The organism is Clostridium pasteurianum, assembly GCF_001705235.1.
Lineage (GTDB): Bacteria > Bacillota > Clostridia > Clostridiales > Clostridiaceae > Clostridium_S > Clostridium_S pasteurianum_A.
The window spans coordinates 1,038,088-1,153,430 of record NZ_MCGV01000001.1 but is presented as its reverse complement, the minus strand read 5'-3'; the positions used below and the strand labels follow the sequence as shown (position 1 = coordinate 1,153,430).

The 115,343-nt window shown below is 31.3% G+C and carries 82 protein-coding genes, 3 pseudogenes, 1 riboswitch and 1 other annotated feature (2 of these 87 only partly in view); of the genes and pseudogenes, 62 read left to right on the top strand and 23 right to left on the bottom strand.

Going from position 1 to position 115,343, the window contains the following annotated elements; genetic code table 11:
- Positions 1 to 205, bottom strand: the 5' portion of a protein-coding gene (locus BEE63_RS05080) for an MFS transporter (protein WP_066020347.1). Its footprint begins 1,442 nt before the window's first position; only the first 205 of its 1,647 coding nucleotides appear in the window; it begins with the start codon at positions 203 to 205; its stop codon lies beyond the left edge, outside the window.
- A gap of 178 nt (positions 206 to 383) precedes the next feature.
- Between BEE63_RS05080 and BEE63_RS05075 the strand changes: the two genes are divergently transcribed.
- Positions 384 to 983, top strand: coding sequence for a TetR/AcrR family transcriptional regulator (locus BEE63_RS05075; RefSeq protein ID WP_066020346.1), 600 nt, complete (start codon positions 384 to 386; stop codon positions 981 to 983).
- Between the two features lie 29 nt (positions 984 to 1,012).
- Here BEE63_RS05075 and BEE63_RS05070 read toward each other — a convergent pair whose 3' ends face one another.
- Positions 1,013 to 1,774: a YibE/F family protein gene (locus BEE63_RS05070; protein ID WP_066020345.1), complete on the bottom strand. Its 762-nt coding sequence runs from the start codon at positions 1,772 to 1,774 to the stop codon at positions 1,013 to 1,015.
- On the bottom strand, positions 1,771 to 2,922 hold the full coding sequence (locus BEE63_RS05065) for a YibE/F family protein (protein WP_066020344.1): 1,152 nt from the start codon (positions 2,920 to 2,922) through the stop codon (positions 1,771 to 1,773). Before BEE63_RS05065 ends, BEE63_RS05070 begins: the two co-directional genes overlap by 4 nt.
- 191 nt (positions 2,923 to 3,113) lie before the next feature.
- Here BEE63_RS05065 and BEE63_RS21370 point away from each other — a divergent pair, with 191 nt between their 5' ends.
- The 9 genes from BEE63_RS21370 (at position 3,114) to aroQ (ending at position 10,733) form a co-directional block, all read left to right on the top strand.
- Positions 3,114 to 3,266, top strand: coding sequence for a hypothetical protein (locus BEE63_RS21370; protein ID WP_100369870.1), 153 nt, complete (start codon positions 3,114 to 3,116; stop codon positions 3,264 to 3,266).
- Positions 3,267 to 3,373: 107 nt separating this feature from the next.
- Positions 3,374 to 4,387, top strand: a complete 1,014-nt coding sequence (gene aroF, locus BEE63_RS05060) for a 3-deoxy-7-phosphoheptulonate synthase (RefSeq protein WP_066020343.1) — start codon at positions 3,374 to 3,376, stop codon at positions 4,385 to 4,387.
- Positions 4,388 to 4,412: 25 nt separating this feature from the next.
- The gene (locus BEE63_RS05055) at positions 4,413 to 5,276 is read left to right on the top strand and encodes a prephenate dehydrogenase (protein ID WP_066020342.1); all 864 of its coding nucleotides are present in this window, start codon (positions 4,413 to 4,415) and stop codon (positions 5,274 to 5,276) included.
- Positions 5,273 to 6,343, top strand: coding sequence for a 3-dehydroquinate synthase (gene aroB / locus BEE63_RS05050; RefSeq protein ID WP_066020341.1), 1,071 nt, complete (start codon positions 5,273 to 5,275; stop codon positions 6,341 to 6,343). Before BEE63_RS05055 ends, aroB begins: the two co-directional genes overlap by 4 nt.
- A gap of 14 nt (positions 6,344 to 6,357) precedes the next feature.
- Positions 6,358 to 7,641 carry a 3-phosphoshikimate 1-carboxyvinyltransferase gene (aroA, locus tag BEE63_RS05045; RefSeq protein ID WP_066020340.1) on the top strand — a complete coding sequence of 428 codons (1,284 nt, stop codon included), beginning with the start codon at positions 6,358 to 6,360 and terminating at the stop codon, positions 7,639 to 7,641.
- Complete coding sequence (aroC, locus tag BEE63_RS05040; protein WP_066020339.1) at positions 7,619 to 8,695, top strand: chorismate synthase; 1,077 nt, start codon at positions 7,619 to 7,621, stop codon at positions 8,693 to 8,695. Before aroA ends, aroC begins: the two co-directional genes overlap by 23 nt.
- A 7-nt stretch (positions 8,696 to 8,702) precedes the next feature.
- Positions 8,703 to 9,806 carry a shikimate dehydrogenase gene (gene aroE / locus BEE63_RS05035; protein WP_066020338.1) on the top strand — a complete coding sequence of 368 codons (1,104 nt, stop codon included), beginning with the start codon at positions 8,703 to 8,705 and terminating at the stop codon, positions 9,804 to 9,806.
- Positions 9,803 to 10,297 (top strand): shikimate kinase, encoded by a 495-nt coding sequence (locus BEE63_RS05030; protein ID WP_066020337.1) that lies wholly within the window; start codon positions 9,803 to 9,805, stop codon positions 10,295 to 10,297. Before aroE ends, BEE63_RS05030 begins: the two co-directional genes overlap by 4 nt.
- A 1-nt stretch (position 10,298) precedes the next feature.
- Complete coding sequence (aroQ, locus tag BEE63_RS05025; RefSeq protein WP_066020336.1) at positions 10,299 to 10,733, top strand: type II 3-dehydroquinate dehydratase; 435 nt, start codon at positions 10,299 to 10,301, stop codon at positions 10,731 to 10,733.
- Here aroQ and BEE63_RS05020 read toward each other — a convergent pair.
- Complete coding sequence (locus BEE63_RS05020) at positions 10,725 to 11,351, bottom strand: RusA family crossover junction endodeoxyribonuclease (protein WP_066020335.1); 627 nt, start codon at positions 11,349 to 11,351, stop codon at positions 10,725 to 10,727. The two genes, aroQ and BEE63_RS05020, sit on opposite strands and share 9 nt — an antisense overlap.
- A 529-nt stretch (positions 11,352 to 11,880) precedes the next feature.
- Between BEE63_RS05020 and tsaD the strand changes: the two genes are divergently transcribed.
- The 3 genes from tsaD (at position 11,881) to BEE63_RS05005 (ending at position 15,785) form a co-directional block, all read left to right on the top strand.
- Positions 11,881 to 12,903 (top strand): tRNA (adenosine(37)-N6)-threonylcarbamoyltransferase complex transferase subunit TsaD, encoded by a 1,023-nt coding sequence (tsaD, locus tag BEE63_RS05015; protein ID WP_066020334.1) that lies wholly within the window; start codon positions 11,881 to 11,883, stop codon positions 12,901 to 12,903.
- A 108-nt stretch (positions 12,904 to 13,011) separates the two neighbouring features.
- The gene (locus BEE63_RS05010; RefSeq protein WP_066020333.1) at positions 13,012 to 13,704 is read left to right on the top strand and encodes a hypothetical protein; all 693 of its coding nucleotides are present in this window, start codon (positions 13,012 to 13,014) and stop codon (positions 13,702 to 13,704) included.
- A gap of 29 nt (positions 13,705 to 13,733) precedes the next feature.
- Complete coding sequence (locus tag BEE63_RS05005; RefSeq protein ID WP_066020332.1) at positions 13,734 to 15,785, top strand: MASE3 domain-containing sensor histidine kinase; 2,052 nt, start codon at positions 13,734 to 13,736, stop codon at positions 15,783 to 15,785.
- 189 nt (positions 15,786 to 15,974) lie between these two features.
- On the opposite strand, the gene BEE63_RS05000 is transcribed toward BEE63_RS05005, so the two are convergent.
- From BEE63_RS05000 to BEE63_RS04985, 5 genes are all read right to left on the bottom strand, one after another.
- A complete protein-coding gene (locus tag BEE63_RS05000; RefSeq protein ID WP_100369869.1) occupies positions 15,975 to 16,796 on the bottom strand; it encodes a glycoside hydrolase family 1 protein in 822 nt (273 codons plus the stop codon).
- Entirely contained in the window at positions 16,793 to 16,936 is a 144-nt protein-coding gene (locus BEE63_RS22530) for a family 1 glycosylhydrolase (RefSeq protein ID WP_100369868.1), read from the bottom strand. The genes BEE63_RS05000 and BEE63_RS22530 overlap by 4 nt, the downstream gene beginning before the upstream one ends.
- 20 nt (positions 16,937 to 16,956) lie before the next feature.
- The gene (locus tag BEE63_RS04995) at positions 16,957 to 17,583 is read right to left on the bottom strand and encodes a YczE/YyaS/YitT family protein (RefSeq protein ID WP_066020331.1); all 627 of its coding nucleotides are present in this window, start codon (positions 17,581 to 17,583) and stop codon (positions 16,957 to 16,959) included.
- 118 nt (positions 17,584 to 17,701) lie between these two features.
- A complete protein-coding gene (locus BEE63_RS04990) occupies positions 17,702 to 18,580 on the bottom strand; it encodes a MurR/RpiR family transcriptional regulator (RefSeq protein WP_066020330.1) in 879 nt (292 codons plus the stop codon).
- A gap of 824 nt (positions 18,581 to 19,404) precedes the next feature.
- The gene (locus tag BEE63_RS04985) at positions 19,405 to 21,660 is read right to left on the bottom strand and encodes an ATP-dependent Clp protease ATP-binding subunit (RefSeq protein WP_066020329.1); all 2,256 of its coding nucleotides are present in this window, start codon (positions 21,658 to 21,660) and stop codon (positions 19,405 to 19,407) included.
- A 147-nt stretch (positions 21,661 to 21,807) separates the two neighbouring features.
- Here BEE63_RS04985 and BEE63_RS04980 point away from each other — a divergent pair, with 147 nt between their 5' ends.
- The 3 genes from BEE63_RS04980 (at position 21,808) to BEE63_RS04970 (ending at position 24,888) form a co-directional block, all read left to right on the top strand.
- A complete protein-coding gene (locus BEE63_RS04980; protein WP_066020328.1) occupies positions 21,808 to 22,755 on the top strand; it encodes an NAD(P)/FAD-dependent oxidoreductase in 948 nt (315 codons plus the stop codon).
- Between the two features lie 55 nt (positions 22,756 to 22,810).
- Positions 22,811 to 23,977, top strand: a complete 1,167-nt coding sequence (locus tag BEE63_RS04975; protein ID WP_066020327.1) for an alanyl-tRNA editing protein — start codon at positions 22,811 to 22,813, stop codon at positions 23,975 to 23,977.
- A 512-nt stretch (positions 23,978 to 24,489) separates the two neighbouring features.
- A complete protein-coding gene (locus BEE63_RS04970; protein ID WP_066020326.1) occupies positions 24,490 to 24,888 on the top strand; it encodes a secondary thiamine-phosphate synthase enzyme YjbQ in 399 nt (132 codons plus the stop codon).
- An 853-nt stretch (positions 24,889 to 25,741) separates the two neighbouring features.
- Here BEE63_RS04970 and BEE63_RS04965 read toward each other — a convergent pair.
- A complete protein-coding gene (locus tag BEE63_RS04965) occupies positions 25,742 to 26,503 on the bottom strand; it encodes a tRNA threonylcarbamoyladenosine dehydratase (RefSeq protein WP_066020325.1) in 762 nt (253 codons plus the stop codon).
- Between the two features lie 420 nt (positions 26,504 to 26,923).
- Here BEE63_RS04965 and BEE63_RS04960 point away from each other — a divergent pair, with 420 nt between their 5' ends.
- The 10 genes from BEE63_RS04960 (at position 26,924) to BEE63_RS04915 (ending at position 47,655) form a co-directional block, all read left to right on the top strand.
- Complete coding sequence (locus BEE63_RS04960; RefSeq protein ID WP_242874695.1) at positions 26,924 to 28,906, top strand: methyl-accepting chemotaxis protein; 1,983 nt, start codon at positions 26,924 to 26,926, stop codon at positions 28,904 to 28,906.
- 537 nt (positions 28,907 to 29,443) lie between these two features.
- Positions 29,444 to 33,478 carry a X2-like carbohydrate binding domain-containing protein gene (locus BEE63_RS04955; RefSeq protein WP_066020323.1) on the top strand — a complete coding sequence of 1,345 codons (4,035 nt, stop codon included), beginning with the start codon at positions 29,444 to 29,446 and terminating at the stop codon, positions 33,476 to 33,478.
- Positions 33,479 to 33,579: 101 nt separating this feature from the next.
- A complete protein-coding gene (locus BEE63_RS04950) occupies positions 33,580 to 35,772 on the top strand; it encodes a glycoside hydrolase family 48 protein (RefSeq protein ID WP_066020322.1) in 2,193 nt (730 codons plus the stop codon).
- A gap of 24 nt (positions 35,773 to 35,796) precedes the next feature.
- Complete coding sequence (locus tag BEE63_RS04945) at positions 35,797 to 37,272, top strand: cellulase family glycosylhydrolase (protein WP_242874693.1); 1,476 nt, start codon at positions 35,797 to 35,799, stop codon at positions 37,270 to 37,272.
- A gap of 125 nt (positions 37,273 to 37,397) precedes the next feature.
- Positions 37,398 to 39,527, top strand: coding sequence for a glycoside hydrolase family 9 protein (locus tag BEE63_RS04940; protein ID WP_066020320.1), 2,130 nt, complete (start codon positions 37,398 to 37,400; stop codon positions 39,525 to 39,527).
- Between the two features lie 15 nt (positions 39,528 to 39,542).
- On the top strand, positions 39,543 to 40,196 hold the full coding sequence (locus tag BEE63_RS04935; protein WP_066020319.1) for a cohesin domain-containing protein: 654 nt from the start codon (positions 39,543 to 39,545) through the stop codon (positions 40,194 to 40,196).
- Between the two features lie 27 nt (positions 40,197 to 40,223).
- Positions 40,224 to 42,041 (top strand): glycoside hydrolase family 44 protein, encoded by a 1,818-nt coding sequence (locus tag BEE63_RS04930; RefSeq protein ID WP_242874691.1) that lies wholly within the window; start codon positions 40,224 to 40,226, stop codon positions 42,039 to 42,041.
- 63 nt (positions 42,042 to 42,104) lie between these two features.
- Positions 42,105 to 43,718, top strand: coding sequence for a glycoside hydrolase family 9 protein (locus BEE63_RS04925; RefSeq protein WP_066020317.1), 1,614 nt, complete (start codon positions 42,105 to 42,107; stop codon positions 43,716 to 43,718).
- Positions 43,719 to 43,820: 102 nt separating this feature from the next.
- Positions 43,821 to 45,107 carry a dockerin type I domain-containing protein gene (locus BEE63_RS04920; protein WP_066020316.1) on the top strand — a complete coding sequence of 429 codons (1,287 nt, stop codon included), beginning with the start codon at positions 43,821 to 43,823 and terminating at the stop codon, positions 45,105 to 45,107.
- 22 nt (positions 45,108 to 45,129) lie between these two features.
- Complete coding sequence (locus BEE63_RS04915; protein WP_066020315.1) at positions 45,130 to 47,655, top strand: dockerin type I domain-containing protein; 2,526 nt, start codon at positions 45,130 to 45,132, stop codon at positions 47,653 to 47,655.
- A 73-nt stretch (positions 47,656 to 47,728) separates the two neighbouring features.
- On the opposite strand, the gene BEE63_RS04910 is transcribed toward BEE63_RS04915, so the two are convergent.
- A complete protein-coding gene (locus BEE63_RS04910) occupies positions 47,729 to 48,214 on the bottom strand; it encodes a QueT transporter family protein (RefSeq protein WP_066020314.1) in 486 nt (161 codons plus the stop codon).
- 317 nt (positions 48,215 to 48,531) lie between these two features.
- Complete coding sequence (gene budA / locus BEE63_RS04905) at positions 48,532 to 49,353, bottom strand: acetolactate decarboxylase (RefSeq protein WP_081312470.1); 822 nt, start codon at positions 49,351 to 49,353, stop codon at positions 48,532 to 48,534.
- A 247-nt stretch (positions 49,354 to 49,600) separates the two neighbouring features.
- Between budA and BEE63_RS04900 the strand changes: the two genes are divergently transcribed.
- Positions 49,601 to 50,779 (top strand): trans-sulfuration enzyme family protein, encoded by a 1,179-nt coding sequence (locus BEE63_RS04900; protein ID WP_066020313.1) that lies wholly within the window; start codon positions 49,601 to 49,603, stop codon positions 50,777 to 50,779.
- Positions 50,780 to 51,037: 258 nt separating this feature from the next.
- On the opposite strand, the gene BEE63_RS04895 is transcribed toward BEE63_RS04900, so the two are convergent.
- The 4 genes from BEE63_RS04895 to BEE63_RS04880 all read right to left on the bottom strand — a co-directional run bounded on the left by BEE63_RS04895 (position 51,038) and on the right by BEE63_RS04880 (position 54,072).
- On the bottom strand, positions 51,038 to 51,901 hold the full coding sequence (locus BEE63_RS04895; RefSeq protein ID WP_066020312.1) for a cysteine ABC transporter substrate-binding protein: 864 nt from the start codon (positions 51,899 to 51,901) through the stop codon (positions 51,038 to 51,040).
- A 76-nt stretch (positions 51,902 to 51,977) separates the two neighbouring features.
- Positions 51,978 to 52,721 carry an amino acid ABC transporter ATP-binding protein gene (locus BEE63_RS04890; protein WP_081312469.1) on the bottom strand — a complete coding sequence of 248 codons (744 nt, stop codon included), beginning with the start codon at positions 52,719 to 52,721 and terminating at the stop codon, positions 51,978 to 51,980.
- Between the two features lie 33 nt (positions 52,722 to 52,754).
- Entirely contained in the window at positions 52,755 to 53,426 is a 672-nt protein-coding gene (locus tag BEE63_RS04885) for an amino acid ABC transporter permease (protein ID WP_066020310.1), read from the bottom strand.
- On the bottom strand, positions 53,407 to 54,072 hold the full coding sequence (locus tag BEE63_RS04880) for an amino acid ABC transporter permease (protein WP_066020309.1): 666 nt from the start codon (positions 54,070 to 54,072) through the stop codon (positions 53,407 to 53,409). Before BEE63_RS04880 ends, BEE63_RS04885 begins: the two co-directional genes overlap by 20 nt.
- Before the next feature lie 358 nt (positions 54,073 to 54,430).
- Here BEE63_RS04880 and BEE63_RS04875 point away from each other — a divergent pair, with 358 nt between their 5' ends.
- Positions 54,431 to 54,673, top strand: coding sequence for a YdbC family protein (locus BEE63_RS04875; RefSeq protein ID WP_066020308.1), 243 nt, complete (start codon positions 54,431 to 54,433; stop codon positions 54,671 to 54,673).
- Between the two features lie 494 nt (positions 54,674 to 55,167).
- Here the strand turns inward: BEE63_RS04875 and BEE63_RS04870 are convergent, their stop codons facing one another.
- From BEE63_RS04870 to BEE63_RS21940, 3 genes are read right to left on the bottom strand one after another with little or no spacing between them, the layout of a single operon-like run.
- Entirely contained in the window at positions 55,168 to 55,512 is a 345-nt protein-coding gene (locus tag BEE63_RS04870; RefSeq protein WP_066020307.1) for a phenylpyruvate tautomerase MIF-related protein, read from the bottom strand.
- Positions 55,513 to 55,539: 27 nt separating this feature from the next.
- Positions 55,540 to 56,166, bottom strand: a complete 627-nt coding sequence (locus tag BEE63_RS04865) for a class I SAM-dependent methyltransferase (RefSeq protein ID WP_066020306.1) — start codon at positions 56,164 to 56,166, stop codon at positions 55,540 to 55,542.
- Positions 56,163 to 56,339, bottom strand: coding sequence for a hypothetical protein (locus BEE63_RS21940; protein ID WP_207646930.1), 177 nt, complete (start codon positions 56,337 to 56,339; stop codon positions 56,163 to 56,165). The genes BEE63_RS04865 and BEE63_RS21940 overlap by 4 nt, the downstream gene beginning before the upstream one ends.
- 214 nt (positions 56,340 to 56,553) lie before the next feature.
- On the opposite strand from BEE63_RS21940, the gene BEE63_RS04860 reads away from it, so the two are divergent.
- From BEE63_RS04860 to BEE63_RS22445, 25 genes and pseudogenes are all read left to right on the top strand, one after another.
- The gene (locus BEE63_RS04860) at positions 56,554 to 57,720 is read left to right on the top strand and encodes an amidohydrolase (RefSeq protein ID WP_066020305.1); all 1,167 of its coding nucleotides are present in this window, start codon (positions 56,554 to 56,556) and stop codon (positions 57,718 to 57,720) included.
- A gap of 226 nt (positions 57,721 to 57,946) precedes the next feature.
- Complete coding sequence (gene nifB / locus BEE63_RS04855) at positions 57,947 to 59,188, top strand: nitrogenase cofactor biosynthesis protein NifB (RefSeq protein ID WP_066020304.1); 1,242 nt, start codon at positions 57,947 to 57,949, stop codon at positions 59,186 to 59,188.
- Between the two features lie 11 nt (positions 59,189 to 59,199).
- A complete protein-coding gene (locus BEE63_RS04850) occupies positions 59,200 to 60,690 on the top strand; it encodes a nitrogenase component 1 (protein WP_066020303.1) in 1,491 nt (496 codons plus the stop codon).
- A 218-nt stretch (positions 60,691 to 60,908) separates the two neighbouring features.
- A complete protein-coding gene (locus BEE63_RS04845) occupies positions 60,909 to 62,255 on the top strand; it encodes a nitrogenase component 1 (protein ID WP_066020302.1) in 1,347 nt (448 codons plus the stop codon).
- A 71-nt stretch (positions 62,256 to 62,326) separates the two neighbouring features.
- Positions 62,327 to 63,145, top strand: coding sequence for a nitrogenase iron protein (gene nifH, locus BEE63_RS04840; protein ID WP_066020301.1), 819 nt, complete (start codon positions 62,327 to 62,329; stop codon positions 63,143 to 63,145).
- Between the two features lie 214 nt (positions 63,146 to 63,359).
- The gene (locus BEE63_RS04835) at positions 63,360 to 63,530 is read left to right on the top strand and encodes a YezD family protein (RefSeq protein WP_066020300.1); all 171 of its coding nucleotides are present in this window, start codon (positions 63,360 to 63,362) and stop codon (positions 63,528 to 63,530) included.
- A 147-nt stretch (positions 63,531 to 63,677) separates the two neighbouring features.
- Positions 63,678 to 63,924 (top strand) — a binding site (T-box leader).
- Between the two features lie 121 nt (positions 63,925 to 64,045).
- Positions 64,046 to 64,669, top strand: coding sequence for a class I SAM-dependent methyltransferase (locus tag BEE63_RS04830; protein WP_066020299.1), 624 nt, complete (start codon positions 64,046 to 64,048; stop codon positions 64,667 to 64,669).
- 14 nt (positions 64,670 to 64,683) lie between these two features.
- Entirely contained in the window at positions 64,684 to 65,832 is a 1,149-nt protein-coding gene (locus BEE63_RS04825; protein ID WP_066020298.1) for a bifunctional cystathionine gamma-lyase/homocysteine desulfhydrase, read from the top strand.
- Complete coding sequence (gene cysK, locus BEE63_RS04820; RefSeq protein ID WP_066020297.1) at positions 65,829 to 66,740, top strand: cysteine synthase A; 912 nt, start codon at positions 65,829 to 65,831, stop codon at positions 66,738 to 66,740. Before BEE63_RS04825 ends, cysK begins: the two co-directional genes overlap by 4 nt.
- Before the next feature lie 110 nt (positions 66,741 to 66,850).
- Positions 66,851 to 66,952, top strand: a riboswitch (SAM riboswitch).
- Positions 66,953 to 67,013: 61 nt separating this feature from the next.
- Positions 67,014 to 68,159 carry a trans-sulfuration enzyme family protein gene (locus tag BEE63_RS04815; RefSeq protein ID WP_066023162.1) on the top strand — a complete coding sequence of 382 codons (1,146 nt, stop codon included), beginning with the start codon at positions 67,014 to 67,016 and terminating at the stop codon, positions 68,157 to 68,159.
- 18 nt (positions 68,160 to 68,177) lie between these two features.
- Complete coding sequence (locus BEE63_RS04810; protein WP_066020296.1) at positions 68,178 to 69,311, top strand: trans-sulfuration enzyme family protein; 1,134 nt, start codon at positions 68,178 to 68,180, stop codon at positions 69,309 to 69,311.
- Positions 69,312 to 69,497: 186 nt separating this feature from the next.
- Positions 69,498 to 69,959 carry a MarR family winged helix-turn-helix transcriptional regulator gene (locus tag BEE63_RS04805; protein WP_066020295.1) on the top strand — a complete coding sequence of 154 codons (462 nt, stop codon included), beginning with the start codon at positions 69,498 to 69,500 and terminating at the stop codon, positions 69,957 to 69,959.
- A gap of 21 nt (positions 69,960 to 69,980) precedes the next feature.
- A complete protein-coding gene (locus tag BEE63_RS04800; protein WP_066020294.1) occupies positions 69,981 to 71,981 on the top strand; it encodes a methyl-accepting chemotaxis protein in 2,001 nt (666 codons plus the stop codon).
- A 244-nt stretch (positions 71,982 to 72,225) separates the two neighbouring features.
- Positions 72,226 to 73,452 carry an ATP phosphoribosyltransferase regulatory subunit gene (locus tag BEE63_RS04795; RefSeq protein ID WP_066020293.1) on the top strand — a complete coding sequence of 409 codons (1,227 nt, stop codon included), beginning with the start codon at positions 72,226 to 72,228 and terminating at the stop codon, positions 73,450 to 73,452.
- Entirely contained in the window at positions 73,439 to 74,074 is a 636-nt protein-coding gene (hisG, locus tag BEE63_RS04790) for an ATP phosphoribosyltransferase (protein ID WP_066020292.1), read from the top strand. The genes BEE63_RS04795 and hisG overlap by 14 nt, the downstream gene beginning before the upstream one ends.
- Positions 74,075 to 74,100: 26 nt before the next feature.
- On the top strand, positions 74,101 to 75,396 hold the full coding sequence (gene hisD / locus BEE63_RS04785; RefSeq protein WP_066020291.1) for a histidinol dehydrogenase: 1,296 nt from the start codon (positions 74,101 to 74,103) through the stop codon (positions 75,394 to 75,396).
- 24 nt (positions 75,397 to 75,420) lie between these two features.
- The gene (gene hisB / locus BEE63_RS04780; protein ID WP_066020290.1) at positions 75,421 to 76,017 is read left to right on the top strand and encodes an imidazoleglycerol-phosphate dehydratase HisB; all 597 of its coding nucleotides are present in this window, start codon (positions 75,421 to 75,423) and stop codon (positions 76,015 to 76,017) included.
- Between the two features lie 18 nt (positions 76,018 to 76,035).
- A complete protein-coding gene (gene hisH, locus BEE63_RS04775; RefSeq protein ID WP_066020289.1) occupies positions 76,036 to 76,653 on the top strand; it encodes an imidazole glycerol phosphate synthase subunit HisH in 618 nt (205 codons plus the stop codon).
- Positions 76,654 to 77,370: a 1-(5-phosphoribosyl)-5-[(5-phosphoribosylamino)methylideneamino]imidazole-4-carboxamide isomerase gene (gene hisA / locus BEE63_RS04770; RefSeq protein ID WP_066020288.1), complete on the top strand. Its 717-nt coding sequence runs from the start codon at positions 76,654 to 76,656 to the stop codon at positions 77,368 to 77,370. It begins immediately after the preceding gene.
- A gap of 13 nt (positions 77,371 to 77,383) precedes the next feature.
- Positions 77,384 to 78,151: an imidazole glycerol phosphate synthase subunit HisF gene (gene hisF / locus BEE63_RS04765; protein WP_066020287.1), complete on the top strand. Its 768-nt coding sequence runs from the start codon at positions 77,384 to 77,386 to the stop codon at positions 78,149 to 78,151.
- A gap of 50 nt (positions 78,152 to 78,201) precedes the next feature.
- Positions 78,202 to 78,522 (top strand): phosphoribosyl-AMP cyclohydrolase, encoded by a 321-nt coding sequence (gene hisI, locus BEE63_RS04760; protein ID WP_066023161.1) that lies wholly within the window; start codon positions 78,202 to 78,204, stop codon positions 78,520 to 78,522.
- Between the two features lie 2 nt (positions 78,523 to 78,524).
- Positions 78,525 to 78,857 carry a phosphoribosyl-ATP diphosphatase gene (gene hisE / locus BEE63_RS04755; protein ID WP_066020286.1) on the top strand — a complete coding sequence of 111 codons (333 nt, stop codon included), beginning with the start codon at positions 78,525 to 78,527 and terminating at the stop codon, positions 78,855 to 78,857.
- 70 nt (positions 78,858 to 78,927) lie between these two features.
- Positions 78,928 to 80,919 (top strand): transketolase, encoded by a 1,992-nt coding sequence (gene tkt, locus BEE63_RS04750; RefSeq protein ID WP_066020285.1) that lies wholly within the window; start codon positions 78,928 to 78,930, stop codon positions 80,917 to 80,919.
- A 473-nt stretch (positions 80,920 to 81,392) separates the two neighbouring features.
- The gene (locus BEE63_RS04745) at positions 81,393 to 83,489 is read left to right on the top strand and encodes a hypothetical protein (protein ID WP_066020284.1); all 2,097 of its coding nucleotides are present in this window, start codon (positions 81,393 to 81,395) and stop codon (positions 83,487 to 83,489) included.
- A gap of 371 nt (positions 83,490 to 83,860) precedes the next feature.
- Positions 83,861 to 84,189, top strand: a pseudogene (locus BEE63_RS22445) (single-stranded DNA-binding protein).
- Positions 84,190 to 84,383: 194 nt separating this feature from the next.
- On the opposite strand, the gene BEE63_RS04735 reads toward BEE63_RS22445, so the two are convergent.
- Positions 84,384 to 85,475, bottom strand: coding sequence for a GntR family transcriptional regulator (locus BEE63_RS04735; protein ID WP_066020283.1), 1,092 nt, complete (start codon positions 85,473 to 85,475; stop codon positions 84,384 to 84,386).
- 476 nt (positions 85,476 to 85,951) lie between these two features.
- Here BEE63_RS04735 and araD point away from each other — a divergent pair, with 476 nt between their 5' ends.
- The 7 genes from araD to BEE63_RS04700 all read left to right on the top strand — a co-directional run bounded on the left by araD (position 85,952) and on the right by BEE63_RS04700 (position 96,594).
- Positions 85,952 to 86,653, top strand: a complete 702-nt coding sequence (gene araD / locus BEE63_RS04730) for an L-ribulose-5-phosphate 4-epimerase (protein WP_066020282.1) — start codon at positions 85,952 to 85,954, stop codon at positions 86,651 to 86,653.
- A 16-nt stretch (positions 86,654 to 86,669) separates the two neighbouring features.
- Entirely contained in the window at positions 86,670 to 88,136 is a 1,467-nt protein-coding gene (araA, locus tag BEE63_RS04725) for an L-arabinose isomerase (RefSeq protein ID WP_066020281.1), read from the top strand.
- Between the two features lie 100 nt (positions 88,137 to 88,236).
- Entirely contained in the window at positions 88,237 to 90,627 is a 2,391-nt protein-coding gene (locus BEE63_RS04720) for a phosphoketolase family protein (protein WP_066020280.1), read from the top strand.
- Positions 90,628 to 90,820: 193 nt separating this feature from the next.
- A complete protein-coding gene (locus BEE63_RS04715; protein WP_066020279.1) occupies positions 90,821 to 92,425 on the top strand; it encodes a xylulokinase in 1,605 nt (534 codons plus the stop codon).
- A 151-nt stretch (positions 92,426 to 92,576) separates the two neighbouring features.
- On the top strand, positions 92,577 to 93,944 hold the full coding sequence (locus tag BEE63_RS04710; RefSeq protein ID WP_066020278.1) for a sugar porter family MFS transporter: 1,368 nt from the start codon (positions 92,577 to 92,579) through the stop codon (positions 93,942 to 93,944).
- A gap of 106 nt (positions 93,945 to 94,050) precedes the next feature.
- Positions 94,051 to 95,517, top strand: a complete 1,467-nt coding sequence (gene araA / locus BEE63_RS04705; RefSeq protein WP_066020277.1) for an L-arabinose isomerase — start codon at positions 94,051 to 94,053, stop codon at positions 95,515 to 95,517.
- Between the two features lie 54 nt (positions 95,518 to 95,571).
- The gene (locus BEE63_RS04700; protein ID WP_066020276.1) at positions 95,572 to 96,594 is read left to right on the top strand and encodes an aldose epimerase family protein; all 1,023 of its coding nucleotides are present in this window, start codon (positions 95,572 to 95,574) and stop codon (positions 96,592 to 96,594) included.
- A gap of 83 nt (positions 96,595 to 96,677) precedes the next feature.
- On the opposite strand, the pseudogene BEE63_RS21360 reads toward BEE63_RS04700, so the two are convergent.
- The 3 genes and pseudogenes from BEE63_RS21360 to BEE63_RS22525 form a co-directional block, all read right to left on the bottom strand.
- A pseudogene (locus tag BEE63_RS21360) lies at positions 96,678 to 96,761 on the bottom strand (transposase); the annotation flags it as partial.
- 161 nt (positions 96,762 to 96,922) lie between these two features.
- Positions 96,923 to 97,096, bottom strand: a complete 174-nt coding sequence (locus BEE63_RS21590; protein WP_157797098.1) for a hypothetical protein — start codon at positions 97,094 to 97,096, stop codon at positions 96,923 to 96,925.
- Positions 97,081 to 97,164 carry a hypothetical protein gene (locus tag BEE63_RS22525; protein ID WP_431732485.1) on the bottom strand — a complete coding sequence of 28 codons (84 nt, stop codon included), beginning with the start codon at positions 97,162 to 97,164 and terminating at the stop codon, positions 97,081 to 97,083. Before BEE63_RS22525 ends, BEE63_RS21590 begins: the two co-directional genes overlap by 16 nt.
- A 407-nt stretch (positions 97,165 to 97,571) precedes the next feature.
- Between BEE63_RS22525 and BEE63_RS22090 the strand changes: the two are divergent.
- Together BEE63_RS22090 and BEE63_RS22085 are read left to right on the top strand one after the other, a co-directional pair.
- Positions 97,572 to 108,431: pseudogene (locus BEE63_RS22090) on the top strand (amino acid adenylation domain-containing protein); the annotation flags it as partial.
- Positions 108,432 to 108,500: 69 nt separating this feature from the next.
- Positions 108,501 to 115,343, top strand: the 5' portion of a protein-coding gene (locus BEE63_RS22085) for a non-ribosomal peptide synthetase (protein WP_242874904.1). It continues 5,214 nt past the right edge of the window; only the first 6,843 of its 12,057 coding nucleotides appear in the window; its start codon is at positions 108,501 to 108,503; its stop codon lies beyond the right edge, outside the window.

Below are 115,343 nucleotides of genomic sequence, written 5' to 3'. Positions count from 1 at the left end.
TATCTCCCAATTTGCATATTGGAATTAAAGTACTTGTACTTACTAGAGCAAATATTAACGTTATCCACATTACAGTGTTTAAATCCGAATTAAAGTATTTTTCTATAGATGGTAAAGCAATGTTAACTACTGAAATGTCTATATTTCCTATGAAACCAACTAATAATAAGCCTACAAGTCCTAAATAACTTTTTTTATTGTCCATAATGGCCTCCAACGTATTTTTAAATAAAAATTGAACTAAGGTTCAACTTTTATTATATATACGTAAAATGTTACTGTCAATATAAAATTGAACTTTGGTTCAAAAATTATTGACCTAAATTTTTTTAAGTCCTATAATTAATTTATTAAATATTAATTTTTATATAAAAGGTGGTTCTATGGAAAAAAATTATGATGAAAAACCTAAACAAAAAAGAGCATTTGAGACTAGAAAAAAGCTAATTATAGCAGCAGAAGAGCTTTTCAATAAAAAAGGATTTTATGATACAACTTCTAAGGATATTGCAAAGGAAGCTGGGGTTTCTATTGGAATATTTTATAATTACTTTAAAGATAAGAGTAGAATTTATTACGAATGTTTAAATCTAGGATATGATGATGACAGTAGTAAAATTATAGAATTATTAAAAGGGCTGTTTGACGAAGATGAGGATTTAAAAACAAAAATTTATAATTATCTATACGATGGATTATTAAAAATAAGATCAAAAATAAAAATTGTCATGGAGAGAGACAGGATTATGACTGATTATCCTGAAATAAAAAAATTAATAAAAATACGTGATGAAGAAATAATTAAAGAAGTTGCAAACTATTTTTCAAGCAAAGATTCAGAGGTTATTGCAAAACTAATAGTTGAAACAACCAGCAGAAATGCTGTAGTTGTTTTCTCAATGGAAGATTCTAAAAAGCAGGAAAAGTATATGGAATATCTTGCAGAGATGCTTTCTTGTTTCCTTGAAAAATTTAAAAAATGAGAACTGTGTTGCAAATTTAAGTGAACTATTTATTTTATGTTATTTTTTAATATTAAAAGCTCTGAAGTTACGAATGCAGTTACAGGTATTATCAAAATTATGCCTATACCACTGCATAAGCTCTGAAATACTTCGCTGCAAAAAATTTTAGAGTTCATTATGGTTGAGAAGGAATAATGAAGTTCACTGAAATATATTGACAGTGTCATAAAGCTGCCTATATAAGCAAATAGCAGTGTATTTGTCATAGTTCCAATTATATCTTTTCCTATAGTGATTCCAGATTTAAATAAATTTTGTTTTTCTGCTAAATGGTCATTTTTATATATTTCTTGCATTGAGGATGAAATTGAAATCGAAACATCAATTATTGCTCCAAGTAAACCAAATAAAATTTGGCAGGAGACTATTTTAGAAAAATTTAATTGAACGTAAGTTGAAAGATAACCTATTTCAGTTGCCTCTTCCTTTGAGAAGCCCTGGATTCTGGCGTTATAACTTAATTTATATATTAAAAGCATAGTGATAATTACAACAAGGATAACAGAAATCAATGAAGATAATGTTTTTAAATTGAAGCTGTTTATAAAAAATAGAGTTACTATAGTTATCAAAATACAGCCTATAATAGTTACTTTTATTGGATCAAACTTTGCACCTATAAGTACAAGCAAAATAAACATAGTTATAAAGTTAAAGATCAATGTAAAAAATGATTTTACGCCTCTTGTGCCGCCTATGATTATCATTAAAACAAAGAGAATAGTTAATAATGCAAATGATACACTCATGATTTTCTAAGCCCTCCAGTCAATTTATGTTTTAAAAGTTCTATTGAGATGAATATGGATATTGGTATGCTTATTACTATGCCAATACTTCCAGTAAGGGCACGGATTATTTCAAGTGATAAATTCTCACTTAGTATGTTATAAACTGGAATCCTATTTCTAAGCAAAAGCAGTATCATTGGTATACTTCCACTGATATAAGCAAAGAGCATAGTATTGGACATAGTCCCCATAATATCTTTCCCTATTTCAAATCCTGATTTTATGAGCGAACTTTTCTTTATAGAAGGATTTTTAGTATAGAGCTCATTTATTGCTGAAGAAATTGAAATTGCAATATCCATAACAGCACCTAGGGTTCCTATTAAAAGTTCTATATAAAATATTTTTTCTGGAGGATGGGTTAAGAATTCTAATTCTTCGAAACGTACACCTCTGGCGTTATTTATTTTTATAGTTAATAAAGCTATTATTATTGTTATTGTGGTTCCAGTTAAAGTACTTATTACCGCAGAAATAGTTTTTCTATTTACTCCTCCTACAATAAATAATGACAAAAGCGTAAAGAGTAAGGCAGAGGTTATAAATATAAATATTAAATTGAAATTGTGTAAAAAAAGTTCAATTACGGAGAAATATATTAGTATATTAACGAGTACACTTCCTATTGAGCGAATTCCTTTTATTCCACCTATGATTATCATAAATAGTATAAATATTAATATTATGTATAAAACGTAGGTATCACGCTTAAGATCAAGTATTTTTGAAGAAATGGTTTTTCCTTTGATTTTAGGTGTAGATATAAAGACTTCATCATTCGTTTTGAAATTTATGTTGTTTACACCAGAGTAGGAAACTGTATTTTCAAGTTTTACTTTTTTACCTATATAGGTGCCATTCATAATTACGGCAGTTATATGTTGCTTTTTCATGCTTTCATATTTTCCATCAGAAGTTCTAGAATAAAAATTAGTTTCAGATATGGATGATATTTTAGCAATTGATTTTTGGTATAAAGTTTCATTTGAATTTACAAAATATATGCCAAGTATACAGGCAGTAATTATAATTATAAATAAAGTGATATTTTTTTTGCTCTTATATTTGTATGAGACTATTTTTGATTTTAATTGTAAAATTGACATTATATAACTCCTGAATTTAATATTTTCAAATACTATAATAACATATTAGCAATCTTAAAGAAAATAACAGGTAAAATAGTCTTTAAAATTCACATAAAAATGTATAAATATAAATTTGTATTGACATATGTTGCATATATGATATATAATTACATCATTAAATAAATTTTATTATATGGAGTGTTGATGTTATGAATACTATAAGGAAGGAAATTACAACTAAAAATTATTATTATTTTAGCCTAGGCTTTTATTACTTTTTTAGCGTTGGCTTTTTTGTATACAAAAAAATAATAAATTTTCCTTCTGATGAGTTTTATAATTTAAATTATGTTTCAGTTTAAAACATAATTAAGAATTTGAAAGATTAAGTATTGTTTATAAACAATAAGGCTCATTTGAGCCTTATTTTTTTTATAAAAATAACAAAATTTGAAAGGGGCTATTATAAATGGTAGTTATATTGAAACAAGATACTGAAAAATCAGAAATTACAAAAATTAAGGATTTCATAGAAAAAGAGGGTTGTCAAACAACTATATCACATGGTCATGATTATATTGTTATAGGGGTAATAGGAGACACAAGTAGAGTTAATGTAGAAAGAATTCAGGCACGTGAAAGTGTAGAAAAAGTTGTAAGAGTTCAAGAACCATACAAGAAGGCAGGAAGACATTTCCATCCTAAGGATACAATAATTGATGTTAATGGAAATAAAATAGGTGGAAAAAGGCTTGCAGTTATAGCAGGACCTTGTTCAGTAGAAAGTGAAGAACAAATAGTCGAAATAGCTAAAAGAGTAAAACAAAGTGGGGCAAATTTCTTAAGAGGTGGTGCTTTTAAGCCTAGAACTTCACCATATAGTTTTCAGGGGTTAGAACTTGAAGGATTAGAACTTCTTAAAATTGCAAAAAAGGAAACAGGACTTCCTATAGTTACAGAAATTATGAGTACAGATTTTGTTGATAAATTTGTAGAGGATGTTGATGTCATTCAGGTTGGGGCAAGAAACATGCAGAACTTCACGCTTTTAAAGGAACTTGGTAAAACTAATAAACCTATTCTTTTAAAGAGAGGATTATGTGCAACAATTGAAGAATTCTTAATGGCGGCTGAGTACATAATGTCAGAAGGAAATGAAAATGTAATACTTTGTGAAAGAGGAATAAGAACTTTTGAAACTTACACTAGAAATACACTTGATTTAAGTGTTGTACCAGCAATAAAGAAATTAAGTCATTTACCTATAATTATTGATCCTAGCCATGCTGCTGGAATGTGGTGGATGGTTGAACCTTTAGCTAAAGCTGCAACAGCAGTTGGGGCAGATGGTCTTATGATAGAAGTTCATAATGATCCTGCTAATGCTAAGAGTGATGGACAACAGTCAATAAAGCCTGATAAATTTGATGAAGTTATGAAGAAAGTTAGAGCGATTGCAGAAATAGAAGGAAGAGAAATATAGATTTTTTTTAGCTGGGGGTGATTTAATGGATGATGGAGACTTTAAGATTAATTTAACTATTGTTGGACTTGGGCTTATAGGTGGTTCCTATGCCATGGCATTTAGAAAAGTGAACAAAGGTAGGATATGGGCAATTGATTTAAATGAAAATACCCTAAAAAAAGCAGCTAAAAAGGATATAATAGATGAGGGATACAGCATGAATAATGCGTATATCCCTCTTAAAAAATCAGATATTGTTATAATAGCTATATATCCTGAAGCATTGATAGAGTTTGTAAAATCCAATGTGAGCAATTTTAAAAAAGGTTCTATAATTACAGATGTACTTGGTATAAAGGGAAAAAATATAGACTATATACAGAATATTTTGGGAAATGATGCTGAATTTTTGGGTGGGCATCCTATGGCAGGAAAGGAATTAAGCGGATTTGATAATGCTGATGGGGCAATATTTAAGAATGCAAATTATATCTTAACTCCTACATCTAAAAATAAGAGAGAAACTATAGATGCTATGAGGAAATTTGTAAGGGCTATTGGATTTAAAGACATTACAGAAGTTACACCTGAAAGGCATGATGAGATAATTGCACTTACAAGTCAACTTCCGCATGTTATAGCTGTTTCTCTTATGAACTCCAGTTATGTAGATAGCAGCATAAAACATTTTATTGGAGGAAGTTTTAGGGATGCTACAAGAGTTGCAAGAATTAATCCTGACTTATGGTGTCAGCTTTTTACGAAGAATAAAGATAATCTTCTTAAGGTAATAAATGATTTTGAAGATAGTATAGATGAACTAAAAAAAGCTATAGAAGAAGGGCATACGGATAATATTAAAAGAATTTTAGAAAAGGCCTCTTCAAAAAAGGATGGGATAATTTGAAAATTTTAAATATGAATTTAGGTGAAAATAGCTATAGTATTTTTATTGAAAAAGGTATAATGAACAGTTTAGGTGAAAGAATTTCAGAAATTTATTCTGGAGAGAAAATAGTTTTAATAACTGATACTAATGTGGATAAATTTTATGGAGAAAAAATTCAAAAGAATATTGAAAAAAGCGGTTTTCATGTATTTAAGATAGTTGTAAAAGCTGGAGAGAAGAGTAAGTGCATAAAAACTTTAACAGATATATATTCTAAACTTTCTGAATTTAAGCTAACAAGAAGTGATCTTATAATTACACTTGGCGGTGGGGTCGTGGGAGATTTAGGAGGCTTTGCAGCAGCTACTTATTTGAGAGGTGTTCCGTACATTCAAATTCCAACTTCGCTTTTAGCTCAAATTGACAGCAGTATTGGAGGCAAAGTTGCTGTTGATCTAGATACAGGTAAAAATCTTGTTGGAAATTTCTATCAACCTAAGGCTGTGTATATAGATCCGTTATGTTTAAAAACCTTAAGTGATAAATTTTTTCATGATGGTATGGGAGAAGTTATAAAATATGGGGCTATACGTGATAAAGAGTTATTTAATAAGCTAGCAGGATTTAAAGATGATGCAGAACTTATGGAGAATATAGATTATGTTATACATACCTGCTGCAGTATTAAAAAGCAAGTTGTTGAAAATGATGAAAAGGACAACGGCGAGAGGATGATACTTAATTTTGGGCATACTATAGGTCATGCAGTAGAGGAATTTTTCCACTATGATAAATATACTCATGGGGCATGTGTTGCATATGGCATGTATGCTATAACTAAAAATAGTGAGAAGCTTGGAATTACAAAGGAGGGTACTACTCAAAAATTAAGAGAAGTAATTGAAAAATATAAATTAAGTTGTGATGTAGAGGGACTTCAAAATGAAAAAATTTATGAAATAGCAGCACTTGATAAAAAGAGTAGAGGAAACTTTATAAATTTGATTCTTTTAAATGATATAGGCGGCTGTTTTATAAAGAAAATAGAAAAAAGTGAAGCTAGTAAATATCTTCGGGTAGTTTGAAAGGAGCATGAATTTTGAAGTGTGTTAAAATAAATCCATGTACATTAAAGGGAGATATAAAGATACCACCATCAAAGAGTTTAGCGCATAGAGCTATAATATGTGCATCTCTTTGTGAACAAGAAAGTATTATAGATAATGTGAGCTATTCCAAAGATATAAAGGCTACATGCAGTGGAATGAGTAAATTGGGGGCTTTAATAATATCGTCAGATGAAGGTAAAAAATTAAAAATAAAGGGACAGCATAGCGATTCTGAAGAAAAAGTATGGATAGATTGCAGTGAGTCAGGTTCTACTGTTAGATTTTTAATTCCAATAGCACTTATAAAGAAAAGAGATACTGTTTTTGAAGGACACGGTAAGTTAGCGTATAGACCATTAAAAACATATTTTGATATATTTGATGAACAAAAAATAAAGTATGAGCATCCAGAGGATAGAGTACTTCCACTTGAAATTAATGGAAAGTTAAAGGCTGGAGAGTTTAATATTCCGGGAAATATTAGTTCTCAGTTTATAAGTGGTCTCATGTTTTCACTGCCATTTTTAGATGGTGATTCGACAATTAACATAACAACTAATTTAGAATCTGTAGGCTACATAGATATGACTCTTGATATGCTAAAAAGATTTGGTATAGAAATAGAAAACAATGATTATAAAAGTTTTAACATAAAAGGTAATCAGAGAGGTAAAGCTGTAAATTATAAGGTGGAAGGGGATTTTTCACAGGCGGCTTTTTGGATGTCAGCAGGTGTTTTAAATGGAAATATAAATTGTAAGAACTTAGATTTTAGTTCTCTTCAGGGAGATAAAATTATAGTTGATATCTTAGAAAAAATGGAAGGTAATATAAGTAGGCAGAATTTTAATGCTAAAAAATCCATTACTCATGGAATTACTATAGATGCATCTCAGTGTCCAGATTTAGTTCCTATTTTAGCTGTAGTTGGGGCGCTAAGCGAAGGAACTACGAAGATAATTAATGCAGCAAGACTTAGAATAAAAGAGTCAGATAGATTAAAAGCCATGGCGACAGAACTCAATAAATTGGGGGCAGATGTAACCGAATTAGAGGATGGACTTATAATTAATGGGAAGAAAACATTAAAGGGCGGTATTGTTGAAAGTTGGAATGATCATAGAATAGCTATGGCTCTTGGAATTGCGGCGCTTAAATGTGAGGAAGCTGTAACTATAAATGGAAGCCAATGCGTTTCTAAGTCGTACCCTGAGTTCTGGCAGGATTTTAAAAAGTTAGGAGGCGATATATGTGAGTGGAACATGGGGCAATAAAGTACAGTTATCTATTTTTGGAGAATCTCATGGAAAGGCTATTGGCATAGTAATTGATGGCTTAGAGCCTGGAATAGAGCTTGATCTTGATTTTATAAATAGGGAAATGGAAAGAAGAGCACCAGGAAGAAATAAGTATTCAACTCAGAGAAACGAAAAGGATAGTTTTGAGATTGTGAGCGGCTTCTTTAACGGAAAAACTACAGGAACTCCTATGTGTGCACTTATATGGAATGGCAATCAGCATTCTAAAGATTACTCAAAGCTAAAGGATGTTGCAAGGCCAGGTCATGCTGATTACACTGGATTTGTAAAATATAAAGGTTTTAATGATTATAGAGGCGGTGGCCATTTTTCAGGTAGAATTACAGCACCACTTGTTTTTGCAGGAGCTGTAGCAAAACAAATATTAAGAAAGAAAAATATAATAATTGGAAGTCATATTTTAAGTATTAAGAATACTAAAGAAGAATATTTTGATAAGGTTAATATAGATGGAGAAACTCTTACAAAATTAACTGAGAAAAAGTTTCCTGTTTTAGATGATAAAGTTGGAGAGGAAATGAAAAAGGTTATATTAGAAGCTAAAAATAATCTAGATTCTGTTGGAGGAATTATTGAATGCTGCATTTTAAACCTTCCGACAGGAAAGGGTGATCCTTTTTTCGATTCTTGTGAGAGTACTTTAAGTCATATGCTTTTTTCCATTCCAGCTGTAAAAGGTGTGGAATTTGGTGAAGGATTTAATATAACTAAGATGAATGGCTCACAGGCAAATGATGATTTTTATGTTGAAGACGGAAATGTAAAAACATATTCAAACAATAATGGTGGAATTTTAGGTGGAATAACAAGTGGAATGCCTCTTGTATTCAGAACTGCGTTTAAACCAACGCCATCTATTTATAAGCCTCAAAAGACTATAAATATGAAGACTAAAGAGAATACTGAAATAAGCATTGAAGGAAGACATGATCCGTGCATTGTTTTGAGAGCTGTGCCTGTAGTAGAAGCTGCAGCGGCACTTGCTGTATTAGATATTATTTTGAGGTGATAATTTAATGAAAGATCTTAATGAAATAAGAAAAGAAATAGATGCTGTTGATAGGAATATGGTAGAGCTTTTTGAAAAAAGAATGAAACTTGTTATGGAAGTTGCTGAATATAAGAAGAAAAATAATCTTCCTGTACTTGATGCAGTACGTGAAAAAAAGGTAATAAGCAAAAATGTATCTTTTTTAAGGAATGAAAAGTTTGCCGAACCCCTTAAAGAATTTTATACTAATTTTATTGAGCTCAGTAAAAAATTAGAGGGAAAAGAGATTTCAGCTGAAGGTCATGAAAAAGAATTTACGAACATTTATGGACTTATAGGAGAAAAGCTTGGACACAGCTATTCTTCAGATATTCATAAGCTTATAATGGGTAAAATAGGTATTAAGGGAATATATAATTTATTTGAGATTCCTAGAAAAAAACTGCATCAAGCAGTGGACACCTTTGAAATTATAAAATGCAAGGGTCTCAATGTTACCATACCCTATAAAGTTGATGTTATGGAAGACTTATGTGAAGTTTCCGATGAAGCTAAAAAGATAGGTGCAGTAAATACCTTGAAATTTACTGCAAAAGGTATAATGGGATTTAATACAGATTATATTGGGTTTGGAAAGATGCTCAAAAAATTTGGTGTTGAAGTTAAGGATAAAACCTGTATGGTTCTTGGAAGTGGTGGAGCTGCTAAGGCAGTAATACAGTACTTAAAAGATAGTGATGCTAAAAAAATATATATTGTTAGCAGAAATCCTGAAAGAGTAAGGGATGCTTATAAAGATTTTGATGTCATAAATTATAAAGAACTTGAAAGTAAAAGTGGAGATGTAATCATAAACTGTACTCCTAAGGGCATGTATCCTAAAGTAGATGAATCACCTGTTAATAAAAGCACTATAGCTAAATATTCTGCTGCTGTAGATTTGATATACAATCCAGTTGAAACCCTATTTCTAAAATATGCTAAGGATGCAGGTATAACAGCAGTAAATGGTTTATATATGCTAGTGAGTCAGGCTATATCTTCAGAGGAAATATGGAATGATATTTCTATAGAGGATAGTGTAGCTGACGAAATCTTTAATATTATTGAAAAGAAGGTTAAACCATGAATTTGGTGCTTATAGGCATGCCGGGATGCGGAAAAACCACAATTGGAAAGCTTTTATCAAAAGAATTAAATATGAAATTTTATGATGCAGATGATTATTTAGAAATTAAAAATAACATGAGAATATCTGAAATGTTTAATATAGGTGAGGATTTTTTTAGAGATTTAGAAAGTAAGGCTTTAGAAGAATTGAGTTACATGCAAAACTCTGTTATATCAACAGGTGGTGGAGCAGTTACAAGAGAAAGAAATATGATAGCCTTAAGAAAAACAGGTAAAATTGTATTTATAAACAGGCCTGTTGACAAAATAATAGAAGATGTGGATACGTCCAATAGACCTCTATTGAAGGAAGGAAAAGATAAGCTTTTTAAGCTTTACAGAGATAGACATGAGCTTTATAAAAAAAATTGCGATTTTGAAGTTTTAAATGAACTCATTATAGAGGAAACAGTGGGAAATATAAAATGTTATTTTGAAAGGAAATGTTAGAATGAAGATTCTTGTTATAAATGGACCTAATTTAAACTTCCTAGGAATAAGGGAAAAGAATATATATGGTAAAAATACTTATGAGGATTTATGTAAGTATGTAAAAGAAGAGGGGAATAAGCTTGGAATTGAAATAGAAACTCTTCAAAGCAATATTGAGGGGGAAATAATAAACTTTCTTCAAGAAGCTTATAACAAGGTTGACGGTATAGTGATAAATCCAGGTGCATATACCCATTATAGCATAGCAATATATGATGCTATAAAATCAATAAGTATACCAACAGTTGAGGTACATATAAGTAATATACATACAAGAGAAGAATATAGAAGAAAATCTGTTACTGCACCTGCTTGCGTTGGACAAATTTGTGGATTTGGATTTTATGGATACATTATGGGCATTATGGCTCTTAAAAATATGCTGCTAAAATGACTTCATTAAGCAATTTTTACAGAGCACAGTATTACCTTTATCGGCAAAGATAGCAGTATCTTTAGTTATAGATTTACCACAAATACTGCAAACTAGTGTGTCTTCTTTTGGTGATTTTTTTTCTTTTAAAATTTTAGGTTTAAGTCTTTTTTTATTGGAAGGTGGATCATAATTTATAGGTTCATCTTCTTCGTCTTTTTTTAGTATAGAATACTGCATTTTAAATTTACTTTCGGGGAAAAGCTCCAATTCAAATCTAGGATTTTTTGAATCATAAGATTCCTCTATAATTATTCTTCTCACCTGAGCATCGTTTATTATAATTCCACTTTTTTCTATACCATCAAAAATGCTTTTAGTTATATTATTTGTGTCCGGATGCCTTTTTTCACTTTTATAAAAAACCTTTAAGACAGCAATGACAGATTCAGAAATTATTGTATTTGGATTTTGTGATCTTGCTTCGTAAGCTATAGTTTCTTCGTATACAGCATATCTATCATAATATTTTCCAGAATTATATGGCAAAATAGCTCTTCCATTTACATTAGATAATTTAAAATTGGATTTTGATATTGGAGAACCACTGACCACTATTTTTGCATAAGAATTTTTCATAAGATACTCCTTTAATAAATATAAAACAAACTATATATAGTATAACACAAACATACGTTCAATAATATTGCGAATTAACATTGATTTGTAACATTAAAAAAATTCTATAAATCTTATCATAACTGGGGCTTGGGTCATATTGTATTACCGATAATAGTTAATATATTACTGTAAATATAAAGATATATTATATCTTGTAAAGAAGGATAATGGGATTTCACCCAAACCTCGTATAATGTAGAGAGTGTTTGTATTAGGTTAAGAAGGATAATGGGCAAAGCCCAAGCCTCGTGTATGATAAAATTCAATAAGACTTGCTTCAAATTATAAAAAGACTTAGAAATTTTAATTTGTTTGAGCTTTTTTTCAGCGAGTTATTAAAATTACTTATTATTTTTATAATTTTGAGCTTAGTCTTATGATTTTTATTTAATGTTTCAAAATATTATTACTTCGCAATAGTGTTTTGAAGTTATACTATCATGTGATAAAATAGTATAAGAGGAAAAAGGTTGGAAGGAGTAATTAAATGGATAAGGACATTAAAATACTTGCTATAGAAAGTAGCTGCGATGAAACTGCTGCTGCTGTTGTTGTTAATGGTAGAAAAGTGCTATCAAATATAATATCATCTCAGATAAATATACATGAAAAATTTGGTGGGGTTGTTCCAGAAATTGCATCGCGAAAGCATATTGAAAATATAGCATTAGTTGTAGAGAGTGCCATGAAAGAAGCAAATGTGGATTTTAATGATATTGATGCTGTTGGTGTTACGTATGGTCCTGGGCTTGTGGGAGCATTACTTGTAGGACTTCAATATGCCAAAGGACTTGCTTATTCGATAAATAAACCACTTGTAGGAGTTAATCATATAGAAGGACATATAAGCGCAAATTTTATACAATACCCTGAACTTGAACCACCTTTTGCATGTTTGGTTGTTTCAGGTGGTCACACTTTTATAGTGTATATGAAGGATTATGGTGAATTTGAGGTATTAGGTCAAACCAGGGATGATGCAGCGGGAGAAGCTTTTGATAAAGTTGCTAGGGCAATAGGACTTGGTTACCCAGGTGGACCTAAAATTCAGGAAATATCTAAAAAGGGAGATCCAAATGCAATAGAATTTCCAAGAGCTAAATTTCATGACGATTCCCTTGATTTTTCATTCAGCGGGATAAAATCTGCTGTATTAAATTATTTAAATACTATGAGAATGCAAGAAAAAGAGATAAATAGAGCTGATGTTGCTGCTTCGTTTCAAAAAAGTGTTGTTGATGTTTTAGTTGATAATACTATTAAAGCATGCAAAATTAAAAATATACATAGAATAGCTGTTGCGGGTGGTGTGGCATCAAATAGTTGCCTTAGAAATAGTATGATAAGTAAAGGAAAAGAGAACAAAATAGAAGTTTTATTTCCTGAGCCAATACTTTGTACTGATAATGCAGCTATGATTGGAAGTGCTGCATACTTTGAGTTTAAAAAGGGAAATATAGCGCCATTAAATTTAAATGCAATACCTAATTTGAAGCTTGGTGAAAGATAAATTGTAAAAAAATGGTTGTAAATTTAGAAAATTTATACTACAATATATATGTAATATATTTACAATTTTAATAAACCGCATAAATCGATATGAAAGGTGTGGGTTTGCATGGTTTCGGGAGCATATACGCGAAATGGTGGCGGTAAAATAGAAATTGCAAAAAGTAAAAAACATATTGTTTATAAATATGTATCACACAAAAAAATTTTTACTATAGCTTTAGTGATTCTTATTTTATTTGTAGTTGCAGTTGTTTTCTTAAATTTAACAACTTATAACTTTGTTAGTAAAAATGCAGTGTATATTGTAAAGATGAGTTTCGGTTTTACATTAATTGGAATACTATTTGGATGCTTTTTATCTATTATAGGAGCTGCATGGTATAGAAAAAAAGTAACTATGGTACAAAATGATGAAGATATAAAAAACTATTCTAGAATTATAAAAGCCGATATAGAGAGAACGAGCAGATTGTTTAGAAACAAAAGGTTTAATTTTATTAAAATAAGCAATATTACTATATTAAAAAATTGGATTGATGCTTTTAGCAGAATATCGTCTAAGTTAACTAAAAATGAGCTTCAAGAACTTTTTGATTATTATTGTCAAATGGATAAATTGATAGATTATGAAATAAGGATAAATAAGCATCTTGAAGTTATGCAGTGTTATGCTCTTAAAGATTATCCATACATGAAAGAGTATAATGAGTTAATAAAGGGGTTTAGTATAGAAGTAAATGCTTTATTTAAAATTGATATAACATCACTCAAGACAAAGCTTCAACTGTTGTGCAGCTGAAAGTGTATGTGCGGAAGGGAAACTTTAAAGTGTTTAAAAATTTAAAAAATGAAATAACAGATGTTAATTTTATTGTAAGTATGGCAATGATAATATGCCTGTTTGTTATAATGTTTGTATTTATTGGAAAAGTTGATTTTAGAGTCATGTATTTCTTTGTTGAAATAATTTTGGACATTATGATTCTTTTTATATTTGTAAGTTCTGTTTCTATATATAAGTACACTGAGAACACATTGATTTTAACTGTAGGTATTGTTTATCTATTCATAGGCGTTTTTAATTTTTGCTCATGTTTTTATGCTGCATATAATCAAAATAGTATAGATTATTTATATAAAATATCAGCTTCTGCATTATATTTTGAAAGTCTGTCTATATTATTTTTAAGTGCAGTAATAGATAAAAAAGTAAAAGTTAAATATTTTTCAATAAGTTGTTTTGCAATTACAGGTGCTGTTATTGCGTATTTATATACACAAAAGTATAATTTGCTGAATTTTTATATAGACCATTTAAATGGTAGTAGATTTTTTTATATTAATGAACTTATATTAATAAGTATATGTATTATTTCCATTTGGCTTTTTATACATAAAAAAGGTAAAATTAAAAATAGAATAGTTTATTATTTTATAATCAGTCTACTTTTTAAAATAATATCTATTTTAGTTTTAAATTTTGGTATTGTTAATAATTTGGTTTGGGTTACTAGTATGATTTTTAAAACTCTATCTATATATGTAATTCAAAATTTGGTTGTGAGCATGTCGATAATAAATCCTTATGAAAAATTATTTTATAAAATAAAAGTGACTAATAAGGAACTTAATGATAAAAATATTGAACTTGAAAAACTTAATGTGCAACTTTCAAATGAAAATAATATAAGAAAATCTGTAAGTAATGTTCTTTTGGAAAGTTCTCAAAGATATATGCAGATACTTCAAATGCTGCCGGATGCTATATTTATTCATGATAATGGTAAATGCACTTTTGTAAATAATATGGGTATAAAATTGCTTAAAATTAAAAACATAGATGATATTATAGGTAAGGATATAGTTGATTTTATACATAAGGATTATAGGGAGAGTGCAAAAGAAAGAATAGACATGGTAAATCGTACTGGAGAGGACTGTCAATTTAAAGAGGAAAAAATTATAAGTACATGCGGCGATGAGACTTACGTTGAAGCTGCCACTATGATGTTTTCCAAAAGTTCTAAATTAAGTATAAGTATAGTTAGAGATATAACGGAAAAGAAAAAGAATGAAGAGAGTAAAAGAATTGTTGAACATGCTCTTTATTATGATAAAATACGTAAAGAATTTTTTGCAAATCTATCTCATGAATTAAGAACTCCTTTAAATATAATTTGTTCTGCAATGCAGTTAATAAAAGTTAGTTTAGAGAATAATGATAGTGAAAAAGTAATGAACTATTTTAATATGATGAATCAAAATAGTTATAGACTTACTAAGATTATAAATAATTTAATTGATATAACTAAAATAGATGCAGGATATTTTTCAGTTGAATTTCATAATGAAAATATTGTAAGTGTTGTAGAAGATATAACTATGTCCGTAATTGAGTTTGTAAAAAGTAAAGGTGTAGATATTATATTTGATACAGATATAGAAGAAAAGATAACAGCAGTTGATAAAGATAGTATGGAAAGAATAATGCTTAATTTATTATCTAATGCTGTAAAATTCACACCAGCTGGTGGTAAGATAATTGTTAGCGTTAACGATAAAAAGGACAGTATTGAAATAAGAGTTAAGGATAATGGAATAGGAATCCCTGATAATATGCAGCAGGCTATATTTGAAAGATTTATACAGGTTAATAAAACATTCACAAGAGAGAAAGAGGGAAGCGGAATAGGACTTTCTATTGTTAAAGCACTTGTAGAAATGCATGGTGGTACCATTAGAATAGATAGTAAAATTAATGTTGGAAGTGAATTTATAATTGACCTTCCAATAAGGTTAGTTTCCAAGGACGGCAACAAATTAGGCGGGGATGACCTTAACAGAAAGCAAAAAATAAATATAGAATTATCGGATCTTTAATATCAATATATTATCGGTAATAAAATTTGCTCCAAAACCTACGTATGCTTAGTAAGTGCTGGAACAAATACCGCCATGTAAATAATCTCCAATTTAATATGCTTTAATAAGGCAATCAGATTGGAGATTTTAATATAATATTCATAAATAAAAGTCTGCTAATTTTAGTGATACTATAATTTGTTATATTTATAAATTTTGACCGTTACTTTCGATAACTTTCTTATACCAATAAAAGGACTTCTTTTTTTTGCGTTCCAACGTACCTTCTCCAGCATCATTTTTATCAACATAAATAAATCCATAACGTTTTCTCATCTCACCAGTACTTGCGGAAATAATATCAATAGCACTCCATGGAGTGTATCCAATAACATCTACACCATCTTCTTCAACATTATCAATTTCACCTATACCATTTTCAGCAACAAATAAAGGAATTTGATAACGGTCATATAAATCATTTAAAGTAATTCTTAAGCCAACTGGATCTATTTGCCATCCCCATTTTGTAGCCTTTAGAAATGGATTAATACCTCTCTTGAATACATTACCAGGTACTCGTTTAATTTTACTTATGCTTTCAACGCCTGAGAAATAATAGGAAAATGCCAAATAATCAACTTTACCTTTCATTAAAATTTCTTCATCATCTTTTTTCATAGGAATTGTTGCATTATGCTTTTTTATAAATGCATGACATGAATTTGTATAATAACCTTTAGTTTGAATATCTCCATAGAAAAAAATTGGTTCCATTTTTTGCTTTGCTTCAAAAATATCTTTTGGGTTACAGGTTGCTCCATAACATAATGCATATGATAGCATACATCCTATTTGAAAAGTAGGATTGATTTTTTTACCTTCAATAACTGCTAATGCACTTGCTAAACACATATGATGACTAGAGGTAATCATAGTTTGTCCTTTATTCTCGTCCTTATCATATTCAATACCACCACAAAGACATGGTGAAGGTCCTGATAATGCCATAATTTCATTAAATGTCATCCAATATTTAACTCTATTCTTATATCTTTTGAACCAGCAGTTAAGACGTCAGAAACACTAACGCCTTTACCATCAACATTAAAAGCACCCTCTAATTGATTTGCTGCAGTTGCGCCACCCCATAAAAAATTTTTCCTCATAGATCTATCTCCTCTAATTATTATTTATATAAATAATTTTCACAAAAATCGTTGAAGTATCCAATTAGTATACCCATGCATACAAGATTAATAATGGTTCCTTCACGAATTGTGTTTGTATTTTTGCCTAGTAGAAACATTGCAATAACTGCAATAGCTACAAATACAATATCAGATCCTATTCTATAAAATTTAAAACTTTTACTAGTTTTTTTGGATAATACCAAGCATAATGATTCACACGGTGCTGCAACAATACGAGCACTTGTTACTAAAGAAATACCAAATGCATTAATTATTAATCCAGCCGCAAAAATAATTAACTCTATAAAATAATTATCAACAACTAAATTAGCTGTTAAAAAAAAATCATACATAAAGAAATTTAATACAACACCACAAATAATTCCCGGAATCATTTGTAATAACTGCAATTTTTTAAATGATTTATTTAGTATGATAATTTGTATAATCATTAAACAAGTATTCCCAATAATGCTAATATATCCTATTCTTAAACCTGTTAACAAAGATAAATTATATGTCATTGCATTAAATGTTGATTGTCCTAACATCATCTTTACCATCAAGGTGTTACCTAAACTTGAAATGACCATTCCACCAAAATACCATATATACTTTTTCATATATCTCACCTCAATGGTAGTTTATTACTTTATAATAATGGCGTAAATAAAACTAAAAAAAAAGCAACAATGTTGCTTTTTTTTTCTTCTAAATTTGTATTTTAATGAAACAGTACTGTCATAATATATTTTTTTGACTATACTTTTGTCTCTGCAATTCATATCTTTTCTCTAATTCTATCTTATATTCTAAATTTTTTTGATAATTTTCATTAAAACAGCATGAATATAAAATATCTAAAATGAGTCCTGTGCTTATCAAAGAAGAATAGTTACAAATATTATAGATAATTTTTTCTCTTGTACTAACATTTAAAACACAATCAGCAATCTTACTTAGCCTATTATTTCCTAAAGATGTAATTGCAATTGTAGGTACACCTTGCCGCTTTAATGTTTGTGCCACTCGTACAATTCTTGTAACTTCGCCGCTATAAGATAATAAAATATAACAATCTTTTTTTTGTGAACTTACACTGCGAATATATTGCATATCTAAACTTTCATATAGTACAACGGTTTTAGTAATTCTAAGCATTCGCTCTTGAAAAATTTTTGCTAAATTAATAGAAGATCCTGACGAAAAAATATATATATTATCTGCTTTTAAAATCATTTGAGTTGCCTTGCTTAAGTTTTCTATACTTAAACACTCCAATGTATCTTTTGCTATTTCTTGGTAAAGAAGGCTTAAATTATTTGCAATTTTATATTTATTATCTTTTTCGGTAAAGGGTATATTTTTATTTATATTTTCTTGAATAGAAGTTAGATACCTTAATTCATGAATATATGTTTTCTTGAAATCTTCAAAACCTTTACATCCAAATTTTTTACACAATCTAACAACGGTAGAAGCGGAAGTAAGTGTTTCATTTGCGATTTTTCTTGCTGAAAGCGAATTAATTTCTACTCCCATTTTCTGAATGTATTCTATAATAATTTGTTCATTTGAAGAAAACTTTTCTATTTGTTCCATCTGTTCATTTATTAACATTATTATCACCTACCAATATATTATTGTATCAATAAAACAATTCAACAAGAAAAGATAAACAATAACAATACTATGCATATAATCAAAAGGTATGTTATTTAAATCATTTTCAGTTAGTTTAAATAATGTATTTAACTTATTCTAATAATTTTAATATATAAGTATTTTTTACACAATACTTTTTAATTCTTTAGGCAAGGCATGTGTCAATCATAATTGTTATTACAGATGGATAGTACTTTCATGTTTTACTCCAAAGGGAATTACTATTGATGAAGTAACAATTGAAAAAAACTCTAATAAATCTTGGCAAAAAAATCATAAAATATTTAGATAGTATTATAATACATAAGTTTTGTACAAAACCATCACGTGTTGACGAGAAAAGCAATGTCAGCATCTTTTAAACTAATTATGGTCAAAGCACATTGTCTACGCCCAAAATTCCGTAGGCACGGAGGAATTTTTACCTTGTTTTACCCCAAAAGAGAATTAACATTGATGAAGTAACAATTTAAAAAAATTCTAATAAATCTTGATAAAAAAATAATAAATTCTTAGATATTTCAATTTGTTTGAACGTTATCATATGCGAGGTTTGGGCTTTGCACATTATCCTTCTTAACCTAATACAAGCACTCTCTATATTATGAGAGTGCCTGTTTAAATCATCATTAATATTGGAAAATAAAAGTTATTAATCGTAAATATTAAAATTGCCTATATTTTATAAAGAAGGATAATGGGTCTACGACCCAAACCCCATTTATGATAAGATTTATAGAATTTTTTTAATGTTACGAATCAATGTTAATTCTCTTTCTTTAGTTAAATTCTATTTTGTTATCTTTAACAGATATTTTAACGTTACTTCCTTTTTTGTATATTCCCTTTATATAGAATTCAGCAAGTTCATCTTCTATATATTTTTGTATTGTACGTCTTAATGGACGGGCACCATATTTTTTATTATAGCCCTTTTCCAATATGAAGTTTTTGACATCATCAGTTATTTCTATGTTGATATTTTTCTCTTTACCTTCATTTATTATTTCTTTAAGCATTAGATCTGTTATCTTTAATAATTCTTCTTTATTCAATTCCGTGAATATGATAGTTTCGTCTATTCTATTAAGAAATTCTGGTCTAAAAGTTTCACGAAGTACATCTTTAATTTTACCAGAAAGTGAGGAATAGTTGTCACGTGTAAAACCTATTCCGCTGGATTTTAAATTAGTTCCAGCATTTGAGGTCATAATTATTATGGTATTTTCAAAATTAACAGTTCTTCCCTGACTATCTGTAAGCCTGCCATCTTCAAGTATTTGAAGTAATATATTGAAGACATCAGGATGTGCTTTTTCAATTTCATCAAGCAATATAACTGAGTAAGGATTTCTTCTGACCTTTTCAGTTAATTGACCACCATTATCGTAACCTACATATCCTGGAGGAGCTCCTATTAATTTAGATACTGTATGCTTTTCCATGTATTCAGACATATCTATTCTTATGAGTGCCTTTTCATTTTGAAATAATTCTGAAGCTAATGTTTTAACGAGTTCAGTTTTACCAACACCAGTAGGACCAACAAATATAAATGAAGAAGGTTTCTTTAATTTTTTAAAACCAGATCTATTTCGTCTGATGGTTCTAGCTATACTCGATACAGCTTCATTTTGACCTATAATTCTCTTATGAAGTCTTTCTTCAAGATTAAGTAGCTTTTCTGCTTCCATTTCTGTTATCCTTTGTACAGGAATCTTGGTCCATGATTCTACAACAGAAGCTACATCATCTAAAGTTAGTACAACGTTATTACAATCTTTATTAAAAGTATCTATTTTAGTTTGTATTTTACATTCGTCAACTTTATATTCAGCAGCTTTTTCAAAATCATTTGCTTCTGCACATGTGCTTATTTTATCTTGCACATCTGTAAGTTCTTTTTTCAGTGCTTCTAATTCTACAAGACCTTTGTTCTTTAAGTTTGCTCTGGAACCAGCTTCATCTATTACGTCAATTGCTTTATCAGGGAAAAATCTATCAGATATATATCTACCTGATAATTTTACAGCACTCTCGATTATATCATTTGGAATAATTATTTTATGATAATTTTCATAATAAGGTTTAATTCCTTTTATGATTTCAACTGTTTCCTCCATAGTAGGTTCCTCTACCATGATTGGTTGAAAACGTCTCTCAAGGGCGGAGTCTTTTTCGATATATTTTCTATATTCGTCTATAGTTGTTGCACCTATAATTTGAAGCTCACCTTTAGCAAGAGCTGGTTTTAAAATGTTTGCTGCACTTAATGAACCACTTTCTGCATTTCCAGCTCCCATTATATTATGAATTTCATCGATGATTAAAATTATATTTTTATAATGATATACTTCATCAATAATGCCTTTCATTCGAGCTTCAAATTGTCCTCTAAATTGAGTACCTGCTACTATGGAATTCAGTTCAAGCATATATACTTCGGTATTCAGAAATCTTGCAGGTACGTTTTTTTGTGCTATTCTTAAAGCAAAACCTTCAGCTATAGCTGTTTTACCAACACCAGCTTCTCCTATTAATATAGGATTATTTTTTGTCCTTCGGTTTAAAATTTGAATTAATCTGTCAATTTCTCTTTCTCTACCTACTATGGTATCAATTTCACCATTTTTAGCCTTTAAAGTTAAATTTATTCCATACGAATCTAGATATTTTTTCTTTTTGATTTTTTTATTGCTATTACTCGTTTGTGTGCTGATATTTTCAGAAGTTTTATCTTGATACTGCTGTGAATCATTAAGGCTATTATTCAGAAAATTTAATAAACCTCCAGCACCATTTTCATCTGATATTTTATTTAAATCAACGCCATTAAGCATTTCATTCATTTGATTATTTAAGTTTTGAAAATCCTCTTCCTTCATATCTTTAGGATCAATCATTTGAGTTAAGGGAGAGATTCCTAATTTTTTTGCACAAGGCAGGCATAAACCTACTAATTCCTGCTTACCATTTACTTCTTTGTTTGTGAAAATAACTGCTACATTTTTTTTACATACAGAACAAGTAACCATAAGTATCATCATCTCCATGTTTCAAGTTTGCGTTTAATTATATTATATCAAAGAAAAAAGAAATTCACAGATTAATTTATTTAAAAAAAAGCACAATATAGTTTATAATATAAATGTTAGATATTATTCCAATTGGAGGAGTTAATAATGGAAAAACATGATTTAGTTGTTATAGGCGGAGGAGTGTCAGGACTTGCAGCAGCTATTTCTGCAAAAAAATCTGGAATAGAGGATATAGTTTTAATTGAGCTTGAAGATGAACTTGGAGGAATTTTAAATCAATGCATTCATAATGGTTTTGGTAAAGAAATTTTTAAAGAAGAACTTACAGGTACAGAATATGTACAAAAGTTTATAGATGAATTCTTAGAATTAAATATAACATATAAATTAAATACTATGGTAACTAGCATAAGTAATGATAAAGTAGTAAATGCTGTAAATGAAAAAGACGGTATAATTGAAATAAAGGCTAAAAGTATAATTTGGGCTGCAGGAGCCTTAGATAAAATGAAAAAGAATATAAGATTTTTATCAAATGGTTTGAGCGGTATTTATTCGGCAGTTATGGTGCAGAAACTCATAAATGTAGATGGTTATATGCCCGGTAAGAGTATGATAATATTAGGTGCAAATAAAATTGGAGTTTTACTTGCTAAAAGGATATTTTTGGAGGGAGGAAAAGTAAAAGCTGTAATAGATAATGAACTTGACCTTGAAAAGCGAGATGAAACTATAGAATCATTGGCTGAAGTTAATATACCTTTTTTATATGATTATAAAGTTGTACGATTAAAGGGAAAAGATAGGCTAGAAGGAGTATACATTTTAGCTAGGGGAGAAGAAAAATTTATTTCTTGTGATACACTTATTCTTGCTTCAAAGTTATTACCCAATGATAAACTTATTAAGAAAGCTAATATTAAAAAAGCGGATTCTGTTGGTAACATTCATAAAGTTAGCACTAATGTCCCTGGAATTTTTATAGTTGGTAATTCATCGTACATACATGAATTTAATTCTCAGGATATAGTTTTAGAGAGCTATGAAATAGGAGAGATTTCTGCAGAATATGTTAATATGAATGAGGAATAGTTTGATATTTGCCTTTTTATGGATTATACTTATTTTGTGAAATGGAGATGATATTATGACAAATAAATTATTTTATGATGATCCGTATATATGCGAGTCAGAAGGAAAAATAGTTGATATAAAGGAAAAAGATAATAAATATGAGGTAGTTTTGGATAAAACTTCTTTCTATCCAGAAGGAGGAGGACAGCCTTGTGATTTAGGCACTATAAATGGTATACCTGTTGAATATGTATATGAAAAAGATGATACTATTTATCATGTTATGAGTGTGAAACCTGAAGGAGATACTGCAAAGTGTAAGGTGGATTTTAATAGGAGACTGGATAACATACAGCAGCACACAGGTGAGCATTTGCTGTCGGCTGCTTTCTTTAAATTATATGGAGGCGTAAACTGTGGCTTTCATATGGGGGATGACTACATAACTGTCGACATAGATATGGAGAATGTAACACCTCTTATGGTTAAAAAAATTGAAGATGAGGCAAATTCATATGTATATGCGAATGTACCAACAAAGACTTATTTTATGAGTAAATCTGAAGCAGAAAAATTGCCACTTAGAAAGGCAATAAAGGCAGAAGGAAGAATTAGAATAGTTCAGCTTGGTGATGTGGATTACAGTGCTTGCTGTGGAACTCATGTTAATAGGACTGGTGAAGTTGGCATTATAAAAGTACTTAAAACTGAAAAATATAAAGGTATGACACGAGTATACTTTAAGTGCGGAAAGAGAGCTTTTGATCAATGTGCTAAAGAACATGAGATTGTATTAGAACTTCAAAAAAGTCTTTCAATAGATGAAGATAACATTTTAAATAAGGTTGAATCTAACAAAGATGAAATTACATCTTTAAAGAAAAAAGTATCTGATTATAAGAAGACAGAAGCTAAAGGAGAGGCTAAAAAGCTTACCCAAAATGCAAGTAATGGTGTTATATCAGCACATTATGATGATGGCGATTTTAGCTTTATTGAGGCAATATATGATGATATTAAAGATGAGAAGTTTGTTGCTATTTTAACTTCTGGTATAGATAATAGAATTTTATTTGCTCAGAATGGCAGTGATTCTATTGAATGTGGAAAGATATTTAAGCAGAATATAAAAGAATATAATGGACGTGGCGGCGGAAATGCCAAGAGAGCTCAGGCAGCATTTAAGAATAAAGATGATTTAAGTAAATTTGCTGAGTTTTTAAGAAATGAAGCAAAGTAATAATATTTTGAAACATTAAATAAAAATCATAAGTCTAAGTTCCAAATTATAAAAATACTAAGAAATTTTAATAACTCGCTGAAAAAAAGCTCAAACAAATTAAAATTTCTAAGTCTTTTTATAATTTGGAACAAGACTTATTGAATTTTATTTAAATCGTTTCCAAAATATTATTACTTTGCTTAGAAGGTAGATGCAAGGAGGATTTTCTTCCGCTCCGCTGCGGAAAATCGGAATTAAAAGTTTATATAGGGCTAAACCTTTAATAGCTCATATATGATAAGAGTGCTTTTATATGGTTAAGAAGGATAATTATCATTCTTGGGGTTTGGGTGAAATCCCATTATCCTTCTTTACAAGATATAATATATCTTTATATTTACAGTAATATATTAACTATTATCGGTAATACAATATGACCCAAACCCCAGTTAGGATAAGATTTATAGAATTTTTTTAATGTTACAGATTAATGTTAATTCGCAAACTATAACATGCAAGGGGTGATTTAGGTGAAAAATTTGTTTGAATTTTCAGTAAAAACGCATAAGGATGAAGAGTTTATAGATATAACAAGTTTAGCTCAAGAGGCTGTGGATGAAAGTGGGATTTTTAATGGTGTGGCTATTGTGTTTTGTCCACATACTACCGCTGGAATTACTATAAACGAAAATGCAGATCCAGATGTTGTACGTGATATTTTAGTTAATTTAGATAAAGCTTTTCCAAAAAAAGGTGACTATAAACATATTGAAGGCAATTCACATGCACATATTAAATCTTCACTTATGGGAACTAGTAAAGAAATTATTATTGAAAATGGAAGGTTGAAACTTGGAACCTGGCAGGGGATATACTTTACCGAGTTTGACGGACCGAGAAATAGAAAATTATTTGTTAAAATAATATAGAATTAAAGGGAAGTAACAGTGCTTTGGAACATTAAAAAAATTGTATAAATCTTATTATAGGTGGGGTTTGGGTCAAGGACCCATTATCCTTCTTTATAAAATACAGGCTATCTTAATGTTTACGGCTAACAACTTAGCTTAAAATCCTAAAAGTTTCAATAACTCGCATATGGTATGAGTGCTCTTATATGATTAAGAAGGATAATGGGCTTCGCCCAAACCTCGTGTATGATAACATTCATTAGAATTTTTAAAATTGTTCCTTCAGCACTGTTACTTCCCTTTATGGGTAAAGCAAGGAAGAAATTTCTCCGTGTCTACGGAATTTTGGGCGTAGATTGGGTTGAACTTTATTATAAGTACTTTTTAACATATAAAAGGCTTGAGCCAAGCATATTATCCTTATTTATAAAGTATAGGCTACTTTAATATTTAATATCAATATTGAAGATTATCTAAACAGGTACTCTCATAATATAGAAAGTTCCTGTTTAAAGTAAAGAAGGATAATAAATAAAGTGTTAAGCCATGCGTAATTTAAAGAATGCTTGTATTAGGTTAAGAAGGATAATGGGCTAAAGCCCAAACCTCGTGCATGATAATACTGTTTTTATTCATTATTTAGTATTTTTCGTAGTGGAGCGGAGAAAAAGTTACCATGCATTTATTCTGTATGAGAAGTAACAATATTTTGGGAACGATTTAAATAAAATTGTATAAATCTTAGGGTGATATTTTGAAAAGACTTAGAAATTTCAATTTGTCTGAACGTTAGTGAGTTATTGAAATTTCTTAGGATTTTTAAAATATCACCCTTAGATTTATTAATTTTATTTAATGTTCCAAAATATTGTTACTTCTCATCGTTCATTAGAGATTTAATAACTTCTCCTCCAATAATCATTCCGGCAACGGGAGGAACAAAGGATATACTTGCAGGTATCTGCCTTTTTTTAGTGCATTTTCTAGAACCATTAGCACATACACAGCCTTCCTTGCAAGTTATAACTTCATCTGCTTTTGGTTTCATAGGAATTTCTTTTGAATATAGAACTTTAAGAGATTTAACACCTCTTTTTCTAAGTTCATGTCTCATAACTTTTGCAAGAGGGCAAATCGATGTCTTATATATATCTGTAATTTCAAATTTAGTTGGATCCAACTTGTTTCCGGTACCCATACAGCTTATCAGGTTTATACCGCTTTTTTCGCACCATACCGCGAGGGCTATTTTAGTTGATACTGTATCAATAGCATCAATAACGTAGTCTATATCAGAAGGTATTAAATCTTTAAGGTTATCTTCTGTTACAAAAGTTCTGTGAGTTTGAACATCACATTTAGGATTTATATCAAGTATTCTTTCTTTCATTACATCTACTTTGGGTTTAGATATGGTTTTAAAGGTTGCTTCAATTTGCCTATTTATATTTGTGAGGCATACAGTGTCATCATCTATTAGAATGATTTTACCTATGCCGGATCTCGCAAGTGCTTCTACAGAATAACTTCCAACCCCACCTACACCGAATATAACTACTTTACTATTTTTTAATTTTTCTAATTTTTCTTTTCCAATTAATAGTTCAGTTCTCGAGAGAAAATGTTGACGCATTTATATAATCTGCAATTTTATTTGAATTACAGACTTTTCACCACCTTTAAATTTAATTTATATATTATATTGATTTGGATTAAGTGTTTTATTATATGTATACGTGGCATTTTGAAAATTAAAGCTACGTATATGTTTTAATAAAGCTTAACTATTTAAAATCTATAGAACATATTAATTTTAACATTTTTTTATTTTATAGCAATATTATATTCATAAAACAGTACTAATTATTAAAAATTTTAATAATTGTGTAGAAATAAATACAAATATTAAGAATTTAGTATATGAAAACATTTAACACACTCATAATCCTAAATTACAAAAAATAATCTATTTTGTCAAATAAAATAAACTTGTGATATATTGTATACAAGGATTTTTATGTAATATAAATTTTACAGAAAAAAGGTGGATAATGTGAACAGAAGTATTAAAAATAAGCTCATAATAAGTATTAGTTCAGTATGTATGATTCCTTTTATAGTGTTTGGTGTTATTATGTACAGGAATGTTTATGATGTTTTAATGAACAAGCTAAGTAGAGATTCTAAACAGAATTTGATAGAAGTGAATAGGGGTATAGATAATTATTTTAAGACTATGGAAAATAATATAGATATTCTTAGTGGAAACTATGATGTGCAGAATGTAAATTCTAATCCACAGTTTGAGACATATGTGTTATCAGCTTTGCAGGATATAAAGGAAAACAATAAAGATGCTATAAATGTATATTTTGCGAATACTTCAAAAAAGCTTTATATGTATCCTGAAGTTAAGCTTCCAGATGGTTTTGATCCGACAAGTAGGGATTGGTATAAAAATGCAGTTCAAAATACAGGAAAGGACGTATTTAGCAATGTATACACAGATGCAGCTACTAAGAAAAATATAATATCTGTATCTAAAGCTGTATATAAAGATGGCAATTTAGTTGGTGTAGTTTGTATGGATGTTGATTTAACTAAGCTAAGTGAAAGTATGAGCAGTATTAAAATTGGACAGGAAGGATATGTATATGTAACTGATAGAGAAGGAACTATGATTATACATCCTGACAAGTCACAAAGAGGAAAGAAAAATGTAACTAAATTATCAATTTGGAATAATATAAAGAATAATAAAACAGGATTTATTCAATATAAAACTGGTAATCAGAAACGTTATGCGGCATTTTTATTAAATGATAATTTGGGGTGGAAGATAGTAGGCTCAATGAACGAAAATGAACTCTCAAGAGACACATCTTCAATATTAAAAATGACATTACTATTAATATTTATTATTATCATACTATCAGTTATCGCGGCAATATTAATAAGTAAAACTTTTTCTAAGCATATAAATAAAATAGTTGATGTTACTAAACTTGGAGCTGATGGTGATTTATCAGGGAAGGTTGAAATTAATACTAAGGATGAATTTGGTAGACTAGCTAAATATTTTAATGAAATGATAGAAAATATACATAGCCTATTAAGTAATGTAAAGAACTCTTCAAATAATGTTATGAATTCATCTAAGACTATATTAAAAATGTCTGGTGAAACCAACAAAGCTGTAGAGGAAGTAGCTGAGACAATTGATGGGATAGCACAGGTAGCCTATTCACAGGCAGAGGATATATCAAATGGAGTTAATGAGTTTAATAAATTAGGTGATAAAATTACATCAATTAAATCCATGACAGATAAAATAAATGAACTATCCCAAAATGCTAATGACTTAAGTAAAAGTGGACTTAATATGATGGATGTTTTAATTGAGAAAACAAAACTTTCAAATGATTCTTCGAAGGAAGTATCAAAGGCTGTAAATGATATGATTGAGTCCTCAAATACTATAGGAACTATTACGGATACTATAAATGGAATTGCAGAGCAAACAAATCTTTTGGCATTAAATGCAGCAGTTGAAGCAGCTAGAGCTGGGGAAGCTGGAAAGGGATTTTCTGTAGTAGCAGAAGAAGTTGGAAAGCTTGCAGAGGAATCAACTGAAGCAACCAAAGAAGTTAAAAGGCTTATTGAAGATATAAAATGTAAAAATAGTATGGTAGTTAATTCAATTGATACTTCTTTAAAATTTTCTAATGAACAAACTGTGTCTGTAACTCAAACTAAAGATATATTTAATAGGATTTTAAAGGCACTAGATAATTTAGTTAGTGATATAAGAAATATAGAAGTTTCTATAAATGATACTTACCATAGCAAAAATTTTATATTGGAAAAATTGGAAAGTATATCTTCTTCATCCGAGGAATCGGCTGCAAGTTCTGAGGAGGTATCTGCAGCGGCAGAAGAAGTATCTGCTAGTATGAATGAATTTAATAAGATGTCACAAGATTTAGAAAAAGTTGCAGCAGAGCTTGAAAAGGAAATAAATAAATTTATTTTATAACATTACAAAAAAATGTAAATAAGCAAGATATCGAAGTTGAAAATTGAATTTTTTAAAAAAGATAATTTTATAATTATTATTTAAAGCAGTTAGCAATTATACGTATATGTAAATTAAATCATCTACGTTAAAGCTAACTGCTTTAATTTTTTTGTTCATAAAATTGAAAAATATTATGATATAAGGCTAATTTAATGCAATTTTAAGCTCAACAAAAGAAAATCAAAGTAAAACAAAGAAATTACAAGTATTAATAATATTGAGATAATTCTTAATGGGAATGAGTTTATTTCAACAAATGGTAAAATTATATTAAGTTTGAAGTTTATATATTAATTAACTATAATTTAAAATGTAAACAAAATATAAACTATCGTAAAACGTAAAATTTACTGAAAACGAAATTCACTTTTATGGAGAACTAAATTATTAATTCAAAAGGGGGATGAATGGGTTTATAAGTAAAAGGCTTTGTTTATGTTACTTGACAATAGAATCTTATCGTAAATTTATAATAAAAATTGGAGGTTTTGAAAAGTGAAAAAAAGGAATATGGCTATTTTAGGAATGTTTATGATGATGGCATCCCTAGGTATTTCAAAGAATCATGTCTTTGCGGCTACTAATGTTACTTCTAACACATCTGGAATTGAAGTTCAATCGTTTAATACACCAACAAGTACAAGCACCAATAGTATAAAAGCTAACATTAAAGTCATTAACAATACAGGAGCAGATGTAGATTTATCGACTTTAAAGTTAAGATATTACTTTACTGAAGAAGGTACTGAAGCTGAAAGCTTCTGGTGCGATTATTCTGGATTAATGGGTGGTGCTACTGGATATCATAATGTAGATACAAGTAAGGTAAGTGGTAATTTCGTAAAATTAGATGCAGCTCAATCAACAGATAAAGCTAATCAATATGTTGAAATAAGTTTTGGTAGTGGTTCAGGAACACTTGAAAAGGGAGCATATCTTATGGTTCAGATGAGATTTGCAAAATCTGACTGGACTAGCTATGATCAATCAAATGATTATTCATTTAATCCTTCAGCAACGGATTATGCAGATGCTAATAACGTAACTGGGTATGTTAATGGTAAGCAAGAATGGGGACAAGAACCAAATCCAGCACCTACTATAAGTCCTGAATCAGGTACTTATAAACAAGCTGATCCATCTGAAGTATCAACTACTATGTCTTTATGCGGCGGCAAACTTAACAGTATTACTAATGGTACTACAACTTTACAAGAGGGTGCTGACAAGGATTATACTGTAGCAGATAATAAAGTGACATTTACTCAAAAGTATCTTAGTAGTCTACCAGCTACAGATGCAGCAGGTACAAATTATAATATTACATTTAATTTTACTGATGCAAAAGGTAATAATACAGCTGCAACTTTTAAACTTACTGTAATACCTGCACCAAATCCTATAGTTACACCTACTGAAATGAACTTCAGTAAGGATAATCCTACAGATCAAACTACAGCTATGACTTTAAATGGCGGTAAGTTTGTTGATGTAAAAGATTCAAATGGTAACATACTTGAACAAGGAAAAGATTATACTTTATCAGACAATAACATAGTATTCAGCAAGGATTATCTTTCAACCCTTAAAGATGGAACATATACTTTTACAATAGATTTTACTAAAGCAAATGGTGAAGCTTATTCTGCTACTGTAACAATTAAAGTTACTTCTATGCAGGCAAGCGTAAAAGTTGATAATGCTACAGAAAAAGCTGGCGATCCAGTTACAGTTCCAGTAAAAGTATCAACAAAGACAAGCATTGAAGGTATATCTGCCATTATAAATTATGATAATACTAAGTTTACTTTAAAGGATGTAAAACCAGGTGATTTAGTTAAAGATCCTGATGTAAACTTTATGTGGAAAGATGATAATGGAGTAATATCAATAACATACTATGATGACACAATGGGAACTGAGCAGATAACAACTGATGGAATTTTAGCATATTTAGACTTTGTAATAAAACAAAATGCTGCAGCAGGAAAAAGTCCATTAACAATGGATACAGTTAAATCAGCTGTTTCAGATTTAGATGGAAATAAAATAAATAGTGCATTTGTAGACGGCAGTATAACTGTAATAGGAGTACCATATATTACTCCAGATACTGCAGTTTTCTACACAAATAGTGGATCTCAAGCAGATGTGAAAACTGTTGCAACATTTGCAGGTAATACACTTGTAGATGTAAAGGATAAAGATGGTAAAGCACTTACATTAGGTACAGATTATACGGTAGCATCAGATGGAACTATAACAATAAGTAAAAATTATCTTGCAGCTTTAGTAAAAGCAAATCCCGATGCAGCTAAATTTGCATTTACAATTGACTTTAGTGATGGTACTGCATGTACATTTACTGTAAATATAGCTCAAATAGTTGATATGGAAGTTGCAAATGTTAAAGGCACTACTGGTGATTCAGTAGAAGTTCCAGTAAGCATAGAGGGTGTAAAGGGTAACTCTATTGAAGGAGTAAGTGCTTATATAAAATATGACAATACTAAATTTACTTTAACTGGGGTAAAAACAGGAGCACTAGTTAAAGACCCTGATGTAAACTTCATGTGGAAAGATGATAATGGAGTAATACAAATAACATATTATGATGACACAATGGGAACTGAGCAAATAACAGCTGATGGAATTCTAGCATATTTAGAATTTGCTATAAAACAAGATGCAGCAGAAGGAAAGTATGATCTTGCATTTGATCCTAAAGGTTCTGCAATAGGAAGTTTAGATGGTACAAATATTGATCATGTACTTAGTGACGGAAGTATAACTGTTCAGAAGGTACCAGTTCCAGTTATTAATCCTGAAGAAGTAGATGTTCAGCCAGCTTCAAGCACTCAAGGTGACGTACCAGTTAATATGACTTTAAATGGTTATACATTTAAGGATATAAAGGATCAAGATGGTAATTTACTTAAAGCAGGAACAGACTATACATTATCAGCAGACGGAACAACTGCAACAATAAATAAATCCTATTTTGCAGGCTTAGCTAATGGAACATATACATTTACATTTGAATTTAGTGGTGAAAAAGGTGTTAAGACAGCAACATTAACTGTTAAGGTATCTCGCAGCGTTGATATGGAAGTTGCAAATGTTACAGGAGCTACTGGTGATTCAGTAGAAGTTCCAGTAAGCATAGAGAGTGTAAAGGGTAATTCTATTGAAGGAGTAAGTGCTTATATAAAATACGACAACACTAAATTCACTTTAACTGGAGTAAAGACAGGAGCATTAGTTAAAGATCCTGATGTAAACTTTATGTGGAAAGACAATAATGGAGTAGTAGAAATAACATATTATGATGACTCAATGGGAACTGAGCAGATAACAACTGATGGAATTCTAGCATATTTGGAATTTGCTATAAAACAAGATACAGAAGAAGGAAAGTATGCTCTTGAGTTTGATCCTAAAGGTTCTACAGTAGGAAGCCTAGACGGAACAGCTATTGATCATGTACTTACTGATGGAAGTATAACTGTTAAAGGAGTAGCACCAGTAAAAGAAAATTCTACATTAAATGAAACTAGTGGAACATTTGATAATAATGCACCAAAAGCTGTAAGTGTAGATATAACTTTAAATGGCAATACACTTAAGGACATAAAACTTGGAGGTGCAGTAGTTGATCCATCAAATTATACTGTATCAGCAGATGGAAGCGAGGTAACATTTAGTGAGGCTTATCTTGCAACTTTACCAGCAGGAACAAATGTCTTCACATTTGATTTTAGTGCAGGAAAATCAGCAGATTATACTCTTACTGTTGCAGCGAAAGATGTACCAGTAGTAAAGGATTCTACGTTAAAAGAAACTAGTGGAACATTTGATAATAATACTCCAGCAGATGTAACTGTAGATATGAACTTAAATGGTAATACACTTAAGGATATAAAACTTGGAGGTGCAGTAGTTGATCCATCAAATTACACAGTATCAGCAGATGGAACAGAAGTAACATTTAGTAAGGCTTATCTTGCAACTTTGCCAGCAGGAGCAAATGTTTTCACATTTGATTTTAGCGCAGGAAAGTCAGCAGATTATACTCTTACTGTTAAGCCAATATCATCACCAGTTGCAACAAAAGCAACAGTAAGCGCAGGAACTTATACTGTTAAAGCTGGAGATACAATAACAATTCCTTTAACTATAAAAGTAGTAGAGGGTAAAGATATTGAAGGAATAACTGCCTGCTTAGATTATGATGCTAGTAAATTTGATGTAGCTTCAATTACACCAGGAGAATTAGTTACAAATCCTAATACAGATTTCTTGGTTAAAAATGTAAACGGCGAAATACAAATAACATTCTTTGATGATTCAATGGGATCAAGACTTATAAATAAAGATGGTGTTTTTGCCAATATAAAACTTACTGCAAAGAGTGATGCAGCAGCAGGTGAATCAAAACTTACATTTAACCAAAAAGTTTCTTCTGTAGGAGATGTAGATGGTGAATCTATAGATCATGAATTTGATGACGGAAGTGTAACTATAGAATAATAAAAAGTTAAATATATACTGCTGCTAAAGGCGGCAGTATATACAAATAAATTATTTGATTTAAACTATGTTAATTAATTTATTTAAAAGGAGATATTAGTATGTTAAAAACAAGTAAAAACTTTAAGAAAGTAATGGCTGTAGCACTTACATCTACAGTTATGGTTACCTCATTATCAGGAATATTTAATAATAAAGTTTCAGCTGCTACAAATAGTACTACTATAAAGCAAAAATATGACAATCCTTATACTGAAAGGTTTGAGGAAATGTATAATAAGATCCATGATTCTAATAATGGATATTTTAGTAAAGATGGTGTGCCATATCATTCAGTTGAAACCTTTATAGTTGAAGCACCTGATTATGGACATGAAACTACAAGTGAAGCTTTCAGTTACTATATGTGGCTTGAAGCAATGCAGGGAAAACTTACAGGAGATTACAAAGGAGTAGGTACTGCATGGGATACAGCTGAAAAATATATAATTCCATCACATGCAGATCAACCTGGTATGGATAGATACAATACTAGTAGTCCAGCAACTTATGCACCAGAATGGGAAGACCCAAGTAAATATCCAGCTCAAATGGATCCTGGTGCTGCAAAGGGACAAGATCCAATAAGTGATGAACTTAAATCAACATATGGAACTTCAGACATGTATGGAATGCATTGGTTAATGGATGTAGATAACTGGTATGGTTTTGGAAATCATGCAGATGGAACTTCAAAGAATTCATATATAAACACTTATCAAAGAGGAGAACAAGAATCTGTTTTTGAAACAGTACCTCAACCTTGCTGGGATTCTTTCAAATTTGGCGGACAAAATGGATATCTTGACTTGTTTACAAAGGACAACAGTTATACAAGACAAGCTAAGTATACAGATGCACCAGATGCTGATGCCCGTGCAATACAGGCAACTTATGAAGCAGCTGAGGCAGCTAAAGAAGATGGAGTTGATTTAAGCACGGATATAGGTAAAGCTTCTAAAATGGGAGATTACTTAAGATATGCTATGTGTGATAAATACTTTAGAAAAATAGGTGATTCAACTCAAGCAGGAACAGGTAAAGATGCAATGCATTATTTAATGTCATGGTACTATGCTTGGGGTGGATCTCAGAATAATGACTGGTCATGGAAGATAGGCTGCAGCCACAGTCACTTTGGATATCAAAATCCATTTACTGCATGGGTACTTTCAAGTAATGATGCAGACAGTGGTGCTTTCAAACCTAAATCAGCAACTGGTTCAACTGACTGGGCAAAGAGTTTATCAACACAACTTGATTTCTATCAATGGTTACAATCTTCAGAAGGAGCTATAGCAGGTGGAGCTAGTAACTCAAATCATGGACGTTATGAAGCTTGGCCATCAGGAACAGCTACATTCAATGGAATGGGATATCAAGAAGAACCAGTATATCATGATCCAGGCAGCAACACTTGGTTTGGAATGCAAGCATGGTCAATGCAGCGTATAGCTCAATATTACTATACAACAAAAGATGCAAAGGCAAAGAACTTACTTGATAACTGGGTTAAGTGGATAAAGTCAGTAGTTAAAGTAGATAGTGCAAAAGGAACATTTGAAGTACCATCAACATTAAGCTGGTCAGGACAACCAAATTCATGGAAGAATGGTGATGAGCATACAACAAATTCCGATTTACATGTAAATGTTGTTAATTATTGTACAGATATAGGAACAGCATCCTCACTTGCTAATGCACTTTCATATTATGCAAAAGCTACTGGAGATACTGAATCACAGCAACTTGCAGCAACTATGCTTGATGATATGTGGAATAACTACAAGGATGATAAGGGTGTAGCTGCTCCATGCGTAATGGATTCTTATAACCGTATATTCAATCAGGAAGTATATATTCCACAGGGATGGACTGGAACAATGCCTAATGGTGATGTAATTAAATCAGGAGACAAATTTATAGATATACGTTCAAAGTATAAACAAGACCCTGATTATGCTAGAGTTAAGGCTGATGTTGAAGCTGGAAACAAGAGTATATTTAATTACCATCGTTTCTGGGCTCAAAGTGAATATGCGATAGCTAATGCAACTTATGGAAGTTTATTCCCAGTTGCTCCTGTTTACGGAGATGTAAATGGTGATAAGCAGGTTAATGTACTTGATGTAATAACACTTAAGAAATATTTAAAAGATGACTCTGTTAAAATAAATAAAACTAATGCAGATATAAATAAGGATGGAACAGTTAATGTAATGGATTTGATTTTACTCAAAAAAATGTTGAAATAGAATCTTATTGAGAGGTGTTTTAATTTGAAAAAGAGGAGAGCTTGTCTCAGCATTTTGCTAGCATCTCTGATGACAATTAGCAGTACCTTTGGCAGCCTGGTTTATGCAGATGATGTTACAGTAAAGCCATCTAATGATTACTTACACACAGATGGCAGTAAACTTTATGATGACTATGGCAATCAAGTAAGAATGACTGGTATTGCGTGGTTTGGACTTGAAACACCTAACTATTCCTTTCACGGTTTGTGGGCGAATAGGCTTGATAACATTTTGGGTATAGTAGCAGATAGTGGATTTAACACCCTTAGGGTGCCACTATCTGTTGAACTTGTAAATCAGTGGAGACAGGGAATCTATCCTAAAGCTGATTCACTTAATGACTATATAAGCCCTGAAATGAAAGGATTTACTAGTCTTCAAGTACTTGACGCAGCAATAGCTCAGTGTAAAAAAGATGGAATTAAAATTATGCTTGATATGCACAGAATAGAAAGTGCTGGTCAAACAAATCTATGGTATACGAGCAAGTATACTACAGATGATTACGAAAAATGCTGGCAATATCTTGCAGATCGTTATAAAAACGATGATACAGTTATAGCAGCAGATATATTTAATGAACCTCACGGAAAAGCATATAGAAAAGAAGAATCTGCAAAGTGGAATGACTCCACAGATCCAGACAACTGGAAGTATGAAGCGGAAAGAGTAGGCAAGAAAATTCTTGCAATAAATCCAAAGCTTCTTATAGTTGTTGAAGGAGTTGAGACATATCCTAAGAGTGGTTCATACTCTGGAAGTTCAAGCGCTGATGATTACTACGGCGGCTGGTGGGGAGGAAATCTTAGAGGAGTTAAAGATCATCCTGTAGATTTAGGCACTGCAAGTAAGCAAGTAGTATATTCACCACATGAATACGGGCCTGGTGTATCAGATCAGTCATGGTTTGATAAAGATTTCACCGAGGATAGTCTTACAAATGATGTTTGGCGTCCAAGTTGGTTTTATATACAGGAACAAAATATAGCACCACTTCTCATTGGAGAATGGGGTGGAAATATGGACGGTGGAAAAAACGAACAATGGATGAGCTACCTTGCTAAATTTATTGCAGATAATAATATGAATCATACTTTTTGGTGTGTAAATGCAAATTCTGGTGATACAGGTGGAATTCTTGGATATGATTTTAAGACTGTAGATACCAAAAAATTAGCACTAGTACAGCCAACACTTTGGAAAGATGAAAAGACAGGAAAATATATGGGGCTAGATCATGAAGTGAACCTTGGGAAAAATGGTACTCATGTACAGCCGAAAGACGACATTATTACGGGTGATCTTAATGGTGATGGTGTTGTTAATGTATTGGATTGTATACTAATGAAAAAGTACTTACAAAATGGATCAAGTGTATATGATAAAAAGTATGATTTAAATGGTGATGGACAAGTAAATGTTCTTGATCTGATCCTTTTGAAAAAAATGTTGAAATAGATATTATATGATGTACCACTTCAAAGCTTAGCATTTATTAAAAAATATGTTGCGAAGTGGTATATCTTTGTGTATAAAAAATAATTTTATGGTAGCCATAATTAAAAAAATTGGTGGTGAGAGTAATGAGATCAAAGAAATTAAAAAAAATTATATCAATTCTAACAATGTCTGTAATGATGCTATCTGTAGGCAGCTTTGGTTCAAATAGAGCTTTAGCTGATACGAAAGACAGTAATTTTAATTATGGAGAAGCACTTCAAAAATCAATAATGTTTTATGAATTCCAGCGTTCAGGTAAATTGCCTACAACCAAAAGAGATAATTGGAGAGGCGATTCAGGAATGGATGATGGTAAGGATGCAGGGTTAGATCTTACAGGTGGATGGTATGATGCTGGAGATCATGTTAAATTTAACCTTCCGGCGTCATATTCTCTTTCAATGCTTGCATGGTCGTTATATCAAAATAAAGATTCATATGTAAAGAGTGGACAACTTGAATACTTGGTGAATGCTATGAAATGGTGCAGCGATTATTTAATGAAATGTAATCCATCACCAGATGTATTTTACTATCAAGTAGGAGATTCAGGACTTGATCACAAGTGGTGGGGTCCCGCAGAAGTAATGCAGATGGATAGACCATCTTTTAAACTTGATGATGATAATCCAGGATCATCGGTTTCAGCAGAAGCAGCAGCTGGACTTGCAGCACTTGCAGCAGATTTAAAAGATAGTGATCCTGATTATGCAAAGAAATGTATAAGTCATGCAGAGAATTTATTTAATTTTGCAGATAAAACCAGAAGTGATAAAGGATATACGGCTGCAAGTGGATATTACAGCTCAAGTTCATTTTATGATGATTTATCATGGGCAGCATGCTGGCTTTATCTAGCTACAGGCGATAAAACTTATCTTGACAAAGCAGAATCATATGTACCTAATTGGGGCACAGAGCAGCAGACCGATATAATAAGTTACAAATGGGGCATGTGCTGGGATGACGTCCACTATGGTGCACAGATGCTTTTAGCTATGCTTACCAATAAACAAATATATAAAGATTCTGTTCAAAGAAATCTTGATTTCTGGACTGTCGGATATGATGGAAATAAAGTAACTTATACGCCTAAAGGGCTAGCTTGGTTAAGCTCATGGGGTTCTTTAAGATATTCTATGGCTACTGCGTTTTTAGCAGATGTTTATTCAAAGTGGTCGGGCTGCGATGCCGACAAAGCAAAAATTTATGAGAATTTTGCCAAGAGTCAGGTCGATTATGCACTAGGAAGCAGCGGAAGAAGTTTTATAGTTGGATATGGAGTAAATCCACCACAGCATCCACATCATAGAACATCTCAATCTTCTTGGTTTGATCAAAAAATTGTACCTGGATATAACAGACATACACTTTATGGCGCAATGGTTGGAGGACCAGATGCATCTGATGGCTACAAAGATGATGTTGAGAATTTTAATCAAAATGAACCAGCCTGTGATTATAATGCTGGACTAGTAGCAATACTTTCAAGTATGTATGGAAAGTACGGCGGAGATCCAATAGCAAACTTTAATGCTATTGAGAAACCTACTAATGATGAATTTCATGTTGAAGCATGTGTAAATGCTACTAATGATAAAAATTTTGAAGAAATAAAAGCAAAAATATTTAACCAAACAGGATGGCCAGCAAGGGTTACTGATAAATTGTCATTTAAATATTTTGTTGATATAAGTGAGCTTGTAAAGCAGGGATACAGTGCTAAGGATGTAACAGTAAGTACTAATTACAATGAGGGAGCAAAGGTATCACAGCTTATGCCTTGGGATGAGAAAAACAATATATATTATGTGAATGTAGATTTTACAGGGACCAAGATATATCCTGGTGGACAATCTGCTTATAAAAAGGAAGTTCAGTTTAGGATGTCAGCACCAGATAATGCTAACTGGGATAATTCAAATGATTTTTCTTTCACTGGAATGCCAACTACTCCAGGAGGCGACCTTGCGGTAATGAAAAATATACCAGTATATGATGATGGAGTAAAAGTTTATGGAGATGAACCTAATAAAAATATTACTTTACTTGGTGACGTAAATGACGATGGAGTTGTTAATGTACTGGATATTTTAGCAATGAAAAAATATCTTAAAGATAACACATTTAAAATAGATTTGAAAAATGCGGATTTAAATGGCGATGGACAAATTAATGTACTGGATTTTATATTATTAAAGAAAAAAATGTAAGAGAGGAAGATATTAATGAAAAGAAATGTAGTAGCTTTAGTTATAGTTGTATGTTTAGTTATAGTTGTTGGAATTGGTATAGGACGTACAAAGCATAACGCTGGAACGAAAAAGCCTAATACTGTAGGAATTGGAAAACAAAATACAGTAAAGAAAGCTCCAATAAAAAATTCTAACACTGCAGCAGCAAAAGAAGAAAATAAAAACCAGAATGCTGAAACAAAAGTGTCTAACAATGAAGTAGGCGGCATGAACTTTAAAATAAGTAATGCATCTGGAAAGCCAAATGAAAATGTAAGTGTAAATATTAATATTGATAATCTTAATAAGAATGTAATATCCGGTTGTCAATTCAATTTGACATATGACAAAAATATTTTAGAGGTTGCCAGTGTTTCAGCAGGAAACATTCTTAACGATAGTAAAGATAATTTTGAATACAAAACTGACAATGGAAATGGAAAAATAGCATTTTTATACGCAGATGGAAGCAAGGGTGAACAATTAATAAACAAGGATGGCGCATTTGCCACAGTTAATTTTAAGATAAAAGACGGAAGTAAAAAAGGTAAAACTGAAATAACATTTAGTGGAGATAAAAGCCTTTATAATAAGGATTTAAAAAAAGTTAACGTTAACTTTCAAAATGGAAGTATTAATGTGAAATAAATAATAAGTAAAAGGAGAGGATTTATTTTGAGAAATAGAAAGATTGCTTTAGCTGTTATGCTGATGTTCGCATGCAGCACAGTATCAACAAGTGGTATAAGTGCTTTAGCAGATACGACTAATGATATAAATGTAAGTATTGACACTAGTGCAGAAAAGTCAGCTATAAGTCCATATGTATATGGCACTAACCAGGATTTATCTAATGCAAAAGTACAGGCAAGAAGAATTGGAGGAAATAGAGCAACAGCATATAACTGGGAGAATAATTCATCTAATGCAGGAGCAGATTGGAAAAATGAAAGCGATGATTACTGGTTAACTAATTATGATGTTCCAAAGGATGAATATGATCAGCCGGCTTCAGTTTATACAACTTTCCATGACAAATCTCTTGCAATGGGAGTACCTTATTCACTTGTAGATCTTCAGGCAGCTGGCTATGTTGCAGCTGATAAGGATTCAACTAATACTCCTGGTGCTGCGCCATCATCAAGATGGAAAAAGGTTGAATTTAATAAACCTACAGCATTATCACTTACACCGGATACAACTGATGACACTGTTTATATGGATGAATTTGTAAATTACCTTACAAATAAGTATGGAAAAGCATCAACTTCAAAGGGAATAAAGGGTTATGAAATGGATAATGAGCCAACACTTTGGCCAAACACTCATCCACTTGTTCATCCTGATAAGACTACCTGCAAAGAAGTTGTAGATAAAAACACTGAACTTTCAAAAGCTGTAAAAAAAGTAGATCCAACAGCAGAAACTTTTGGACCTGCATTATTTGGTTTTAGTGCATATAATTCACTTAATGATGCAGCTGATTGGAAAAGTATTCAGAGCAGTGGTAATTATCAATGGTTCATAGATTACTATCTAGACCAAATGAAGAAAAATTCAGATGCAGCAGGTAAGAGACTTATTGATGTACTTGATCTTCATTGGTATCCAGAAGCTAAAGGCGGCGGAAGTAGAATAGATACTGGTAATGTTGATATTACTAATATAGATTGTAATAAAGCTAGAATGCAGGCACCAAGAACTTTATGGGATCCAAATTACACTGAGGATAGCTGGATAGGCCAATGGGGTAAGTCGGGGCTCCCATTAATTCCTAAGGTTAAAGCATCAATTGATAAATATAATCCTGGTACAAAACTTGCATTTACAGAGTATAACTATGGCGGTGAAAATCATATATCAGGTGGAATAGCAGAGGCTGATGTATTGGGTACATTTGGAAAACAGGGCGTATATATGGCAAATTTCTGGGATTGTGAAAAAGATAATTCATATGTACAAGCTGCATTTAACTTATATAACAATTATGATGGTGCAGGCTCAAAATATGGAGATACAAACGTAAAATGTGATACTTCAGATGTTGATAATAGTTCAACTTATGCGGCTACAACTAGTAATGATGGAAGTAAAATGGACATAATTGTTATGAACAAAAATTATAATACTCCTATGAATTTTAACTTTAATGTTAATAGTGATAAAACATTTACTTCTGGTAAGGTATGGGGTTTTGACAGCAATAGTTCACAGGTTACTCAGAAAGATGCTATATCTTCAATAAGTGGTAATAAATTCACTTATAAAATACCAGCACTTACTGCGGTTCATATTGTTCTAAATGCAGATAATAGTGTTCCTGGAGATTTAAATGGAGATAAAGTTACAAATGTATTAGATCTTATTACAATGAAAAAATATTTAAAGGATAGTAGTACAAAGATAGATGTAAAAGCAGCAGACTTAAATAAGGATGGCACTATTAATGTACTAGATTTAATTGCTCTTAAAAAACTTATATCAAACAAATAATATAGTTATAAAAAATTATACAGGGATGACAAAACTTACGTTTAATAAAAAGGGGGGAGTATAATGAAAAAACTTACGGCTTGCTTAACGGCGTGCTTTTTAGTGGCTGCACAAGTTGTTCCTTTTAATGTATCAGCGGCGGATACCAATCAAGATCATAATTATGCAGATGCTTTTTCAAAATCAATTATGTTCTATGAGGCAAATTGGTGCGGCTCTGGTCAGGAAAATAATAGATTTAAATGGAGATCTGCATGTCATGAAAATGATGGCAAGGATGTTGGACTTGATTTGACAGGTGGATTTCACGATGCAGGTGACCATGTAAAGTTTGGTATCACAGAGGCATATTCAGCATCTACTTTAGGATGGGCTTACTATGAATTTAAAGACACATTTAAGGAAAAGGGACAAGATAAGTATATGCTTAATATATTAAAGCATTTTACTGATTATTTCTTAAAATGTCATACTGATAAAGATACTTTCTATTATCAATGTGGAAACGGAGATACAGATCACAGTTATTGGGGACCGCCAGAAACTCAGCCGACATCAAGACCGACTATGTTTAAGGCAACTCCAGGAACTCCAGCATCAGATGTATGTGGAAGTACAGCAGCAGCTTTGGCACTTATGTATATAAACTATAAAGATATAGATGCAAATTATGCAAATAAGTGCCTTACAGCAGCAGAAGAACTATATAATTTAGGTAAGAATTATAAAGGTCTTAGTCAGGCTCAATCATATTATACATCTTCAGATTACTGGGATGATCTTGCATGGGGAGCAGTATGGCTCTATTCGGCAACTAATGACAATAGTTATATGAGTGATGCAGATTCATTTCTTCAATCTAAAAATGTAAATCAATATTATGATTTTAACTGGACACACTGCTGGGACAATGTTTTAGGCGGAGTTCTCGTTAGAAGGTGTGAAATAGGTAATAATACTGATATGTACAAAAAGCTTGTTGAAAAAAATATAAATGATTGGAGAAATTCAATTAAAACTACTCCAGGAGGTCTTAAATGGCGTGAAGATTGGGGTACATTAAGATATTCAGAAGCAGAAGCTATGATGGCTGCTGTATATTATAAAGATACTAATGATCCTGATGCTCTTGATCTTGCAAAAGGACAGGTTGACTATGCACTTGGAAGTAATCCAGCTAATATGTCCTATGAAGTAGGATTTGGTAGTAATTATCCTAAATTCCCGCATCATAGAGCTGCAAGTGGAAGAGACGAAACTAAAGGTGAAAAGAAGACTCAGCCTGAAAAGCATATACTTTATGGAGCATTAGTTGGAGGTCCTAATCAGAACGATGTTTATACTGAGAGTATAGATGACTATCAGCATTCTGAAGTAGCTATAGATTATAATGCAGGCTTTGTTGGAGCTTTAGCTGGCATATCAAAATATTATGGACAAGGTCAGTCAGCTGAAAAAATAAATGATCCAGATGTTAGAGACAATGGATCAGTAACGCCATTAAAGGGAGATTTGAATAACGACGGAGTCGTAAATGTTTTGGATCTCATATTGTTTAAAAGATATCTTAAAGGTGACACAACTTTAAAGGTAAATACTGCAGTTATGGATATGAATGGTGATGGAAATATTAATGTATTAGATCTTATACAACTTAAGAAAATGCTTACTAAATAATAGTATTAGTGAAATTTTAAACTTATATATGTAATGCAATTTTGCAGCATATATAAGTTTAGTTTCATACTATTACAATTAATTTTGAAAGAAGGCTACGCAATGAAAAGAAAAAGGACAATTGCTGCATTAGTAGCTGGTGTTTTTTTAACTACTTTAATGAGCTTTTCTGCTACAAAAGTAAATGCAGCTACAACGAAGGAAAGCACGACAACTACAGAGAGTACAACTGGGGGAATAAACTGGATGAATGGTACTAAGTATTTTCCACTTGGTGCAAATTATGCCTGGAAGGATTGGGGAAATGACTTCAGTGATAATGGTTGGGATTATAGATTCACACAAATAAAAGCTGATTTTGATGATATGAAGTCAAAAGGTGTTAACGCGGTTAGATGGTGGGTTTTTTGTGATTCGTGGGCAGCACCACTTTTCTCAGATGCTAAAGGTGGATTGTGTACAGGACTTCCTGATAAATGGGTAGATCATATGGAGGAAGCTGCAAATTATGCAAATTCTAAAAACATGAAAATATATTTCACGTTCACAAGTTTTGATGTAGCTAGAACTACTAACAATTTTTATCATGGAAATATTATTGATGATTTAAAGGTAAGAAAAAGTTTTATAGATAATGCGGTAACACCTATTGTTAAGCAGCTTGGTACTAACCCAGGTATAATGGGATGGGATGTTGTAAATGAGCCTGAATGGATGATTTCAGATACAGATGGAGGAGCACCTAATAAAGAACTTACCACGTTTTCATTAAGTACTTTAAGATCATTTGTTAAAGACATGGTTGATTGCATACATCAATATGCAAAACAGCCAGTAAGTGTTGGTTCAGCTAGTTTGAAATGGTTAGGAGAGCAGTATGATTTTTGGTCAGGACTTAACCTAGATTTCTACGATTTTCACTGGTATGATTGGGCAACGCCATGGTTTAATCCACTAAAAACATCAGTTGATCAGCTTAAAGTTAAACTTGGCAAGCCTGTTATATTAGGAGAAGTAATGCCTGATATGCAGAATTCTTCAGTTAAGGAATCACATCAGCAGGTACTGGAGCAGCTAGCTAAAAATGGGTATAGTGGATACATGTTGTGGTCCTGGACTGACAGTAAAATAAATTGTCAAAATGCAACTGCACCTGATTTTGCTAATTTTACTAAAGCACATCCTGAACTTAATATAGATAAGACAGATAATACATTAGCATGTGATGTAAATGGTGATGGTGTTGTAAATGTATTAGATGTTATAGCACTTAAAAAATATTTAGCTGATAGTTCTTTTAAAATAAATACTGTTAATGCAGATATAAATAATGATGGAAATATCAATGTGTTGGACTTAATTTTATTAAAAAGATCTTTGGGAAAGTAATTGGGTAAAAGGGAGTGAAGAAATGAATAAAAAATTAATTAGCATTGTTGCAGGGATTAGTCTTGCTGTAACTAGTTCGGCTGGAATTTTACCATGGAAAGCACATGTAAGTAAAGTAGCAGCAGCGACTACTCAAACTGTATCAACGCAAAAATATAAATGGGATAATGTAAAAATTGAAGCTGGAGGATATGTTCCAGCAGTTATATTTAATAAAACTGAAAAAGGTTTAGTATATGCTCGTACAGATATGGGAGGAGCGTATAGATTTGATGTTAAGAATAATAAATGGGTATCAATTACTGATGGTTTCGCAGATTGGACACTTCAAGGTTGCGAGAGTATAGCAACAGACCCAATTGATACTAATCGTGTGTATATAGCAGCAGGTCTTTATACTAATGATTGGCAAAATGAAAACGGATATATTCTTAGTTCAAAAGATAAAGGTAATACATGGCAGAAATATGAGCTTCCATTTAAGGTAGGAGGCAATATGCCGGGAAGAAACATGGGTGAAAGACTTCAGATAGATCCTAATGATGATAAAATACTTTATTTAGGAGCTAGAAGCGGTAATGGACTTTGGAGAAGTGAAGATTATGGACAGACCTGGTCAAAAGTAGATAGTTTTACCGATACGGGTGACTTTGTTCAAGATTCTTCTAGTGAGTATACAGCAGATAAAGTTGGGGTAGTATGGGAAACTTTTGATCCTACAACAGGAACAAAAGGAAGTCCAACTCAAACTATATATGTTGGTACAGCAGACAAAACTGGAAATAATATATATGTCAGTCATGATGCAGGCAAAACATGGAATCCTATAAAAGGTGAGCCAACAGGATATCTGCCTCAGCATGGAATACTCAATTCAGAAGGCATGCTCTATGTATCCTACAACAACAATTGTGGACCATATGTAGGAACTGACGGAGAAGTTTGGAAGTATAATACAAAGACAGGTGAATGGACAAACATAACTCCACCTCCAGTAGGAGATAGTAAAGTAGGAGGTTACGGAGGTATTGCTGTAGATGCACAACATCCTGATACTGTTATAGTTGCAACACTAAATAGATGGTGGCCAGATGAAGAAATATACAGAAGTACAGATGCAGGAAAGACATGGAAACCTATATGGGACTGGGCTGGATATCCAAATCGTAATTTAAATTATAATTTAGACTATTCAAAACAGCCTTGGCTTGATTGGGGTAAAACTGGAGTAACTCCACCAGATCCACTAGTTAAATTAGGCTGGATGATGGGAGATCTAGAAATTGATCCGTTTAATTCAGATAGAATGTTCTATGGGACAGGTGCAACTCTTTATGGAACTGATGATTTAACCAACTGGGATAAAGGCAAGAAGATAGATATTTCAGTAAAAGCAGATGGAATTGAAGAGTGTGCTGTAAATGATGTTGTATGTCCATCAAAAGGCGCACAACTTTTAAGTGGTGTTGGTGATAATTGCGGATTCTATCATGAGGATATAACTAAGGTTCCAAGTAGGATGATGACAACACCAACCTTTAATGGTGCATCAAGTATCGATTATGCAGAGAATGTTCCTAATTTCGTTGTTCGTGTTGGAGATGTTGATACTAGTAAGAACTCTCAGGATAAGGACTGTGGAGTTTCTTATGATGGTGGTAAAGACTGGAATTCGGTTGGGAGCAATATACAGGGGGTTTATAAACCGGGAACTGTAGCAGTATCACCTGATGCTAAAACTATTGTATGGTCTCCAGCTGAAGGTGCAAGTCCAGCATACAGTACTGATACTGGTGCTTCATGGACTACGTGCAAAGGACTTCCTCAAGCAGTAAAGGTTAGATCAGATCGTGTAAATCCAAAGAAATTCTATGCTTTTGGTGGTGGAAAGTTTTATGTTAGTACAGATGGAGGAGCTACATTTACTGCAAGTGCAGCAAGTTTACCTAAAACTAACAATAATATTTTTAAGACTGTCATAGGACATGAAGGAGACATTTGGATTTCAGGTGAAAAAAATGGATTATTGCATTCAACTGATTCAGGTGCAACATTTACTAAGGTATCCGGTGTTGATGATTCAGAGACAGTTGGTTTTGGAAAGTCAAAAACTGATGGTGGATATCCAGCTATATATATGAATGCTACAATTAGCGGAACTACAGGAGTATTTCGTTCTGATGATGAAGGAGCTACTTGGACAAGAATAAATGATGATGATCATCAATATGGAAGCCCAAATTACTGTATAACAGGAGATCCTAACAAATATGGAAGAGTTTATTTTGGAACTAATGGCAGAGGTGTCATCTATGGTGATATTGATGAAAGTAAGCCACCTGTAGTATATGGTGATATAAATGGCGATAATGTAGTAAACGTAAATGACTTAATCTTGCTTAAGAAATATCTTAAAGATTCAAGTACAAAAATCAATCTAGAAGCAGCAGATTTAAATGGAGATGGAAGTGTTAATGTTCTTGATGTAATACTTATGAAGGAGTATTTGTCAGGTAAGATAACCAAATTTCCAGCAGCTTCAAAATAGTATTTAAGTAAAAAAGGTGGTGATTTTGAGAATAAAATCACCACCTTTTAGTTGTTTAAACTTATATTTGCGACTATTTAAATACTGTTGTATTTTTTAGCTGTTTTAATAAAAGCACGCCTACAATTGCAGGAATTATTTGCCCAATACAAAGACTTGCAGCAAGAATTTTATAAGAAATATGAAGTGTAGGTGACAGCCAGATTGGTACTAAAAGTCCTGGCCCTAGTATTATCGGTATAGCTATGAAAATGTCATTCATTTTAAGTCTTTTCATAATGTAAACTACGCTGCTAGTTATTATTCCAACAAGACATCCACCTACAATATCATAAATGCCCATGCCGCCCATAATGGAATTTGATATTAAGTTTGCAAGTCCAAGAGGAATTATTAAAATTGGATCTATTGCGCTAAGTGAATATAAAGACGTTGCTATTCTTATCTGATACTGCCCGAAAGAAAAGCTCTGTGTGAAATACATAATGACTGTGTAAATAGCTATTACAAGTCCGGAAAGTACAATTTTTTTAGTAGTAAAAAGTTTTTTCTTTTTCATTTTGCCTCCTATAAATGCGTCCACAGCTTCCTATATACAAAAAAGGCAAATAAAAAAAGCGCAAGAGCGCCTAAAGACATGATAACATTTTGTCTCAAGCCCTGGTTTTGTTTATAGACAGGATGGTGCGAACGAACTGTCTGTAATAAATTATCTAAAAAACATAATATCACACTCATGGTTTTGGTGCAAGCCTGTTACATTTCTTAAACTTATATAAGATGTTGATATTTTTGTATATCTAAAATATTGGAATTAAAAGTAGCATGCCCATTCCCTAATTTAAAGTATAGCGGATATGCTATTATTACACTATTTTATTTTCCACTCTCAACTTTTTTGACATCGCTGCTCTGGTCTTTTGAAAGATTTGCATTGAGAAAGTCTTTGTCATTTGGAAGATTTAAATCTAGTTTATATAAGTATTGAACTTCTACAGTTACTTTATTTGCCTTACAGTCTATTTCATGTCCTCCAAACTTTCTGTTATCAGATAGAAAATGAAGGTGGTAGCCTGCAACGCTTACTCCATTTGAATAAGCAGGGCATTTATAACCTAAAATAGTACCGCTTACGTTATTTTTTTCAAAATACTTTTGATACTTTGCAGCTTCTGATAAAGCTATATATGGTTTAGTTTGTTTTGAAACACTTCTAGTTTTTTCATAGCTGAAATTTCCTTTTATTCTAAAAGCATAAAAAATGTTTTGTGATGGAAGCTGTTTATCAAGCTTGCCTTCAAGGTCATTTATGCTTTTTATGTCTGTTAAAGTGAATTTCTTATTTGCCTTAAAGAAGTCAACGTCATTAAAAGGAGTCTTTTGAGTATTTGTAGCAACTTTTACTTTACCTGTGGATTTTACTTGATATACTTGTCCATTTAAAAATATCATTTCGCCATCAAGCCCATTAAAAGTTCCAACTCCAAAGTTGCCGTGTCTTTTTAGTTCTTTTATAGTGGTAGAACCGTCATAAACTCCCTGCATAAGTGAGTTTATGGTTGATGTTTGATAAATCTCATCAGAAGGATCTACTGCTGCAGTTTTTACAGTAGAAGCGGAAGTATTTGTTAAAGCATGTCCACTTAAAGTTAAGAATATAACTACTGCAGCAGTTGTCATTAAAAGTTTTTTATTCATGATAATTCCCCCTAAAATTAGTATAAATAATCAAAACTTATTATACCATATAATTGAACACAATCCAAATTAAGGATAATTAAAAATATTGAATCATAAATAAGACTGTGGTATAATTCCATATAATACAACTATTCATATTTGAATTATATGAAATGATTTGCTTATATTATTAATTTTTTGATGTTACAAATCAATGTTAATTCGCAATATTTATATACGAATATATACGAAAGAAGGTATTTTTATGCGTAACCAAGAAAAAATGAATTTTATTACCAAGTGCATACATGTAGGTAACGACATAGACAAAGAAACGGGAGCTATAAGGCGTCCTATTACCATGGCAAATAGTTATAGACTTCCAGATGATGCATCTACTCTTAATTGGAGTGATCCTAACAATGTAATTTATACTAGAACAACTTCTGCAAATCAGCTTTATCTTCAAGAAAGACTGGCAGCTTTAGAAGGTGGGGAAGACTGTGTTGTTTTAGCAAGTGGTGTTGCTGCACTAGCAGGTGTGTTTTTCTCATTTCTTGATAAGGATTCTCATGTTATTTGTTCAAATGTATCTTATATTGCAGTTTATAGACTTTTAAATCAGTATTTGCCTGAAAAATATGGGATAGAAGCAACTCTTGTGGACACCTCAAATTTAGATGAAATAAGGAAAGCAATTCGTCCTAACACAAAACTCATACATGTTGAAACACCAGGAAATCCAACAACAAGAATAAGTGATATTGAAGAAATATCAAAGATAGCCAAGAAAGCAGGAGCACTTTTATCTGTGGACAGCACTTTTGCTTCACCATTCCTTCAAAGGCCACTTGAACTTGGAGCTGATCTTGTAGTTCATAGTCTTACAAAGTATATAAATGGTCATGGCGATGCTATGGGAGGAGCTGTAATAGGAAAAAAAGAACTTATTAACAAAATAAAAGCTGAGGCTATGGTTAATGTTGGAGGAGCTATAAGTCCCTTTAATGCATGGCTAATAATGAGAGGAGTAGTAACACTTCCCCTGCGTATGAAACAGCACAGTGAAACAGCCCTTAAGGTGGCAAAATTCCTTGAAAGTTATCCTGCTGTAAAATTTATTTATTATCCAGGACTTCAAAGCCATCCTCAGCATGATATTGCTAAAAAGCAGATGAGTATGTACTCTGGAGTAATGGCATTTGGACTCAAAGCAGATGTAGTAACACACAATAAATTTGTAAATTCTCTTGAACTTGTTATTTCAGCTGTATCACTTGGACATGATGAAAGTTTAATTGTGTACACGGGACCCGATGATGAGAGGAATCATTTCTATCCTGAGGAATTTCAAGATGGACATCTTAGATTTAGCATAGGTCTTGAGGATGCTGATGATATAATAAATGATTTGAAACAGGCGTTTAAAAAGTGTGGACTTTAAAATAAAAGTGTGGTGATGCTGCATTAAATAAAAATATTGAGAAGTAAACTAAAAGGAATTAATAGCATAAAAAAATAAATTAAGAATTAAGGATGATGGTAACTTTTCTACGTTCTACTATGAAAAACTTGTAAACTTATAACTATCATCCTTTATTCTTAATTCTTCTTTGATTTTTGTTATTTTTAAACTACGAATTATTAATTTTTAATGTAATAGACCATTGGAATTAAATTTAGTAGGCTATAATTTATAATATTATTTTACTTTTCCACCTTCAACAACGAGACTGTCTTCAAATTCACTTCCATATGTGGATTTTAAAGTGGCATCATAAGCTTTGTGTACGAAATTTTCTTTTCCGAGTTTAGTAAGATCACTATTAATCCAGTTTAAAAGTTCTTTGTTGCCTTTTTTAACAGCTGGAGCTATGGTATCTTGACTACCTAATTTTGTTACACCAACAGTGAAGCCTGGATTTTTCTTTGCCCATGCAATAAGCTCTGTGTTGTCGTTAGCAATTACATCTCCTCTTTTATCCTTTAAAGCTTCAAATATTTCTGAGTATTGGTCAAACTTTACAAGCTGAATATTCGGAAGGTTCTTTGTGAAATAAGTTTCTGCAGTAGTACCCTTAGCTACAATAACTTTTTTGTCTTTTAATTGATCCACAGATGTGATTTTTGCATTGTTTGGAGATACTACTCCAAGAGAAACCTTCATGTATGGGTTTGCAAAATCAACCTGCTGTTTTCTTTCGTCAGTAACTGTGAAATTTGCCATTATTATATCAACTTTGTTAGTTTGCAAATAAGATACTCTACTTGCTGCATCAACTAATACAAATTTAACTTTGGATTCACTTCCTAAAAGGTCTTTTGCAAGTCTTTTAGCAACATATACATCAAAACCTTGATTTTTACCATTTGAATCTACATAACCAAAAGGCGCTTTATCACTGAATACACCGATTCTGATAACTCCACGCTTCTTTATAGCTTCGATAGAACTATTATTTGAACTGCTAGTGGATGAACTTTTTGAACTGCTGCATCCAACTAAACTTCCTACAAGTATCGTTCCTGCAACTAATGCTGCTAAAAGTTTTTTTATATTTTTCATTTAAATTTCCCCCTTGTATAAATTATATATATTAAAGATATTCATTTAGTATGTTTAATGTCAGTAATAGACTAATTTAATATTGAAATATATTTAAAAATTGTTTTGCACGTTCTGTTTTTGGAGCTGTAAAAAAGTCCTTTGGAGAAGCGGTCTCACATACTTTTCCATCGTCAATAAATACTATTTTATCTGCAACAGCCTCGGCAAAATTCATTTCATGAGTCACTATTAACATTGTCATGCCTTGTTTTGCTAAGTTTAATATTACATCTAAAACCTCACGAACCATTTCTGGATCTAAGGAAGCTGTAACTTCATCAAAAAGCATTATTTCAGGGTTCATGCAGAGTGCTCTTACTATAGCTATTCTCTGTTTTTGACCTCCAGAAAGTTCTCTTGGATAAGAATTTTTGCGGTCAAGAAGTCCAACTTTATCTAATAATTCCTCAGCCTGTTTTAAAGCTTCTTTTTTATCTCTTTTTTGAACTTTAGTTGGTCCTAAAAGGATATTTTGAATTACAGTCATGTGAGGAAAAAGCTCATAACTTTGAAATACCATTCCTATTTTTTGGCGAACATTTTGCCAGTTTACATTCTTGTCAGTAAGACTATTTCCAGAAAATTTTATGTCACCGCCTTGAACATTTTCAAGACCGTTAATGCACCTTAAAAGTGTGCTTTTTCCACAGCCTGATGGGCCTAAAATAACAACAACCTCACCTTTTTTTATGCTGATATCTATACCTTTGAGTATTTTTTTATCTCCATATTGCTTTTGCAAGTTATTTATTTCAATTAATGCTTCATTATTTTCCATAATGTTAATGATCCTCCTTTAATGTGACTATCTTTAAAATTTAGCTTCTAATTTTTTAGAAAGTATTGAAAGTGGGTAACAGATTATAAAATACAATATAAAAATAATTCCATAAATCCAGAAGGATGCACTAGGAAATTGCAAACGAGATAGTTCTATAATTTCTTGTCCCACCTTTATCACATCTATTACACCAATTAAAACTACGAGCGAAGTAGTTTTTACCATTCTTGTGGCTAGGTTGATAGCTCCTGGAAGCATTCTTCTAACAGCTTGAGGTATGAGTACATATTGGTAAATCTGTCCAAAGGTAAGTCCTAAGGCCTTTGCTGATTCAACTTGATGTTTTGGCAAGGATTCTAAAGCTCCTCTTACTATATCACCCATTTCGGCGGCACCCCATAGACTGAATACAATAATGGATACTAGTTCACCGCCCAAATCCATACTTAGTGCAGTAGTAATACCAAAGTAAAAAATAAACAGCCAAACGAGAGTAGGAATTATTCTAAATATTTCTAGATACAAACGTCCTATAAAACGTAAAATTTTTGATTTTGATGTTCGTGTAATGCCAATTAGTATACCGAGCACGGAGCCTAATATAATTGAGGTAAAGGCAATTCTACCTGTTACTAAAAGTCCCTGTAATAAACGTTCAATATTGCTGCCTTGAAAAACGACACTAATTCCCAAACTCCCCATAACGAACCCTCCTTTCTATTAGTGTAAGAATTATTGACAAAGGTAAAACTATAATTAAATATGCAATTACAAGCATTAGCAAAGATTCAAAAGTGTGATAGTATAAGCCTATTAAATCCTTTGTTAAATTCATAAGTTCCAAAATAGAAATTGCTCCAACAACAGAGGTTTCTTTAAGTAAAAATATGATGTTGGCACTTAAAGAAGGCATACTTATTGAAAAAGCTTGAGGAAGTATTATATACCTAGTAAGTTGAGCTTTTGAAAGGCCTATACTGAGACCAGTTTCAATTTGTGACTTACTTACGGCTTCTATGCCACTTCTAAATGATTCTGATATATAACTTCCACCTAAGAATGTTAGTCCAACTATTGCACAGGTGTTTTCACCCATCTTTAAACCAAACTTGGTGAAACCATAATATAAAAAGAATAACTGTATAAGTAGTGGTGTGTTACGTGAAAGTTCAATATAAGCACCTACTATATGGTCTAAAACTTTAATTTTGTTATATTGTATAAAACTACAAATGATTCCGACTACTATAGAAAAAAGTATTCCCCAAAATGCAATGTCAAGTGTTAAAAGGGTTGCTTTTTTATATAAGGGTATATTTTTGATGATAAAATTCCAATCTAAATTCATAATTTATTCTCCTTACAACTATTCCAATAATTCTTACTGGAATAGTATGATATATATATTATGATAAAGTTACAATTAAGTTTTGTCAATATGTTAAACTTTTTTTAATAATTTGTAAGCTAAAAGTAAATTTGATTGATGGATTTATATTTTTACAAAGTAAATATTAAACTATTTTAAGCAAAATACTTTTAAAACCAATATAAATACTAGGTTATCAAGTAAAATTTAATTTGTATGCTATAATATGTAGTATGATAAGGTAATACTATATTGGAAGTTACAATCCAGACTAGATTGTTTTAATAGTTTTGAGAAATTTATTTAGAGTTTTCAACGAAAATAAGAGGTGATTGAGTTGGCAGAAGTTAAATTTGATATAATTAAGAACCTTGGTGTCATATCAGAAGGTGCTAGGGGCTGGAAGAAAGAAATAAATATTATGAGCTGGAATGGTAGAAAAGCTAAAATAGACATAAGAGATTGGGATGAAGCTCACTCTAAAATGGGAAAAGGCATTACTCTTAGTAAGGATGAGCTAAAAAAATTAAAAGAAATTTTAGATGAAATTAATATAGATGAATTGGACAGTGCGAATTAACAATGCTTTGTCACATTAAAAAAATACTATAAAGCTTATCATACGTGGGGTTTGGGTCAAGGACCCATTATCCTTCTTTATAAAATACAGACTATCTTAATATTTACGGCTAACAACTTTGAATTATTATTAAGGATTATCTAAACCTATTATAATATAGAGAATGCCTATATTAAGTAAAGAAGGATAATGGGCTAAAGCCCAAGCCTCGTGTATGATAAAATTGAAATATCTAAGTATTTTATTATTTTTTACCAAGATTTATTAGAATTTTTTAAACTGTTCCTTGCCTCTACCTTCTATGGGAAGTAACAATATTTTGAGAACGATTTAAATAAAATTCAATAGGATTTTGTCAAAAATAATGAAAAGACTTAGTAATTTTAATTTGTTTGAACTTCTCTTCAGCGAGTTATTAAAATTTCTTAGTCTTTTCATTGTTTTGGGCTTAGTCTTATGAGTTTTATTTAATGTTCTAAAATACTGTTACTTTACTAAAAAAGTCCACCGTTCCAGCCCCAGTCGGATATTTCCTCAATAGTTATATATATGGAATCCTTAGGGATTGAAAGCTCTTTTTCTATTAAAGAAGATATTTCTGAAGTTAGTTTATTCTTTGAAGCTTTATCTGCGCCTCCGTAAATTTTCACTTCAATAAAAGCTGCTTTGTCTTTTTTCTCTCCTTTAAAGTAAAGAGGATAATTGTCCTTAAAGCCAATCATTAGCCAGCTTTCACTTTTGCCGGGAAGTATTTCTATTAGCTTTCCAAATTCAGCTTTTAATTTATCTTTTTTTGCCTCATTAAGCTTTACAGTTACTGTTGAGTTTATAAATGGCATAAAATCACTCCTTTTTAAGATATTAAATTATTTTTTGCAAATTTCTGCAATCCAAGTAAAGTTTACAGCATGTTCCAAGGCAATTTTTAAATTAAGTTTTTCTATATAGTTCTTTAGCTCTTCAACTATAAAAAAATTTTTACTTTCTATAAATGCCCATAGGTCTGCCCTATTGTGTCTTAACAAGCTTTCTTTATATTCTTCTTTTGATTTCATATTTTCAAACATAAAATCTATTAATATAACTCTTTTCTGGTCATTAAGTAATAGCATATTGGAGAGTGCTTTTTGTTTCTTCTCTTCAATTAATCCATGTAATACATAAGACGATACTACAATATCTGCCCTTTCTTTTATATTTGATACATCAAAAATACTGCTTTGAATAAAATTCATTTTTGGATATTTTCTTTTACCTTCTTGAATCATTTCATAACTCTTATCTATTCCTATAACATTAATTTTTTCACTTAAGGGACCACATAAATTACCTGTACCACAGCCAAAATCAATTATACTATTTATATTATATCTTGTTATTTTATCCCTTATCTTTATAAAGGTATCCTCATATTGATCAAATAATCCGAGTTCATCATCAGATTTTTCTCGAACCATTTTATCATATTTTGCACCCTTGTTTGAATTTTTCATTTTATTGTTCCCCCATATCTAAAAAGTATTTTTTGCTTACTCGCAGGTACTTTTAATTTAAGTATGGTACTGATTATTTTTGTCTTATCATAGGCTATTCTATATAAAAATCCTTTGAAATTTCTGCTTGAACGCGATACAAACTTTTTAAGTATTTCTGATACTGCTTTCATAAATAATCTTTATTTTAAAATGCTTTCATGTTATATTATACTATAATTGAACTTGGGTACACGAGTTGAAAATTAATTAATTTAATGTGCAGGGGTTGTATTTTGGGTATGGGAATTATAGATAATAAGAAAGACGAAAAAGTTTATTATTATTAAAATTTATAAAAAATATTTCAAGCAGTAAAATCAGAAAATCGTTAAAGGAGATTTATACATGGTTAATATGAATGATAAGCAAAAAGAACTCCTACAAAAATTAATTGGGTACAGAAGAGAACTTCATAAGTATCCTGAATTGTCAATGAAGGAGTATGAAACAACTAAACGCATTAAGAATTGGCTCAGGGAAAATAATATAGATGTTTTGGATTTGCCTCTAGAGGTTGGTGTTGTTGCTGAAATTAAAGGGGAGCACCCAGGGAAAACCATAGCACTTAGAGCTGATATAGATGCGTTGCCAATTAATGAAAAAACTGGATTTGATTTTACTTCAGTAAATGCTGGAGTTATGCATGCGTGTGGTCATGATTTTCATACATCAGGAATTTTAGGTGCTGCAATACTTTTAAATTCTAGAAAGAGTGAAATGCACGGAAATGTCCGTATAATATTTCAACCAGCGGAAGAAAATGGTGAAGGAGCAAAATTTATATGTAAGAAAGATATACTTAATGGCGTAGAAGCTATATTTGGAATGCATAATAGACCGGATTTACCTGTTGGAACTATAGGAATAAAATCAGGTAGTTTAATGGCAAGTGTTGATAGGTTTGAAATTAACATCATAGGAGTTGGTGGTCATGCTGGTATGCCGGACAGATGCATTGACCCTATTGTAATATCAAGTCAGGTGATTTCTGCAATGCAGACTATTGTAAGCCGAAGTGTCAATCCAATTAGTGATGTAGTAATAAGTGTAACGAGAATTCAGTCAGGCAACACCTGGAATGTAATTCCCGATAGGGCGGAGATGGAAGGTACTGTGAGAACTTTTCAAAATAATATGAGGGATGAAATTAAAAATTCTATGAAAAATACTGCTGAAGGAGTGGCAGAGGCTTTAGGTGCTAAAATAGAATTTAAATGGTATTCGTACTTATCTGTTTTAAATAATGATGCTAGATTTGAAAAATTGTGTATTGAAACAGCAGAGGAAATAGGCTGCAGGTCTGTTAAAGCACAAAAAAATTTAGGTGGAGAAGATTTTTCATTTTACGGAAGCATTGTACCTTCGTTTTTTGTATGGATGGGAGTAGATGGCACGGCGGAATGGCACAGACCTAGTTTTAATTTAAAAGAAGCTGCCTTGATACATGCTGCCAAGTATTTTTCAAATTTATCAATTAAAGTTTTAAAGGGGTATAGTGAAAATAATATATAACTCATAATTTCTTTTTTTTATAGTTTTCATATTGACAAACTAGGAAAAACAATGTATATTATACATAAATTATAAATTAGATGCATTTATTGTAATTTTATCAATAAATAATATTATAAAAATGCGTATTTAGTTGATCAGAAAACTGAAGGCTAAAGCAATTCTGTTGCTTTAGCCTTTTTTGATACTAATTTTGTCAGAATTTTTTGAAAAAGGAGATATAAAAATGATTACAAATACAGAAGAGTTAGAAAATATTGCTGAGAAAACACTTAAGCATCCATGTTATAACTGCATTGCACATAAATATGCGAGAATGCATATACCAGTGGCTCCAAAGTGTAATGTAAGCTGTAATTTTTGCAACAGAAAATATGACTGTGTAAATGAAACAAGACCTGGAGTGACAAGTGAAGTTTTATCTCCTGAACTTGCAGTAGAAAAATTTAAAATAGTAAAAGACAAAGTAAAAAATTTAACGGTAATTGGAATAGCAGGACCAGGAGATCCACTAGCAAATTTTGAACAGGTTAAAAAATCCATTGAATTAATAAAAAAAGAATCGCCTAACATGACATTTTGTATTTCAACTAATGGATTAATGCTTCCTTTTTATGCAAATGAATTAATAAACCTTGGAGTTAGCCATATAACTATAACAATAAATGCGGTAGATCCTAAAATAAGTGCTAAGATTTATAAGTTTGTAAATTATCTAGGACAGACCTTTAAGGGGAAAGAAGCAGGGGAAATTTTATTGCACAATCAGCTTTCAGGGCTTAGATATGTTACTGAAAGAGGAATTATATCAAAAATAAATATAGTTATGATAAAAGGTATTAATGATGAGCATGTACCTGAAATAGTTAAAAAGGTAAAGGAATGTGGTGCATATATGACTAATATTATGCCTCTTATACCTGTAAAAGGAAGTGTATTTCAGGACAGATCTACTGTTAATGATATAGAACTAAATAGTATGAGAAAAAATTGTAACCAGTATTTGAAACAGATGTATCACTGCAAACAATGCAGAGCAGATGCAATAGGAACACTGGATAATGATATATCTAGGAAGTTTGATCTAAATGAGATAAGAAATAAGGATATTAAAAAAATAAGTTACAGATTTGCAGTTGCAAGCAGCTCAGGTGAAATGGTAGATGAACATTTTGGCCATGCATCGCAGTTTTATATTTATGATTACCAAAATGGTGAAAGCCAATTTATTGAGAAGAGAAATGCTGTGAAGTCCTGCTTTGACCCAAGTGAATGTGGCAATCATGATGACAGAATAGCAAGTATTATAAATTTAATAAAAGATTGCAGTGCAGTCCTTGCAATAAGAGCTGGTTTTGAGCCAACCAGTATATTAAATGAAAATGGAATAAAACTCTTTCAAACATTTAGTACAATAGAGAAGGGAATAGAAGCTGCAGCTAAAACAATGGAAAATGAAAATATTTAGGAGGATGTGAAATGAAATTTAATCTAGATACGTCAGTAGTAAAAACTAGAGAGCAGCGATTAGGAACCATAATTGGTTGGAAAACAGGAAAAACATCAGAACTTTCAAGAGACTCTGCATTCACTTGCGAAAATTGTAAGTGCAATGGTGGAAAAAAACTGTGTGAAGCAATAGGACCATTTACACAGGGTTCAACCTGCAGTGAAGAGATGGTGGAATGCCAAGCCGGGCATGTAAGAGATGCTGTTTTGATTCAGCATGCACCTGTAGGTTGTGGTGCAGATCAGGTAAAATATAATTCTGTATTTAGAAATGCTCTTGCAATTAGACATTTACCAATACAAAACGTTAAGATTATTAACACAAATATAAAGGAAACTGATATGGTGTTCGGGGCAATTAGAAAATTAGAGCAGTCTATAAGAGATGCATGGAATAGGCATCATCCTAAGGCAATTTTTATTGGAACTTCTTGTGCTTCGGGTATTATTGGAGAGGATATAGACAGTACAGCCACCAAAATGCAGGAAGAACTTAAAATACCAGTTATACCTATGTACTGTGAAGGTTTTAGGTCAAAGCATTGGAGCACGGGCTTTGATGCTACTCAGCATGGAATATTAAGACAAATAGTTAATAAGCACCCTAAAAAACAGGAGGATTTAGTTAATGTAATCAATCTTTGGGGAAGCGATGTTTTCACTCCAATGCTTAAAGAACTTGGACTCAGGGTAAATTATGCTGTTGATCTTGCGACCGTTGAAGATTTAAAACAGCTTTCAGAGGCAGCAGCTACAGTTACATTCTGCTATACCTTGTCTTCTTACATGGCTGCGGTTTTGGAAAAAAATTTTGATGTTCCGGAAATAAAGGCACCTCAGCCCTATGGAATAGCAGGAACGGATGCATGGATAAGGGAACTTGCACGTGTGACTCATAGAGAAGAAAAAGCAGAAGCATATATAGCAAAGGAACATAAAAAAATAGAAAAAAGATTAGGTGAACTTAGAAAACTTTTAAAGGGTAAAAAGGGATATGTTGCAACGGGGTCAGCCTATGCTCATGGACTTATTGAAGTACTTAGAGAACTTGGAATCGAAGTTGATGGTTCTCTTGTGTTTCACCATGATCCTGTGTATGACAACAATGAAAATAAAAATTCACTTAAATTCTTAGTAAATAATTATGGTGATGTTAAAAACTTCAGTGTAAGTAATAGGCAGCAGTATCAATTCTATACTTTCCTTAAAAACACAAAACCTGATTTTATACTTATAAGACATAATGGACTTGCACCTCTTGCGTCAAAAATGGGAATACCGGCAGCACCTCTTGGAGATGAGCACCTTGCAGTAGGATATGAGGGAATTATAAATTTAGGTGAAACAATACTTCAAATACTTGCCCATAAGAAGTTTCATGAGGATTTATCAAAGCATGTTAAATTGCCATATACGAAATGGTGGCTTGAGCAGACTGATCCTTATGTACTTTGCAAATAATGCGAATTAATTTTAGTTGAGGGTTTTAGCGGCAAAAATACGGCGCTAAAAGGTGCGGGGTTTCACCTATTAACGAGCGAAGCAAAGTTAATACCTCACACCTCGGCGCTAGCTGATTACAACCTTTTTCGTCTCGTTAGATGACGAAAAATCCCCAACTTGATTAGAAACGTTTTTTAATTATGAATTGAAGCTTAATAATATAGGAGTGAATAGCAATGTCAGATATAAAAGAAAAATCAAATTCAATTGAGCAGGTAAGGTACGGCTGCGCTATTGGAGCAATGCACAGTGCTTTTGCAATACCAAGAGTAATTCCCATAGCTCACTGTGGACCTGGATGTGTTGATAAACAAACCGGCAATATAGCATTTTATAATGGGTTTCAAGGTGGCGGCTACGGCGGAGCATCTGCTGTTCCATGCACAAATATACATGAAAAGGAAGTTGTATTTGGAGGTGAAAACAGATTAAGAGAGCTAATTGAAGGTACTTTTAAGGTAATGGATGCAGATTTATTTGTTGTTATGACAGGGTGTATTCCAGATACTATAGGGGATGATGCAGAATCTGTAGTAAGTGAATTTCGTGAAAATGGACTTCCTATTGTGTGTGCAGAAACAGGTGGATTTAAGGGAAATAATTTTATAGGCCATGAACTTGTAGCCCAAGCTATTATAGATCAATATGTAGGTGATTACGATGGACCAAAAGAAAAAGGTCTTGTAAACGTGTGGGCACTTCTACCATATTTTAATACTTTTTGGAGAGGAGACCTTAATGAAATAAAGAGAATACTTGAAGGCATAGGACTTAAAGTTAACATACTGTTTGGTCATGAAAGTAAAGGAGTTCACGAGTGGAAGGATATTCCCAAAGCAGAATTCAATTTAGTATTGTCACCATGGCTTGGACTTAAAACAGCAGAGCATCTAAAAGGAAAGTATGATCAGCCTTATTTGCATATTTCTACCATTCCAATAGGAGCAAAGGAAACAAGTGATTTTTTAAGAAAAGTAGTGGAGTTTGCACATATTGACAGAGAAAAGGCAGAGGGATTTATTAAAAGTGAGGAAAAAAGATACTATGAATATCTAGAAGATTTTTCTGATTTTTATTCAGAGTATTGGTGGGGACTTCCATCTAAGTTTGCTATTGTAGGTGACAGTGCATATAATCTAGCAGTTACAAAGTTTTTAGTAAATCAATTGGGGCTTATACCAGCTAAGGCAATTATTACAGAAAATCCACCGGAGAAATATAGAGATAGTATCAGAGAAGAATTTAAGAACATAGCAGATGATGTCTTACTAGATGTGGATTTTGAAGAGGACAGTTATGTTATTCATGAAAAAATAAGAAAAACCGATTTTGGGCGCAAGCCGCCTATTATTTTTGGAACTACGTGGGAAAGAGATATAGCTAAAGAGCTTAAAGGTTCTATAGTGGAAATTGGATTTCCGGCATCATATGAAGTGGTTTTGTCAAAATCTTATGTGGGATATAGAGGAGCACTTACTTTGCTTGAAAAGATATACTCAGTTATAGTCAGTGCCAGTGCTTAAGTTAAAAAATGTTGATGAAAAAATTATGGCATTAATGAAAGATGATTATGTTAATTTGGGAGGAAATAAAAATGAGGCAAATAGCAATTTACGGTAAAGGCGGAATAGGAAAATCCACAACAACACAAAATTTAACAGCAGGTTTATCAGAAATAGGTAAAAAGGTAATGGTAGTTGGATGTGATCCTAAGGCGGATTCAACAAGATTACTTTTAGGGGGACTTGCTCAGAGAACAGTTCTGGATACACTTAGAACAGAAGGAGAAGACATTGATTTAAATTATATAATGAAAAAAGGTTTCAATGATATAAAATGTGTTGAATCAGGTGGGCCAGAGCCAGGAGTAGGATGTGCAGGTAGAGGAATAATCACGTCAATAAACATGCTTGAAAGACTTGGAGCATATACAGAGGATCTTGATTATGTTTTTTATGATGTATTAGGAGATGTTGTCTGCGGAGGGTTTGCTATGCCAATACGTGAGGGAAAGGCAAAGGAGATATATATAGTTGCCAGTGGTGAAATGATGGCACTTTATGCAGCAAATAATATATCGAAGGGTATAAAAAGATATGCTAATAAAGGTGGAGTAAGACTTGGTGGAATAATTTGTAACAGCAGAAAAGTAGATAATGAAAGGGAACTTTTAGAGGCTTTTGCTAAAGAACTTGGGACACAGCTTACATATTTTGTGCCAAGGGATAATGAAGTTCAAAGGGCGGAAATAAATAAGAAAACGGTAATTCAGTTTCATCCAGATTCAAATCAAGCAAATGAGTATAGATCTCTTGCAAAAACTATAGATGAAAATAAGAATTTTGTAATTCCAAAGCCTATGTCGCAGGAAAGGCTTGAAGAAATATTTTTGCAGCATGGACTTAGTGATTAGGTAATTGTATATTTTTATTATAATAAATTTTGTAAATATTATTGACTACAGTAAGAAAAAGGATATATAATTATATTAATCAAATTTATTTAGTAAGAAATATTGCGCATTTATATTATAAATGTTGTCTAATTGAAATAAAAAACATAGTATACAGATATTAATACATGGAAAAGAACTGATTTGCATTATGGGGTAATGGGGGGGAGTTCTCATGAATGAATTAAATCGCAATACGTATGGGTCTAAAAATGTGAAAGACGAATATTATAAGCAAAAAGTTTCAAAGCTTATAAAAGAAATAAAATACGGCTCTGTAACTTTAGTTATTCAGGATGGAATTGTCATACAGATAGAAAGCAGTCAAAAAATAAGACTTAAGTAGCTGTTTCAAAGGATTAAAAGGGAAAATAGTATTGGCAAAGGGCATATACATTAAAAAATGTTTTGATATGTAATAGAAAATTATATTATAAGTGTTTACAAAATGGTGCAATCATAATATAATATATAACAAATAAGATAAATTTAGTTAAATACTGCGATGAGAAATAGTAGCATGAAGGAAGTCTTAAAAGAGAAATCTCCATGGGCTGAAAGAGATTAGATGTAAATTTGTGTGAATGCATCTCTGAGTACTGCTTCGAAATTTTAGTAGACGGCAGCGGGTACGCCCGATTAAAGCGTTAAGGTATGTTAGTACTGAATTTAATGAGTTTTCATATTTTTTATTATATATGATAATTAGAGTGGAATCGCGGATAACTTCTGCCTCTAGATTTTAGGGGTAGAAGTTTTTTTAGTGTTTTTATAAGGAATGCACTTTAATACAAAATTTTATGACGTATATTTTAAACAGCAGGATTTATTTTATGAAATTTTAAAAAGGGGATGTTAAGCATGGGATCAGTACAGTATTTTGATAACATTGCTACCAAGTGGAATGTGATAAGGAGTGAGTATTTTGAGGAAAGATTAAAGTATAAGGTTTTATCTAAGGTAAATGTGAAAGATAAAATTACAGCCGATCTTGGATGTGGCACTGGTTTTATAACACTTGCCCTTGCAGGAGATGCCAGTATGGTTTTTAGTATAGACAATTCTGTAAATATGCTTAGAGAACTTAAGAGATCATCAGAGGCTAAAAAGTTTAATAATATTTATCTTTTAAAGTCTTCTCTTGACAATTTGACTTTATTTGATGAATCAATGGATGCTGTTTTTATAAATATGGCACTCCATCATGTTAAGGATGCTGAAAAAGCTGTAAAGGAAATGTACAGGGTTTTAAAGAAAGGTGGTACAGTAATCATATCAGATGTTATGCAGCATAATGGTGAGTGGGCTAAGGAAGAAATGTTTGATGAATGGCTTGGCTTTTCAAATAATCAAATTCAAAGCTGGCTGAGGGATGCTGGATTTAAGAATATAGATATTGAAAATACAGATTTAAAGTGTAAAGGTCATTCTAGCAAGGGAGAATATACAGAAACATCAATATTTATAGCAAAGGCAGTTAAATAATTAGGAGGGATATTATGAAAATTGAATCATTATTAATTCATGGAGGTAAAGATGGAGATGAAACTACTGGCGCAGTAAATGTTCCAATATATCAAACCTCTACTTTTAAACAAGTAAAGTTAGGCGTAAACAAGGGGTATGAATATTCTAGAACAGGGAATCCAACGAGAGAAGCTTTAGAAAAATTAATTTCTGATTTAGAGGAAGGTTATGCAGGTTTTGCTTTTGCCTCAGGAATGGCAGCCATTACAGCTGTTCTATCATTGTTCAAATCAGGAGATACAATAATAATATCAAATAATGTTTATGGAGGAACTTTTAGAGTACTTGATAAAGTATTTAATCACTTTAGTATAGGTTATAAAATAGTTGATACTTCAAAGCCAGAAGAAGTTAAAAAAAATATAGACAAAAATGTAAAAGCCATATATATTGAAAGCCCTACAAATCCACTTATGGATATTACAGACATCAAATTAGTTTCTGGTATAGCAAAAGAAAAAGGACTTCTTACTATAGTTGATAACACTTTTATGACACCTTATCTTCAAAGACCAATTACTCTTGGTGCAGATATAGTAATTCACAGTGCTACAAAGTATCTTGGTGGTCACAGCGATTTAGTTGCGGGACTTGTGGTGGTTAATAATAATGATCTAGCAGAGAAAATACACTTTATACAGAATTCAACAGGAGGAGTCTTAGGACCCTTTGATTCATTCCTTTTAATAAGGGGTATAAAAACTCTTGCAGTGAGAATGGATAGGCACAATGATAATGCACTTAGGATTGCTAATGCCCTAAATCATAGTAAAGAAATAGAAAAAGTATATTACCCTGGACTTGAAGATCATCCTGGACACGAAATTCAAAAGAAGCAGGCTTTAGGCTATGGCGGCATAATATCTTTTGTAGTAAAAAAAGAATATGATTATAAAAAGTTATTTGAAAATTTAAAGCTCATAACTTTTGGGGAAAGTCTTGGCGGAGTAGAATCACTCGTATGCCATCCTGCTACAATGACACATGCAGCAATTCCATATGAAATAAGACAGAAAGTTGGAATTGTAGATAATCTTATAAGGCTTTCTGTAGGCATAGAAAATGTAGAGGATTTAATTGACGATTTATTAAATGCACTTGAAAGGAGTGTAGAAAAGTGAAATATGTAAATGATGTTAGAGAGCTTATAGGAAATACTCCTATAGTAAAACTCAATAATATTGAAGTTAAGAGTGGAGTCAATATATTTGCAAAGCTTGAACTTTTTAATCCAGGTGGAAGTGTCAAGGACAGAATAGGCGTTTATATGATAGAAGCTGCTGAGAAAAAGGGCACGTTAAAAAAAGGATACACCATAGTAGAGGGAACGGCAGGAAATACGGGAATAGGGATAGCTCTTGCTGCAATTAATAAAGGATATAATGTTATATTTGTTGTTCCAGAGAAGTTTTCACTTGAAAAGCAGACGCTTATGAAGGCTTTTGGTGCAAAAATTGTAAATACTCCTAGAGAAAATGGTATGCAAGGAGCAGTTCAAAAGGCGAATGAACTTTTAAAAACCATACCCAATGCTATAAGTTTAGGTCAATTTGTAAATCCAGCTAATCCTATTGCACATTATGAGACAACAGGGCCTGAAATTTACAGGGATCTTGAAGGTAAAATTGATTATTTGGTTGCAGGGGCAGGAAGCGGTGGAACCTATGCGGGGGTAGCCCGATATTTAAAGGAACAAAATAAAAATATAAAAGGAATACTTGCAGATCCAGAGGGCTCTACTATGGGTGGCGGCGAAGAAGCAAGTTACGATATAGAAGGCATTGGCAATGATTTTATTCCGGATACCATGGATATGAAGCTTGTAGATGAAGTCATTAAAGTTAATGATGATGAAGCCTTTTATATGGTTAGGCAGCTTGCACTTAAAGAAGGGCTTGTAGTGGGGAGCTCATCAGGAGCTGCTTTAGCTGCTGCATTAAAGCTTAGTAAGAATATTAAAAGCGGCAATATAGTAACCATATTCCCAGATAGGGGGGATAGATACTTTAGTAAAAATATTTTTGGATAGATTAGGTAAAGTATATAAAAGATTTAAATTTAATATTTGACAGGGCAAAAAAGTTGTAATATAATTTAATCAATAACTTAGTAAATAAATTTGAAAACTAAATAAATATTTTCTTATCAAGAGTGACGGAGGGATAGGCCCTATGAAGTCCGGCAACAGCCCATATATGGGAAATGTGCTAAATCCTACAGGTTTATCCTGAGAGATGAGAATGTTTTAACTGCTTCTTATTTTTTGTGGATAAGAAGCAGTTTTATTTTTTGGAGGGATTTTATGAATAGTATTGATTGTAGAAAATTTGAAACGAAAGCTGTACATGGTACTTCTTTTGACACTAGAACAGGGGCAGTAAGTTATCCAATATATCAAACTACTGCATTTAGACATGAAGGATTAAATAAGGGAACAGGATATGATTATTCCAGAACGCAAAATCCTACAAGAGAAGAACTTGAAAAAACCATTGCATTACTTGAAGGCGGAAAAGCTTGCTTTGCATATTCGTCTGGTATGGCTGCAATATCAAGTGTTTTAACTTTATTTAAGAGTGGAGATCACATAATTGTTTCTGAGGATTTGTACGGTGGAACCTATAGAATATTTGAAGAAATTTATAAAAATTATGGCATTGAAGCAACTTATGTAGATACATCGGATACTCATAATATAAATAAGAATATAAGAAAAAATACAAAAGCTCTGTATATAGAAAGTCCAACTAATCCACTAATGAAAATTACAGATATAAAAAAATCAGCTGAAATATGCAAAGAATGTGGGATTTTATTTATTGTGGACAATACTTTTTTGACACCATACTATCAAAGGCCACTAGAGCTTGGATGTGATGTTGTAATTCACAGTGGTACAAAATATATAAGTGGTCACAATGATACTTTAGCAGGATTTGTTATTTTAAATGATGAAAATTTAATTTCTAAATTGAGATTTATACAAAATTCTGTAGGGGCGGTGCTTTCACCTTTTGACAGCTGGCTTACTTTAAGGGGAATAAAAACTCTTTCTATAAGACTCGATAAACAGCAAAAAAATGCAATTAAGATAGCAAACTTTTTAAAGACTCACGATAAGGTAACAAAAGTGATTTATCCGGGATTAAAGGAACATGCAGGACATGATATCTTGGCTAAACAGGCTTCAGGATTTGGTAGCATGATTTCATTTTATGTTGATAGCTGCGAAACTGCGGAGAAGATACTGGAAAGGGTGAAAGTTATTATTTTTGCAGAAAGTCTTGGTGGTGTGGAAAGCTTAATTACTTATCCATACACTCAAACTCATTCAGACATTCCGGATGATATAAAAGAAAAACTTGGAATTACAGATAAACTTTTAAGAATTTCAGTTGGGATAGAAAATGTGGATGATTTAATAGAAGATTTAAATAGAGCACTTTAAGGTATAGGAGGGAAAAATATGAAATTTGGAACTAAACTCATACATAATGGTTATGAAATGGATAAAACTACAGGGGCGTTAAGTGTACCTATATATCAAACTTCAACTTTTCATCAAAGCGATATTGATGGTGATGTTAAATATGATTATTCTAGATCTGGAAATCCAACAAGGGCAGCTCTTGAAAATACTATAGCTGTTCTTGAAGGCGGGTATAAGGGCTTTGCATTTTCCTCTGGAATGGCAGCAATTTCATCTGTCCTAAGCATTTTTTCTGCTAAGGATCATATAATTGTGCCTAAGGATGTTTATGGCGGAACTTATAGAATAAGCACACAGTTTTTTAACAGATTTGAAGTAGAATGTGAGCTTGTAGATACAACGGATGTGGATAAAGTAAGGAAAGCTGTGAAAGAAAATACAAAAGCAATTTACATAGAAACTCCATCAAATCCACTTATGAAGATAACAAATATAAAGGAAATAGTTAAACTGGCAAAGGAATATAATCTGCTTGTTATAGCTGATAATACTTTTATGTCACCATTTCTTCAAAGACCACTGGAGCTTGGCTGTGATATAGTGGTTCACAGTGCTACGAAGTTTTTAAATGGGCATAGTGATGTTGTTGCAGGTCTTGTGGTAGCTAAAAATAAGGAATTAGCAGATAGAATATATTTTGTTCAAAATGCCTTTGGCGCGGTACTTGGACCTCAGGATTCATGGCTGCTTTTAAGGGGGATTAAAACTCTTAAGGTTAGAATGCTTTATCAGGAGAAAAATGCTGAAGAGCTTGCAAAATGGCTTCTACTAAATTCTTTTGTAACAAGGGTGTATTATCCAGGAATACCAAGTCATTTTGGGCGCGAAATCCATTTTTCACAGGCAGATGGACCCGGTGCAGTGTTGTCTTTTGAAACAGATACAATTGAAAGGGCAAAAAACTTCATGAAGAGGGTTAAATGTGCAGCTGTTGGGGTAAGTCTTGGAGGGGTTGAAACTATTGTGTCATATCCATCTAAAATGTCACATGCAGAAATACCTCATCATGAAAGAATAAAACTTGGAATAAGTGACAGGCTAGTAAGAGTATCAGTAGGGCTTGAGGATGTATGTGATTTAATTAAGGATTTTGGTGAAGCTCTAAAGTAAATTTAAATAGAATTTTGAGAATGGTGTATGAGAGATTAAGTTTAGAAGGGAGACTTAATCTCTTTTTATTTACTATCACAGGGAACAATATTTAGTACATAATACTTATCAAAAGATAGTTGTCTTTTGATAAGTATTATGATATATTAAGTGTATAAGAAAAATTTAACTTTGAAGGAGTTTATTATGGATAAAAAACAATCTGAAAAATTAGTACTTGGTATAGTGAATTTTTATATATTATTTGAAAACGAAATATTGGATTTAATGCCTGACTTTAACAATTCAGAAGTAAGCCCATTACTATCTAAAATGCTAAATGAAATTCATATTCAAGGAAGAACAACTTCATCAGAATTAAGCGAGAGGCTTAATATTTCAATCCCTAATACAAGTAGGAGTGTAAATGCATTATATAAATTAGGCTATATAACTAAAAAGCAGGATTCAGATGATAAGAGAATTATCTATTTGGCTTTATCTAGGAAGGGAGTGGATTTGATTTCAAGTTGCATAAATATTTCCCAGGAAAAGTTTTTAGAAAGATTTAAAGTGCTTTCAGATAAAGATATAAAGCAATTGATGGATTCTTTTTCGACAATAAACGGTATACTCATAAAGATGAGAGAATTAAATAAAAATGATTAAACTAAAGAAGAAGGTGTTTATATGATTCAAAAATCTATTAAAAGAAAGCTAGTTGTATTAATAGGATTAATTATATTAGCGATAAGTACAGGCATGGGAGCTATTTTTTATATTAATGCATATAATGCTTTAGTAAGTAATATAGGAAAAACATTTCCACAGATAGCTACTCAAGCGGCAAATACTGTTCAAGCTTCACTAGATGAGCATATAAATGAACTTAAGATAATTTCTTCTATGGATGAAATTAAAAATGGCAGCGACATAAATAATAAGTTATCAGTTTTGAAAGCTCAAAATAATGCCAATGGAAGCATAAAAATGGGTTATGCAGATGTTAATGGTATAATAACATATACAGATGGAACTAAAGCTAATATTAAGGATAAAGTTTATTTTAAAGAAGCGTTAGCAGGTAAAAGCTATGTGGATGACCCTGTTGTTGCTGCTGATAAAAAATCTATGTCTATGGTATATGCAGTACCAATAAAAAATAACAATTCTATTACAGGAGTTTTAGTATCAGTTAGAGATGGTTTAGAGTTAAGTGAAATGATTAAGAAAATATCATTTGGAAAGACAGGCAGTGCTTATATGATAAATAGTAAATCTGTAAGTATAGCATATGTTGATAAAAGCATGCCTTTAAATAAATATAATTCTATAGAACAAGCTAAAAAAGATCCAAGTCTTAAGGGTATTGCGGATATGCAGAAGAAAATGATTGCCGGAAAAACTGGTTTGAGTAAATATTTTTGGGGTGGAAAGTATTCTTATGGTGGCTTTGCACCTGTAAAAAAAGAAGGTTGGTCTATAGTTGTAATTCTTAATGAAAATGAACTTTTATCTGAATTAAGTGGTCTAAAAAAGTCAATTGCAATGTATTCAATTTTATTTTTAATTGGTGGCATTTTAGTAACGTACTTTATAGCAGATAAGATTTCAAAGAAAATTAAATATTCTGAAGAGGTTTTAAATGTTCTAGCTACTGGAGATTTCTCTAAAGATATAAGAGGGAAGTATTTAGAGAGTAAGGACGAAATAGGGAATATGGTAAATTCAATGAGTTTAATGAAGAATTCAATTAGTTCTATAATTAAAGCTTTTAGAAATACATCTGATAAGATAGAAAATAATTCACAAAATTTATCTAATATTTCTGAAAATATGAAATCCTCATCCAATAACGTATCAATAGCTATTCAAGAAGTTGCAAATGGGGCAGGCAATCAGGCCAATGATTTAGTTGAAATTACGAATTCATTAAATGTATTTAGTGATGGGCTTGAAGGTATAGTAAGTAACTTGAAGGATATTAATACAGAGACCTTAACAATGAACGAACTTGCAAATGGTAGTAGCAGTAATATGGATTCGTTAATTGAAGCAGTAAAAAATATAAGCTTTTCATTTGAAAATTTGCAAGATAAAATAATAAATTTTAATAGTAGTATTAAAGATGTATCTAACATAGTGAATATAATAAATTCTATAGCTGATGAGACTAATTTACTTGCATTAAATGCATCTATAGAGGCTGCACGTGCTGGTGAAAGTGGAAAAAGCTTTGCCGTAGTTGCTAATGAGATTAGAAAGCTTGCAGAGCAGACAAAGGTATCTTCTCATAATATAACTGATTTGATAGCATCGCTTTCTAAAAATACTAAGCTTATAATGAGTAATACTGATAATATGAAAAATGATTTAGATTCTCAGGTAGATGTAATAAATAATACAATGGATTCTTTTAAAAGCATAATAGAAGTTATTAAAAATGTTATGCCAAAAATTCAATCAGTAAATTCAGCTTCTGAGAATATTAAAGAGGAAAAAGATAGTATAGTTGAGAAGGTTGAAGATGCATCCAGTGCGGCAGAGGAAATTTCAGCTTCAGCAGAAGAAATTACAGCATCATCAGATGAGATGAGCAATTTAGCAAAAGAAGTTTCAGTAGCTTCTAAAGAACTAAATCTTATGACAAAGGAAATGGGACTTCAGATAGGAAAATTTAAAACACAGTAGAAGGAATTTGCAGTATATTTAAGGTAATAGTGTTTAAGAGTTTTAATGATTTTTAAACACTATTATTTTTTTGTTATAAATCAATAATTTTAGATTAAAATAAATATTATACGTTACTAAATTAAACTTATAGTTAAGGTTATAAAACGATTGACAGAAGGCAAATAAATTGGTAATATATATTTAACACGTTAACACGTTATCACGCTAAAGTAATGAAAAGCTTAAAGTAGGAAGTGAAATTATGATTAATTTAAAAAAATATATACCTGAAGGTTCAAGAGACATTTTGTTCGAAGAATGCAGCATAAAAAATAACATTGAGAATATTTTAAGAGATACTTATGTAAAAGTAGGATATGAAGAAGTTAATTCTCCAACAATGGAGTTTTATGATGTATATAATCTTGAAAATCAACCTATAAGTCAGGAAAAAATGTATAAATTATTTGATAATACGGGAAGAATTTTAGTATTGAGACCTGATATGACAACTCCAATTGCTAGAATTGCAGCGACAAAGGCAAAAGCTAAAAATTATCCTTTAAAATTAAGTTACAAGGGCAATATATATAGAATGAATAAAGCTCTTGACGGAAAAATAAGTGAAATAACACAGTCTGGTATAGAGGTGCTTGGAATATCAAGTCTTAGAGCAGATGCTGAGGTTTTAATAACAGCAATAAAAGCAATTCTAAATACAGGACTTACGGATTTTAAAATAGAAATAGGTCAGGTAGAATTCTTTAAAAGCATAATCTCCGAGGTAAAATTAAATAAAGAAGATTCAGAAAAGTTAAGAAATTTAATAGAAAGTAAAAATTTTAGTAAGGTTGAAGAATTTGTAGATAAAAATAGCAATTTAATTGAGGAAGACAGCCGTGAAATATTGACGAATATGCCTAAACTCTTTGGAGGAAGAGAAATTATAGAAAAGGCTCGAAAGCTCACTAAAAATAGTAAAGCTGTAGAGGCACTCAAAACTGTAGAAGATTTATATGACATTGTAAGTAAAGCTGGATTCAGTGAATATCTTTTAATAGATCTTGGAATGGTACAGCATATAAATTATTATACAGGACTTATATTTAGAGGATATGCTCATGGTGTTGGAGATGCTCTTTTAAGTGGAGGAAGATATGATAAACTCATAGAGCAGTTTGGACGTGATATGCCGGCAACTGGACTTGCAATAAATGTTGATAATTTAATGTTAGCGCTTGATGATAGCCTCAGAAAAAAATTATATTCAAAGGAAAAGTATTTGGTTTTTGCTTCGGATAACAATATAGAAAAAGCTTATGAAGCTCTGAGCGATTTTAATTCAAAGGGCATTAAAGCAGAGGTAAGTCTTTTTAATAATTTAGAGGATACAAAAAAGTATTGCGTTAAAAATAAAATAGATAAGCTCTTTGATGCAGACAAGTGGAAAATAATTGAGATAAGGGGTATAAATTATGGAGAAAAATAGACCTATTAGGATTGCACTTACTAAGGGAAGACTTGAAAAAGCCGCCACTGAGATTTTTGAAAAGGTTGGCTTTGATTGCAGTGAGCTTAAGGATAAAGGTAGAAAACTTATTTTCCATGATAAAAAAGATAATATAGATTTTGTACTCGTTAAGGCACCAGATGTCTTAACTTATGTTGAGCACGGAGCAGCAGATATCGGAATAGTTGGCAAGGATACTTTGCTTGAAATGAAAAAGGATTTTTACGAGGTTTTGGATTTAAAGGTTGGCAAATGCAAATTTTCTCTAGCATCTTTGCCTGGATTCCAATTAAATGAGGGCTGTAATAGAAAAAAAATAGCTACAAAATACCCTAACATAACTAGAGAATATTTTAGAGAAAAGGGAATGGATGTTGAGATTATAAAAATAGAAGGTTCTGTTGAATTAGCTCCTATACTTGGGCTTGCGGATGCAATTGTAGATATCGTTGAGACGGGAACAACATTAAAAGAAAATGGACTTATGATTTTTGATGATATATGCGATATAAGTGCAAGAATGATAGTAAATAGAGCCAGCATGAAATTAAAGAGAGATAAGATAGCTGATATAATACAGAAAGTTAAAGCTATAGTCTAAAGAATATTTAGAAGGGAAGAATAGACGTGGAAGATATTATAAGAGTAATAGAAGGAAATAGTGAAGGCGGAAAAAAATATTTTGAGTCATTAAAGGAAAGACAGGGGAAAGAAAACTCTGAAGTTATGAAAATAGTTGAGGATATAATAGAAAATGTAAAGAAAAATGGAGATAAGGCATTAATTGAATATACTAATAAATTTGATAGCCCAGCTGTTAAAAGTGTAAAGGTAACTGAGGAAGAAATAAAAAGTGCATATAATAGGGTAGAAAAAGATTTTGTTGAAGCACTTAAAACCGCTAAAGAAAATATAAAGGACTTTCACTCAAAGCAAGTTCAAAATTCATATATAGTGCCTAAGGATGGTGGCATTGTTATGGGCCGTGTTGTTAGGGGACTAGACAAGGTTGGTATATATGTTCCAGGAGGCACAGCAGCTTATCCATCTTCGGTTTTGATGAATGCAATACCGGCAAAAGTAGCAGGAGTAGGTAAAATTATAATGACAACTCCTCCTATGAAGGATGGGACAGTCAATCCCAATATTTTAGTTGCAGCAGATTTAGCTGGTGTAGATGAAATATATAAGGTTGGCGGAGCACAGGCAATTGCAGCTCTTGCTTTTGGAACAGAGTCTATAAATAAGGTAGATAAAATAGTAGGACCGGGAAATATATTTGTTGCAATGGCCAAGAAAAGTGTGTTTGGATTTGTTGACATAGATATGATAGCAGGTCCAAGTGAGATACTTGTAATTTCAGATGAAACGGGAAATCCTAAATTTATAGCTGCAGATTTGATGTCTCAGGCAGAGCACGATAAGCTTGCATCTGCAATTTTAGTTACAACTTCAAAAAAACTTGCAGAAGAGGTTCAAGCTGAAGTAAAACGTCAAGTTGAAGACTTAAGCAGAAAGGATATAATACTTGAATCCCTAAAAAATTATGGAGCAGTTATTTTAGTAGATACTTTAAAAGAAGCTATAGAAATAGGAAATGTTGTTGCACCAGAACATCTTGAACTTGTAACACCAAATCCATTTGAATATTTACATGAAATAAGAAATGCAGGCTCTGTATTCTTAGGAGAGTTTGCACCAGAACCTTTAGGAGATTATATGGCAGGACCTAATCATGTACTTCCAACTAGTGGAACAGCTAGATTTTCATCACCTCTTTCAGTAGATGATTTCGTTAAAAAGTCAAGTTATTTATATTATTCTGGAGATGCGCTAAAGGGAGTAAAGGATAAAGTAATTAAAATGGCTGAAACTGAAGGACTCACTGCACATGCAAATTCAATTAAAGTAAGATTTGAATAAATTGTAGATTTGGAGATGTAAACAATGAGTGAAGAAAAGAGAACTTGCAGTCTTAGTAGAAAGACGGCTGAAACTGATATACAAGTAGAGCTTAATTTAGATGGTGAAGGAAAATATGAAATAGATACAGGCATAGGATTTTTTGACCACATGCTTACGCTTATGAGCAAACATGGTCTTATGGATTTAAAGGTTAAAGCTAAGGGAGACTTAAATGTAGACAGTCATCACACTGTAGAGGATGTTGGAATTGTTATAGGTGAGTGTATTGAAAAAGCCCTTGGAGATAAAAAATCCATAAACAGATACGGAACAGCTTTTGTGCCCATGGATGAAAGCTTATGTCAGGTTTCTATGGATTTAAGCGGCAGAGCTTTTCTGGTATTTGATGCTGAGTTCACAGTAGAAAAGCTTGGAGATTTTCAAACTGAAATGGTAGAAGAATTTTTTAGAGCAGTGGCTTTTAATTCTGGTATAACACTTCATACTAGAGTGCTATATGGAAAAAACAATCATCATATGGTTGAAGGATTATTTAAAGCATTCGGAAGAGCACTAAGCGAAGCAGTCTCAAAGAATCCAAGAATTAAAGGAGTCATGTCTACAAAGGGAAGTATTTAATGTGAGGAGGATACGCATATGAGTGATTGTAAAAGAATAGCTATTATTGATTATGGTATGGGCAATCTTTTAAGTGTAAAGAAAGCCTTGGATTTTATAGGAGCAAACTCAATAATAACTTCAGATACAGATGAAATTAAGAAAAGTGATGCAATAATACTTCCGGGTGTTGGAGCTTTTCCGGATGCCATGGCAAGTTTAAGTGAGAATGGCATAGATAAAGTGATAATTGAGGAAGCTAAAAGTGGAAAGCTTTTTATGGGAATATGCCTTGGAATGCAGCTTTTGTTTGATGAAAGTGAAGAATTCAAGCTTACTAAGGGCTTAGGGCTTATAAAGGGTAGAGTTAGAAAATTGCAAACAGAATATAAGATTCCACACATGGGGTGGAACAGTCTCAATATACCTAAAGAATGTGGTGTACTTAAGGGTATAAAGGAAGGAAGCTACGTATATTTTGTACATTCTTATTATGGTGATGTAGAAAATGAAGAAAATTTAAATGCATATTGTGATTATGGCAGCAAAGTGCCTGCTGTAGTAAGTGATAAAAATGTTTTTGGGCTTCAATTTCATCCAGAGAAAAGCGGAGACGTAGGAATAAAAATGCTTAAAAACTTTTGGGAGTTGATATAGATGATAATATTACCTGCAATTGATATAAGAAGTGGGAAGTGCGTAAGACTTTATCAGGGCAAATTTGATAAAACAAGTGTAGTAGCTGAAAGTCCGGTATTAACGGCGGAATCCTTTGAAAAGGCTGGGGCAAAGTTCATACATGTTGTTGATCTTGATGGAGCACTTAATGGGGAAGTTGTAAATTTCGAATCCATTAAGCAAATAGTAAATAGTACAAAAGTACCTGTGGAATTAGGCGGGGGAATAAGAAATATGGAAACTGTTGAGAAACTTATGGATATAGGTGTTAAAAGGGTAATATTAGGTACAGCGGCACTTAACGACAAAAATTTTGTTAAAGAGGCTTTAAATAAATATGGAAAAGCTGTAGCAGTTGGAATAGATGCAAAGGATGGATATGTTGCGGTAAATGGCTGGATAAACGTCAGCAAAATAAATTACATAGAATTTGCAAAAATCATGGAGGACATGGGTGTTGAAACTATAATTTTAACTGATATAAGCAAAGATGGAACTTTAAATGGACCTAATTTTGATATGCTTCAAAAGCTTAAAGAAAGTGTAAACTGTAATATAACAGCATCTGGAGGCATAAAGGACATAGATGATTTAGTTAAATTAAGTAAAATGAATATTTATGGAGCAATTGTTGGAAAGGCAATATACAGTGGAAAAGTTGATCTCAAATATGCTATAGATACTATAGAAGGTTAAAGAGGTGAAAATTATGCTTACAAAGAGAATAATACCTTGTCTTGATGTGGATATGGGAAGAGTTGTAAAGGGAATTAATTTTGTGAATCTTAAGGATGTTGGTGATCCTGTGGAAATTGCTGATTTCTATAATAAAGAAGGTGCTGATGAAATAGTTTTTCTAGATATAAGTGCAACTAATGACGGAAGAAAAACTATGATAGATGTTGTGAGAAAAACAGCAGAAAAAGTATTTATTCCTCTTACAGTAGGGGGAGGAATAAGAACCCTTGAGGATTTTAAAAATATTTTAAGAGCTGGTGCTGATAAAATATCCATTAATTCAGCTGCAATAAGAAATCCTGAGCTCATACGTGAGGCAGCAAAAAGATTTGGAAGCCAGTGCGTTGTGGTTGCTGTAGATGCAAGAAGAAATAAGGATAATAAAAGTTTCAACGTATTTATAAATGGAGGAAGAAAGGATACTGGAATAGATGCAATTGAATGGGTAAAAAAATGTGAAGAGCTTGGAGCAGGAGAAATACTTCTTACAAGTATGGATGCTGATGGAACGAAAAAAGGATATGATGTTGAACTTACGGATAAAGTGTGCAGAACTGTTGGAATACCTGTAATAGCCTCTGGAGGCTGTGGAAAACTTGAGCATTTTGATGAAATATTTAAGAAGACATCAGCAGATGCAGCACTTGTGGCTTCACTTTTTCACTACAGAGAGTATACTGTAGGAGAAGTTAAGAATTATTTAAAAGAACATGATATTCCTGTTAGATATAACGCATAGATTATAAAAATTTGGTGGTGATTTAATTGGCATACGAAGATATAATTAGTATGGTGGACTTTTCAAAGGGACTTGTTCCTACTGTTATTCAGGATGATGAAAATGGTGAAGTCTTAATGCTTGCATATATGAACGAAGAGTCCTTAAAAAGAACTTTGAAGACTGGAACTACGTGGTTTTGGAGTAGGTCAAGAAAAGCCTATTGGAATAAAGGAGAAACTTCGGGGCATTTTCAGTATGTTAAGAGTATAGCTGTGGATTGTGATGGTGATACTATATTAGTTAAAGTAAAGCAGATTGGAGCTGCATGTCATACTGGAAATAGAACTTGTTTTTATAGAAATTTTCAAATTGATAGTAAGGAGATATAAGCATGGATAAAAATGAAATACTAAGTCAGTTATATGAAGTTATAGAAGATAGAAAAAATAATCCAATTGAAGGATCATATACAAATTACCTTTTTGACAAAGGAATTGATAAAATTTTAAAGAAAGTTGGAGAGGAAACTACAGAAGTAATAATAGCAGCAAAGGAAGAAAATAAGGAAGATTTAGTGAATGAAGTGTGCGATACAATTTATCATACCCTCGTACTTTTAAGCGAAAAAAATATAAAACTTGAGGACATAGAGGCAGAACTTAAAAATAGGCATAAGAAGATATGTAATAAAAAACCTGAGAGAAGACCTATTGAAAATATATAGTTTATTGTGTATTATTATTGTAGGTAAGCGATAAGTAAAAAATAAGCTAAAGGAGCGAGGATAAATAAATATGAATATTGATGAGTTATCCATAAATACCATAAGGGTTTTATCTGCTGAAGCAATTGAGAAGGCTAATTCTGGTCATCCAGGTACACCACTTGGAGCAGCACCGGTAGCATATGAACTTTGGGCAAATCATTTAAAGCACAATCCTTCAAATCCTAACTGGATTAATAGAGACAGATTCGTTTTATCTGCAGGTCATGCATCTATGCTTTTATATTCACTTCTACATTTATTTGGATATGGAGTTTCTATAGAAGATTTAAAGAATTTTAGACAATGGAATAGTATAACACCTGGTCATCCAGAATATGGCTTAACACCAGGAGTTGAAATAAGCACAGGACCTTTGGGTCAGGGTATAGCTAATGCAGTTGGTATGGCTATGGCAGAAGCATATCTTGCATCAAAATTTAATAAAGATGGATTAAACATAGTTGACCATTATACATACGCTTTATGTGGTGATGGATGTATGATGGAAGGAATATCCAGCGAAGCTGCCTCACTTGCAGGAACTTTAGGTTTATCAAAATTAATTTTAATTTATGATGATAATGATATTTCAATAGAAGGAAATACAGACATAGCATTTAGAGAAAATGTTGGAGACCGTTTTAAAGCATACAACTGGAATGTAATAAATGTTGATGATGGTTCTGATATTACTAAAGTTGGTGCAGCTATAGAAAAAGCTAAAAGTGAGTCAGATAAACCATCAATCATAATATCTAAAACTACAATAGGTTTTGGAGCACCAAATGCAGGAACTGCAGGTGTTCATGGTTCACCTCTAGGAGAAGACGGAATAAATGGATTGAAGAAAAATTTAAACTGGAATTATGAAGAAGATTTTTATGTTCCAGAAGAAGTTAAAAAGCACATGCAGGAAGTACAAAAATCTCTTGAGAAATTTGAAGATGATTGGAAAAATCTCTTTAACAAATATAAAGAAAAATATCCGGAGCTTGCTAATGAATTTAGCGACTGGATGAGTGGAAAAGTAAAAGTAAATCTTGATGAAATTGCTGATTTTAAAGAATTAGAAAAACCAATGGCAACAAGACAATCATCAGGAAAGGCACTTAATATAATAGCAAAAGCAGTTCCTAATTTAATAGGTGGTTCTGCAGATTTAGCACCGTCTAACAAGACAAATATGGATGGTAGAGGAAACTTTTCAAAGGAAGATAAGAGTGGTGCAAATCTTCACTTTGGAGTAAGAGAACATGCTATGGCTGCCATTGCAAACGGAATAGCAGCTCACGGTGGATTAAAGATATATGTAGCAACTTTCTTTGTATTTAGTGATTACATGAAGGGTGCAATGAGAATGTCAGCTCTCATGAAGCTTCCTGTTATATATGTACTTACTCATGACAGTATAGGAGTTGGAGAGGACGGACCAACACATGAGCCAATAGAACAGTTAGCAGCACTTAGAAGCATACCTAATATGACAGTATTAAGACCTTGTGATGCAAAAGAAACTGTTGAAGCATGGAAATATGCTGTAGAAAAGGCAGAAGGACCAACTGCTTTAATTCTTACAAGACAGAAGCTTCCTTCATATGCTGAATCAGGGAAAGATGCATTAAAGGGTGCATATGTATTAAAAGATTCAAAGAAAGCAGTTCCAGATGCTCTTCTTATGGCATCAGGTTCTGAAGTTGAATTAATATACAATGCGCAAAAGACTCTTTTAGAAAAGGGAATAGATGCTAGAGTAATAAGTGTTCCATCCTTTGAGCTTTTTGATAAGCAGGATAAGGCTTATAAAGAAAAGGTAATGCCAAATGCAGTTAGAGCACGTGTAGCTGTTGAAGCTGCGTCACCATTTGGATGGCATAAATATACTGGAATTGATGGAGAAGTTATTGCAATGAATCATTTTGGAGCTTCTGCACCAGCTGGTACATTATTTAAAGAGTTTGGATTTACTGAAGAAAATGTTGTTAAAACATGTGAAGTAATAGTATCTCAAAACATTAAATAAATTAATAAATCTAAAGACGAAATTTTAAAGAGGCTAAGAACTTTCAATAACTCACTGTCGTTCAGACAAATTGAAAGTACTAAGCCTCTTTAAAATTTTGTCTAAGATTTATACAAATTTGTTTAAATCGTCTTTGAGATACTATTACTTCACTAGAAAGAAGATATGTATTATATGATGTTTTTCAATTGAATATTTGTGATTTAAGCTAGCATGTCATTAATTATAATATTAAAAAATATAAATTGTTGATATACATACAGTAAATATCAACAACAGATGGTGAAAATATGAATAATGTGGTATTATTGTTTTAATGCTAGTGTTTTATAAAATAATATATTTAAATGGTAATTATGTTGAAAAGATTAGTATACACTGTAAAAATAATAAAAATTTATTAAACTAATATATAAATTAATAATAATATAAATGTAAGTTTGATAAATTTATACAAAGGAGAATTAGTTAAAGTGGATGAACAAAGTCTTATATTAAAATCTTTATCACATGATATTGAAAAGGCATTTAAATCATTAATGCATAGTGGTAGACCTGATATTATGGATGGAAATAAAAAAAGTATTATTAAAGATTTATATGTTGACTTATTTGGTGATGATTATATTTTGAGACAAGTTATAGATTCTGATCATATTATACTGAAGGGGAGAAGGGGAACTGGTAAATCAACAATATTTGTTAGAGCTGAAGAAATTTTAATAGAAGAGAATAAAGGATGCTTACCCATTTATATAAATTTGCAGACATGCTATGAGCAGACTCCTAATAAAAAAACAGATGATGTATTTAGTAGATTAAATACATATAAAGCTTTTTTAAAACAAGTTATATTTTGCATTAAAGAAAATATAGAAAATAATTGGTCGGAAGATTCAGAATTCCAATTTCTATTTAATGAAATTGATAATGGAAAATATGTAGAAAATGAATTTGAGAGAATGATTGAAGTTGCTAAGAATAAAAAAAATTTAGATGAAAAAAAATTAGGAGCAGAGGTTGGAATCAAAAAAATATCAATGTTAGCTAAAAAGGGTGTAAGCGACACAGATGATATAAATATGAAATATAGCAGTAAGGAAATTAAAGTTTATGATATACATGGCATTTTGTTACAGCTAAAGAGGATACTAAGAAAATATAATATTTCAAATGTATTTCTATTTTTAGATGATTTTAGTGAATTAGATATAGAAAATCAAAAAGTAATTGTTGATGCGTTGATAGCGCCTATAATTTCGTCATATAATGATACTTTTAAAGTAAAGATAGCAGCATATCCAAATAGAATTTATATGGGAAATATTGATTCAACTAAAATTCCAATTGTTCCTTTGGATTTCTATGAAGCATTTGGTCAGACAAATACTAATTATAAAGGAATCGAAAAAGAGTCTATTGAGTATATTAGAAAAACTCTAAATAAAAGATTAGATGTTTTTACCAAAGGCCAAATATCATTAGATGGTATATTTAATATAACTACAGAAAATACATTAGATTCTTATTTGAAAAAATTATTTGAAGTAACGGCAGCAATTCCTAGATGTTTAGGATTTATATTAAATTATTGTTATCTATCTTCTATTAATAAAGGAACACCCATATCAATGACTAATATTGACAATGCTGCTATTAAATATTATGAGGAGAATTTATATCCTGATTTTATAAATGATATTAGATTTAAGCAGTCATTTCATGATGATAAGAAATTACTAGATCAGATATCACAAAAATGTTTAATTAATGGAATTGTTAAGTATTTATTTAATGTAAAAAGAAATATTATTAAAAAATATCAAAGTAATGATTTGGAAAATAAACTATTTCTTGAAACTATGGAAACATACAAGAAGGGAAATAATTACTGGCTTCCTACATCTCATTTTTATATTGATAAGGATAAGGAACAATTACTAAATACGTTGGAATTATATTTTATGGTTCATAAATTTAATGAAGGGAGTAAGCGTGGTGGGACAGAAGGAAAAGTTTATTACTATGGATTAAATTATGGACTTTGTTTGCAGAAAAAGATAGATTATGGGAGACCTGAAGGGAGACGTAGTGCGGATTATTGGCGTCAGGATGAATTTGATTTAACTAGTATAATTCCTCAAATTTTAAGTAGTATTGAAACAATTCAATGTTCAGAATGTAATAAGATTTATAGTGAGATGGAATATGAAATTTATAAACAAAATAAGAATTGTTTTAAATGTACAAAACATGATACAGTTAGAAAAATTAATAAATTTGAAGTGAAACTTGAAGGTAGAATTGCTGAGTGGAAACAGAAAAGTTTACCTAATATTGCTATAAATATTTTAAGGGTTTTATATAATAATCAACCTCAAAAAATGTCAGCATATGAAATTGGACAAATTATAGATCAGCATCATATGTCAATTTATCATGCCACTAAAAAGTTAGATCGAAAAGGATACATTGGAGTTGAGGTTAAAGATAAAAGATATTATTATATAAAAGATAAAGCTATAAATGAATTCTTTGGTGATGATATGGAGGAAATAATGGTTGAATAGTATTTTATATAAAGAACATACAATTAAGTGGTATGCCAATTATAAATAACTTTAAATTAATAAGTTTATAGTATGTTAAGATAAAAAAAGACTAAGTTTATTTTGAATTTTATTTGGCATTTATTTGAATTGCCTTTGTAATACTAGTGGTTTAATAGTACAAAATAGAAAATAAAGATTTTTGATATTGCTGTACTAAAAATTCAGACAAAGCAAGAATGAGAATATTATAATAAATATTAGAACGAAGTAAATATAGCATTAAAGAAAAATATATATCGTGGCCAATATTTTTATCAAAGTGTGTTTATAAAATCTAAAAAGTTATAATAATAACGATACATACAATATAGTTAATGAGGAGTTAGATTATGAATAAAACACTTTTGATAGGGAAAATGGATAAAGATTCAGTTGTTAAGCTTATAGAAGCAACTGGAAATTATTTATGTAATTTCACTGTAGCAGTAAATATGGGAAGAAAGATAATAGTGAAAGCATAGCAGATTTTATTTCTATTACTGTATGGTGTAAGGTAGCAAAAAATGTTGCAAAGTATATGAAAAAGGGCAGTTTTGTCGGAGTAGTTGGAAGAAAACATATAAGAAGCTATGATGATAGCAATGAAAATAAAAAATGTGTTACTGAAGTTATAGTAGAAGAGGTACAGGTTCTAAAAAATAGAAAAGAAATTGTATAGAAAAAAACATCTAATATCATTGGAAATTTATTATTTTGGGATGTTTATGAGAATATCAAAAGATTTGCGTAAATTAAATATTTAAGTATTAATATAACTGGAAATTTAGTATTCCAGTTATATTTTTAATACTTCTAGAAATACCAAAACTAAATATTATTGTAATTTTGGTTTGTATAAAAGTAGTGTATTTTTTATTTACTTATTTTGCAAGTTGAATTTCTAACGATGAGTTTTGGCTTATAAACAATAGAGTCACTGTCTTCAAATTTATTATTGTTATTAATTAACTTTATAATTAAATTAGCAGCATCACATCCCATTTGCTCTTTAGGATGAGTAATAGAAGTTAGATGTGGATGCATTATTGTTGCAAGACGTGAATCATCAAAACCAATTACAGACAATTCATCTGGAATTTTAATATTTAATTTATGAGCAATAGTGAATACTATATAAGCTATTTCATCATTATAACAAAAAATTGCAGTTGGCCTTTTTTCCGACTTTAATACATTCTCTATTTTTATAGGTAGTGAATAATTTATCTCTTCAGATAAATAAGTTAAAATTTGATCAGGCATTGGGGGAATGTTGCTTCTTTGGCATTCTGAAATAAAGCCATTCATTCTATTAATTCCCTGTGAATCATCAACTTTAAAAATACCCATTAATCTTGTATGATTTAAGGATATAAGATGTTCTGTTGCTAATCGTCCTCCCTCAAAATCATCAACACGCAGGCTGGGTGAGTTAAGTTCAGGGTAAGAGGCATTTATCATTACAAGTGGAATATTATTGGAAATAACTTTATTTAAATAGCCAATGTTTTGACTTTTATATGCACTTTTAGTAGGTTCTAAAATAAGACCGTCAATCTTATGAGCTAATAAATTTTTTAAATTACTATTTTCAAACATGACATTGTTATTAGTTGAAGACAGCAGAAGCGAGAAAGATTCCGAATAAAGTGTATCTTCCAAGCCTTTAATTATATTTGGAAAAATATAATTTGATATATGAGTCGTAAGTACAGCTACATTTTTTGTGCTTTTAAGATTTTCTCTATTTTCAGCCCAATCAGAAATGTATATGCCACTTCCTTGTATTCTATATACATACTGTCTAGATACCAGATCACCTATGGCTTTTCTTATAGTATGCCTGCTAACATCGAACATTTCCATTAATTCAGATTCAGTTGGTATTTTTTCATGCGGTTTATATTTAGCCGTGGTAGCCCAGTTTATAATTTTTTCTTCAACTTCTTCATACTTGTGTTTCATTTTTTTCTCCTATTATAAAATAAATATTTTATAGACAAATCATAAATTTAGGCGTACTCAAAAAATAAAAATTGATATTATTATGCGCTATCATAAGTAATTTCAATACTTTTGTAGATTCATCTTCATGATTAGTATATCAAAAATAGATGTATTTAACAATGCCATATTAGTACGTATAAATTTTAAAAAGTATTGACATTTATAAGTATCAATATTATACTTAATACATGAAAGCGATTAAATACATCATAGATGGACATTAAAGTAGCAAAAATATACTATTGAAGTTGATTTTTATTCTTTATTTATAGGGATTAATTGTTAGTTTAAATGGTAGAATTGTTTTATTATTTAATGTAAAGGGTTACTTTAATATTTGCAAAAATATTAAAATTAAGTAGTGCATGAGAAATAAACTAACAATGAGGCCCTAAAGTATAGAGAAAAAATATTTTGAAAGAAGGCTAAATTTAATGTTAGAAGATTTGAAAAAAATAGTACTTGAGGCAAATTTAATGCTTCCTAAATACCAATTGGTAACATTTACCTGGGGAAATGTTAGTGGAATTGATAGACAAAAAGGACTAGTAGTAATTAAGCCAAGCGGTGTTAAATATACGGAAATGAAAGCTAGAGATATGGTTGTGGTAGATTTAAATGGAAATGTAATAGAAGGAGATTTAAATCCATCTAGTGACACACCTACTCATTTGGTTCTATATAAAGCTTTTAAGAATATTAAAGCAGTTGTTCATACTCATTCACCATGGGCTGTGTCTTTTGCACAAGCTGGAATGGATATACCAGCAGCAGGAACTACACACGGTGATTATTTCTATGGAAATATTCCTGTAACTCGTAAAATGACAGAAGAAGAAATAAATGCAGATTATGAAAAGGAAACAGGAAATGTAATTGTTGAAACTTTTGAAAAAAATAATATTAACCCAGATTATATGCCTGGTGTTTTGGTAAATGATCATGGACCATTTACATGGGGAACAGATCCTGAAAATGCTGTGCATAATTCAGTAGTTCTAGAAGAAGTGGCAAAGATGACATATCATTCAATGCAATTAAATCCTCAAAATATCGAAATGGACAAGTGCTTACTTGATAAACATTTTTATCGTAAGCATGGTGAAAATGCATATTATGGACAAATAAAAAAATAGATAGGGGAGATATATGATGTTAAAAAATGAAAAAATGGAATTCTGGTTTGTAGTAGGAAGTCAACATTTATACGGAGAAGAAGCATTAGCAAAGGTAAGAGAGGATTCTGAGGCAATTGTTGATGAATTAAATAAGAGTGCAAATTTGCCTTATCCAATAGTTTTTAAATCTTTAGCAACATCTGCTGATAAAATAACAAAGATAATGAAAGAAGTAAACTACAGAGATGAAGTAGCAGGAGTTATAACATGGATGCACACATTCTCTCCAGCAAAAATGTGGATAGCAGGAACAAAACTTTTACAAAAACCACTTTTACATTTTGCAACTCAATATAATGAAAATATTCCATGGAAAACAATAGATATGGATTATATGAATTTACATCAGAGTGCTCATGGAGACAGAGAATATGGATTTATAAATGCCAGGCTTAAGAAGCATAATAAAATCATAGTAGGATACTGGAAAGATAAAAAAGTTCAAAAAGAAGTTTCAGACTGGATGAAGGTAGCAGCAGGATATATCGCAAGTCAGAGCATAAAGGTAGCACGATTTGGTGATAACATGAGAAATGTTGCAGTTACAGAAGGAGATAAGATAGAAGCACAAATTCAGTTTGGATGGACAGTAGATTACTATGGTATAGGTGATCTTGTTGCTGAAATTGATAAAGTTAAAGAAGCTGAAGTAAATAAGACTTATGAAGAATTTAAGAAAATATATATATTAGATCCAGGTGAAAATGATCCAAAATTCTATGAAAAGCAAGTTAAGGAGCAAATAAGAATAGAAAAAGGATTAAGAAGTTTCTTAGAAAAGGGAAATTATAATGCATTTACAACAAACTTTGAAGATCTTTATGGAATGAAGCAGCTTCCAGGACTTGCAGTGCAGAGATTAAATGCAGAAGGATATGGATTTGCAGGAGAAGGAGACTGGAAGACAGCAGCATTAAGCAGAATGATAAAGGTTATGACAAACAATACAAAGACTGGATTCATGGAAGATTACACATACGAATTGAGCAGTGGAAATGAAAAGATTCTAGGAGCACATATGCTTGAAGTTGATCCAACATTTGCATCAGACAAGCCAAAGGTTGTTGTTAAACCACTAGGAATTGGAGATAAAGAAGATCCAGCACGTTTGATATTCAATGGATCTACAGGCAAAGGAGTAGTAGTAACAATGCTTGATTTAGGCACACATTATCGTATGCTTATAAAGGAAATAACAGCAGTAAAACCAGATGAGGATATGCCAAACTTACCAGTTGCAAAAATGGTATGGAAACCAGAACCAAACTTCCTAGATGGAGTTAGATCATGGATTTATGCAGGTGGAGGACACCATACAGTTCTTTCGTTAGCATTGACAGTAGATCAGATATATGATTGGAGCAGAATGGTAGGATTAGAAACTGTTATTATCGACCATAATACCAAATTAAGAGATGTAATTGAGGAAACAACTAAATAATAGTCTAAAAACTATTATTTATATTTAGATATTGTTAAACTACATTTAAATTCATACGTATAAATACAACTTAAATCATTTATTTATTAGGAGGAATATTATGCAAAAGACAGTAAAAGCACATTCAGGCGAAGGAGAAATAACACCAGAGTATCTAAAAAAAGTCGATGCCTATTGGCGAGCAGCTAACTATATATCAGCAGCTCAACTATATTTGCTAGATAACCCACTACTTCGTGAACCATTAAAACCTGAACATTTAAAGGCAAAAGTTGTTGGACATTGGGGAACTATTCCAGGTCAAAACTTTATTTATGCTCATTTAAATCGTATTATTAAAAAGTATGATTTAGATATGATTTATGTTTCTGGACCAGGTCATGGTGGTCAGGTAATGGTATCTAATTCATATTTAGATGGAACTTACAGCGAGGTTTATCCAAATGTAAGTCGTGATTTGCCAGGTTTAAAGAGATTATGCAAACAATTTTCTTTCCCAGGTGGAATCTCTAGCCATATGGCACCTGAAACACCAGGATCAATCCATGAAGGTGGAGAATTAGGCTACTCTTTAGCTCATTCTTTTGGTGCTGTATTTGATAATCCTGGATTAGTTACAGCATGTGTTGTTGGTGATGGAGAATCAGAAACAGGTCCACTTGCTACATCTTGGCAAGCAAATAAATTTTTAAATCCTATTACAGATGGTGCTGTACTGCCTATATTACATTTAAATGGATATAAAATAAGTAATCCTACTGTATTATCTCGTATATCTAAAGAAGAATTGACAAAATTGTTTGAGGGTAATGGCTGGAAGCCTTATTTTGTAGAGGGTGATGATCCTAAAGTAATGCATAAATTAATGGCAGAAACTTTGGATACAGTAATGGAAGAAATTCTTAGCATACAAAGAAATGCTCGTGAAAATAATGATGCTTCACGTCCACGTTGGCCAATGATTGTATTGCGTACACCAAAGGGTTGGACTGGTCCTAAATTTGTTGATGGTGTTCCTAATGAAGGCTCATTCCGTGCACATCAGGTACCTATTCCTGTTGATCGTTACCATACAGAGCATTTGGATCAATTAGAATCATGGCTTAAGAGTTATAAACCAGAAGAATTGTTTGATGAAAATTACAGGCTAATTCCAGAATTAGAAGAATTGACACCAAATGGCACTAGTAGAATGGCTGCTAATCCACATACTAATGGTGGACTGTTACTGCGTGATTTGCGTACACCTGATTTTAAAAAATATGCTGTAGATGTTCCTACTCCAGGTAGTACTGTTGCACAAGATATGATTGAACTTGCAAAATATATACGTGATGTAGTTAAATTAAATGATGAAAATCGTAACTTCCGTATTTTTGGACCTGATGAAACTATGTCAAACAGATTATGGGCAGTTTTTGAAGGAACTAAACGTCAATGGATTCCAGATATAAAGGAACCTAATGATGAATTTTTAGCACATGATGGACGTATTATAGATTCAATGTTAAGTGAACATTTATGTGAAGGTTGGTTAGAAGGCTATCTATTAACAGGACGTCACGGTTTCTTTGCAAGTTACGAAGCTTTTCTACGTATTGTTGATTCTATGATTACACAGCATTGTAAATGGCTAAAAGTAACTTCACAGTTGCCATGGAGAAAAGATATTGCTTCACTTAATTTAATATCAACATCTAATGTATGGCAGCAAGATCATAATGGGTATACACATCAAGATCCTGGCATATTAGGACATCTTGTAGATAAAAAGCCAGAAATAGTTAGAGCATATCTACCAGCAGATGCGAATACTTTATTAGTTGTATTTGATAAATGTCTTCATACTAAGCAAAAGGTTAATTTATTGGTGACATCTAAACATCCAAGACAGCAGTGGCTTACAATGGAACAAGCAATTAAGCATGTAGAGCAGGGTATAAGTATTTGGGATTGGGCAAGTAATGATAAAGGTGTAGAGCCTGATGTAGTTATTGCTTCATGTGGAGATACCCCAACATTAGAAGCTTTAGCAGCAGTTACAATTCTACGTGAACATTTGCCAGAATTAAAGATTCGTTTTATCAATGTAGTAGATATGATGAAATTGTTACCTCACAATAAACATCCACATGGCTTAAGTGACAAAGAATATAATGCATTATTTACAACAAATAAGCCAATTATATTTGCATTCCATGGATATGCACATTTAATTAATGAATTAACTTATTATCGTGAAAATAGAAATTTACACGTTCATGGATACGAAGAAGAAGGAACTATTACAACACCATTTGATATGCGTGTTCAAAATAAGTTAGATCGTTTCGATATTGTAAAAGATGTAGTACAAAACTTACCTCAACTTGGAAACCGTGGTTCACATCTTATACAGTTAATGAATGATAAGCTAGTTGAACATAATGAATACATTCGTGAATACGGAGAAGATTTACCAGAAATAACTAATTGGGAATGGCATGTATAGATAGACATTAATAAAGCTGCAGGACTATTACATTAGATAATTAATGTAATAGTCCTGTGGTTAAATAAATTAGTGTATAGTGCTCTATCAAAAAATAAGTACGTACCTTTTTTGAATATACTGTTGACATATACGTACAAAAGTGATATATTTTTTGTAAAGGATACCATTATATCGGAGGGAGGCTTTTATATTGGATATAGAGGATAAAAAAGTAAAGGAAATTGAGAATGGTGAAACATCATTAGGTATAGAATTTGGTTCTACTCGAATTAAGGCTGTTCTTATTGGAAACGATTTTTCAATATTAGCTAGTGGCAGCTTTGAATGGGAGACAAGTTTAGAGGATGGAATTTGGACTTATTCATTAGAAGAAATTTGGAAAGGTTTGCAATATAGTTATCAAAAGCTTTTTGCTGAAGTAAAAAAACGATATGGAGTTACACTTTCAAAGATCGGATCGATTGGTTTTTCGGCTATGATGCATGGATATATGGCATTTGATAAACAAGGTAATCTACTTGTTCCATTTAGAACATGGCGTAACACAATGACAGAAGAAGCAGCAAAAAAATTGACAAGTTTATTTAAATTTAATATTCCTGAAAGATGGAGTATAGCTCATTTGTATCAAGCAATTCTTCATGATGAGCCTCATATTGAAAAGCTTTACTCTTTAACTACATTAGCAGGATATATTCATTGGCAATTAACAGGTGAAAAGGTCCTAGGTGTTGGCGATGCATCGGGAATGTTCCCAATTGATACAAATACTAATAATTACGATAAGAAAATGATAGAGAAGTTTAATAATTTACCAGAAGTTCAGAAGCATTCATTAAAAATAGAGAAACTTTTACCAAAGGTTTTATTAGCAGGTGAAGATGCTGGTGTTTTAACAGCTGAAGGAGCTAAAAAGCTTGATATAAGTGGAAATCTTCAGGCAGGAATTCCATTGTGCCCACCAGAAGGAGATGCCGGTACAGGTATGGTTGCTACAAATTCAATTGCACCGCGTACAGGTAATGTATCCGCTGGTACATCAATTTTTGCAATGGTTGTTCTTGAGAAACCTCTTATTAAAGTTCATCCTGAAATTGATATAGTAACGACACCTTCAGGAGATTTAGTTGGAATGGTTCATGCAAATAATGGTTATTCAGATTTAGATTCATGGGTTAGTATATTTGAGCAATTTACTGAAGCAATAAACGTTAAAATTAAAAAAGAACTTCTTTATATGGCACTATATACTCAAGCATTTCAAGGTGATCCTGATTGTGGTGGAGTTCTTGCATATAATTATTTGGCAGGTGAAAATATTACAGGAGTTTCAGAAGGTAGACCTCTAGTTGTAAGAAAACCAAAAAGTAATTTTAATTTGCCAAACTTTATGAGAGCGCATTTATTTACTTCTTTGGGTGCATTAAAAATTGGAATGGATATCTTGTTAAAGGATGAAGATGTAAAGCTTGATAAATTACTTGGGCATGGTGGATTATTTAAAACTCCGATTGTTGGTCAAGCAGCAGTTGCTGGTGCAGTAAATGTTCCAGTATCAGTTATGGAAACAGCAGGCGAAGGCGGTGCATGGGGAATTGCACTATTAGCCAATTATTTAAAAAATGGTAAAAATGATTTTACTTTAGCAGAATTTTTATCAAAGAGGGTTTTTGCTGGTTGTGTAGCTGAAGAAGTAAAGCCTGATCCAAAAGATGTTAAAGGCTTTGAGCAATTTATTGAACGTTATAAAAAAGGAATTCCTATTGAACAAGCAGCAGTTGATTATTTAAGTTAATTTAAGATAATCAGATTTAAACCAATACTTATTGAATAAGACAATTAAGGTTTAATCTGATTATACTATATAAAATGTGATTAAGTTCTATAATACATGAAAACGTTTTTGAAATAATGTTTAGTTTTAATAAATTAAGGAGGAAATTAAAATGAATAAAAAAATATCTCCAGCATTGGTTTACTTTTTTGGGGCCTTCGGAGGGTTTATGTTTGGCTATGATATTGGAATAATTAATGGAGCTTTGCCTGGAATTAAGGCAACATGGAACATTAATGCTTGGCTTGAAGGTGCAATTACTTCTGGATTGTTTGTAGGAGCTATGATAGGTGCTTCTTTAATGGCTTCTTTAGCAGATCGTTTTGGACGTCGTAGAATGATTAAGTGGAGTGCAATTGTATTTGCAATTGGTGCTTTAGGTTCAGCTGTTTCTAAAAATACAAGTTTTTTAATTTGTGCTCGTGTTGTTTTAGGAGTAGCCGTAGGTGGTGCTTCAGCTTTAGTTCCAATGTATATGGGTGAAATTAGTCCTGCTGAGACACGTGGAAAGCTATCAGGTTTAAATCAGTTAATGATAACTATAGGAATGCTTATCGCATATGGTGTAAATTATGCATTTGCTAATGCTTTTCAAGGATGGAGATACATGCTTGGTGGTGCGATGGTACCAGCCATAGTACTATTCCTCGGAACATTTGTATTACCAGAATCACCAAGATTTTTAGTTAGAGTTGGTAAAAATGAATTAGCAAAGAAAGTTCTTCAATCAATGCGTACTCCTGAAGAAGCTGAAAGTGAGTATCAAGAAATTATTAATTCAAAACATTCTGATTCAGGTTCGTTTAAGGACTTATTTGGAAAAGCAGCATTTCCTGCTGTAGTTGCAGGCTGTGGGCTAACTTTATTACAACAAATTCAAGGTGCAAATACTATATTTTATTATTCATCACAAATATTAGAAAAAGTTTTTGGATCAGCAATTGGTGGAGTTGTTAGTACAATTGGTATTGGCGTTGTTTTTGTAATAGCAACAGCTATAACACTATTAGTAGTAGATAAATTTAAGCGTCGTACCTTATTTATGACAGGATCAATTGGAATGGGTGCATCACTATTATTGGTCGGATTAATTTATCCTTCTGCTCAGGCTAATCATGTATGGGCAACTTGGACTGTATTTTTCTTTATTTGTTTATACGTTGTTTTCTATGCATATTCATGGGCAGCTGTTACTTGGATTGTAGTTGGGGAACTATTCCCAAGCAATGTTAGAGGAATTGCTACTGGTATTGCATCAACAGTTAACTGGTTTGGCAATATTTTAGTTGCATTATTCTTCCCAGTATTACTTCAAACAGTAGGTTTATCCGTAATTTTCTTTGGATTTGCTGCAATTTGTGTATTAGGATTTTTATTTGCTAAATATGTTCTTTATGAAACAAAGGGTAAATCATTGGAAGAAATTGAAACTTACTTATATAATCGTTCTATTGGAAAAGTTAGTGGTTTAAATGATTAATATGTAATCTTATTCTATAAATAAATCAATTGATTTCAGGATACGTTGATTTATTTATAGAAATTTAAGTAATAAATAAAATTAAAATAGATAGGGGAGATATATGATGTTAAAAAATGAAAAAATGGAATTCTGGTTTGTAGTAGGAAGTCAACATTTATACGGAGAAGAAGCATTAGCAAAGGTAAGAGAGGATTCTGAGGCAATTGTTGATGAATTAAATAAGAGTGCAAATTTGCCTTATCCAATAGTTTTTAAATCTTTAGCAACATCTGCTGATAAAATAACAAAGATAATGAAAGAAGTAAACTACAGAGATGAAGTAGCAGGAGTTATAACATGGATGCACACATTCTCTCCAGCAAAAATGTGGATAGCAGGAACAAAACTTTTACAAAAACCACTTTTACATTTTGCAACTCAATATAATGAAAATATTCCATGGAAAACAATAGATATGGATTATATGAATTTACATCAGAGTGCTCATGGAGACAGAGAATATGGATTTATAAATGCCAGGCTTAAGAAGCATAATAAAATCATAGTAGGATACTGGAAAGATAAAAAAGTTCAAAAAGAAGTTTCAGACTGGATGAAGGTAGCAGCAGGATATATCGCAAGTCAGAGCATAAAGGTAGCACGATTTGGTGATAACATGAGAAATGTTGCAGTTACAGAAGGAGATAAGATAGAAGCACAAATTCAGTTTGGATGGACAGTAGATTACTATGGTATAGGTGATCTTGTTGCTGAAATTGATAAAGTTAAAGAAGCTGAAGTAAATAAGACTTATGAAGAATTTAAGAAAATATATATATTAGATCCAGGTGAAAATGATCCAAAATTCTATGAAAAGCAAGTTAAGGAGCAAATAAGAATAGAAAAAGGATTAAGAAGTTTCTTAGAAAAGGGAAATTATAATGCATTTACAACGAACTTTGAAGATCTTTATGGAATGAAGCAGCTTCCAGGACTTGCAGTGCAGAGATTAAATGCAGAAGGATATGGATTTGCAGGAGAAGGAGACTGGAAGACAGCAGCGTTAAGCAGAATGATAAAGGTTATGACAAACAATACAAAGACTGGATTCATGGAAGATTACACATACGAATTGAGCGAAGGAAATGAAAAGATTCTAGGAGCACATATGCTTGAAGTTGATCCAACATTTGCATCAGACAAGCCAAAGGTTGTTGTTAAACCACTAGGAATTGGAGATAAAGAAGATCCAGCACGTTTGATATTCAATGGATCTACAGGCAAAGGAGTAGTAGTAACAATGCTTGATTTAGGCACACATTATCGTATGCTTATAAAGGAAATAACAGCAGTAAAACCAGATGAGGATATGCCAAACTTACCAGTTGCAAAAATGGTATGGAAACCAGAACCAAACTTCCTTGATGGAGTTAGATCATGGATTTATGCAGGTGGAGGACATCATACAGTTCTTTCGTTAGCATTGACAGTAGATCAGATATATGATTGGAGCAGAATGGTAGGATTAGAAACTGTTATTATCGACCATAATACCAAATTAAGAGATGTAATTGAGGAAACAACTAAATAAAAATTACTGTATTAACAACAAAATTTTAAATTAGTAATAAAGGTGGAGAGAAATGTGATTAAAAAGAAAATTTGTGGATATGTTAAAGAAAATCCTGTTTATAAGTATACTGTAAGCAACAAAAATGGTATGGAGTTTTCTTGCATTTCTCATGGAGCTGCTTTAACAGAAATTTATGTTTTAGATAAAAATAAAAAAAAGGTAAATGTATTACTTGGTTTTGATAAGTTAGATAATTATTTAGAAGATGCAAAAATGTTTGCCGGTAAAGCTATAGGACGTGTTGCAGGTCGTATAGACAAAGGTGAGTTTGAAATAGGTGAAAAGAAGTGCAAATTAGAGCCAAATGAAGGCAATAATGTACTTCATGGTGGAAAGTATGCTTTTAATACATTTTTGTGGGAAAGTGAAATTTCAGAACATGATAATAGCGTTACTTTCTATAAAACAATTGAAGAAGGCAAGGGAGGATTTTTAGGAAAATTAAAGGCTAAAATAATTTATTCTTTAAATGATGATAATGATTTAAATATCGATTTTAGAGGATACTCTGATGTGGATACTTTGTTTAATCCAACAGTGCATTCATATTTTAACCTGAGTGGAAATTTAGATAATTTACTTAAAAATCATACTCTTAAGATTAATGCTGATTATGTTGCGAAAACCAGGGAAGACAATGTACCAACAGGTGAGCTTGAAAAAGTTGATGGAACGGTTTTTGATTTTCGTGAACCTAGAGATTTAATGGATGCAATAAATCATGTAAAAAAAGAATGTAATGTTGAAGGAATAGATCATCCATTTAAACTTAATGCAAAAAATGCAGTTACTTTAGCTAACAGTGATACAGGAATAAAGCTTAATATAGAGTCAAATCGTAACTCTATAATTGTATATACGCTGAATTTCCCGTGTGAAGATTTTGAAGTTCAGGGAAAGAAGATACCACAATATGGAGCAATTGCATTGGAACCACAAACACTTCCAGATGCAATTAATCATAGTGATTTTGGTGATATTGTTCTGCCAGCTAATAAAGAAAAAATTTATAACATTAAATATCATTTTGAATAAATAAAGTGTGTCAGCACTTTCGTGTAAACTTCACAAAAAAATATTTTTTTAATCAATAGGTTGGAAAGAAAGCAAACTTTCCAGCCTTTATTTTTAAGTTCATTAAGAACTAACAGCCAATATTTTGATGATTCGGCTGGACCAATCCAAATCCCAAGCACATCTTTATTACGCTTTTAAATGATTCTAATACTTCAAATATGCTATTTAATAATGGAAGCATTTCTATTAGTTTGGCTAGTTGAGTTTTTTCTAAACCATTGATATCAGTTAAAGGCTTGTAAAATAATGAAATTATTTTCTGCCTTTGAATTTTTCAGTGAAATAATCATTTTTGAATTTCTTTGTTTGAAAATCCTTGTGAAGATAAATCTTTCACTGCATATATTATTTCCCATTTCGTATCAAATCTATATTTTTCTCTAAGCGCAACAATATCAACACCATTGTTATATGGTATCTCTACAGTATTTCTCATTAGTGATTTTATAATTTTAGCCATGCTATGACGTCTTCTTTATCACTAGATTCAATCATATCTATAATATGGTGTGTATGGATGTCTATCATAATTGTTCCGTATCTGTGTCTTTTCTTTAAAACGAAATCGTCTATACATACTTCAAATACTGTAGATTTATCTATTTGAACAGGTATGTCCTTTTTTAGATATTCCCAACGGTACTTTTACTAACATTAGCAACATTTCTTTTCAATAGTTTCGAAGAAACTACTGTACTAACATTTGATAAATTAGTAAAAAATAAAATCTTCTAATCTAGTTATTCTCTTTAATTTTGTTGACTATTTTTAATATGATTAATTTTAAATAAGTATAAGTAAAAATATTTACACTAGTTTATTTCAAATAACTTCAATAAAATCAATTAACTTTACTATATAGACATTATGTACTATAATGGTAAATATGTAATAACTCATTAAAAAATAACATAAGAGATTAAAATTAGAAGAAAATGAAAACGTTTAGGAGATATTTTGCCATAATCAAATTATTATCGTGTAAATTAGACAATGGGGGTATACAAAAAATGTTAAAAGAGCAATTAGACAATCAAGAAGTGGAAAAGTATCCTTTAACATCATATCAAAAGGATGTATGGACCGAACAATGTTTATATAAAAATAAGCCAATATACAATATTGGCGGTTATGCTGATATTAAGGGTAACATTAATTATTTAAGTTTCCAAAAGGCTGTACAAAAACTCATTGGAGATAATGATAGTTTAAGAATTAGAATAGAGGAACATGATGGTAAACCATTTCAGAAAATATTGAAAAAAATAGAATATAAGGTGCCATTTTATGATTTTTCATCAAAAGAGTATTCTGAAAAGTTTTCATTAGAATGGATGCAAGAAGAATTTTTAAAACCATTTGATTTCAATAGTAATGATAATCTATTTGAAATTGTACTTATTAAAGTAGATGAAAATAGATATTTTTATTTTTCTAGGGTGCATCACATAATATCAGATGGATGGGGACATTCGATTATAGTTAGAGAATTAGTTAGTAATTACAATGAAATAGATAATTCTCAAAATGAGATAGAAAAACATTCTTACTTGGAATTTATAAGAGATAATGAATCGTATAGAGAATCGGATAAGTATTTGAAGGATAGAGAATTTTGGAAAGATAAATTTAAATGTATTCCTCAAAATATATTTGTTAGAAATATTAAAAGTAATAAACTGGCATTTAGTAATAGAGAAAGTGTAATAATAAAGAGAAATATATATAATCAAATAATAGAATACTGCACCAAGGAAAAATGTTCTGTATTTCATTTTTTTCTTGGTGTATTAAGTACATATTTTGCAAGAGTTTCTAATTCAAAAGAGGTAGTAATTGGAGTTCCTATATTAAATAGAAGAAAAGCTAGCCATAAGCAAATAGTAGGTCATTTTGCCAATGTTATACCTTTAAAGATAGAAGTATCAAAAGAAAAGAATTTTTCGGAATTAATGAATGAAATAAAGATGGAGCTAAAGGCATGCTATAGACACCAAAAGCTCTCTTTTGGAGAAATTTACACAAGTATTTCTAAAGATAGAGATCAGAAATTGTTTGATATAACCTTATCTTATGAAAATCATAACTATGCAGCAGTTTTTAATGGAACAAAAACAGATATAAAAACATTAAGTAATATGCATGAAAGAAATGCTTTAGCTGTATTTATTCGAGAATTTGATGAGGATAAGGATGTTGAAATTAATTTTGATTATGCCATTGATGCATTTGAAAAATTCATACCAATAGAAAATGTTGTTACTAATATAAAACATTTAGTTGAAAATATTATAAAAGACAGTGACAAAAATATTAATGATATAGATGTAGTTACAGACAGAGAAAAGCACAGATTATTAGTAGAATTTAATGATACAAAGGCAGATTACCCAAGGAATAAAATGATAAATGAATTATTTGAGAAGTATGCAGAAAAGACACCGGATGATATTGCAGTTGTATATGAAGATAAAAAGATGAGCTATAAAGAGCTAAATGAAAGGGCGAACTCTTTAGCAAGGGCCTTAAGAGAAAAGGGAGTAGGTAAAGATGTAATAGTAGGAATGCTTGTAGAGAGATCTGTCAACATGATAGTAGGAATAATGGGTATTTTGAAGGCAGGAGGAGCATATATGCCAATAGACCCCGACTATCCAGAGGACAGAATAGAATATACCCTTGAAAATAGTAAAGCAACAATAGTATTAACTCAGGATAAATTTAAAAATAAAATAAAAAATAAAGATATAAAAATATGTGACATAAATAATGAAGAGTTTTATAAGTACAGAAGTACTAATCTAGGTAAAACGGCAGATTCAAATAGCTTAGCGTATATAATATACACATCAGGAACAACGGGAAAACCTAAGGGTGTTATGATAGAGCATAACAATGTGGTTAGACTTATGTTTAATGATAAAATGCCATTTGATTTTAGTAACAAAGATATATGGACAATGTTCCATTCATACTGCTTTGATTTTTCAGTATGGGAAATGTATGGAGCTTTACTTTACGGTGGAAGGCTAATAGTAGTGCCTAAGATAGTAGCTAAAGATTCTGAGAAATATTTAGAGCTACTGAAAAAAGAAAAGGTAACAGTATTAAATCAAACACCATCAGCATTTTATAATTTAATGAACATAGAAGCAAATAGTGACTAGAGAAAGTTAAATTTAAGATATATTATATTTGGAGGAGAAGCTTTAAATCCTCAAAAGCTAAGTAAATGGAAACAAAAATATCAAGAAACAAAAATTATCAATATGTATGGAATAACGGAGACAACAGTTCACGTAACCTTTAAAGAAATAACAAGTGAAGATATAGAAAAGGGAGTAAGCAATATAGGAAAGCCGATTCCAACGCTAACGACATATGTAATGAATGAAAATTTAAAAATTCAGCCAATAGGCATTGCAGGAGAATTATGTGTTGGAGGAGATGGTGTAGCGAGAGGATATTTAAATAACGAAAAGCTAACAGCAGAAAGATTTGTTAAGAATCCATACAACCCAAAAGAGAAAATATATAGATCAGGAGATTTAGTTAGAGTATTGCCTGATGGGAATATGGAGTATCTAGGGAGAATAGATCATCAGGTTAAAATAAGAGGCTTTAGGATAGAGCTTGGAGAAATCGAAAATAGATTATCAAAAATAGAAGGAATAAAGGAAACAGTAGTTTTAGCAAAAGGGGAAGTAGGAAGTAAGTACCTATGTTCGTACTATGTAGGAGAAAAAGAATACACCGTAGGTGAATTAAGAGAAGAGCTAAAAAAATCTCTACCAGATTACATGGTTCCAGCATACTTTATAAAACTAGAAAGCATGCCATTAACACCAAATGGTAAAGTGGATAGAAGAGTATTACCAGAGCCACAGGGAAAAATCAACACAGGAGCAGAGTACGAAGCACCAAGAAATGAGTTAGAAGAGAAGTTAGTAGAGATATGGCAGGACGTATTAGGTGTAACTAATATAGGAATAAATGATGACTTCTTTGAATTGGGTGGACATTCGTTAAATGCAACAACTTTAATAGGCAGAATTTATAAAAAATTGAATGTAGAAATACCGCTAAGAGAAATATTTAGCAAAGGGAGTATTAAAGGATTAAGTGAGTATATAGAGGCTATTAGTAAAAAAGAATATGAAGAAATAGAAAGAGTAAATGAAAAACAGTATTATGAAGCCTCATCAGCTCAAAAGAGAACATATATGCTTCAAGAGATTGATAAGGACAGTACTGTATACAATATGCCTGGAGCTTTAGAGATAGAGGGTATGTTTGAAATAGATAGAATGCAGGAAGCCTTTATAAAGTTAATAAATAGGCATGAGACATTAAGGACAAGCTTTTACACTAAAGATGATAAGATAGTGCAAAGAATTAATAAAGCTAATGAAATACAATTTGAAATAGAGAAAATAGAAATAAAAAATGAAGAAGAAGTGAAAGAAAAGTTTGAAGAATTTATAAGACCGTTTGATTTAGAAAAAGCACCATTATTAAGGGTAGGAATTATAAAATTAGAAAAAGAAAGACATATTATGTTTTTTGATATGCACCATATAGTATCAGACGGAGTCTCAATAGCTATACTAACAAGGGAAATTAGCGACTTATATGCAGAAAAGGATTTAGGAGAATTAAAGATACAATATAAGGATTATTCTGCATGGCAGTTAAAGAAGAATGAAAGTGAAGAATTAAAAAAACAGGAACAATATTGGTTAAAGGAATTTAGTGACGAAGTACCAGTATTAAGCTTACCTACAGATTATAAAAGACCAAAAGTTAAAGACTTCAAGGGTAGAAGTATAAATTTTGTTTTAGATAAGAAAACAACTGAAAAATTAAGAAAGATAGCTAAAGAAACTGGAAGTACTATGTACATGGTACTATTAGCAAATATAAATATACTATTATCAAAATATAGCGGACAAGAAGATATAGTAGTTGGAAGTCCAATAGCTGGTAGAAATCACGCAGACCTAGAAAACTTAATAGGTATGTTCGTAAATACTTTGGCAATAAGAAGTACTGTAAATAATGATTTAGGCTTTAGGGATTATTTAAAAATAGTAAGAAATAAGGCTTTAAAAGCATACGAAAATCAAGATTATCAGTTTGAAAAAATTGTAGACAAAATAGATATAGATAGAGATTTAGGAAGAAATCCTTTATTTGATGTTATGTTTATTTTGGACAATATGGAAGAATACAAAATAGAAATAGAGAATAGTATTTTTAAGCCATATAAATTAACTGGAAGCATAGAAAAATTTGATATTACAATTGATGCAAGAGAAGTCAAAGAGGAAATTTGTTTTAATTTGAGTTACGCAACTAGCTTGTATAAATATGAAACTATCAAAAGAATGATAAATCATTTTTTAAATATAGTGAAAGAAACGACAAGCAATGAAGAAATTAAGATTAAGGATATAGAAATACTAAGCGAAGAAGAACGCAGTATACTAGAAAAGTTCAATAATACGGAAGGAGAATATCCAGAAGGTAAGGTAGTAAGTGAACTCTTCGAAATGCAGGTGGAAAAGACTCCAGACAACATTGCAGTAGTATATGAAAACCAGAGTCTAACTTACAAAGAGCTAAATGAAAGAGCTAATTCATTAGGAAGAACACTAACGAAAAAAGGCGTAGGAGCGGACTCAATAGTAGGAATAATGGTGAAGCGTTCCTTAGAAATGATAGTAGGAATAATGGGTATATTAAAAGCAGGGGGAGCATATATGCCAATAGACCCAGAATATCCAGATGACAGAATAGAATATATGCTAGAAAACAGTGAAACAAAGCTAGTATTAGTAGAAAACAAGTTTAAAGACAGAATAAATAAAAATAACGTAGAAGTATGCAGCTTAAATGATGAAGAATTATACAAAGAAAGTAATGCTAACTTAGGTAAAACAGCTAGTGCGGAAAATTTAGCATATGTAATATATACATCAGGAACAACTGGAAAGCCTAAGGGAGTTATGATAGAGCATAAAGGAATAGTAAATAGAATTAATTGGATGCAGAAAAAATATAACATAAGCAGCAAAGATGTAATATTACAAAAGACAACATATACATTTGATGTATCAGTATGGGAAATATTGTGGTGGTCATTTGTTGGAGCTCAGGTTAGGATGCTGGTGCCAGGAGGAGAAAAAGATCCAAGAGAAATAACAAAGAGTATAAAAGAAGGAAAGATTACAGTTCTTCACTTTGTTCCATCAATGCTGAATGTTTTTATGGACTATGTAATATCAGAAGATAAAGTGGAAGATATAGAAAGCCTAGAGAAGGTATTTACAAGTGGAGAAGCGTTAAAAGTAGAACAAGCCAACATATTTAACGAAGAAATAGGAAGAGTAAATAACACAAGGCTAATAAATTTATACGGACCAACAGAAGCTTCAGTAGATGTAACCTACTACGAATGTAGGGAAAAAGAAGAGATGATACCAATAGGAAAACCTATTGATAATACAAAAATATATATAGTTGATAAGAATAATAAAATGCTCCCAATAGGAGTAGCAGGAGAGTTGTGTATAAGTGGCTGCGGAGTAGCTAGAGGATACTTAAATAACGAAAAGTTAACTAATGAAAAATTTGCACAGAATCCATATGAGCCGGGAGAAAAAATGTACAGAACAGGAGATCTAGCAAGATGGCTTCCAGATGGGAACATAGAGTATTTAGGAAGAATAGACCATCAAGTTAAGATACGTGGTTTTAGAATAGAGCTTGGAGAAATAGAAAGTAATATATTAAAACTAGAAGGAATAAAAGAAACAATAGTTTTAGCAAGAGACGGGGCAGTAAATAAATATCTATGTGCATATTATGTTGGAGAAAAAGAGTACAGTGTAGGAGAGTTTAGAGAAGAATTAAAAAAATCTATGCCAGACTACATGGTGCCATCATACTTTATAAAACTAGAAAGTATGCCATTAACATTAAACGGAAAAATAAATAGAAAAGCACTACCAGAGCCACAAGGTAAAATTGATACAGGAGCAGAATATGAGGCTCCAAGAAATGAAATAGAACAAAAACTTGTACAAATATGGGAAGACGTATTGGGAGTACAGGATATAGGAATAAATGATGACTTTTTCAGTTTAGGTGGAGATTCCATAAAATCAATACAGGTAATATCAAGAGCTAAAGCAAAAGGATATTATTTTGAGGTTAAGGATGTATTCAACAATTCAAATATAAAAGCTTTAAGTAAGTGCGTAAAGAAAAATGCTGTAACAATAAGCCAAGATGAAGTAGTTGGAGAAGTAGAATTAACTCCTATACAAAAATGGTTTTTTGAAATGAATTTTGAAGAAGAACATCATTTGAATCAATCAGTAATGCTGTTTAGTAAAGATGGGTTTGAAAAGGAAGCATTAGAAAAAGCATTTGAAGCTATAATTATTCACCACGATGCATTGAGAATGGTGTATAAGAAAGAAAATGGTGAAGTACATCAAATTAATAGAGGGACAAGTGAAAAGTTATACGATTTAAATGTATATGAAGGTTTAAATGAGAAAGAAATAACAGAAAAGTGTGATGAAATTCAAGGTGGTATTAATCTGCATGATGGACCTCTTGTGAAATTAGGCTTATTTAAAACCTATGAAGGAGACCATTTACTAGTAGCAATACACCATTTAGTTATAGATGGGGTTTCATGGAGAATATTATTTGAAGATTTATCAAGGGCATATGAAATGACCAAAAACGGAGAAGATATAATACTTCAAGATAAAACAACATCATTTAAAGAGTGGGCAGTAGAGCAGAAGAAATATGCTGACAGCTACAGTATAAGAAAACAATTAGAATATTGGAATGGCATAGACAAATATGAGATAAGGAAACTTCCAAAGGACAAAGAGGCAGCTGTATCTAGGATTAAAGATTTAAGAAGTGTAGGATTTAACCTTACAAAAGAGGAAACGGAGAAATTATTAAAACATGTAAATAAGGCATATAACACAGAAATAGAGGATTTGCTATTAACAGCTTTGGCATTAACAATAAGTAAATGGACAGGCGAGGGAAATATATTAGTAAATTTGGAATCTCATGGTAGAGAAGAAATTATAAAAAATGTGGATATAACCAGAACAGTAGGCTGGTTTACTTCGCAATATCCAGTAGTATTGAATAGTAATAGCGATGATTTAGAAACTATAATAAAGAATATAAAGGATTCTTTAAGGAGAGTACCTGATAAAGGAATTGAATATGGCATAATTAAATATCTTTCTAATAATCAAATTAATGATAAGTTGAAACCAGAAATATGCTTTAACTATTTGGGACAATTTGATGAAGATATAAATAATAATATTTTTAAGGTATCATCGTTAAGTAGTGGAAATTCAATTGGTTTAAAAAATAAAAGCTTATATTTATTAGAATTTTCAGCAATACTTATAGATAAAAATATGAATTTAAAGTTAAAGTATAACACTGAGGAGTATAATGATGAGACAATTAAAGCATTAATTAATGATTATAAAGATAATCTTACGAAAATTATTAAACATTGTATGGGTAAGGATAAAACGGAAAAAACAGCAGCAGATGTAACAAAGGAGAATATAAACTTACAGCAATTAAAACCATATTTAAAAGATATAGACAACATCAAAAATATATATCCTTTGACACCAATGCAAGAAGGAATGCTATATCATACACTTGCTGACGATAAGCCGGAATTATATAATGAACAATTAGCAATAAAAATAAAGGGACACTTAGATATAGATTTATTAAAGCAGAGTTTCAATAGGTTAGTACAAAGGCATGATGTATTAAGAACCACTTTTGACTACGAAAATTTTAATAAGAATATGCAAATTGTATTTAGAGAGAGAACAAGTTATGTTGAATATAAGGATGTAAGCAAAGAAAAATTTGATAAAGAGCTTTATATTAAAAACATAATGAGTGAGAATAGAAAAAAGGGTTTTAACTTAAGTAAAGATGCGCTTATAAAATTAATAATAGTTAAAATTGAAAGAAACTCATATAGCTTAATACTTAACAATCATCATATTATAATGGACGGTTGGTGTTTAAATATAATAATGATGGAATTATTTAAGGTATATAATGAGCTAAAATACGGCTATAAAGCAGCTCTTAAAGATGTAGTGCCATATTCAGAGTATATAGAATGGCTTAATAATAGAGATGAGAAAGCAGCAAAAGAATATTGGAAAAACTATCTTTTAGATTATAATGAAGCAACACTATTACCATTTCAAAATAATAAAGTTAAAGGGGAATATAAGGATGCCCAAGTTGATTTTGTAATAGAAGAAGATGTAACGAAAAAGCTTCAAACAATAGCTAGAAATAATAAGGTTACAATTAATACAATATTGCAGAGTATATGGTCGTTATTGCTTCAAAAGTATAATAACAGCAGTGATTCTGTATTTGGATATGTAGTATCGGGAAGAAATCCTGAAGTTAAAGGTATAGAAAATATGCTTGGTCTATTTATAAATACTGTGCCTTTAAGAGTTAAAACAAAGGAAGATATGACTTTTAAGGAACTGTTAGCTAATGTAAATAAATCATTTATAGAAAGTAGCAAATACGACTTCTATTCTTTAGCAAATACACAAGCACTAAGTCAAATTGGCAAAAAATTGATAAACAATATAATGATATTTGAAAATTATCCGGTTGATAGTGAAGGTATAAATAATGAAATTTTAGCTAAGAATGATTTACAAATAATTGGTTTCAAATCGGAAGAACAAACTAATTATAATTTTAACGTGATAGTATCTTATCAAGATAATATTTCAATAAAATTTAATTTTAATGAATCGTTATATTCAGAGAATAATGTAATAAAAATCAAAGAGCATTTTGAAAATTTAGTAAAGCAAATTATAGAAAATGAAGAAGTGCTAGTTAAAGATATAGAAATAATAAATGAAGAAGAAAAGCACAGATTATTAGTAGAATTTAATGATACAAAGGCAGATTATCCAAGGAATAAAACGATAAATGAATTATTTGAGAAGCATGCAGAAAAGACACCGGATGATATTGCAGTTGTATATGAAGATAAAAAGATGAGCTATAAAGAGCTAAATGAAAGGGCGAACTCTTTAGCAAGGGCCTTAAGAGAAAAGGGAGTAGGTAAAGATGTAATAGTAGGAATGCTTGTAGAGAGATCTGTCAACATGATAGTAGGAATAATGGGTATTTTGAAGGCAGGAGGAGCATATATGCCAATAGACCCCGACTATCCAGAGGACAGAATAGAATATACCCTTGAAAATAGTAAAGCAACAATAGTATTAACTCAGGATAAATTTAAAAATAAAATAAAAAATAAAGATATAAAAATATGTGACATAAATAATGAAGAGTTTTATAAGTACAGAAGTACTAATCTAGGTAAAACGGCAGATTCAAATAGCTTAGCGTATATAATATACACATCAGGAACAACGGGAAAACCTAAGGGTGTTATGATAGAGCATAACAATGTGGTTAGACTTATGTTTAATGATAAAATGCCATTTGATTTTAGTAACAAAGATATATGGACAATGTTCCATTCATACTGCTTTGATTTTTCAGTATGGGAAATGTATGGAGCTTTACTTTACGGTGGAAGGCTAATAGTAGTGCCTAAGATAGTAGCTAAAGATTCTGAGAAATATTTAGATCTACTGAAAAAAGAAAAGGTAACAGTATTAAATCAAACACCATCAGCATTTTATAATTTAATGAATGTAGAAGCAAACAGTGACGGGAGAAAGTTAAATTTAAGATATATTATATTTGGAGGAGAAGCTTTAAATCCTCAAAAGCTAAGTAAATGGAAACAAAAATATCAAGAAACAAAAATTATCAATATGTATGGAATAACGGAGACAACAGTTCACGTAACCTTTAAAGAAATAACAAGTGAAGATATAGAAAAGGGAGTAAGCAATATAGGAAAGCCGATTCCAACGCTAACGACATATGTAATGAATGAAGATTTAAAAATTCAGCCAATAGGCATTGCAGGAGAATTATGTGTTGGAGGAGATGGTGTAGCGAGAGGATATTTAAATAACGAAAAGCTAACAGCAGAAAGATTTGTTAAGAATCCATACAACCCAAAAGAGAAAATATATAGATCAGGAGATTTAGTTAGAGTATTGCCTGATGGGAATATGGAGTATCTAGGGAGAATAGATCATCAGGTTAAAATAAGAGGCTTTAGGATAGAGCTTGGAGAAATCGAAAATAGATTATCAAAAATAGAAGGAATAAAGGAAACAGTAGTTTTAGCAAAAGGGGAAGTAGGAAGTAAGTACCTATGTGCGTACTATGTAGGAGAAGAAGAATACACCGTAGGTGAATTAAGAGAAGAGCTAAAAAAATCTCTACCAGATTACATGGTTCCAGCATACTTTATAAAACTAGAAAGCATGCCATTAACACCAAATGGTAAAGTGGATAGAAGAGTATTACCAGAACCACAGGGAAAAATCAACACAGGAGCAGAGTACGAAGCACCAAGAAATGAGTTAGAAGAGAAGTTAGTAGAGATATGGCAGGACGTATTAGGCTTAACTAATATAGGAATAAATGATAACTTCTTTGAATTAGGGGGACATTCGTTAAATGCAACGACTTTAACAGGGAGGATTTCCAAGGTATTAAATGTAGAAGTGCCACTAAAGGAAATCTTCAGTAACGGAAACATAAAGGGACTCAGCAAATATATAGCAACTATTAGCAGCAAGCAATATGAAGCAATAGAAAAAGTAGATGAAAAACAGTATTATGAAGTTTCATCAGCTCAAAAAAGAATGTATATGCTTCAAGAGTTTGATAAGGACAGTACAGCGTACAATATGCCAAGAGCTTTAGAGATATTAGGTCAAATTGAAATAGAAAAAATAAAGAATGTTTTTATAAGCCTAATAGAAAGACATGAAACATTAAGGACAAGCTTTTATACTAAAGATGATAAGATAGTGCAAAGAATTAATAAAGCTAATGAAATACAATTTGAAATAGAGAAAATAGAAATAAAAAATGAAGAAGAAGTGAAAGAAAAGTTTGAAGAATTTATAAGACCGTTTGACTTAGAAAAAGCACCATTATTAAGGGTAGCAATTATAAAATTAGAAAAAGAAAGACATATTATGTTCTTTGACATGCATCATATAGCATCAGACGGAGTTTCAATGTCCATATTAACAAAAGAATTTAGTAAGTTATATAGCGGAAAAGACTTAGGAGAATTAAAAGTACAATATAAGGATTATTCTGCATGGCAGTTAAAGAAGATAGAAAGTAAAGAATTTAAAAAACAGGAACAATATTGGTTAAAAGAATTTAGTGACGAAGTACCAGTATTAAACTTACCTACAGATTATAAAAGACCGAGGGTCAAAGACTTTAGGGGCAGAAGTATAAATTTTGTTTTAGATAAGGAAACAACTGAAAAATTAAGAAAGATAGCTAAAGAAACTGGAAGTACTATGTACATGGTACTATTAGCAAATATAAACATACTATTATCAAAATATAGCGGACAAGAAGATATAGTAGTTGGAAGTCCAATAGCTGGTAGAAATCACGCAGACCTAGAAAACTTAATAGGTATGTTCGTAAATACTTTGGCAATAAGAAGTACGTTAAATGATGAGTTGAGTTTTAGAGATTATTTAAAAACTGTAAGAAACAAAGCAACAAAAGCCTATGAAAATCAAGATTATCAGTTTGAAGAAATTGTAGACAAAATAGATATAGATAGGGATTTAGGAAGAAATCCATTATTTGATGTTATGTTTGTACTTCAGAATATGGAAGAGGCCAAGGTAGAAATAAATGACTTAATCTTTAGGACATATAATACAAATGACAACGTAGAAAAGTTTGATATAACAATAACAGCAGAGGAAAGAGAAGAAGAGATCTACTTTAATTTAAGCTATGCAACTAGCCTTTATAAACATGGAACTATTGAAAGAATGAAAAAGCATCTATTAAACATAATAGAAGAAATAGGACAGAATGCGGAAATTAAGATTAAAGACATAGAATTAATAGATGAAGAAGAAAAGCATAAATTACTTATAGAATTTAATGATACAAAGGCAGCTTATCCAAGAGAGAAAACAATAAATGAATTATTTGAAGAAGAGGTAGAGAAGATTCCAGATAATATTGCTGTTGTATGCGAAGATAAAAAGTTAACTTATAAAGAGCTTAATGAAAAAGCTAATTCTTTGGCAAGAGTATTAAAGAAAAAAGGTATAGGAGCAGAAAGTATAGTAGGAATAATGGTGAAGCGTTCCTTAGAAATGATAGTGGGAATAATGGGTATATTAAAAGCAGGGGGAGCATACATGCCAATAGACCCAGAATATCCAGATGATAGAATAGAATACATGCTGGAGAATAGTAAAACAGAGATAGTATTAACTGAAAATAAGTTTAAAGAAAAGATAAAAAATGAAGAAATAGACGTATGTGATTTGAAAGGTGAAGAGTTGTATAAAGAGGATTGTGCTAACCTAGGTAAGACTGCCAGTGCAAAAAATTTAGCATATGTAATATATACATCAGGAACAACTGGAAAACCTAAGGGAGTTATGATAAATCACAGCAGTGTAATAAATACATTAATGTTCTTACAGAAAAATTATCCTATGGATAAAGAAGGAGCATACTTACAAAAAACAAATTATGTATTCGATGTTTCTGTAAGTGAGATATTTGGCTGGTTTATAGGTGGAGGAAAATTAATAGTGCTTAATAATGGATATGAAAAGGATGCTAAATATATATTAAAATCCATAATAGATAACTCTATAAGTCATATTAATTTTACTTCAAGTATGTTTAATTTGTTTTTAAATGAACTGGATAATAATATAAGAAATATAGAAAGCCTAAAGTATATTTTAACAGCTGGAGAAACACTAAGAATTGAAAATAATAAAGTTTTTAAAAGTTTAATTAAGAGTACAAGGATAGAAAATCTATATGGTCCAACAGAAGCTACTGTATATTCAACTAAATATTCATTGAAAGATATATTTGATAATATACCTATAGGAAAACCTATTGATAACGCCAAAATGTATATAGTTGATAAAAATACTAAGTTAGTCCCAATAGGAGTAGTAGGAGAACTATGTATAGGTGGGGATGGACTTGCAAGAGGATATTTAAACAATAAAGAATTGACTGAAGAAAAGTTTGTGGCAAATCCGTATGAACCAGGGCAAAAGATGTATAGAACAGGGGATCTAGCAAGATGGCTTTCAGATGGGAATATAGAGTATTTAGGAAGAATGGACCATCAGGTTAAAATACGTGGTTTCAGAATAGAACTTGGGGAAATAGAAAGTAATTTATTAAAAATAGAAGGAATAAAAGAGGTAGTAGTTTTAGCAAGAGAAAAAGCAGGGAACAATTATCTATGTGCATATTACATAGGTGAAAAAGAATATAGTGTAGGACAATTAAGAGAAGAACTTAAGAAATCCATACCAGACTATATGCTCCCATCATATTTTATAAAACTAAAAAGTATTCCATTAACACCAAACGGAAAAGTAGACAGAAAGGCATTGCCAGAGCCACAGGGGAAAATTAATACAGGGGCAGAATATGAAGCACCAAGAAATGAAGTAGAAAAACAATTAGTAGAAATATGGCAGGACGTATTAGATATCGATGAAATAGGAATAAATGATGATTTCTTTAATTTAGGTGGAGACTCTATAAAATCAATACAAGTAATATCAAGAGCTAAAGCAAAAGGATATTATTTTGAGGTTAAGGATGTATTCAACAATTCAAATATAAAAGCTTTAAGTAAGTGGGTAAAGAAAAATGCTGTAACAATAAGCCAAGATGAGGTGGTTGGAGAAGTAGAATTAACGCCTATACAAAAACGATTCTTTGAAAGGAATTTTGAGGAAAAGCAGCATTGGGATCAAGCAGTAATGCTATTTAGTAAAAATGGATTTGAAAAAGAAATATTAGAAAAGGTGTTTAAAGCCATAATAATTCACCACGATGCTTTAAGAATGGTGTATAAAAATGAAAATGGTGAAATACATCAAATTAATAGAGGGACAGGTGAAAAGTTATACGACTTAAATGTATATGAAGGTTTAAATGAAGAAGAAATAACAGAAAAGTGTAACCAAATTCAAGATAGTATTGATTTAGAGGAGGGGCCTCTTGTTAAATTAGGTCTATTTAAAACCCATAAAGGAGATCATTTACTAATAGCAATACACCATTTAGTTATAGACGGAGTTTCATGGAGAATATTATTTGAAGATTTATCAAAGGCATATGAAATGACTAAAAACGGAGAAGACATAATACTTCAAGATAAAACAACATCCTTTAAAGAGTGGGCAGTAGAGCAGAAGGAATATGCTGACAGCTACAGGATAAGAAAACAATTAGAATATTGGAAGGGTATAGATAAATGTGACATAAGGAAACTTCCTAAAGATAGAGAAGTAGCTGTAACCAAAATGGCAGATTTAAGAAGTATAGGATTTAATCTTACAGAGCAGCAAACAGAAACTCTATTAAAGAATGTAAACAAGGCTTATAATACAGAAATTAATGACATACTTTTAACAGCTCTAGGATTAGCAATAAGTAAATGGACAGGAAGTGAAAATACTCTAGTTAATTTGGAGGGCCATGGTAGAGAAGAAATTATAAAAAATGTGGATATAACGAGAACAGTAGGCTGGTTTACTTCGCAGTATCCAGTAGTATTGAATAGTAATAGCAATGATTTAGAAGCTACAATAAAGAATATAAAGGATTCTTTAAGGAGAGTACCTGATAAGGGAATTGGCTATGGCATAATCAAATATCTATCTAAGGATAAGATGGAATTTAGGTTAAAACCAGAAATAAGCTTTAATTATCTTGGACAGTTTGATGAAGATATAAATAATGATATCTTTAATATGTCGCCTTTAAGCAGTGGAAATTCAATAGGTTTAAATAATAAGGGATTATACTCATTAGATTTTTCAGGAATACTCATAGATAAAAAGTTAAATATAGATATAAGGTACAATGATAAGGAATATAAAGATGAAACAATAAAGAAATTAATTCAGGAATATAGAAATAACCTTATAACAATTATTGAGCATTGTATGAATAAGGATAAATCGGAGAAAACAGCAGCAGATGTAACAAAGGAAAATATAACCTTACAGCAATTAAAACCGTATTTAAAAGATATAGATAATATCAAAAATATATACTCATTAACGCCAATGCAAGAGGGAATGTTATATCATGCTCTAGCTGATAATAAGTCAGAAGCTTACAATGAAGAATTAGTAATAAAAATAAAAGGACAATTAGATATTAGTTTATTAAATGAAAGTTTTAATAGATTGGTAGAGAGACATGATATTTTAAGAACTGTTTTTGATTATGAAAACTTTAATAGGGATATGCAAATTGTATTTTATAAAAGAAAAGCAAATGTCAGATATGTAGATATAAGTCATGAAAAATTTGATAAAGAAGACTATATAGATAAAGCAGTAAAGAATGATAAAAAGCAGGGCTTTGATTTAAACAAAGATGTTCTTATAAAATTGACAATAATTAAAACAGAAGAGGATGTATATAATCTAATACTTAATAATCATCATATTATAATGGATGGCTGGTGCCTTAATATAATAATGCTTGAATTATTTAAGATATATAACGAATTAAAGTTTGGATATAAAGCAAAATTAGAAGAAGCAGTACCATACTCAGAGTATATAGAATGGCTTAATAATAAAGATAGGGAAGCAGCAAAATATTATTGGACAAATTATTTAGCAGATTATGATGAAGCGGCAATAGTACCATTTGAAAATAAAGAAAATAGTAAAGAATATAAAAAGAGTGAAGTTGCTTTTGAAATAAAAAGAGATATGACAAAGAAACTAGAAGTAATAGCTAGAGAAAATAAAGTTACAATTAATACAATAATGCAAAGTGTATGGGCACTACTTATCCAAAAATATAACAATAGTAATGATTCTGTATTTGGATATGTTGTATCAGGAAGAAATGCAGAGGTTAAAGGTATAGAAAGTATGTTAGGACTATTTATAAATACTGTGCCTTTAAGAGTTAAAACAGAAAATAATATGACCTTTAAGGAGCTTTTAAGTAATATAAATAAGTCATTTGCAGAAAGCAGCCAATGGGATTTTTATCCTCTAGCAGATATACAAGGGTTAAGTGACGTCAAAGAGAAGCTAGTAAATAATATAATGGTATTTGAAAATTATCCAGTTGATAGCGATGGCATCAATAATGAAATATTAGACAAAAATGATTTGAAAATAGTCAATGTTGAGGCACAAGAACAGACTAATTACAATTTTAATTTATTAGTGATATATCAGGATACTATTTCAATTAAATTTAATTTTAATGAATCAGTATATTCAAAGGATAATGTATTAAAAATTAAAGATCATTTTGAAAATTTAGTAAGCCAGATTATAAAAGACGAAGAAATTAAGATTAAGGATATAGAAATACTAAGCGAAGAAGAACGCAGTATACTAGAAAAGTTCAATAATACGGAAGGAGAATATCCAGAAGGTAAGGTAGTAAGTGAACTCTTCGAAATGCAGGTGGAAAAGACTCCAGACAACATTGCAGTAGTATATGAAAAACAGAGTCTAACTTACAAAGAGCTAAATGAAAGAGCTAATTTATTAGGAAGAACACTAACGAAAAAAGGCGTAGGAGCGGACTCAATAGTAGGAATAATGGTGAAGCGTTCCTTAGAAATGATAGTAGGAATAATGGGTATATTAAAAGCAGGGGGAGCATATATGCCAATAGACCCAGAATATCCAGATGACAGAATAGAATATATGCTAGAAAACAGTGAAACAAAGCTAGTATTAGTAGAAAACAAGTTTAAAGACAGAATAAATAAAAATAACGTAGAAGTATGCAGCTTAAATGATGAAGAATTATACAAAGAAAGTAATGCTAACTTAGGTAAAACAGCTAGTGCGGAAAATTTAGCATATGTAATATATACATCAGGAACAACTGGAAAGCCTAAGGGAGTTATGATAGAGCATAAAGGAATAGTAAATAGAATTAATTGGATGCAGAAAAAATATAACATAAGCAGCAAAGATGTAATATTACAAAAGACAACATATACATTTGATGTATCAGTATGGGAAATATTGTGGTGGTCATTTGTTGGAGCTCAGGTTAGGATACTGGTGCCAGGAGGAGAAAAAGATCCAAGAGAAATAACAAAGAGTATAAAAGAAGGAAAGATTACAGTTCTTCACTTTGTTCCATCAATGCTGAATGTTTTTATGGACTATGTAATATCAGAAGATAAAGTGGAAGATATAGAAAGCCTAGAGAAGGTATTTACAAGTGGAGAAGCGTTAAAAGTAGAACAAGCCAACATATTTAACGAAGAAATAGGAAGAGTAAATAACACAAGGCTAATAAATTTATACGGACCAACAGAAGCTTCAGTAGATGTAACCTACTACGAATGTAGGGAAAAAGAAGAAAAGATACCAATAGGAAAACCTATTGATAATACAAAAATATATATAGTTGACAAGAATAATAAAATGCTCCCAATAGGAGTA

Bases quoted from the DNA above. Each gene is read 5' to 3' on its own strand.
- BEE63_RS05075 (WP_066020346.1), top strand. From the start codon at position 384: ATGGAAAAAAATTATGATGAAAAACCTAAACAAAAAAGAGCATTTGAG.
- BEE63_RS05070 (WP_066020345.1), bottom strand. From the start codon at position 1,774: ATGAGTGTATCATTTGCATTATTAACTATTCTCTTTGTTTTAATGATA.
- BEE63_RS05065 (WP_066020344.1), bottom strand. From the start codon at position 2,922: ATGTCAATTTTACAATTAAAATCAAAAATAGTCTCATACAAATATAAG.
- BEE63_RS21370 (WP_100369870.1), top strand. From the start codon at position 3,114: ATGAATACTATAAGGAAGGAAATTACAACTAAAAATTATTATTATTTT.
- aroF (WP_066020343.1), top strand. From the start codon at position 3,374: ATGGTAGTTATATTGAAACAAGATACTGAAAAATCAGAAATTACAAAA.
- BEE63_RS05055 (WP_066020342.1), top strand. From the start codon at position 4,413: ATGGATGATGGAGACTTTAAGATTAATTTAACTATTGTTGGACTTGGG.
- aroE (WP_066020338.1), top strand. From the start codon at position 8,703: ATGAAAGATCTTAATGAAATAAGAAAAGAAATAGATGCTGTTGATAGG.
- BEE63_RS05030 (WP_066020337.1), top strand. From the start codon at position 9,803: ATGAATTTGGTGCTTATAGGCATGCCGGGATGCGGAAAAACCACAATT.
- aroQ (WP_066020336.1), top strand. From the start codon at position 10,299: ATGAAGATTCTTGTTATAAATGGACCTAATTTAAACTTCCTAGGAATA.
- BEE63_RS05020 (WP_066020335.1), bottom strand. From the start codon at position 11,351: ATGAAAAATTCTTATGCAAAAATAGTGGTCAGTGGTTCTCCAATATCA.
- tsaD (WP_066020334.1), top strand. From the start codon at position 11,881: ATGGATAAGGACATTAAAATACTTGCTATAGAAAGTAGCTGCGATGAA.
- BEE63_RS05010 (WP_066020333.1), top strand. From the start codon at position 13,012: ATGGTTTCGGGAGCATATACGCGAAATGGTGGCGGTAAAATAGAAATT.
- BEE63_RS05000 (WP_100369869.1), bottom strand. From the start codon at position 16,796: ATGACATTTAATGAAATTATGGCATTATCAGGACCTTCACCATGTCTT.
- BEE63_RS22530 (WP_100369868.1), bottom strand. From the start codon at position 16,936: ATGAGGAAAAATTTTTTATGGGGTGGCGCAACTGCAGCAAATCAATTA.
- BEE63_RS04995 (WP_066020331.1), bottom strand. From the start codon at position 17,583: ATGAAAAAGTATATATGGTATTTTGGTGGAATGGTCATTTCAAGTTTA.
- BEE63_RS04990 (WP_066020330.1), bottom strand. From the start codon at position 18,580: ATGTTAATAAATGAACAGATGGAACAAATAGAAAAGTTTTCTTCAAAT.
- BEE63_RS04985 (WP_066020329.1), bottom strand. From the start codon at position 21,660: ATGGTTACTTGTTCTGTATGTAAAAAAAATGTAGCAGTTATTTTCACA.
- BEE63_RS04980 (WP_066020328.1), top strand. From the start codon at position 21,808: ATGGAAAAACATGATTTAGTTGTTATAGGCGGAGGAGTGTCAGGACTT.
- BEE63_RS04975 (WP_066020327.1), top strand. From the start codon at position 22,811: ATGACAAATAAATTATTTTATGATGATCCGTATATATGCGAGTCAGAA.
- BEE63_RS04965 (WP_066020325.1), bottom strand. From the start codon at position 26,503: ATGCGTCAACATTTTCTCTCGAGAACTGAACTATTAATTGGAAAAGAA.
- BEE63_RS04950 (WP_066020322.1), top strand. From the start codon at position 33,580: ATGTTAAAAACAAGTAAAAACTTTAAGAAAGTAATGGCTGTAGCACTT.
- BEE63_RS04940 (WP_066020320.1), top strand. From the start codon at position 37,398: ATGAGATCAAAGAAATTAAAAAAAATTATATCAATTCTAACAATGTCT.
- BEE63_RS04935 (WP_066020319.1), top strand. From the start codon at position 39,543: ATGAAAAGAAATGTAGTAGCTTTAGTTATAGTTGTATGTTTAGTTATA.
- BEE63_RS04925 (WP_066020317.1), top strand. From the start codon at position 42,105: ATGAAAAAACTTACGGCTTGCTTAACGGCGTGCTTTTTAGTGGCTGCA.
- BEE63_RS04920 (WP_066020316.1), top strand. From the start codon at position 43,821: ATGAAAAGAAAAAGGACAATTGCTGCATTAGTAGCTGGTGTTTTTTTA.
- BEE63_RS04915 (WP_066020315.1), top strand. From the start codon at position 45,130: ATGAATAAAAAATTAATTAGCATTGTTGCAGGGATTAGTCTTGCTGTA.
- BEE63_RS04910 (WP_066020314.1), bottom strand. From the start codon at position 48,214: ATGAAAAAGAAAAAACTTTTTACTACTAAAAAAATTGTACTTTCCGGA.
- budA (WP_081312470.1), bottom strand. From the start codon at position 49,353: ATGAATAAAAAACTTTTAATGACAACTGCTGCAGTAGTTATATTCTTA.
- BEE63_RS04900 (WP_066020313.1), top strand. From the start codon at position 49,601: ATGCGTAACCAAGAAAAAATGAATTTTATTACCAAGTGCATACATGTA.
- BEE63_RS04895 (WP_066020312.1), bottom strand. From the start codon at position 51,901: ATGAAAAATATAAAAAAACTTTTAGCAGCATTAGTTGCAGGAACGATA.
- BEE63_RS04890 (WP_081312469.1), bottom strand. From the start codon at position 52,721: ATGGAAAATAATGAAGCATTAATTGAAATAAATAACTTGCAAAAGCAA.
- BEE63_RS04885 (WP_066020310.1), bottom strand. From the start codon at position 53,426: ATGGGGAGTTTGGGAATTAGTGTCGTTTTTCAAGGCAGCAATATTGAA.
- BEE63_RS04880 (WP_066020309.1), bottom strand. From the start codon at position 54,072: ATGAATTTAGATTGGAATTTTATCATCAAAAATATACCCTTATATAAA.
- BEE63_RS04870 (WP_066020307.1), bottom strand. From the start codon at position 55,512: ATGCCATTTATAAACTCAACAGTAACTGTAAAGCTTAATGAGGCAAAA.
- BEE63_RS04865 (WP_066020306.1), bottom strand. From the start codon at position 56,166: ATGAAAAATTCAAACAAGGGTGCAAAATATGATAAAATGGTTCGAGAA.
- BEE63_RS21940 (WP_207646930.1), bottom strand. From the start codon at position 56,339: ATGAAAGCAGTATCAGAAATACTTAAAAAGTTTGTATCGCGTTCAAGC.
- BEE63_RS04860 (WP_066020305.1), top strand. From the start codon at position 56,554: ATGGTTAATATGAATGATAAGCAAAAAGAACTCCTACAAAAATTAATT.
- nifB (WP_066020304.1), top strand. From the start codon at position 57,947: ATGATTACAAATACAGAAGAGTTAGAAAATATTGCTGAGAAAACACTT.
- BEE63_RS04850 (WP_066020303.1), top strand. From the start codon at position 59,200: ATGAAATTTAATCTAGATACGTCAGTAGTAAAAACTAGAGAGCAGCGA.
- BEE63_RS04845 (WP_066020302.1), top strand. From the start codon at position 60,909: ATGTCAGATATAAAAGAAAAATCAAATTCAATTGAGCAGGTAAGGTAC.
- nifH (WP_066020301.1), top strand. From the start codon at position 62,327: ATGAGGCAAATAGCAATTTACGGTAAAGGCGGAATAGGAAAATCCACA.
- BEE63_RS04835 (WP_066020300.1), top strand. From the start codon at position 63,360: ATGAATGAATTAAATCGCAATACGTATGGGTCTAAAAATGTGAAAGAC.
- BEE63_RS04830 (WP_066020299.1), top strand. From the start codon at position 64,046: ATGGGATCAGTACAGTATTTTGATAACATTGCTACCAAGTGGAATGTG.
- BEE63_RS04825 (WP_066020298.1), top strand. From the start codon at position 64,684: ATGAAAATTGAATCATTATTAATTCATGGAGGTAAAGATGGAGATGAA.
- BEE63_RS04815 (WP_066023162.1), top strand. From the start codon at position 67,014: ATGAATAGTATTGATTGTAGAAAATTTGAAACGAAAGCTGTACATGGT.
- BEE63_RS04810 (WP_066020296.1), top strand. From the start codon at position 68,178: ATGAAATTTGGAACTAAACTCATACATAATGGTTATGAAATGGATAAA.
- BEE63_RS04805 (WP_066020295.1), top strand. From the start codon at position 69,498: ATGGATAAAAAACAATCTGAAAAATTAGTACTTGGTATAGTGAATTTT.
- BEE63_RS04800 (WP_066020294.1), top strand. From the start codon at position 69,981: ATGATTCAAAAATCTATTAAAAGAAAGCTAGTTGTATTAATAGGATTA.
- BEE63_RS04795 (WP_066020293.1), top strand. From the start codon at position 72,226: ATGATTAATTTAAAAAAATATATACCTGAAGGTTCAAGAGACATTTTG.
- hisG (WP_066020292.1), top strand. From the start codon at position 73,439: ATGGAGAAAAATAGACCTATTAGGATTGCACTTACTAAGGGAAGACTT.
- hisB (WP_066020290.1), top strand. From the start codon at position 75,421: ATGAGTGAAGAAAAGAGAACTTGCAGTCTTAGTAGAAAGACGGCTGAA.
- hisH (WP_066020289.1), top strand. From the start codon at position 76,036: ATGAGTGATTGTAAAAGAATAGCTATTATTGATTATGGTATGGGCAAT.
- hisA (WP_066020288.1), top strand. From the start codon at position 76,654: ATGATAATATTACCTGCAATTGATATAAGAAGTGGGAAGTGCGTAAGA.
- hisF (WP_066020287.1), top strand. From the start codon at position 77,384: ATGCTTACAAAGAGAATAATACCTTGTCTTGATGTGGATATGGGAAGA.
- hisI (WP_066023161.1), top strand. From the start codon at position 78,202: ATGGTGGACTTTTCAAAGGGACTTGTTCCTACTGTTATTCAGGATGAT.
- hisE (WP_066020286.1), top strand. From the start codon at position 78,525: ATGGATAAAAATGAAATACTAAGTCAGTTATATGAAGTTATAGAAGAT.
- tkt (WP_066020285.1), top strand. From the start codon at position 78,928: ATGAATATTGATGAGTTATCCATAAATACCATAAGGGTTTTATCTGCT.
- BEE63_RS04735 (WP_066020283.1), bottom strand. From the start codon at position 85,475: ATGAAACACAAGTATGAAGAAGTTGAAGAAAAAATTATAAACTGGGCT.
- araD (WP_066020282.1), top strand. From the start codon at position 85,952: ATGTTAGAAGATTTGAAAAAAATAGTACTTGAGGCAAATTTAATGCTT.
- araA (WP_066020281.1), top strand. From the start codon at position 86,670: ATGTTAAAAAATGAAAAAATGGAATTCTGGTTTGTAGTAGGAAGTCAA.
- BEE63_RS04720 (WP_066020280.1), top strand. From the start codon at position 88,237: ATGCAAAAGACAGTAAAAGCACATTCAGGCGAAGGAGAAATAACACCA.
- BEE63_RS04710 (WP_066020278.1), top strand. From the start codon at position 92,577: ATGAATAAAAAAATATCTCCAGCATTGGTTTACTTTTTTGGGGCCTTC.
- araA (WP_066020277.1), top strand. From the start codon at position 94,051: ATGTTAAAAAATGAAAAAATGGAATTCTGGTTTGTAGTAGGAAGTCAA.
- BEE63_RS21590 (WP_157797098.1), bottom strand. From the start codon at position 97,096: ATGGCTAAAATTATAAAATCACTAATGAGAAATACTGTAGAGATACCA.
- BEE63_RS22525 (WP_431732485.1), bottom strand. From the start codon at position 97,164: ATGATAGACATCCATACACACCATATTATAGATATGATTGAATCTAGT.